Source organism: Mammaliicoccus sp. P-M58 (assembly GCF_022386165.1).
GTDB classification, from domain to species: Bacteria; Bacillota; Bacilli; order Staphylococcales; family Staphylococcaceae; genus Mammaliicoccus; species Mammaliicoccus sciuri.
Window position 1 is genome coordinate 115344 of record NZ_JAJNJI010000001.1, and the last position, 115343, is coordinate 230686.

Consider the following 115343-nt stretch of genomic DNA (forward strand, 5'->3'; position numbering starts at 1 on the left):
TTAAATATGTCGTGTTATTAACCTCTCGATATAAATCATCAATATCATTGTCACGATCGATAATTTCTTTTATCAATAGTATATCTTTATCATTAACTGCCGCTTCTAAGTCTTTTAACATTAACATTGCTAATTTACCCATTGTTTTTAATCTCGTTAGTATAAAGTAATCTGTTATTTTAACTCTTTTTCTGATTTGAGCAATATTAGTAGAATTGTCAGCCATTCGTTCTAATTCAGAAGCTATTTTCAAACCTGAAATCATAACACGAAGATCTGTCGCTATAGGTTGTTGCTTTGTTATTAGCATAACCACTTTTTCATTAATGTCATATTCCATTTGGTTTATTTTTTTATCATATTTGATTAAATTACGAGCATTGTTTCTATCTTCATCGCTCAATACAGATATAGATTGTTCTATCATAAAGTATACTTCTTTACCCAACACAAACAAATCATTAATGAGTGAATTTAATTCATCTTCATATTTTTCTCTAATAACCATATTATCCAAATCTCCCTGAAATATAGTCTTCAGTTTTCTTATCTGTTGGGTTAGAGAATATTTTATCTGTTTGATCGAACTCATTTACATAACCGTTTAGGAAGAACGCTGTTTTATCAGAAATTCTAGCTGCTTGTTGCATGTTATGTGTCACGATAATGATTGAGTATTTAGTTTTTAATTCTTGCACAAGTTCTTCTACTTTTAGTGTTGAAATAGGATCTAGTGCTGAAGTTGGCTCATCCATTAAAATAACATCTGGTTCAATAGCTAAACATCTCGCTATACAAATTCTTTGCTGTTGCCCACCAGATAATCCATATGCATTTTTATCTAGTCTATCTTTACATTCATCCCAAATTGCTGCACCTTTTAATGAACGTTCAACGATTTCATCTAGAACCTTTTTATCTGTAATACCATGAATTCTAGGTCCATAAGTAATATTGTCATAGATTGATTTTGGAAATGGATTTGGTTTTTGGAACACCATGCCTACATTCGTTCTCAATTCTTCAACACTATATTTTTTGTCGAAAATGTTTTTATCTCTATAAATGATTTCTCCAGATGTTTTAACACTTGGAATTAATTCAATCATTCTATTTAATGTTTTTATATAAGTTGATTTACCACAACCAGATGGTCCAATAATTGCAGTCACTTCATTTTCTGTAATATCTAAGTTTATATTTTTAAGCGCATGAAAATCTCCATACCATAAATCTAAATTATTCGTTTTATAAACGATATTTTTATCTTCTACTACTATATGTTGATTTGCTGTCATTTCATTTGAAGGTATATTTTGAGATAAATCTCTAATTTTTACGTCTGTCATAGTCATGACCCCTCTTCATTTTGATTATTATAATTTTCTTTGATATTTATTTCTAATATAGATTGCGATTGAGTTCATAAGAATTAAAATTACGAGTAATACGATAATTGCTGCTGACGAAACAAATTGAAATTCTGCCTGTGGTAATTTAGCCCAGTTGTATATTTGCATAGGTAAAGCTTGGAAAGATTCAAATATACTGTTTGGTGTTTTCATCAATATTGCAGGAATACCGATTACAACAAGTGGTGCAGTTTCTCCAAGTGCTCTTGATAGTGCAAGAATCGTCCCCGTTAAAATACCAGGTATTGAAGCCGGTAATACAATATTTTTAATCGTTTGCCATTTAGTACCACCTAATCCTAATGAAGCTTCTCTAATAGAAGATGGGACAGCTTTAATTGCTTCCTGACTTGCTACAATAATAATTGGTAATATCATTAACGACATCGTTAATGCTGCAGCAATAACTGTCTTACCTAGTGATAAATTTTCGATACCTGCACCACGTACAAATATTGTTAATCCTAATAAACCAAATACTACTGATGGAACACCTGCTAAATTTGAAATATTAACTCTTATAAATTTCGTAAACCAGTTTTCTTTTGCATATTCAACCATGTATATCGCTGTACCAACACCAAGAATGATAGATATAGGTGCTATTGTCATCATGAGCCATAGTGTCCCTATTAAAGCACCTTTAATACCTGCACGTTCAGGTGATGTAGATGAGAAGTTTGTAAAGAAATCTGTATTTAGATAAGGAATACCTTTTCTAAATATGTCAAATAGCAAAATAGCTAATACGATTAAGCCAATTAATGTACAAACGAAAAATATTGATTTAATGACTTTATTTTTCATTAATCTTGTCGGTAGCTTTTTACGAACGACGGTTTGATCAACTAAATTAACCTCTGACATATTAATACTCCTCTCTAAATCGTTTAGTAATCCATTGTGAAATGACATTCATAATAAATGTGAATATAAACAATGTGAAACCTACAGCATAAATACTGTAATAAATATCAGATCCGTAAGTCGCATCTCCAGTCGCAACTTGGACAATGAATCCAGTCATTGTTTGAATAGATCCTATTAAACTAAAGCTCGAATCGGGTGTACTACCTGCCGCTAAAGATACAATCATTGTTTCACCTATTGCTCTTGATATCGCTAATACAACAGATGCGATGATACCGGATAAAGCAGCTGGAAATACAATTTTAGTTGCAAGTTCAAACTTAGTTGCACCTAATCCCAGTGCACCTTCTTTAATTGAATCTGGTACCGAACTCATAGCGTCTTCACTCATACTCGTAATCATCGGTATAATCATGACCCCCACGACTAAACCTGGACTAATAGAGTTAAAGCTTCCTAAATCCGGGAATATACTTCTTAAAATTGGTGTTACAAATGTTAAAGCGAAAAATCCGTAAACAATTGTTGGTATACCAGCTAATATTTCAAGAATAGGTTTAATAATTCTTCTTGATCTATCAGAAGCATACTCACTCAAGTATAGTGCTGCACCTAATCCAACTGGAACAGCAAAGATTGTCGCTACCGCTGTAACTTTCAACGTACCTAATATAAGTGCGAAAATACCGTATTTAGGATCAGATGAAAAAGGTGCCCAGTCTTTCGTAAATAAAAATTCAAATGGATTCACTCTTGTGAAAAACGTTGCTGTTTCAGTTACAAGTGTGAATAATATCCCGATTGTTGTAAGTACAGAAACCGAAGCGATTAACAATAAAATAATGGGAACAGCTCTATCCGCAAAGACTTTACCTTTATTATTGTTATTTTGCTTAATCAATTCTTGTACTGAAGTTTGTTGTTTCATAAAAATAACTCCTTCATTTTGAAAAAGGGCGATTACTGACCGCCCTCTGCTTTAATTTATTAATGATTATTTTTTAAATTTTTCTAACGTTTCTTTATCTTCTTTATACTCATCATCTTTCAATGGAACATAACCAGCGTCTTTTGCAGCATCTGCTGAGTTATCAATTACATATTCCATAAATCCATAAAACGCATCATTATCTTCTAGAGATTTATTTTTCGCATATACGAATAACGGTCTACTTAAAGGATAGCTACCATCATTTACTGTTTTATCTGTAGGTTCTATTGCTTTTCCATCATCTTTAATCTTCACAGCTTTAAGTGAATCTTTATTTTCTTGATAGAAGTTATATCCAAAGAATCCGATTGAATCTTTATTATCTTGGACAGATTTAACGATGACATTCGTGTCAGCATTTTTCTCAGATTGTAAATCTTTTTCATCTAATACTTCTTCACTAAAGAAGTCATAAGTACCATGTGATTGGTCTGGTGAAAATGCTTTGATCTTTTTATCAGGGAATTTTGAATTAACATCTTTCCATGTTTTTGCTTTGCCGCTGTAAATTTTTGCTAATTCATCCATACTTAACTCATCAACAAATTCATTATCTTTGTTAACTGCTACTGTTAAACCATCTTGAGCAACCTTAAACTCAGTGTATTCTATTTTAGCCTTTTTTAATTTTTCTTTTTCTTCATCTTTAATATCTCTAGAAGCATTTGAAAAGTCTGTTTCTCCCGCTATGAATTTTTCAAAACCGCCACCAGTTCCTGATACACCAATTGAAACTGAAACATCAGGTTGCTCTGCTGAGAAGTCTTCGTTTATTTTTTCCATAACTGGTGCAACTGTTGATGAACCATCACCTTTAACTTCACCACTTAATTTTTTATCATCTGAAGATTTAGTATCCCCGGAACTAGATTTTTCAGCTGCCCCACCACAAGCTCCTAATAAAAGTACAGAACTTAAAGCTGTTGTTGATCCGATTAATTGCCACTTTTTCATGTTAAATCCTCCTAATTAATATCGCCTTAATCTTTATTACATCTTCACTTTACAATTTCTTTATTAAGTACAAATAAATTGAATGTAAATTTTGTGTTAACTTCCTATGAAAACGTTTTAAAATGTAAAAATAAAAGAGAATGGTGTTTTAATATAAGGTGCCTTAGTTACAAAACTCAGGAGAATTGAAACTACTCGTAACTACATAACGATTTTGTGAAGTACTGACGCCTGAGGGAATCGTATGAGCGAGAGACTACAGGCTCGAGCCATACCTTAGGCAAACATGCACAAACAAAATCGTAATCTATGTACTTCACTAAATCTCAAACTATTCAAAAATAAATTCACACACAAAAAATAACACCTCATTTCTACTGAATTAATCAGTAAAATGAGATGTTATATTGATTCAATCTTTATATTGAGTTATTTTCTATCTTTAAAATAATAGTTAATAATATCTCTACCTAAATCCCCACCTGGTAACCATGGTTCTGGTACAGGTTGATTTGTATAAGTGATTGAGAATGATAATTCAGGATTCTTAGCAGGTGCATATCCAATATATGTTGAATTTACTTTTGGTTTACCATCTTTGAATACTTCTGCTGTACCTGTTTTACCAGCTGATCGTACGACCGTTTTATTAAAACTTGTATACCCTGTTCCTTCTGGTTTATTAAATGCCATATCGAAACCTTTTTGTACTTGTTTTATTTCTTTATCACTATTATTAACTTTATTCATCACTTCACCTTTAAATGTCTTTTTAATAGGTCCAAGCGAATCTTCATTTGTAGAGTTTCTAATTTCTTTTGCTAGATGTGGTTTCAATCTATATCCATCGTTCGCGATTGTAGCAACATATTGTGATAACTGTATAGGTGTATACGTATCAAATTGTCCAATTGCTAAATCAATGTAGTTACCTGGGTTATCTTTAATTGGTTCGATTTGTCCAGCTGATTCATTTGGTAAATCAATACCTGTTTTAACACCTAAACCAACTTGATTTAAACCTTTACGTAATTTGATACCTGCTTGTTCTACATCAGATGGTAGTGACATGCCACTACTATATGGAGATCCAGCTAATAACAATGCTGTCTTATACATAAATACGTTTGATGAATGCATTAATGCTTCAGCATCAGTAATTGTTTTTCTGCCATTTTGGTTAAAGTATGATCGTTTTGTTAAACCACCACTAAATTTTAATGGTTCATCGACCATTGTATCGCCAACATTTAATACGCCGTTTTGATAACCAGTAAGTAATGTTGCACCTTTAACTGATGAACCAACTGTATATTGACTCGTAAAGTTACCAATATGGTTATCAGTAATCTTTCCATTTTCATCAATATCTCGTCCAGCCATTGCTAACACATCACCATTTCTTGGGTCTTGGACAACAACCATAACTCTGTCCATATCTGTAGCGCCTTTGCTTCTTAATGATTCAATGTGCTTATCAATATATTCTTCAACTTTTTTCTGTAAGTCTATATCGATAGTTAACACTAAATCGTTACCACGTGAACCTTGTGAAATAACTTCAGAACTTGTTATTTTCCCAGATTTATCAGTGACATATTTCATTTTCTTCTTAGAGCCTTTTAAAATATCTTCGTATTGATATTCTAAGTAAGATTTACCGACTCTATCATTTCTAGAATACCCTTTAGCAAGATAGTCATTCACTAACTCTTTAGGTAATCCTTCTTCTTTACTTGAAACATTTCCGAATAAAGTTCTTAACGTGTCACCATAAGGATAACGTCTTTCCCAGTCCATTGTTGTATTAACGCCAGGTAGTTCTGATAAGTGTTGAGATACAGCTGCATACTCATCATTTTTAACACCTTCATTTTTTATAACAACAGGGCTCAGTTGAGATCCAGAATTCATTTCTCTAAATATCGCAAGGATTTGCAAATCCTTTTTTGATAATTTATCTGTATATTTAGATGTTACTTTGTCGTATAACGCTTTATCATAATCATCTTGACTAATATTGCCATCTGAGAATAAAGCTTGTTCATCTTTCATTAACTTATGAACTTCATCTTGATTTCTCAATATCCAAAAATCTTGCTTATCACGTTCTGTAATATTTGAAGTATCCATCTTCATTAAGTGAGATAGTTTTTCAGCGATTTTCAAAATATCATCTTGACTCGTTCTTCTATCTCTCGTGTATGTAATTGCCTTTTTAGACTCGTTGTCTACTAATACTTTACCATTTCTATCATAAATGCGTCCTCTTGGCACCGATTCATTAACAGTAATAGATTCTGTACTATCTATCGTTCGCTTGTATTCTCCGCCTTTTACAATTTGTAAATAACCTAACCGCATAATGAGCACAGAGAATAAAATCACGACAACTGCCAATATTAGGCTTACGCGTTTATTCATTAATAGGCGAAATGCTTCTTCTTTTGATTTCTTTTTTACTCGTTTCAACAACTAAACCTACCTTTTTAACTCTATTATAATAATTTCATCATATATTATTATGACGTACATTGCTATTGATATAGGTAAATTTTTATAAAAAAAGAGCGGAGCTGAAATCTCGTTTAAATAAAAAGATTTCATTGCTCCACCCCATCAGGATGATTGTTTTAATAATCAGTCATCCAAATTTAAAGTCGAATTATTTTGCAGCTTGGTATAATTCGTTTACTTTATCCCAATTTACAACGTTCCAGAATGCATTAATGTAATCTGGACGTCTGTTTTGGTAGTTTAAGTAGTAAGCATGTTCCCAAACATCTAAACCTAAAATTGGAAGTTTACCTTCTGAAATTGGGTTATCTTGGTTTGGAGTTGAAACAATCGCTAATTCGCCATTATCTACAACTAACCATGCCCATCCTGAACCAAAACGGCCAGCTGCTGCAGCTGCAAATTCTTCTTTGAATTTGTCTAATGAACCAAATGTAGAACTAATTGCATCTACAACTTCTCCTGAAGGCTCAGAAGCATTTGGAGTTAATAGTTCCCAGAATAATGAATGATTATAATGTCCGCCACCATTGTTTTGAACTGCAGTACGGATATCATCAGGAACAGAGTTTAAGTTTTTTACAATATCTTCAATAGATTTGCTTTCTAAATCTGTACCTTTCACTGCATCATTTAATTTTGTTACATAAGTGTTATGGTGTTTCGTATGATGAATCTCCATAGTTTCTTTATCGATGTGTGGTTCTAATGCATCATACGCATATGGTAATTTTGGTAATTCAAAAGCCATAAAAAATCATCCTCCTCATTTGTTTTACATACCTATCTTATCAAGATTAAAGTTTTATAACAAATAATTTGTTTAATAAATAATCAAAAAATTTTTAATTCTTATGTATCGCCTTGCAACAGGTGTTTTTTAACATTATTATTAAGTGAAGAAGAGGTGAATTTATGCAGTATATAAATGAGCTTAAAAGGTTATTTAAGCATCCTAGTAAGTATCCAATGTTTAGAATTACGAAGTTAAGATACATATTCCTTCATATCTTTTTATTAAGTTTGATATTAATCATACCTAATTCTATTCAGTACATACAAATCACTCAGAATTTATCAACGTTAGTCAATGATGAAGTGACAGAAATTCCTGATTTTGAAATCACTCATAACAAAATGTTATTATCCCAAGATAAATCTATTAAATTAAATCATCATCAAACGGTCGAATTTACAAAATCTAATGATTTCGAAATGAAAGATCAACATTTAATCGTGTTTAAACCAAATCATATTGAGATATCAAATTATAGCAACTACACAGAAATTAGCTATGGTTCCCTATCCTCACTTGTTACCGATCAAGACGATTTAATTAAGTTTATTGAAACGATTAATGATTCTAAATATTTTTATTTAAGTTTGATTGTTGTCTTTCTATTATTTATTCAATTTTTAAGCTTATCTATCAAAATTGGTATTCTGGCATTTGCTGGACATTTATTGGGTTTAATTTTACGAAGAAAGTCTCGCTTTATGACTTGGTTCAAAATGATGACGTTTGTGATAACGCTTCCGACTTTAGTCCTATTATTAGGAATGATTACAGCGATTCCTTTATTAATAATTGCTTCATGGTGTATAATCATTTTAAGCATTGTTATGATTGCTATGTATTTACCTAAAGGAAAAAGACCTGCTAAAGTGTAAAGATTAGCAAATTTAAACAAAGGAGTCTTATCATGTCAGAAATCATTCATCGCACGAAAACAAGACCTGTTAAAGTTGGGGATTTAACGATTGGTGGATCAGATGAAGTTATCATTCAAAGTATGACAACTACAAAAACATATGATGTTGAAACAACTGTAGCGGAAATTAAACGATTAGAAGAAGCTGGTTGCCAAATTGTTAGAGTAGCTTGTCCAAATGAAGAAGACGCATATGCAATTAAAGATATTAAAGCACAAATTAATATCCCATTAGTTGTAGATATTCATTTCAATTACAAATTAGCTTTAATTGCAATTGAAAATGGCGCAGATAAGATTCGAATCAATCCAGGGAATATAGGTAGACGTGAAAAAGTTGAAGCAGTTGTCAAAGCATGTAAAGAAAAAGGTATTCCTATTAGAATTGGTGTTAATGCTGGATCATTAGAAAAACATATTATTAAAAAATATGGCTACCCTACTGCTGATGGTATGGTTGAAAGTGCATTACATCATATTAAAATACTCGAAGATTTAGATTTTCATGACATTATCGTATCAATGAAAGCAAGTGACGTAAATTTAGCTATAGAAGCGTACACGAAAGCAGCTCAAGCTTTTGACTACCCATTACATTTAGGTATAACAGAAAGTGGTACATTATTTAATGGAACAGTTAAATCGTCTGCAGGATTAGGTGCTATACTTAGTTTAGGTATTGGCAATACTTGTCGAATTTCTTTATCAGCTGATCCAGTTGAAGAAGTTAAAGTAGCGAAATCTTTGCTTAAAGCATTTGGATTAGCCAGTAATGCTGCTACATTAATTGCTTGTCCTACATGTGGACGAATTGAAATCGATTTAATATCGATAGCAAATGAAGTAGAAGAATATATTTCAAACCTTCAAGTCCCATTAAAAGTAGCTGTACTTGGTTGTGCAGTTAACGGTCCTGGTGAAGCAAGAGAAGCAGATATCGGTATTGCTGGTGCTCGTGGTGAAGGATTACTGTTTATGAAAGGTAAAACCGTTCGCAAAGTACCTGAAAAAACTATGGTCGAAGAATTAAAAAAAGAAATTGATAAATTAGCAATTGAAATGGAACAAAATAAAGAAGCTCAAAAAGCATAAAATAAAAAGGTGAATTTTTATGAATCAAAAGCCAAGATTAGGTATAGATATAGACGGCACAGTTACATGTCCAAAAACATTTGTACCCTACTTACAAAGAGATTTTAATCAACAACTTAAGTATGAAGATATTACAGAATACAATTTAGCAAATGTCTTAAACTGTAAAGAAGAAGAAATGCTGAGTTGGTTTAAAAACAATGAATCACATATATACCAACACTCCCCTGTTGCAGAGGGCGCAAAAGACATTTTGACTCAATTAAAAGATGATTACGAACTTTATTATATAAGTGCAAGACATCATTATTTAGAAGATATTACGAAAAAATGGTTTCAATCGCATCATATACCATTTGATCAAATCACATTAACAGGTAGTCATAATAAATTAGAAGTAACAAAAGAACAGAATATCGATATTTTCTTTGAAGATAAATTAGATAACGCAGAAGATATCAATCGTTATTTAAATATTCCTGTTTTCTTATTTGACACGCCTTATAACCAAAAAGATTTACAGAATGGTATATATAGAATTAAAAACTGGCATGAAGTGTCAACGTTACTTAATAGAATATAGGTAAAACCTGGCCCATATGTGAGATGGGCCAGGTTTTTTGTTTCATGTTTGATTAAGTTGTCGGCTAACGATCTTGTTTTGTTTTCTTGGACGTTAGAATTTCTAACGATCTTGTTTTCGAGTCTTGATCGCTAGCGCTAGTACTCAATCCCACACATATATCTCCAAACAAAAAACTGGTAGCTCCTTAAGCTACCAGTTTTTCACTTCTTATACTGTTTTGCATTGTTCACATTTACCGTATACTTCTAATTTATGTGATGCTATTTCTACATTTGGTAATTGTTGTTTTATTGAATCCATTGGACAAAAGTCTATTACTTTTGTTGTGCCACATGATTCACAAATAAAATGATGATGATGATGACTTTGACATGCAATTCTAAATTTCATTTCGCCGTCTATTTCAGTGCTTTCGATAATATTCAAGTCTTTAAATAAGTATAAATTACGATAAATTGTATCGAAAGATAATCCTGTATAATCGTCTTTCAATGCTTCTTGAATATATTTAGCTGTGATGTATTTATCTTCATCTACAAACAATGATATGATATCACGGCGTTTATTTGTGTATTTATGTCCATCATTTTTCAATATTTGAATGGCTTCCTCTACTTTCAAGATGATAGCCTCCTTTTTTTATCAATACTTTACTGTACGCTATACTAGCAAGTAATTCTATAATCAATAACCCTACTATAATACCTCCTGGTGAAATATTCAAATAGAAGGACAATACCAATCCTAGTACTACTGAGATTTCACCGAATAAAATACTTAATGCGATTAACTGTTTGAACCCTTTAGCTAATCTCATGCTTGTAGCGACTGGCAATGTCATTAAACTACTAACTAATAAAATACCAACGACTCTCATTGAAGCTGAAATAACAAGTGCAACAATGACAATAAATAGTAATTGGATCCACTTTGGCATGCCAATCACTTTTGAGTATTCTTCATCGAATGATAATACAAATAATGATTTGTACAATAACATAACAAAGATTAAAACAATTATTGTAATGACGATAATTGTAAATAAATCACTTAAATTTACGGCACTAATTGAACCGAATAAATATCCAAATAAATCTTGATTAAATCCGTTTGCTAAAGAAATAAATATAACACTAATACCAATTCCAGCACTCATAATAATTGGAATAGCGATTTCTTGGTAATGTTTATATTCAGTTCTTAATTGTTCTATTAATAATGCACCTGCTATTGAAAAAATGATACCAAACCATATCGGATTTATAGTAGCAAACAATGGACTAACACTCATTAAGAACAGCCCCATTGATATACCACCTAGCGTCACATGGCTTAAAGCATCAGCAATAAGTGATAACCTTCTAACTACAATAAATGCCCCTATTAAAGGTGCAATCAATCCTACTAAGATACCACTTATAAATGAGTATCTTATAAAATCAAAATTTAAAAACGCATCAATCACTATATAACACTCCTTCGTTTAGGAGTATAAATCTATCTCTCGTTTCAACTGACATATCCAATCTCCTTATTTAAAATCTATATATTCATTATATTCATCTTTAACTTTGTACTAATTCTTCCACTTCTTCATTTGCACAACAGTCACGATCATGTTGATGATCAACAAATTGCACGGGATGTCCATAGATTTTAGATATTGAGACTTCATCTAATGATTTAAACGACTCACTTGTACCATGGAAATGTATATGTTGATTTAAGCAAGCTACTTTACTTGCCGTATCGGCTACAACACCAATATCATGCGTTACAAGAATGATTGTAATCCCTTCTTTTTTTAATTGCGTCAGTAATTGGTAAAATTCAGAAACATGTCTTGCATCAATACCTACAGTAGGTTCATCTAATATTAAAATACTCGGCTTAGAAATTAAAGCTCTAGCAATAAACGTCCTTTGCTGTTGACCACCTGACAATTGTGCAATATTTTCATTCTTAAGATCACTTATATTTAACCTTTCTAATATCGCATCTACTTGTGCAGCATCATCTTTATTAAACCATTTAAAAAGACTTTTATTTTTAGTTAAGCCACTCATGACAACTTCTTTCACTGTCGCTGGGAAACCAGAACTAAAAGCGTTGGATTTTTGTGATACGTAACTGATTTTTTCCCAAGATTTATATTGATTTATTTTTTTACCACTTATTAAGATATTACCTTTTTGTAATGGTAATAATCCTAATATCAATTTCAGTAAAGTTGATTTCCCAGAGCCATTTGGGCCAACTATTGCCAAGAAATCTCCTTTATAAATTTGTATATTAATATGGCTAAGTGCCAATTTATTTGGATAGCTATAACTGATATCTTTTAACTCGAAAATCGGTGTTTCTTTTTCCATCTTCATCACCTCGTCAATAGAATACTATACAATGAATATGAAAGAATGTAAATAGTAATGTTTACGAACAAAAAAAAGAATGCTAATTGAATTAGCATTCTTGGATAATGTTATTGATTAAAGATTTTTTCTTTTAAATCTGGATCAAATGTACCATTTTTAATCATTTCGATTTCATATTTATATGGTGGTTTTTTATTCTTTTTGTCATCACCAACATATGGTGTTTCTAAAATTTTAGGTACATCTTTAAATGCATCGTGATGAACGATATAGTGTAATGCATCATAACCAATTGATCCAAAGCCGATATTTTCGTGTCTATCTTTTCTTGCACCTTGTGGATTCTTACTGTCGTTTACGTGAAGTACTTTAATACGATCGATACCGACGATTTTATCAAACTCATTTAATACACCATCAAAGTCGTCTTTAACGTTGTAACCAGCATCATTTGTATGACAAGTATCGAAACATACAGATAATCTTTCATTATGGTTTACACCATCAATGATTTGAGCAAGTTCTTCGAATGTTTTACCACATTCAGAACCTTTACCTGCCATTGTTTCCAATGCGATACGCACATCATTATTATTTGTTAATACTTCATTTAAACCTTCAATAATTTTTTGAATACCTTTTTCTTCACCGGCACCAACATGCGCACCTGGATGAAGTACGATATCTTTAGCACCTAATGCTTCAGTACGTTCAATTTCTGATTGTAAGAATTCAACACCTAAGTTAAATACTTCTGGTTTAGTTGTATTTGCAATATTGATGATATATGGTGCATGCACAACAATGTTAGATAAACCATATTCTTTCATTGCTGTTTTACCATTTTCAATATTTAAATCTTCAATCTTTTTACGTCTTGTGTTTTGTGGAGCACCTGTATAAATCATAAATGTAGAAGCATTATAACTTGCCGCTTCTTCTGCTGCTTGTAATAGCATCTTCTTACCACTCATTGAAACGTGTGATCCAATTAACATATTTGACACCTATCCTTTTCTACTTTGTCTTTTAGTTCTCTTAGAATGAGCTTTCTTTTCTTTAAATTTCAATTCATCTAATTCTCGTTTGAATTTCTTCTTATAGCCAGGTTTTACTTTATTTTTATTGTTTCTTTTAATTTTTTGTTTTAATGACTTTTCAATATTATCTTCTTTTTTAACACGTTTTGTACGTTTTTGACGATCTTTAATTTCTACAAATTCATCGTTTTTAATATCGACATGTTTAAACTTGTAATTATGTTTCTCAATTTGTGTAATTAAATCATCTTCATCAGGTGTATATAAAGTGATTGCGATACCTTTATAATCACCACGACCTGTACGACCAACTCTATGTGTAAAGAAATCTATTTCTTTAGGTAAATCATAGTTGATAACGTGACTTACGCCTTCAATATCAATACCACGTGATGCTAAATCACTTGCGACAACAAACTCAAAGTCTAATTGTTTAATACGCTTCATTTGTTGTGTTCTTTCTCTAGGTGTTAAACCACCATGGATAACCCCAACTTTATAGCCTTCTTCTGATAAATACGCAACTAATTCATCTGCTCTATCACGGCTATTAGCAAATATAATTGCTAAATAAGGATTAATCACATTCATAACTTTTAAGACTTTTTCTTTTTTCTCAACACCTTTAGTCGGTATTAAGTAAAAGTCGATATTGTCTTTATTAGATGATGCTGTTTCAATTTCAACAAATTCAGGATTGCTTAAATATTTATTTAAGAATGGATGTAAGGCTTTAGGAATCGTTGCACTAAATACTGAAATTTGTGCGTTTTCATCTAATCTACTCGCAATACTATCTACTTTAGGCATAAATCCTAAATCAATCATTAAATCTGCTTCATCAATAACAACTGACTTCGCTAGATGTAAATCTAAAGCACGCTCTACAGCCATATCATCAATTCTATTCGGCGTACCTACAACAACATGTGGTGTATTTTTAGATTTATCAATATCTCTTGATTTATCTGTTCCACCAATGTATAAACTAACTTTTACACCTTTTTTAAATTGAGTTAAATGTGAAGCTGCGTCATATAATTGCTTTGCTAATTCTCTTGTTGGTGCCAAAATAATCACTTGTGGTTCTTTTATATTTACGTCAATTTTATCAAATAATGGTAGTAAAAATGCGTGTGATTTCCCTGTACCAGTTTGAGATTGTCCTATTATATTAGATCCTTTTTTAATTTTGGGTATAACTCTTCGCTGTATTTCTGTTGGCTGGTTAAAATGTAAATCTTTAACGGCCTCTACTAATTCATTTTCAAGTTGAAAATGTTCAAACGGATGCTTAGACATAAGCGACCCTCCTCGTTTCTTTTTCACTTCATACATTATATAGTAAATGCGCACTTTATGATAGGCTAAAAGATTTATTTTGAATTTTTATTTAGTTTCTTTAAGACTTGTGTGTTGTTATAATAGACATTAATAAGGAGGGCAATTTATGGAAATTATAAAGATTACCCCTAGAGGCTATTGTTACGGTGTTGTAGACGCTATGGTTATTGCTAGAAATGCGTCTTTAGATAAGTCACTTCCAAGACCCATTTATATACTTGGCATGATTGTTCATAATAAACATGTGACTGATGCCTTTGAATCTGATGGTATTATTACGTTAGATGGTCCGAACAGATTAAAAATCTTAGAACAAATTGATGAAGGTACCGTTATATTTACTGCGCATGGTGTATCGCCTGAAGTCAAAAGACGTGCTAAAGAAAAAGGATTGGTTTGTATAGATGCGACATGTCCAGATGTTGATAATACGCATCAGTTAATACGTGAAGTTAAATCAAATGGTTATCACGTTATTTATATTGGTAAAAAAGGACATCCCGAACCTGAAGGCGCAGTTGGTGTGGCACCTGATATCGTACATCTCGTTCAGACTTTAGAAGATATCGATGCCTTGCCAGAAGAATTATTGAACCAAAAACTCATCGTAACGAATCAAACAACTATGTCACAATGGGATGTGAAACATCTTATTGATGAATTAAAAGTAAAATATCCTCATATTGAAATACATGAAGAAATTTGTTTAGCAACACAAGTTAGACAAGAAGCTGTTGCCACACAAGCAGATCAAGCAGATTTACTCATTGTCGTTGGTGATCCTAAAAGTAATAATTCAAATAGATTAGCCCAAGTATCTAAAGAAATCGCACATACTAACGCATATCGAATCGCTGATTTGAGTGAATTAAAATTAGAATGGCTACAAGATGTTGAAAGTGTAGCTGTTACAGCAGGTGCTTCAACACCAACGCCTATCGTTAAAGAAGTCATAGATTATATTAAAAATTATGACCCGACAGAAATACGTGACGCAAACTTAACAAGTAATGTACCTGTTGAAAAAATATTACCTAAAATTAAAAAGCCTAAACCTGTAAAAATAATGGACTAAAAAAACTGCCGAATTCACTCGGCAGTTTTTTACATATATTGATAAGGATCTGTATTAATAGAAGATGTTAACACTTTAATCTTTCCATTTGTCCATTCTTCTAATAATGACTTTAATCCTTCTTTCATAACATACTCACTATAATGATTAACATCTAAAATATTTATACCATCCATTAGTGCATCTAATGCTTCATGATGTTTAACGTCTCCAGTAATAAATAAATCAGCTTGTTGTGCCTTAGCTAAATTTGCATATTCAATACCAGCACCACCAACAATTGCGATGCGTTTAATTTGCGCTGATTGGTCTCCTATAAATCTAACTGCTGGAATAGCGAGCTTTTCTTTATAGTTTTGCACAAATTCATTTACTGATTGCGTTTCATTTAATTCCCCGATTATTCCTAAACCTACAGAAGACGTTCTCGACATTTTGATGAAATCATAAACGGGTTCTTCATATGGATGTGTTTGAATAATGAGTTCTTTAGCAAGTGCTAAATCTTTCTCATCAACCATTAATTCTAGTTTCGTTTCATAAACCGTTTCAGTCTTATCAGCTTGTCCAAGATGTGGATTTGCTGATGCACTAGGTTTAAATTGACCTTTACCTTGAGACTGGAAAAATACTTCGCTGTATTCTTCGGTTTGTGCTAAATGATGTTCATTAAATGCAGCTTTCATAGTTTCAACATCTTGATCAGGTAGGAATATTTGTACTTTATAATATGATTCTTGTTGTTCTTCTAATACTTTCATATTATCTAATCCTATTTGTTGCCCAATCATGTAACTAACACCTTTAGGATGTACATCAAGATTTGTATGAAGTGCTATCAAATTGATATCATTTTGTATCAATTTACGAATAATACGACCGTAGCTTTTATCCGTAATATTTTTAACACCTTTAAAAATAAGTGGATGATGTGCAATTATCGTATTGATATTGTTTTGAGTGGCTTCATCTACAACTTCTAACGTACAATCTAATGTTGTTAATACACCGTTCACTTCACTTTTTTCTGTACCAATTAATAAACCAACATTATCCCAAGATTCACTCGTAGAAAATGGAACTTGTTTATCTATTTCTTGCAATAGCTCTTGAATAATCATTAAAGCACCTCTTTTATTTGAAGTATTTGTTGATTAATTTCATTATACCTATTTTTATCCTCATGATGTTCTAATTGTTTACTAATTTTATTAAGTGATTCTAATTCTCTTTGCCATTTTTCATGGAATAAATCATTTTTATTGGCTAATAATTTAGGACCAAATTTTAATTCTAATTCATTTAGGTCCATCTCACCTTTTTTAGCCACTATGATTTCATATATATGTTTTTTATCTTTTATTAATTGTTCATCAACGATTTGATAACCAATGCTTTGTAATACTTTTCTAATAGGTAACGCATGAATATTTGCTTGTAAAATTAAATCAGGATGCCCTGTTAACTTATGCTTTCCTTCTTCAATAATTTGTGCAATTAATGGACCACCCATGCCACAAATCGTAATAGCATCAATTGTATCGTCTACTACTTCTAAACCGTCACCCAGTTTAACTTCTATAAGTTCATTCATACCATATAATTTAGTGTTTTTTTGAGCAGCTAGAAAAGGTCCTTTTACAACTTCTCCAGCAATCGCTTCTTTAATTAATCCATTTTGAATTGCGTATATAGGTAAATATGCATGATCGGAACCGATGTCTGCTAATTTATGATGATTTAAATATTCACTTACCTTCATTAAACGTTTATTGATTTGGATCATTATTTTTCCCTTTCATTAAAAAAATCTTTTGCAATAGCAAAAGATTTTTTTGTGTTATTTAGCGCCATCTTTTAAGTACTTGACAAGTGTGTCTAAATCTTTATTTGAAATAGTAGCTTCGTCATGTGCAGGCATTGATCCTTTACCATTACGAATGATTTTTTTCATTTCATCGGCACCTTTTTTGCTTCCAGCTAATTTAGGTCCCATTCCACCTTCAAGATTTTGTCCATGACAACTTGTACAATTGTCCTTAGCGAATGTAGCTGCATCAAACTTTTCAGTTTTAGCACCGCCACCGCCTTCTTTTTCTTCCTCTTTGTTAGCACCATGTGCTGACATGAAGAATATTAATCCTACACCGAGTAGTAAAATCAGAATAAACGGGATAACAGGATTACGATTCATTCATACAACCTCCCTTTTGTTAAACCTTCATACAATTATATTTTATATTAAAACAAGGCATTGTCAAAGGCTTTTTGGGATTAATATAAACTTTTCATGTTTAATCCATAAAATCTTTCAAACGCTTACTTCTAGATGGATGTCTTAACTTGCGTAATGCCTTCGCTTCTATTTGACGAATACGTTCTCTTGTAACACCAAATACTTTTCCGACTTCTTCAAGTGTTCTTGTTCTACCATCATCTAGACCAAATCTTAGTCTTAATACATTTTCTTCTCTATCTGTTAATGTGTCTAATACATCTTCTAATTGTTCTTTAAGTAATTCATATGCAGCGTGATCTGATGGGCTTTGTGCATCTTGATCTTCAATAAAGTCGCCTAAGTGACTGTCATCTTCTTCACCAATAGGCGTTTCTAATGATACGGGTTCTTGAGCAATTTTAAGAATTTCACGTACTTTTTCTGGTGGTAAGTCCATTTCTTCACCAATTTCTTCAGGAGATGGATCTCTGCCTAAATCTTGAAGTAATTGACGTTGAACACGAATCAACTTATTGATTGTTTCAACCATATGAACTGGGATACGGATTGTACGTGCTTGGTCAGCAATCGCTCTAGTGATTGCTTGACGAATCCACCAAGTTGCATATGTTGAGAATTTGAAACCTTTATTAAAGTCGAATTTTTCTACGGCTTTAATTAGACCCATATTACCTTCTTGAATAAGGTCAAGGAATAACATACCTCTACCTACATAACGTTTAGCGATACTTACAACAAGTCTTAAGTTCGCTTCTGCAAGACGTGATTTCGCAATTTCATCACCTTGCTCGATACGTTTAGCTAATTCGATTTCTTCTTGGGCAGTTAATAAATTGACGCGTCCTATTTCTTTTAAGTACATTCTTACTGGGTCGTTTATTTTAACACCTGGAGGAGCACTTAAGTCATTTAAATTTAGTTTGTCATTTGTATCACTTGAATCTTTTTCATTAATAAGATTGATTTCATTCTCATTAATTAAATCAAAGAAATCATCCATTTGATCTGGATCCATTTCGAAGTTTTGCAATTTATCTGCAATTTCTTCGTGACTCAAATGTCCTGCTTTTTTACCTTGTTCAATTAATTGGTGCTTAACTTGTTCAATTGTAAGCACTTCTTCATTATTAGCGCTATTAATTTTGTTTAATTCTTTATCAGACATGAATAGGCCTCCCGGGTTATTAACTCTTACATTCTATTCCGATTATATTGTACAATTTGTTCTAAATATTGCCTTTGCAGTGCGATATCGCCTGCTTGCATTGCTTTATTCAATTGTTGATTCAAATATTCTATGGAATTTTCTTTGTGTTCGTTAGGACTGATAATCCTAATGTAGTCTTCGATTTCTTCTGTCTCTGGTTCATCATTGATTAGCAATGAATCTAGGTACATAACCGTTTCAATGATTTGATGTTCTTCAATGTAACTTGAAAAATCACTTATGTTAAAAACATCGTTATTCTTATAATACCCATTTAAACGTGAAAAAATCACTCTATTATTCAATGAAGTGAAGTCTTCTTGATTAATCCTAGAATGATATTCTAAAAATAGCTGTTTATGATTCATAAAATGTTTTAACAACGCTTGCTCTGCTCTACCGATTTTATCAAGTTTTTTTTCCTTCATTTCAGGAACGAAATTATTATAATCGGTATAATTTTGAACAATATTAGGCGAAAGTCGATTTTTTAGACTGTTAACATCTACTTTATACAAATCTGCTACTTGTTGCAATACTTTTTTTCTTAAAAATTCCGATTGAATCAGATTGATGTCATGAATCAACTCTTCAATATGTTGTTCATGTTTTAAATCATTATTTTCGTTGACATAATATAATTGTTGCGCTTTAAATGTAACATATGATTGTTTTTGCCCTTCAACGAATGATTTGAAAGCATCACTTCCGTATTCTGTAATATAATCATCAGGGTCCATCGTTTTTGGTAAATTGACAACAAAGACATTTAATCCTTCATTTAATAAGTCTTTACCAACATTTATGGCAGCTTCTTTACCTGCGAAATCTCCATCATACAGTAAAGTTACATTAGATGCCAGTTTTTTGACCATTGTAACGTGTTCTCTAGATAATGCTGTACCCATCGTTGCCACAACTTGTTTGATATCCGCTTCAAATGATTTGATAACATCCATAAATCCTTCTAACAGAATGACTTCATCATTTTGTCTTATAAATTTCCTTGCTCGATCAATGTTGTATAACATTTTTCTTTTTTGGAATATTGGCGTTTCTGGACTGTTTAAATATTTAGGCGATTGGTCCGTATATGTTCTACCAGAAAAACCCACTGTCTTACCTTGGAAATTCAACAAAGGAAAGATGATTCTATCTCTGAATCGATCGAAGTAATCAAAAGTTTCATCATTACGGCTTAACAAGCCTGCTTCATATGCAAGTACAGCATCATAACCATTTTTCTCTAAAAAGTCATGCGTGAATTTGGAATGATTTGGTGCATATCCAATTTTCCTATCATTAATCAATTCTTCCGTGAAGCCTCTTGATTTCAAATAGTTTAAAGCTGCCTCACCTTCTTCAGTATGCTTCAATATATAATGGTAGTTATTTGCCATTAACTCATGCATTTCGATCATTTTTATATGATCATCCACAATACCTTCAGTTGGTGCTGTTTCTTGCTGTTCTATATGAATATCTACTTTATCACCAAGTTCTCTCACTGCATCAACAAATGATATCCCTTTAATTTCTTGAATAAATTGAAAAACATTGCCACCTTTTTTACAGCCAAAGCAATGACAAATTTGTTTATCTTCTGATACTGAAAAAGAAGGTGTCTTTTCATCATGGAAAGGACATAATCCAATATAATTACGTCCTCTTTTTTCAAGTTTCACATATTCACTTACAACATCTAATATGTCATTCTTCTCACGTATTTCATTAATGAGTTCTTGTTCTATACGCATCCTGTCACCCTTTAACGGTTTTGTTGTGTAATGATTTTAATAATGTCATTTGCTGTTTCTTCTATTGCCTTGTCAGAAACATCTAGTACAGGACAACCAATTTTTCCAACAATTTCCTCGAAGTATCTTAATTCTTCTTCTATTCTATCATCTTTAGCATAATTAGCATCATCACTTAAACCTAATTGAATTAATCTTGCTCTTCTAATCGCATTAAGGTTTTTTTGATTAATTTTTAAAGCGATACATTTCTTTGGATCAATTTCAAATAATCCTTCCGGCGGTGCAACTTCAGGCACTAATGGTACATTCATTACTTTATAACGTTTATGTGCCAAGTATTGTGACAATGGCGTTTTTGAAGTTCTAGATACACCTATAAGAATGATATCAGCTTTTGGTAATCCGCGTGGATCTCTACCATCATCATATTTAACCGCAAATTCGATTGCTTCAATTTTCTTGAAATAATCTTCATCTAATTTATGAATATTGCCTGGCTCATTAAGTGGGGCTTCATTAAGTTCATTGCTTAAAATGCTCATCAATGGACCCATAATGTCTACATTTTCTATATTATTTTCTTCTAATTTTTCTTTTAAGTAAAATCGCATTTCAGGTTTCACCAATGTATAAACGACTATAGATTTTTGTTCTAATGCTAATGATACGACTTCATTAATATTACTTTCATTCTCTATATATGGTAATCTTACAATATCTAAAGCATTTCCTTCTGTCTTATATTGAGACGTACATGCTTTCGTAACAAGCTCTGCCGTTTCTCCTACTGAATCGGATGCTATAATTATTCTTATCTCTTCCATTTAACTAATTCCTCCTACTCATCTTCAATAAGTGAAACAAATGCTCTTGTGATCGTTGTTTTTGTAATTCTGCCTTTAACTTTCATTTTGTCGCCTTTAAGTTTTTTGACAACAGGTATCGCATCTATTTGTTTATCAATTAATAATTTAGCTGCATAAATCAATAAATCATCTTCTAAACATACTGTTATGTTTGGCATTCTGCTCATATTAATACTAACCGGTGTATCTTTTAAACTTTGACCACCTATTGCTGCTCTTAGTAAATCTTTTCTCGAACAAACGCCGATTAAATTGCCTTCTTTATTGATGACAAATAATGTGCCGACATCTTCTAAAAACATCTTACATATTGCTTCATATACAGAAATACTTTCTTCTATTGCGACTGGTATCGCCATCGATTCTTTTACGGTCATTTTTTTAATTGAATCACTTAACAATTGTGTACTTGATTTCCCTGTATAAAAATATCCTACTCTAGGTCTTGCATCTAGATAACCTGCCATTGTTAAAATTGCTAAATCTGGTCTTAAAGTTGCTCTTGTTAAATTTAGTCGTTCAGCTATTTTTTCTCCTGTAATGGGTCCATTGTTCTTAACAATTTGTACAATTTGTTCTTGTCTTTGATTTAATTCGATTGCTCTCACCCCTTCGAACACAACTCAGATAGATTAATTATAACATGTAACGCAAATATTGCTCAATTTGAATATCTGTTTTCACTTGATAACTCTCTCATACCGTGCTATATTTTAATTAACTTTGAAATAAAAGCGAGTTAAGGATGGTGAAAGCTTAACATTAAAGTTTTGGCTTACAAAATTTTATAAAAAGTGAGTGGCTACACTAATTTGGGTGGAACCGCGGGTAATATACTCGTCCCAAGGCATTATTTGATGATGTCTTGGGGCTTTTTTAATTTAATTGAGGAGTGAATTTTTATGGCAAAAGATATGGATAAGGTAGTAACATTAGCAAAACATAGAGGGTTTGTATTCCCCGGTAGTGAAATTTATGGTGGTTTAGCAAACACTTGGGACTATGGTCCACTTGGTGTTGAATTAAAAAATAACATTAAAAAAGCATGGTGGCAAAAGTTTGTTCAACAATCTCCATACAACGTTGGATTAGATGCAGCTATTTTAATGAACCCAAGAACTTGGGAAGCTTCAGGTCACTTATCAAACTTTAACGATCCAATGATAGACAACAAAGATTCTAAAATTCGTTACAGAGCAGATAAATTAATTGAAGATTACATGCATAATGTTGAAGGTGATGAGAACTTTATTGCTGACGGTATGAGTTTTGATGAAATGAAACAATTAATTGATGATAAAGGCATCACTTGTCCTGAAAGTGGTACAGCAAACTGGACAGACATTCGTCAATTCAACTTAATGTTCAAAACATTCCAAGGTGTTACCGAATCTTCTACAAACGAAATTTTCTTACGTCCTGAAACTGCGCAAGGTATTTTCGTAAACTATAAAAACGTTCAGCGTTCAATGCGTAAAAAATTACCATTCGGTATTGCGCAAGTTGGTAAATCATTCAGAAACGAAATTACACCTGGTAACTTTATCTTCAGAACGAGAGAATTCGAACAAATGGAACTTGAATTCTTCTGTAAACCTGGTACTGAAATTGAATGGCAAAATTACTGGAAAGACTTTGCTGCAAAATGGTTAAAAGATTTAGGTATTAAAGAAGAAAATACAAAATTACGTGACCATGACGAAGACGAATTAAGTCACTACTCAAATGCAACAACTGATATCGAATACAAATTCCCATTTGGTTGGGGAGAACTTTGGGGTATCGCTTCAAGAACAGATTATGATTTAAAACAACATAGTGAATTCAGTGGTGAAGACTTCAAATATCACGATCAAGAAACAAATGAAAAATTCATCCCTTACTGTATCGAACCATCATTAGGTGCTGACCGTGTAACATTAGCATTCTTATGTGACGCATACGAAGAAGAAAATGAAGGTGAGAAAGATCAACGTACAGTGTTGCATTTCCACCCTGCTTTAGCACCATATAAAGCAGCAATCTTACCATTAAGCAAAAAACTTTCACCAGATGCTATTAAAGTATATGAAAAATTAAGTGAAAGATTTGCAATCGATTTTGATGAGTCACAATCAATCGGTAAACGTTACCGTAGACAAGATGAAATTGGTACACCATACTGTATCACATTTGACTTCGATTCATTAGAAGACAACCAAGTTACAGTACGTGACAGAGACACAATGGAACAAGTACGTATGCCAATTGATGAAGTTGAAAACTTCTTAGCTGAAAAAATTAGATTCTAATACTAAACAAAAAACAGAGCAAAAACTTATTAATTAAGTTTTGCTCTGTTTTTTTATGGTTAAGTTGTTGGGAAAATATAAAAAAATGACATTAATGCCTGTTCTTATTAACACTTCTTATGAGTTTTGTAATTATAGGCACTCTTAGTTACAGTTCCACCGACTTTTGTTATTATAGGCGCTCTTATTTACACTTTCTCCTACTTTTGTTACTATGGGCAACCTTATTTACACTTCCACCGACTTTTGTAAATTAGCTTACCTTTTTAATACAAACTATTGAAGTCTTTACATTTTTAAGTTTTCGAGTTGGTTGAGTAATTTTTTGGTTCTAAATACTACACCAACGTATTCGTCATACATGTTATCAATTAAAGTTTGGATTTCTTTTTTGACTTGTTCGTTTATTTTAAAGCTATTTAAATGTTTGATCGGCAATTGATACATGAGATTCATAAAATATAATGCTCTATTAGATATTCGATATGCATGTTCATCATGTATTAATGCTTGATTGCTAAGTGGTCCGTTATATTTGAAACTATATGCATTTAGTTGCTGTTGATCCATATCTCCTGTTACGACGCACGCATTGAAAGTTGGTTCATAACCATATTTAGGCATACATTTCAACGCGACAATCATGCTCATCGTATCCGCATCAACGCCTCTTTCTACTGCTTGGAATACACCTAACAATAATTCATAAAAGAATACATTATGTTCTTCCGCTTCTAACGCCTTATCTACGACTTCTATACAATATGCACCATATGCACTTTTAAAAATATCGGATTGCATCGTTCTATGACTGTTAATAATATCAGCCGATGATAATGTGCCCATTCCTTTAAACTTCGAAAAAATAAACAAGCCATGTACAAAGGGCTGTGTAGCACCTTGTAGTGGATGACTTGTTTTTTTAGCACCACGCGCCATTAATGGAACTTTATGACCGTGTTCATTTAATATTGTGATGATTTTATTGTTTTCACCATAATCTACAGAGCGAATGACAAATCCTTCTTGTTTATAAAGCATTATATCATCGCCTCCATTCTATTTAATACTCGTCTTCTCTATAACCAATTTGTTTAATGAAATTAGGTTTATTACGCCAATCTTTTTGTACTTTAACCCATAAATCCAAGTATACTTTTGAGCCAAGTAGCATTTCAATATCTCTTCTTGCACGTTTACCTATTTCTTTAAGCATTTTACCGCCTTTACCAATGACAATACCTTTTTGTGAGTCTCTTTCAACATAAATTGTTGCTTCTACTTGGACTTTCTCACCTTCTGCTTTAGTCATTTTATCAACGTTCACACCGATAGCATGCGGTATTTCTTGATTCGTAAGGTGTAATGCTTTTTCTCTTATCAACTCAGCTACAACAAATTGTTCTGGATGATCAGAAATTTGATCTTTAGGATAATACATTGGACCTTCTTCAAGATACTTTTTAAATTGTTCTAGTAGTGTTTCAATGTTTAATCCTTCTAATGCTGAAATTGGAATAATTTCTGCAAAATCCATTGTTTTTTGATACTTTTCAATTTCAACTAATAGTTGATCAGGGTGAATTAAATCTATTTTATTTAACACTAAAAATACTGGTGTTTTCGTTTGTTTCAACAATTCGATAATGTATTCATCGCCTTTACCGATACTTTCATCAACATTAACCATAAACATGATTAAGTCTACTTCTTTCAAAGTATTTTTAGCGATTTTCATCATGTAATCACCTAAAGCATGTTTAGGTTTATGAATACCTGGTGTATCAATAAATATCATTTGAGCATCATCAGTTGTTAATACACCTTGCACTTTGTTTCGAGTCGTTTGTGCTTTATCAGACATTATCGCTACTTTATGACCAATAACTTTATTCATAAAAGTAGATTTACCAACATTAGGTCTACCTATAATAGATATAAAACCTGATTTAAATTCATTCATTTATTCTAAATCCTTTCCTGAGAAACCTAAAGGTAATAATTCATTAACTGTAGTTTCAATTCTTTCATTTGTTTGATGTGTTAAAAATACTGGCATGTCATCATCACATAACTCTTTTAACACTTGTCTGCATGTGCCACATGGAGATGATGGTTTATCAGCATCTACTGTAACTGTAATACATTTGAAGTCTCCCGGTCTATACCCATCTGACATTGCTGCAACGAGTGCAGACCTCTCAGCACAAATTGTTGATGGGTAAGCTGCATTTTCAATGTTAGCACCATAATAAGCTTTACCATCTTTCGTAACTAAATATGCACCTACGTTAAATTTAGAATATGGAGTATATGCTCTCTTTTGTGCTTCTCTTGCGCCTTCATACCACTCTTGTTTGAATTCCATACCATTTCCCCCTATATGTTTATATTATTTTTGGTAATAATATCACTATCCCGATTATTGCAGCCATTATTGATGTTAATAAAACGGCTAAAGCGGCTGTATCTTTAGCATGTTTAGCAAGTAAGTTATATTCATCCGTAAACATATCTACTACATACTCTATAGAAGTATTGAGAACCTCTACAATGAGTACACTAAATATTGCAAATAAAATCCATAACCATTCAAATGTATTGAGATTTAATATTAAACTAACAATCAATACAAGTACAGCGAATAAAAGATGTAATAAAAAGTTTTTATCTTTTTTGAGAATGGTCACTAAACCTGCTAAAGGAAATTTAAAGCGATTTACAAATTTATTCACGTGTTAATCCAAATTCATTTAATATTTCATCTTGTCGAGAAAACATTTCTTTTTCATCTTCTTCAGTCATATGATCATAACCTAGTAAATGTAAAAATCCATGTAATGCTAAAAATCCTAATTCTCTACTCAAACTATGATTATAAGACTCAGCTTGCTCTTTAGCAACTTCAAGACAGATGATAATATCACCTAATACTCTAGGCATATCTAAGCCTTCTATTTCAGGCTCATCTTCTTCTAATGAAAATGAAATAACATCTGTTACTTTATCTTTATCGCGATAATCACGATTAATAGCTTGAATCTCTTCTTCATCGACAAATGAAATTGAAAGTTCTGCTTCTTCAGTAATATTTTCCTTTTTAGCAGCAAAAGTGAGCAATGATTCAATTTGATTTTTTGTATCTTCGTCAATTACTTGTTGCTCATCAATAAAATCCATTGTTAGCATATTATTTCTCCTCTTCGTATGCGTTTATTATTTTACCTACTAATGGGTGTCTCACAACGTCTGTTTGTTCTAAGTAAGTCATTGCTATCCCTTTTACACCACTTAATCGTTGATCAGCTTCAATTAATCCACTTTTCACACCTTTAGGTAAATCGATTTGTGTACGGTCACCTGTTACAACCATTTTTGAACCGAAACCTAATCTTGTTAAGAACATCTTCATCTGTGGGTGTGTCGTATTTTGTGCTTCATCAAGGATTACAAACGCATCATCTAATGTTCGACCTCTCATATAAGCAAGTGGTGCGATTTCAATCGTACCTCTTTCAATTAAGCGTGATGTTTGCTCAGTTCCTAACACTGTATGAAGCCCATCATATAAAGGTCTTAAATAAGGGTCTACTTTTTCTTTTAAATCACCTGGTAAGAAACCTAATGATTCACCCGCTTCAACTGCAGGACGCGTTAATACGATACGTTTCACTTGTCCTAGACGCAATGCCCTTGCAGCCATTACTACAGCTAAGAAAGTCTTCCCTGTACCTGCTGGACCTATGCCGAATACTAAGTCATTGTTCTTTATATTATTGATATATACTCTTTGACCCATAGTCTTAGCTCTTATTATTTTACCATTACTATCTTTAGTGATTTCTTCATCATATAAGTTAATAAGTTGATCGATAGTTCCTTTATCAGCCATTTTAACTGCTGCTTGGACATCATTAACGTTAATACTTGCACCACTCTCAATTACTTTTAGTAAGTTCAATAATACTTTTTCAGCTTTTTCAACATTTTCTATACGTTTACCACGGACAGCGATTTCTTGTCCACGTGTTAAAATATCCACCTCGAGTTCATTTTCAATATATTTTATGTGCTCATCTCCATTACCCAATAGAGCTTGAGCTTGATCCATATTCTCGATTTGAATTAATGTAGGCATTAAATATCTCCTTTATAAGTTGAATTGTTGACACTTTAAATGTACCAAACCTTATTGTAACGTGCAATCTTATGCACTTTATTTTGCATATTATTTAGTTTTTCACGTGCAATAATGAGATTTCTAACTTTTTCATATTCATGTAATCTATTACTATTATTTAATTTAATTTTAGGATTAATGCGTATTAATATAATTATAAACTCACGTTCTTCAATTGGACTCACTTTTTCGACCAATTTACCTTTTGAAACAATTTCTAACATACTGTTGCCTTCTATGGATTTAGTCATATTAATTTGATCGATATCAAAGATATTGTAACGATTTTTGAATAATCCTCTTCTTATGGATAAAAAATGCTCTTTTATTGTGTATCTCTCAAAAAGAATGTTTAAAATTATAAGAAAAACGAGAATAAAAGTAATGACTATTAAATACTTATTACTAATAAAAAGCGGTATCAAAGCAATGAATAATAATAAAATCGAAATGATAATAGATAATATACTCTGCTTTTTCTTAAATACCATTTTTATCACACCCTCTTGAATCATATCTTTATTGTAAGTCTAAATAGTATTTTTGTGAATAAAAAACAGAACCTAAAATTAATTAGGTTCTGTTTATAGAATCGTTATTTTAATTCATTCGGTCTTTTCAAAATTTCTGACCAAATGATACCATTTACGACTTGGTTTTCATCAACATTGATTGCTTCATCGTTAAACTTATGTTTACTGTTTAAATAGAGTTGTTTAACCATAGCTCTTCTCGTTCTTTCTGAAAGTTCTGTGTTGTTGATAATTTGCTCTGCTTCCTTTTCAACATCATCTATACTTTCACGCTGTACATTCATTAAAGACTTTTTCTCTTCTTGGCTGTATGCCAATAACTGTTTGATTGCTTCTTGTTGTTTTTTAGGTCTATTTTTATGAATTTGTTCTTTTCTCTGATTGATATAAGCATTCTCATGCTCACTTGAAATTTGCTCCGGTTGTTGTTCTACTTTATGAGTTTGAACAACAGGTTTTTCAACATCTATATTATATTGTTTAAGATGATTCGCAAGTTGATCTGCTAAGTTTTTATAATGGCCAGACATTCGTTCAGTTGAACTTGTTTCTGCTTTCTGTTTATAAGTTTCATACTTATTAACTAAGTCTTGTAATTCTTGCTCAACAGATTTTTTCTTTTCTTCAGCTTGTCTATTTACTGGATTTGATCTTTGTCTTGTTTGAGGTTGCTTATTTTTCTTTTTATTTTTAGAAGCGCCTTCGATTATACCGCTCACGACACTAAAAATAACCCAAATAACAAAGATGATAATGCCTATTTCCATTTTAAATCACCTCTCTTATTGGTTCGGTGAATTAGAATCTTGTGGCTTTGTACTCTTATTAATTGCTTCTCTCATGCCAGTATCAGCTTCTATATTTTTTAAATTATAGTAGTCTTTAACACCTAAATTGCCTGATTTAAGTGCTTCTGCCATTGCAAGTGGTACTTCTGCTTCTGATTCAACAACTTTAGAACGCATTTCTTGTACTCTTGCTTTCATTTCTTGCTCAGTAGCAACGGCCATAGCACGACGTTCTTCGGCTTTAGCTTGTGCAATATTTTTATCAGCAAGTGCTTGTTCAGTTTGTAAGTCTGCTCCAATGTTTTTACCGATATCTACATCAGCAATGTCGATTGATAGGATTTCAAATGCTGTACCTGAATCTAGACCTTTACTTAATACTGTTTGTGAAATACTATCTGGATTCTCAAGTACTTTAGTGTGATGTTGACTTGAACCAATAGTTGATACAATACCTTCGCCAACACGTGCGATGATTGTGTCTTCACCAGCACCACCGACTAATCGATCAATGTTTGCTCTAACTGTAATTCTAGCTTTCGCTTTTACTTCGATACCATTCATCGCAACACCTGAGATAAATGGTGTTTCAATTACTTTAGGGTTAACGGACATTTGAACTGCTTCTAAAACGTCACGACCAGCTAAATCAATCGCTGCCCCTCTTTCAAATACTAAGTTAATTTCTGCTCTTTGAGCCGCAATAATTGCATCAACTACTCTATCAACATTACCTCCTGCAAGATAATGAGATTCTAACTGGTTCGTTGTTAATGCTAAACCAGCTTTATGAGCTTTAATTAATGGGTTAATAACACGTCTAGGTGATACACGTCTTAAACGCATACCAACTAAAGTACCAATACCTACTTTTACGCCTGCTGCAATAGCTGAAATCCATAATCCTACTGGTACAAATGAGAATAAAATCATAAGTAGTACGATTAATATGACAGCAATAATTACAAAAGCAATTAAACCTGATAACATATGCATTTCTCTCCTTGTCTAAATTAAATTTCTCTTACCACAACTCTTGTACCTTCAACCTGTACAATTTTGACTTGCTTATCCTTCTGAATAAAACTACCATCTGAAACAGCATCTATTCTTTCGTCATCAACAAGTATAATTCCTGAGGGCCTCAACGCTGTGTATGTTGTACATAGTTTGCCAATCAAATGACTTCTATCATCATGAGATGTATAGCCAGATTCTTTATTTGTAGAGTCTCTAAGAATGACTTTATCAAAGAATGGTATTTTACGATTAAATCCTTTCACTAATATCACCCACTCTATCGTTGTTAGAATTAATGCTACAGCAATAATCATACCCATAGTTAAGATATTTTCTCCAACTAATACAAAACTACCAATAATGGCAATAAAACCAAGGATACCTAGTACTGCTCCTATAACAAATAATTCAATTATTACTAATAATGCACCGATCCCAAAAAGTAAAACAGAAATCAAACTAATTTCATCAATTATAACGTAGCCGATGAAAAAGATTAGTGTACAAATAAAGCTTAAAATTCCCGCAAAATTAATACGTTCTGAATATAATTGATATAGTGCACCTAGAAAAATAATACAAGTCAGTATCAATGTGACTAAGGGAGACGTAATAAACTCACCAATAGACGACATACTTTGACTTGAAACAATACCTAAATTCAAGTTGTTCTGAAAATAAGCAAATATGTATTCATACCCTGATGTCAATAATCTCACCCCTCATATTTATTATACAATAAAATAGCCGCGAACTAAAACGTATATACATAATATTCTAAATTTATAAACTTAAATGTTTTTCAAATAAATAAAAGAACACATAAACAAAATGTTTATGTGTTCTTTAAGACGTTCAACGTTAAATATTGTTCATTATAATTAATTAATATTCATTGAGGGAGTTCAATAAAAAATTAATTATTTAAATTTACGTTTACGTGCTGCTTCTGATTTCTTCTTACGCTTAACGCTTGGTTTTTCATAGAACTCACGTTTACGCACTTCTTGAATCGTACCGCTTTTTGAAACTGTACGTTTGAAGCGACGTAATGCATCTTCGATTGATTCGTTTTTACGAACTACTGTTTTAGACATCTGTATTTCCCTCCCTCCAAATATCAACAAAGCTTTATATGTCATTTACATAGTATTTATTACTATGTACTTAAACATTATAAAATAAGTCATTTTTTAAGTCAATAATCATTTGTTATGAATATTAATATGCAACTAATCTTTCGTCTTTATTTGTTGCATGATCCACAACTTTTACAAGTTTACCTTTATTGATAGGATAACCTGGTGTAACAACTTTCACTTTCACTAATTCTCCAATTAGTGATTCATCGCCTTCAAATTCAATCTTCATGTAATTATCTGCATAACCAACAAGTTTACCATCAGCTGAACCTTTTTCTTCAGGTATCACTTCTAATACAGTTTGATCAAATTTAGAAGCATAATCTTTAGCTAATTGATTTGATAATTCAATTAAACGATGTACGCGTTCATTTTTTACTTCTTCATCAATTTGATCAGTCATTCTAGCTGCTGGTGTACCTGTTCTCATTGAATAAGGGAATACGTGTAATTCAGAAAATTGATGTTTAACAATGAAGTCATATGTTTCTTGGAATTCTTCTTCAGTTTCACCAGGGAATCCAACAATTACGTCACTTGTAACTGCTAAACCTGGTAAAGCTTTATGCAATTTTTGTAATCTTTCTGAGAAGTGTGCCATCGTATATTTTCTTCTCATGCGTTTCAATACAGTATCAGAACCTGATTGTAATGGTATATGAAGATGTCTTACAACTTTAGTTGATTTATCAATAACATCAATAACTTCATCTGTAAGCTGACTCGCTTCTATAGATGAAATACGAATTCTTTCAAGATTTTCAACTTGTTCTAAATCTCTTAATAATTGCGCCAAGTTATAATCTTTTAAATCTTCACCATATCCACCTGTATGAATACCTGTTAAAACAATTTCTTTATATCCTGAATTTACAAGTGTCGTTGCTTGACTTACAACTTGTTCAGGATCTCTTGATCTCATTAACCCTCTTGCCCAAGGAATGATACAGAAAGTACAGAAATTATTACAGCCTTCTTGAATTTTTAATGATGCACGTGTTCTGTCAGTAAAGTATGGAACTTCTAATTCTTCATACTTTCTATTTTTCATAATATTACCTACACCATTAATAGGTTGTCTACTTTGTTTATAGTTCTCAATATATGAGATAAGCTTATGTCTGTCTTGAGTACCTACAACAATATCAACGCCCGGAATTGCCATAATTTCAGCAGGAGATGTTTGAGCATAACAACCCGTTACACAAACAACTGCATCTGGATTTTTACGTATTGCTCTTCTAATCACTTGTCTACTCTTCTTGTCACCTGTATTGGTTACTGTACAAGTATTGATGATAAAGACGTCAGCATTCGTTTCAAAATCTACTCTTTCGTAATCATTTTCCTTAAATAATTGCCAAATTGCTTCAGTTTCATAATGGTTTACTTTACAACCTAACGTATGGAACGCTACTGTAGCCAATTTTATTCACCTCATTAATTCTAATTGATAGCTTAAAGCAGCTAAAGCATACAATGGAGCCGTTTCAGCTCTTAATATTCTAGGTCCTAAACTCACCTTAATAGCATCATCATAAAGATTAACTTCATTTTCAGTTAATCCACCTTCTGGTCCAAATATCATTAAAACCTTTTGTCCATGTTTAAGGTTAGAACCAATTTGATGAAATTTGCTTGTTCCCCCACTTTTAGCTTCTTCTTCATAAGCTATTATTACATAATCATATTCATTCATATTATCATAAATTGATTTAAAATTCGACTCATACTTTATACTTGGTATTGTAAGTCTCATACTTTGTTCACTAGCTTCTTTAACAATTTTTTGCCATCTTTCTAATTTTTTAGATATTTTTTTCTCGTCCAATTTAACAATGGATCTTTCAGATTGGACAGCAATAAAATGATGCGCACCCATTTCAGTTGCTTTTTGAAGCAACCATTCATATTTATCGCCTTTAATAAGCCCACTTGCAATCGTTATATCAACAGGTAGTTCCGTTTGTCTTGTAATATCTTCTATCGTTTCTAGCTCAATGCTATCGTCATGAAAAGCAATGATTTTTGAAATTAGCGACTTTTGATCTTCAAAAGTCAATATAATTTCTTGATCGATACTTTTGCGCATCACATTTTTAATATGATGTATATCATCCGTATTATGTATAAAAAAACGCTGATTTAACTCAGCGTTTTCTTGTAAGAAATATCTTTGCATCATTTCTCCTACTTTCTAGCTCGTATTGAAACCCAACCATCTTCACGTAGTACTTTTTCGATAGTATAACCAGTATTTTGTAGTTTTTCAATTATTTCATCGGATTTTTCTTCAATAATGCCTGAAGTAATAAAGTAGCCATTATCATTCAATCTCTCATAACTATCTTCTATCATTAAATCAATAATATGCGCTAATATATTTGCAATAATCACGTCATATTGTTCTGTTTCTTCAGTAAGCAAATTGCCAGTATCTGCGACGATATCTTTTTCACAATCATTGATTTCAAAGTTTTCTTTAGCAACTTTAATTGCTAAATCATCTAAATCCACAGCTTTAATGTCGTTTACCCCTAGTAAATGACAAGCTATGCTTAGAATACCTGAACCTGTACCAACATCAATCACTTTGTGTTGAGGTTGTACAACCTCTTCTATATGTCTTAAACACATACTTGTTGTTGGGTGGTCACCTGTACCAAAAGCCATACCTGGATCCAGTTTGATGCAAAGATCACCTTCATTATTTTGATATCCTTCTTGTTCCCAACTCGGAACAATCGCAAATCTTTCAGAAGCTTTAAACGGATGGAAATAATTTTTCCATTCATTTTCCCAATCTGATTCTTTAATAATCGTTTTCTCAAACGATAAAATTTCTGACTGAACGCCATTTACATTTGCAATTGTTTCTTGAATTTCTTGTTCTAATTGATCCGTAAATACTAATTCATTAAAATAACATTTAACCCTAATATCATGATCAGGATAATCTGCGGGATTTAATTCATAAATCTCACCGTATACATCTGTATGTTCTTTCTCTAATTCTGCTGAATCTTCAATTACGACACCATTTGCACCTAATTCATTTAACAATGCTGTAACTTCTGGTTCTGCTTCGCTATTTATCATGATAGAATACTCAATCCAATTCACAGGCTATTCTCCTTTAAAAAACTTTTTGGCTCTGTCTTTAAAGCTAGATGGTTGTTCTGTAATTGTTTCTCCACCTATTTCTGCAAACTCACGTAATAGTTCTTCTTGTCTTTCAGTCATTTTATCTGGTGTTACAACTTTTACAGTTACAAAGTAATCACCTTTACCGTAACCATGAACGTTTTGCACACCTTTTTCTCTCAATCTAAATTGTTTACCAGTTTGCGTACCTGCTGGAACTGTTAATGATACATTACCAGTTAGTGTAGGAACAGTAACTTCATCACCAAGTGCTGCTTGAGGGAATGATAGATTTAAATCATAGAAGATATTGTCTCCATCACGTCTAAATTTACTGTGTGGTTTCACTCTGAACACAACATATAAATCGCCTGCAGGTCCACCATTTATACCTGGACCACCTTTACCAGCTAAGCGAATTTGTTGGTCGTTATCTACACCTTCAGGTACTTTCACTTTGATTGTAACTTTTTTGTTTTGAGTTCCTTTACCATGACAATCTGAACATTTTTCTTCAAATACTTGTCCAGAACCTTCACATTCAGGACAAACTTTTTGTGTTTGCATTCTACCTAGAATTGTATTTTGTTCAACTGTTACATGACCTTGTCCGTTACAGTACGTACAAGTTTTTTTCTTAGTGCCAGGTTTAGCACCATTACCATGACATGTATCACATTCAACATCTTTACGAACTGTAATATCTTTTTCAGTACCAAATACAGCTTCTTCAAATGTTAATGTCATGCTATATTGTAAGTCATCACCTTGTCTTGGAGCGTTAGGATCTCTTCTAGCACCCCCACCACCAAAGAATGAACCGAATATATCTTCAAAGCCACCGAATCCAGAGAAGTCTTGTCCTCCAAATCCTTGTGATCCACCGAATCCTTGTTGCGGACCACTATGACCGAATCTGTCGTATTGCGCACGTTTATTTTCATCGCTTAGCACTTCATATGCTTCTGAAATTTCTTTAAACTTTGCGTCAGCACCTTCTTCTTGGTTGATATCAGGATGGTACTTTTTTGATAATTTACGATAAGCTTTTTTTATTTCATCTTTAGAAGCATCTTTGGATACGCCAAGCACTTCATAATAGTCTCTTTTTGCCAATGTAATCTCTCCTTTACACACTGATTTATAATACGTATATGAACTAAAAAAGTCAAAGCCAATCACATTGACTTTGACTTTTTAATGATTAGTATTATTTTTTATCGTCTTCGTTGACTTCTGTATATTCAGCATCAACTACGTCATCATCGTTTGAAGTAGATTGGCCTTCAGCGCCTTCAGCACCTTGTTGTGCTTGTGCAGCTTGTTCATACATTTTAACAGATAATTGTTGTACGATTTCTTGAAGTGCATCTTTTTTAGTTCTGATATCTTCTATATCAGTACCTTCAAGTGCTTTTTTCAATTCTTCTTTAGCTTCTTCAGCTTTAGCTTTTTCGCTTTCATCAACGTTATCGCCAAGATCAGTTAAAGTTTTTTCAACAGTAAATACCATTTGGTCTGCTTCATTTCTTAAATCGATTTCTTCACGACGTTTTTTGTCTGCTTCAGCATTTTTTTCTGCATCTTGAACCATACGATCGATTTCTTCATCTGATAATGATGAGCTTGATTCAATCGTAATTTTTTGTTCTTTGTTTGTTCCAAGATCTTTAGCAGTTACATTAACGATACCATTTTTATCGATATCAAATGATACTTCGATTTGTGGTACACCACGTGGAGCTGGTGGAATATCCGTTAATTGGAATCGACCAAGTGTTTTGTTATCTGCTGCTAATTGACGTTCACCTTGTAATACATGAATATCAACTGCTGGTTGATTATCAGCTGCAGTAGAGAATACTTGAGATTTAGATGTTGGAATTGTTGTATTTCTTTCGATTAATACTGTAGATACGCCACCCATAGTTTCGATACCTAATGATAATGGTGTAACGTCAAGTAATACTACATCTTTAACATCACCAGTGATTACGCCACCTTGAATTGCAGCACCCATAGCTACTACTTCATCAGGGTTAACACCTTTGTTAGGTTCTTTACCGATTTCTTTTTTGATTGCTTCTTGAACAGCTGGGATACGAGTTGAACCACCAACTAAAATAACTTCATCGATATCAGAATTAGATAATCCTGCATCTTTCATTGCTTGTCTAGTTGGACCCATTGTTCTTTCTACTAAATCACTTGTTAATGATTCAAATTTAGCTCTTGAAAGTGTTGTTTCTAAGTGTAATGGACCATTTGCGCCACCAGAGATGAATGGTAATGAAATTTGAGTTGAAGATACGCCTGATAAGTCTTTTTTAGCTTTTTCAGCAGCATCTTTAAGACGTTGTAATGCCATTTTATCTTGTGATAAATCTATGCCATTTTCTTTTTTGAATTCTTCAACTAAATATTTAATGATAACGTCATCGAAATCGTCACCACCAAGTTTATTGTCACCTGCAGTTGCTAATACTTCGAATACACCGTCACCTAATTCAAGGATAGATACGTCGAAAGTACCACCACCAAGGTCAAATACTAAAACTTTTTGGTCAGTTTCAGTTTTGTCTAAACCGTAAGCTAATGCTGCTGCAGTAGGTTCGTTAATAATACGTTCTACTTCTAAACCAGCGATTCTACCAGCATCTTTAGTTGCTTGACGTTCTGAGTCATTGAAATAAGCTGGAACTGTAATAACAGCTTTTGTTACTTTTTCACCCAAATAACTTTCAGCAGTTGATTTTAAGTTTTGCAAAATCATAGCTGAGATTTCTTGTGGTGTATATTCTTTATCTTCAACTTTTTCTTTATAATCAGTACCCATATGACGTTTAACTGATTGAATTGTATTTGGGTTTGTTACTGCTTGACGTTTAGCAACTTCACCAACTTGTGTTTCTCCATCTTTAAATGCAACAACTGATGGTGTTGTTCTGTTACCTTCTGGATTTTGGATTACTTTAGGTTCTCCACCTTCTAATACTGAAACTACTGAATTTGTTGTACCTAAGTCTATACCTATTACTTTACTCATAAGAATTATTCCTCCAATTTATAATTAATTAATCATCGAGTTCGTTATTCGTTTACTTTAACCATTGCTGGTCTTAAAACACGATCTTTCAATTTATATCCTCTTTGTAACTCTTCAGTTACAACACCTGATTCAAAGTCAGGATTGTTATCTTGCATTACTGCTTGATGTACATTTGGATCGAATGGTTGGTTGTAAGATTCGATTTCTTCTAAACCATTATCTTTTAATGATTTAAGTAAATCGTTATAAACCATGTCTACACCTTTTTTGAAAGTTAAGAAGTCTTCAGACTCACCTTCTTGTTTAAGTGCACGGTCCATATTATCTAGCGCAGGTAATACATCTGTAAGTACACGTTGTGCTTGATAATCTTTAGTAATGCTTGCTTCTTGTTTCATTCTACGTTTATAGTTTTCAAACTCAGCATATAAACGTAAGTATTTTTCTTCTTCTTCATTTGCTTTTTGTTTAAGTTGTTCGAGTTCAGCTTCCGGAATTTCGACTACTTTATCTTGCTCAACCTCTTCAACATTTTCTTCAGTTTCATTTGCTTCTACTTCTTCAGTAGCGACAGATTGAGTTTGATCGTTTGTTTCATCGAATTGTTCATTTTGCTTTTCTTCCGTCATTTCATGCCCTCCATTTTCTTTCCTTATTTAAAAATGATTCAAAAGTTGAATCACTTTGTTATAATGCATTGCAGTTGGACCAATAACGGCTAAATGACCAGTTATATCACCAGAAATTTCATAATTAGTACTAATAATTGAAATACCATGTAAATCTTTATTAATTTCCTGTCCAATTTTGACACTTATTGAATCATTTGATGTTTCATTTAAAAATTGAGCGATACGTTCAGATTCAAGATATTTTAAAATCGATTGAATCATGGATACATTCGTTACATCTAACGCGTCAATTAGGTGCATCTTACCACCTAGAAACATTTCTTCATTATGATCATTAATTTGCGTTAATAACGCTTGTTTAAAATTATTAATAAATTCTTGATCAATGAATGACAACGATAATGATTCTAACGTTTTTATCATTGTAGTTAAAGTATTTTGCTTAAAATACTGGTTTAAGTAGTTCATAAATTTCTCAATCTGTAATTGATTTAAAGATTCATGAATTTGAATATGAACTTTCTCTACATAACCATCTGTAAATACAATGACGCCCATGAGATGAGTTGGGCTGACTCTCACAAAATGAATTTCAAATATAAATCTTGAAAATTTATTCGGTCCGAGTACTACAGTTGTATAATGTGATCGATTTGAAATTTCTAATGCTAACCATTTAAGCATTGCGTTTACATCATATTGATTTTTATCTTGAAAATGTTCAAACCAATTTAAGCCTTTCTTACTTTGAGATTTAGACTCAAGTAATTGATTAACATAATACTTAATTCCTTGTTCAGAAGGAATACGACCTGATGACGTATGCGTCTTCTCAAGAAGGTTCAAATCTTCTAATTGTTTCATTTCATTTCTAACTGTCGCTGGACTAATCGGCAATTGATGCCTTTCAATAATCGACTTAGAACCAATTGGTTGTCCTAACTCAACATAATCCTCAACAATTACATTCAAAATTTGTAATTGTCTCTCAGTAATCATGTCATCACCTCGATTAGCACTCTATCTTCCCAAGTGCTAATTATAATTTATCAAATTGGTCAAAGAAAGTCAACGTTAAAGCATTCAATTTTTATATCTTTTTTTAATACATATTTTTAGCTTAATAAAAACTTCTCAAACACTTCATTACCGATTATTTGTCCGCGATTACTTAAGCGTAAATAGTCTTGATCATCAAGTAACAACTCTTGTTCGATGAGTTCTTTCACATGTTGACCAAATACATCTTCTATTGATTGATCAAACTTATTCTGGAATTTAGTTTTGGACACACCTTTAGTCATTCTTAATCCAAGAAACATTTCTTCTTCCATTTGTTCTTTCAATGAAACTTCTGTACTTTGCAATACGGGCATTTCACCATTCTTTAACTTCTTAATATATTGATTAACCGGATTGATATTTCCATAGCGCACACCATTAATATAGCCATGAGCACCTGCACCGAAACCATAATATTCTTCATTTTTCCAATATACTTTATTATGAAGAGATTCATGTCCTTCTTTCGAGAAGTTAGAGATTTCATATTGATTAAGGTTAGAGTCTGCTAATTTCTTTTTCAAATGTTGATACATTTCTTCACCTAAATCTTCATTAGGTAATTTTAAACGCCCTTTTCTATATAAATTGTAGAATTGCGTCTTAGGTTCAAGTATAAGTGCATAACTTGAAATATGATCTACATCAAGTGATAGTGCCTTATTGAGTGAATCATCAAATTGTTCCAATGTTTGACCAGGTAAATGAAACATAAGATCTAAACTTACAGAAGGGATTTTATGTTTTCTAGATAATGTGACTGCTTTTTCAATATCGTCACTATGATGAGTTCTTCCTAATACTTTTAACAATTCATCATCAAATGTTTGAACTCCTAACGATAATCTGTTCACACCATATTGTTTGAGTAATTTTATTTTTGCTTCTGTTAATTCATCTGGATTAGCTTCAAAAGTATATTCTTTCGTAATCACAAATAAATCGTTTATAGCTTGCAGTAATCTTTCAAGTTGTGCTTCAGATAATGCTGTTGGTGTACCTCCACCAACAAAAACTGTCTCAACTTCTTTATCTTTTCTCGTTGACATTTCTTTTATCAAACAATCTAAGTACTCATCTACCGGCTGATTAGCAATATAGAACTTATTAAAATCACAATAAGTACAAATTCTCACACAGAAAGGTATATGAATATATACACTTTTTGCCATATAAACGCTCCTTTAAAAATAGAAACAGCTACATATTATGCAGCTGTTTCAAAATTATTCTTCATCCATTTTAAGCACGGCTAAGAATGCATCTTGTGGAATTTCCACATTACCTACTGATTTCATCTTAGCTTTACCTGCTTTTTGTTTTTCAAGTAACTTACGTTTACGGCTAATATCCCCACCGTAACATTTTGCTAAAACATTTTTACCCATAGATTTAATGTTTGTTCGAGCTACTATTTTATTACCAATTGCTGCTTGAACTGGTACTTCAAATTGTTGTCTAGGGATTAATGTTTTTAATTTATCTACTATTGCTTTACCTCTATCGTATGCAAACTCTTTATGGACAATAAAGCTTAATGCATCCACTTTATCACCATTCAATAAAATATCCATTTTAACAAGTTTACTTTCTTGATATCCGATTAATTCGTAATCAAACGATGCATAACCTTTCGTATTCGATTTCAACTGATCAAAGAAATCAAATACGACTTCAGATAATGGAATTTCATAAATAATATTTACACGAATATCATCTAAATAATCCATCGTCTTAAAGTTACCACGTTTTTTCTGACAGAGTTCCATTACAGCACCAACATAATCATTCGGCACCATCATTGTTGCTTTAACGTATGGTTCATAAATTCTGTTGATTTTTTGTGGATCTGGAAATTGTGACGGGTTATCAATTTGTAATTTTTCGCCATCTGTTAATTCACATTCATAAATAACTGACGGTGCAGTCGCAATCAGTTCAATATTAAATTCTCTTTCAATTCTTTCTTGAATAATTTCCATGTGTAGTAAACCTAAGAAACCTGTTCTGAAACCAAAGCCTAATGCTTGAGAAGTTTCAGCTTCAAATTCTAAAGATGCATCATTAAGTTGAAGCTTTTCAAGCGCTTCTCTTAAATCATTATATTTACTATTATCAATTGGATATAATCCACAGAATACCATTGGATTCATCTTTTTGTACCCTTTTAAAGGCTTTACAGCAGGTCTGTCAGCTAAAGTGATTGTATCACCAACGTTTGAATCTCCAACATTTTTAATTGACGCTACAATGTATCCAACATCTCCGACAGATAAAGTATCAACTGGAAGTTGTTTCGGTGTATTAATACCAACTTCAGTCACATCAAATGTCTTACCTGTAGACATCATTTGAATCTTGTCACCAGCTTTAACTGAACCTTCTACAACACGTATAGAAGAAATTACACCTCTATATGCATCAAATGAAGAATCAAAAATAAGTGCTTGTAATGGGTTATCTGGATCCCCTTCTGGAGGTGGTACCATTTCTACAACTTTCTCTAATATATCTTCTATTCCAATATTAGATTTAGCACTTGCGAGTACTGCATCACTTGCATCCAAACCAATTACGTCTTCAATTTCTTGTTTAACACGCTCAGGTTCAGCTGCAGGTAAATCGATTTTATTTACAACAGGTATTAATTCTAAGTCGTTGTCTAAAGCTAAATATACGTTCGCTAACGTTTGTGCTTCGATACCTTGTGCAGCATCTACAACTAAAATCGCACCTTCACATGCTGCGAGTGATCTTGAAACTTCATATGTAAAATCGACATGCCCCGGTGTATCAATTAAATGTAAGATATATGTTTCCCCATCTTTAGCAGTATAATTTAATCGAACAGCATTAAGTTTGATTGTTATACCACGTTCTCTTTCAAGATCCATAGAATCTAATAATTGTTCTTTCATATCACGTGATTCTACACTTTTAGTATTTTCCAAAATTCTATCAGCTAACGTAGATTTACCATGGTCAATATGAGCAATGATAGAAAAGTTTCTAATTTTATTTTGGCGCTCTAGGCGTTTAGTTCTGTCCATTTGAACTCCAACTTTCTCGTTAATTTTACATGTATTAAATGTAAGTCGCATCTTTGATATGATACCGTCTTTATGAAATAAATGCAAACGTATTATCAAACTATCAATAAAGTGTTATGCTTTATAAGGAATGTGTAAATAATCATTGCACTTATGCCCTACATTTGATAAAATATTTTTTGTTGCAATCAAAAATTCTTTGATCACGGACAACATATTTAGGAGGTGACTCTCATGCCAAACATTAAATCTGCTATTAAACGCGTTGCTGTAACAGAAAAGAAAGACGCTGCAAACATTTCACAAAAAAATGATATGCGTTCAGCTGTTAAAGCTGCTAAAACTGCAATCGAAAACAATGCTGAAAACAAAGCTGAATTAGTTTCATTAGCTGTTAAGAAAGTTGATAAAGCTTCTAAAAACAATCTAATTCATTCAAATAAAGCTGATAGAATTAAATCAAGCTTAATGTCAAAAGCTAACTAATTATGTGAGAGCGTGACACAGAGTATTCTGTGTCACGCCCTTTTTTTATGGAATGAAAGACTTGCACCACATCTTATATTTTTAAAATGAAAAGCTCTAGAATGAGTACTTTATCCATATATGAAGATTTCAATTGGTAATCTGTATCAGCACAAATATCAATAGTTGCTAATAATCGATCGAGTGATAGCTTTCTCGTAATACGAAGTGCGAGTTTAACCCTGTATGGGTGTACGCCAATCGTTTTGGCAATTTGTTGTTCACTATAATGTTTACTAGCAAGAATCTTACATTGATAATACAAGCGATAATTACTTGTGATTAACGCTAAAAGCTTAATCGGTTCTTCTTTCATATTGATTAAGTCTTTCAGTAAATTAATAGATTTTTCTTTTTGACCCTTTTGAATATATTCCGTTAACAAAAATACATTCTGTTCTAAAGAACGACTCACAATTTCTTTAACGTCTTGTTTATTAATAACCGCTTCATCGCCAATAAATAACACTAACTTATCTAATTCTGCTTTAATAATGTTAAATTGAATACCTGTTAGTTCTAAAAATTCTATTAAAGCATCCTCTTTAATATCTTTATATTGTTCATGCAAATAAGATTTAATCCACTGTTTAATTTCTTGTTCCGTCATTTGGTCAATTTTATTAAGTCTTGCATTTTTCTTAACTGTTTTAACGAGTTTCTTTCTTTCATCCAATTTCTCATTAAACACATCAAATACGACTAACGTTTCACCATCATACTGTTCAATAAATTGGATTAATTGATCGGTATTTTGATTGATTTGAGTACTAACTTTTTCTCCTGTAAAAAGATAAGCATTCTTAATATGTACGACTTTTTTGTCTGAGAGGAATGGTAAAGTTAATGATTCTTCTATCGCACTTGAAATAGGTGTTTCATATAAATCAAATTTAACATAGTTAAAATCGTTTCTTTCTCCATCTAAATATTGATTTATAATTTCGTCAGATTTTTTCTCAATAAGTGCATTTACTGCACCATAATTCAATACAATATTGTCTTCCAAAATAAGTCTCCCTCTCTTATAAAGTTCTAATTAAGTATAGCATTTTTAAGTTTAATATCATATAATGAAAGTAAGTATAGGAGGGAGTCATATGAACAGATTTGAAGGTGAAAATACTCAAGGGCGTAACAATGATGTTAAAGACTCTGGATTTGGATTTATAATTGGTTTCGTATTCTTAGCAGCAATTTATATTATTGCACAAGTATTCAGTTTACTACCAAACTAATATATCAAATCCATTTATATAAAGCTTACAAAAGACTACTGTCGATTGTAAGCTTTTTTATTATGTTCTTGTAGTCCATTTGTCATAATCATGTTGTCTTTATTGACTTCAAATTGTACCATTCCGTAATCTTGTGTATTGAACACTTTACAATCGCTTTGTTTAAGTTTATTTACAATGGCTTCTTTTGGTAGCCCATGCCTATTATGTCGACCAGAACTTATGACACAAATATGTGGCTTTGCTTTTAATAAAAAGCGATCACTTGTACTTGTCAAACTACCATGGTGCGCTACTTTTAAAATATCATAATTTCCTTTAAGTTGACTCAATATACTTTCCTCTACCTTTGCTGTTGCATCACCTGTTGTTAATATAGTTCTGCCAAACGTTGTGATTTCAGTAACGATTGATGTATGATTCTTATCTTCATAATTCGGACTATTTTGATTAAAAAACTTATACATCGATTCTCCAATCTTTAATTCGCTCAAATATGAGCTATCTACAATTTGGGTGTTTGTTTCCTTAACCTCTTCTAACAAATGTTTTAATTCACGGCTATCCCAAGTCTTCTTATTAATAATTAAATGTTTGATTGATACTTGTTTACTCAAAGTGGCTAATTCACCCATATGATCTGCATGTGGATGTGTAATGATTAAATAATCAATCTTTTGAAATCCCTTTTCTTTAAGTTCAGGCACGATTATTGAATCTGTATAATTTGATATCTTACTTCTTGTTTGCCATGGTTTCTTTTTCAATTTATCTTTACCACCAGTATCAATCATCACAATTTGATTCACATCATGATGATAAGCAATCATAGCATCTCCTTGACCAATATCAAGAAATTTTAAAACAACCCCGTTATGATTAAAATGATATGTGATTGCAATGACTAATATTGTGAAAAGTAGTAAAGATTTTATATATTTCCTTTTGAGAAATAACATTAACACTAAGACTACAATAACGAGAATGATAAAATATATCCATTCCGATAAATTTCTTACGACTAACTCATTTATAGGGATGTGACTCATAACATCTATTAATTTAAAAGTTTGATTCATACAAATTTCTATTAACATCGTAAATAAATAAGGAACTTTACCAAAAGTGGCAAATATCAACATGAATAACATCACAAGTGGAAAGATAATTAATTCAAAAAGTGGAATAAAAAGAAAGTTTGTTATAAACCCTAGCCATTGAAAAGCATTAAAGTGAATCAGTAATATGACAAATGAAGATAATTGAGATACGACATTAATCGTAATGATTTTGTGGATTGTATTGAAAGATTTTATAAGTGGTACACATAAAATGATAAACGTGGAGACGATATAGGATAATTGGAAACCAATATCGAAAATAATATGAGGATTATAAATTGTATAAACAATAAAAGTGATAGACAGTATTTGTAAAGCGTCTATTTTCATGATTTTATTCAAAGTCATATAAACCATTACTACTCCTACTGCTCTAAGAACACTCGGACTTAAACCAGTTAAAACAGCATATATAGGTAATAAAATAAATATCATATTCTCGGCATGATGATATTTGATGTTCATCCTAAGTAATAATTTAAATAAAAATATATTTAACAAAGCGACATGCGATCCACTTACAGCATATAAATGATATATACCTAATTTTTTAAGTTGATCTATTCTCTCTTCACTTAAATAACTTGTATCCCCTAATGTGAGCGCAATAATATCATCAACACCATCTATATCAAGTTGTTTCATCTCATGGATTAAATTCGTTCGGTATAGTTGAATACGTTCGATAATAGTTAATGACCGACTCGTACAAGTATTTACAAATAAGTGTTCTATTTTAATAACACCTTGAATATCATGATTTTGCAAAAACTCAAAGTATTGAAATTTTAATGCGTTAGTATTAGGTAACGTTAAATTAACAGAGTAAGTAATACGGCATTTTTTTAAATAAGGCATTTGCTTCAAAAGTTTAAGCTTTTCTTTTTCATTTTTAATCGTATAAAATGCTTTATACGTTTGATTATGGATTTGTCCTTCAGCTTGAAAGCCGTCTCCATCAATCGTTAACTTATCACCAAACTGAATCACTTCAGTATAATTTTTATGATTTTTTGAGACGTTAAATGATTCGTAATATTGTAATGGATTATTCGGATAAATTAAGTAACCTATCATAAAAAATATAAAGCTCATCACCAAAATTTTTAATGATTGCCATTTAATATAGCAACTTATAACTAAGATAATGAGCATGAATATACTTACATAAGGATGTACAAAGAAAATTAAACCGGACAATAAATAAAGTGCAAAATAAAACCACATCTTAAATATTAGTCCTTACTTCAAATATTTAATAATGTCTTCTGGATGGAAATTAATTTTTTCGTAGTGTACACCAGACTGTTCTAACAGTTGTATTGCATATGTATGATTATGATAATCGTCTGCATAATAAATTTGTTTAATACCAGCTTGTATAATTGATTTCGTACAGTTTAGACAAGGGAAATGTGTAACATAAATAGTTGCACCTTCTGAGGAAACGCCTAACTTAGCACATTGTATGATTGCATTCATTTCAGCATGAATGGTTCTAATACAATGACCGTCCACTACAAGGCAGCCATTATCTATACAATGTTCTTCTCCTGAAACAGACCCATTATATCCACCAGCAATCACTCTATTATCTTTAACGATTGTTGCACCGACAGATAATCTTTCGCATGTTGACCTTAATGATAATAGATGACTTTGAGCCATAAAGTATTCTTTCCATTCAATTCTATCCATTACACATCGACCTACCTTTCATATATTCTTATTGTAAAATTTAACAAGTATAAATGCAATTCAATTTAAAACGATAAAGTCTTTTAAACTTTCGACTGTTTTATCTCCAAATCCTTTAACTTTCTTCAAATCATCCACAGTTTTAAATTCTCCGTTTGTTTCTCTATATTGAAGAATGGCATCTGCTTTACTCGGACCGATACCGGGTAACTTTTCAATTTCCGATTTATCTCCCGTATTAATATTGACTTCTACTTTATCATTTGTAGATTGGTTTGTATTAACACTAGGCATATGTTCGCCAGTTATTGGAACATATATATACATTTGATCTTTAAGTCTTTCTGATAAATTGATTTTAGACAAATCTGCATTATGCTTTGTTTGAGCTTTCTTTAATACATCATGCACGCGTTCTTTTGAAGACATTGTATATGTATTCGGAAAATTAACAGCTCCTTTCACATCTACTACTACGTTTCTATTAACATCTTTAGTAGATTTAGATTCATCTATCTTATCAACATCTTTCTCTTCTGAAGACTTTTGTTTAACTTCATTTGTTGTATCTTGTTGATGAATGATAGCTTCATTATCATCATTACTAGTGAAAAGGCTATTACAAATGAAAAATAATACAACAATCATGATGATAGCAAGTTGGTAATTTTCTATTAACCAATCCTTACTTTTATGAATATATTTCAAAAAAACACCTCCTACATAATTAAACGTAGGAAGTGTTCTAAATTACTTTCGTGCAACTATAAAATGTCTATCGCCATTTTCATTAAATTGATCAATATTGAAATCAGTAAATACACTTTCAACTTTAAATCCAGCAAAATCTAAAAGTTGTTTATAAAAATCGATTTCATATGTGACTTGATAATGTTCTTCATCGAATCGTTCATAAAGTCCATCTTCTCTTTCGATAAAAAATGACATTTGATGATATACACTGTTAGGTTCTTCACCAGCAATTGCTTGCCACGCTAAAGTTAATTGTTCTGTTTCATCAATATAGTTACGGTTATTAAATTGGTGATTCATCTTATATAGTGAGTGCACATCAAATATAAGTAATCCACCATCATTTAAAAATTGATTAACATAGTTAAATACTTGAAGAACTTCTTCAGGGTCTGTTATATAGTTCAAGCTGTCACAAAAGATGGTAATTACATTGTAACTTTGAGGTAAGTCCAAATCTCTCATATCTTGGCAATACCAATTAATATTAGGATTACGACTTTCAGCTACTTCTAACATCTCTTCACTTAAATCAAGACCACTTACGCGACCATATTCTAGTAATTGCTCTGTTAAGCGTCCTGTACCACAACCAATATCCAAAATATCGTTATCATTACCTGTAACATAATGACCAACAATCTGTTTCCATTTATCATATGGTTGATCTTCAGTTAGAAGGTCATAATAATGACTCATACGATTGTATGCCATTATTGTGCTACCTCATTTAGTGTAATAATTGGTGCGTCTTTATATAATCTTTCTAAGTCGTAGTAATCACGTTCTTCTCTATGGAATACGTGTACAACAACGTCACCTAAATCAATTAATACCCATCTAGCTTCATTAAAGCCTTCTAGTCTTTTCACCAATACTTCATTTATTTCCGCTTCATCTTTAACATTTCTTGCTATAGCTTGAACTTGTTTGTCACTATTACCATGACATACAACAAAATAATCAGCTATATCGCTAATACCTTTCATATCAATTGCAATAATATCTTCAGCACGTTTATCATCACATGCTAGTAACGTTTGTTTCATTAAATCATTTGAATTCATTTAACCATTCCTTTATTGTTCTGAATGCATATTATAATAATTTAAGCATTCTATAGTTTTTAAATGTACTGTTTTATCCTTATTAATTAAGTGTAACACTGTACGTTTTGATATTTCGTAAACTGCTTTATCCAAGTTGCGTTCTTTAAAGACAATATCTCTAATTTCATCTACACCTGGAGTTGTTCTTTTAGGTTCAATATAATCAGCTATAAAAATTATTTTTTCAGTCTTATTCATTTGTGCTCTACCAGTCGTATGACTATATATAGCGTAATAAATTTCTTCATCATTTATATCATATTGATCTTTAAGTCTTGCAGCAGCAACTGGTCCATGTAATATTTCTGAGCCATAACTTAATAAATCTTGCCCTAGATCATATTGCGTTACACTTTGATATAACGCTGAAAGTTCTTCATATTTACATAAATCATGCAGGATTCCTGCTAATTCAACTTTTTTCATATCACCATCAAAGATTTCTGCCATTTTCTTACCAGTTTCGGCTACTCTCATAGAGTGATTATATCTTTTTGATGGTAACGTTTCTTCAACCAATTTGACTGCTTTTTTAATTTTCATACAATCGTCCCCTTTTGATATATCTTTCAATTCGTGGCGTAACGAGCATCTTTATAGATTGACGATTTTTACATCTATTGCGAATGTCTGTTGAGCTTACATCAATTCTAGGAATGTGTAATGCTAACATCCCTTCTTTTACATCTTGTTTATCAACTTCTCTATTAACAACGACAAATGTTAACAACTCTTTTAATTCTGTGATGTTTCTCCATTTATGCAAATTCTCGTATTGATCTGAACCGATTACAAAATATATTTGATAATCAGGAAATTCTTGTTTAAATTCTTTAATCGTATCAAATGTGTAACTCGTACCTTTTCTATTAAGCTCTCTTTCATCAACTTCACCGAATTGCAAATCTTCAATAGCTAATTCTAACATTTTTACACGTTCTGATTCTATTAAATAAGATTCGTTATGTTCTTTAAGTGGTGATTGATAACTTGGTAAGAAAATGAATTTATCAGGTTGAACAAATTGATATGCTTCACTCGCAACTAACATATGTCCAATATGAATTGGATTAAATTGACCTCCATAGATCATGAGCTTTTTCATAATATTATGGTAGTTCTAATCTTTTATTTTCTTTAGATTCTTTATATAAAACAATAATATTACCGATAAGTTGTACGAGTTCAGCACCTGCTTGTTGAGCAATTGATTCAGCTACTTCTTTATGATCGTCCATATTATTTTGTAAGATATGAATTTTGATCAATTCTCTTTTTTCAAGTACGTCTTGCACTTGGTCTATCATATTGTCATTTAATCCGCCTTTACCAATTTGGAAAATTGGATCTAAATGATGCGCTTCTTTTCTTAAATATCTCTTTTGTTTACCTGTTAACATAATGATCTCCTTTTAAGTTCCTCTTGAACTTTATTTCTCATTGATTCTATATGGGCTTCTTGCCCAGTCCATATTTTAAAGCTTTCTGCGCCTTGATAAACGAACATATCCAATCCGTTATAAATTGCAATACCTGCTTGTTCACATGCTTGCAGCAACGGTGTCTTGTCAGGAATATAGATAATATCACAAACTAAACTATTTTTACATATCTTCTCTACTGGAATAATGAATTCACTATGCTGTGTATTCATGCCAACCGGTGTCGTATTAATAATAATATCAAATGTATGAATAATGGATTGAACATCTGTCAGACTTATAGTTTCAATATCAATTTGCCAATTATCAAACCTAGACATCGTTCTATTAGCCACTGTTATTTTATGATTCGTAAACTTCTGCATTTCCGAAACGATACCTTTACTCGCACCACCAGCACCTAAAACTAAAATTTTTCGATCTTGAATGCTACCGTAATGTTCAATTAAACCTTTAACAAAACCAATACCATCCGTATTATAACCAATCCATTTATTATCTTGTATTAGAACGGTGTTAACAGCACCAATATGCTTAGCATTTGAAGATACTTCATCTAAATAAGGCAAGATGGATTCTTTATGTGGTATTGTAATATTAAAGCCGTCTAATGCTTTTTCATTTATGATTTCTTTAATATGCTTAAATTGTTCTGGTGGAATATCTAAAGCACCATATTCATCTTCCCTGCCTAATGCTTCAAAATTTGCTGCGTGCATAATCGGTGAAAGTGAATGGCTAATAGGATGTCCGATAACTCCAAACTTCATTTAATTCACCTCTTATAAAATAGATGTTCTTAATGTAACTTCGACTTCTTTTGGTGCAGTAACATGTATTTCTGCCCCTGCATCTACAGTTACAAATCCTAATCCTGAAATCATAACATCTTTTCTTTCAGATTCAGTTGTAATCTCAGTTGTTTTTAAGTTATCGAAGTTAAAGTTCGTTGGATCATATGGTGGTTTAAGAAGCTCACCAATTTGACGTTTCCATAAATCTTCAGCGTTTGATAACTTTGTTCTATGAATATTTAAATCGTTTGATACAAAACATGTTAAAGAACGTCTACCGCCACTTACATAATCTACTCTAACTAATCCACCTAAGAATAAGCTTTGTTCTTCGTTTAATTGATAAACTTTTGGCTTAATTTCTTTTTTAGGCATTACAACTTTTAATTCTTTATCTGTAACGTAATGCGTCATTTGATGACTTTGAATAATACCAGGTGTATCAAACATATATGAGTCATCATCTAATGGAATATCAATCATATCTAATGTTGTACCTGGAAAATGACTTGTTGTAATGACTTCTTTTTCACCAACACTCTTTTCAATCAGTCTATTAATTAATGTAGATTTACCAACATTTGTTGTACCTACTACATAAACATCTTTACCATCTCTTACTTTCTCGATAGTTGATAGTAAATCATCAATTCCTTGATTTTTATATGCAGAAATCAGTACAACTTCGTCAGGATTAAGTCCAAAATCTTTCGCACGATTTCTTAACCAAATTTCAACTCTTCTTTTATTAATGGCTTTAGGTAAAATATCCATTTTATTCGCAACAAGTACGACTTTTTTCTTACCTACTATATCTTTTAAGCGGTGTATCATGGATCCTTCTAAATCAAATACATCCACAACATTGACGATTAAACCATCTTCATTGTGAAGAGATTTCAACATATTTAGAAAATCTTCACTTGTTAAATCAACATCTTGGACTTCGTTATAATTTTTAAGTCTAAAACATCTTTTACAAATGACATCTTCTTTATTCAAACTTGATTGTGGAACGTACCCAGCTTCATTCGGATTTTCAGATTGAAGCGTTGCACCACAACCAATACATTTAGCAAACTCTGTCAAATTTATTCCTCCCAGTTAATTAAACCTTTTCTCTTAAAGTAATTTAAAAATCTTCTTTCTATTAATCGATTGAATTTCGTAACGAAACCATCTGTCTTTTTCACAGGTACGACCATAATCGTATATAATCCGTTTCTATTTCCACCAAACACATCTGTTAACATTTGATCACCAATAACAACTACTTCAGACTTATTGACGTTCATTAATTTGGCTGCTTGTCTAAAAGCTTTACCACGTGGTTTACGTGCTTTAAAAATATAATCAATATTTAATGTTGATGAAAATGACGCAACACGTTCTTGATTATTATTAGAAACAATCGTAACTGTTATACCATTATCTTTCATATTTTCAAACCAATTTCTCACTTCATCAGTTGGATCTTTAACATCCCAACCAACTAATGTATTATCTAAGTCTGTGATAATCGCTTTTATATTTTTAGATTTTAAATGTTCTGGTTCGATATTAAAAACTGATTGAACATATTCATTTGGTAAAAAATATTTTGTAAATAATCCCATTATTACACCTCAATATTATCTTTTATTTTAACATAATTTATGTTTACATTCCTTTTAGTTGAATACAAAATAAAAGTGTTGCAAATCACTTACGATTCGCAACACTAAATATTATTCTGTAATTTCACGGTCAGAAGATTTTTCAACTTCTGTATTCGCATAAATCACATAACCAACAAGTGCTGTAGCAATGACAGCGATAGCCATTAATATTAACATGAAACTGCCTCCTTATGCCACTCTATTTAATAATAATTTTACAATTTTACTAGAATTGACGCAAGCTACTTTTAAAAATTCTTCAAAAGTAACGTCAGATTCTTTATCTGCTAAATCTGAAACAGCTCTCGTAACAATAATAGGCACATTATATTGGTAACAAGTTTGAGCAATTGCACCAGCTTCCATCTCTACGACACTCGCAGTAGGAAAGTTAGATTTAATCACTTTGCGCTGATCAATTGAGCCAATGAAACTATCACCTGTAGCAACTTCACCAGCAATACCATTTAAATCAAGCTGTTCTATTGATGATTTCGCTAAGTCAATTAATTCCTTATCAGTTTCATAAAATTCTGGCATACTTGGTACTTGTCCCAATTTATAGCCAAATGCCGTTGCATTAACATCATGATAATAAACTTTATTACTGATAATGATATCACCAATATTTAATTCGCTATCAACAGAACCTGCTGAACCTGTATTAATGATTAAATCTGGTTTAAATTCATTGATAAGTAATGTTGCTGTAATTGCAGCATTTACTTTACCAATACCACTTTGTGCTAATACAACTTGTTTATCTTCTATATTACCTTTATAAAAAATAACATGTGCAATTTGGATTGTTTCTCTATTTTCAATAGATGACTTTAATATTTCTACTTCTTCTTCCATTGCTCCAATAATACCAATCATGCTTTATCACTCCATCATATTCATTCAATATTTATATTAACATAATTAGTATACTTTGAAATAAGTTTTTAACTATTCCACAAACTTTGTAAGCCTTGTAATGATAATACCCCTGCTATTAATGTTGTAAGAACAGCAACTATACCGAGTACAATCATCCATGTTGGATGTTTATAGTCACCAACGATACTTTTCTTCTTAGAAGCAATTAAAATTGTTCCTAAAGTTACTGGTAAAATCAAACCGTTCAATGCACCAGCAATAATCAATAATTTAACTGGCTTACCAATTGTTAAGAATACAATAGATGAAACGACTATGAAAATAATAATTACTAAGTTTCTATGATTTTTAATAGATGGGTGTAATGATTGAATGAATGTTGTACTTGTGTATGCACAGCCAATTACTGATGATAATGCTGCTGCAAATAATACAACACCAAATACTTGTTTACCGATAGGTCCTAATACATGTTCAAATACAGAAGCTGGTGGATTGTCTGGGTTTAAAGTGAACCCTGTAACAACAACACCAAGTACTGCTAAGAATAAAAATGTTCTCATAATACCCGTTGTTAATATACCTGAAATAGCAGCTCTATTTACAAATGGTATATAGCCTTTTCCAGTTATACCTGCTTCTAACAATCTATGAGCACCTGCAAATGTAATATAACCACCAACAGTTCCACCAACTAATGTGATGATAGGTACAATGAGTTTATTAATATCATCAGGCACGATCATTTTTTGTGCCGCTTCTACAACTGGCGGTTTCGTTAATACCATTACATAAGCAACAATTGCAATCATGAGTACACCTAAAATTTGTGTAATAATATCTACGACTTTTTGTGCGTTTTTAACAACAAATATTAAAATTGCTAATACGCCTGTAATACCTGCACCAATTCTTACATCTAAACCGAATATTGCATTAAGTCCTAGCCCAGCACCTGCAACGTTACCGATGTTAAATGCTAGCCCACCAATAGCGATTAATATTGCGATAAATGTACCTAACCCCTTAAACACATCATTCGCGATATCTTGTCCACCTTTACCTACAACTGTGATAACACGCCAAATATTAATTTGTGCTCCAATATCAATCAGTATAGATGCAAGTATTGCAAATGCAAAGCTTGCAAGGAATTGCTCAGTAAAAACTGCCGTTTGAGTTAAGAATGCTGGTCCAATAGATGAAGTAGCCATTAAGAATACTGCACCCCATAGAATTCTTCTATGTTTATTTGTTATTTCAAACGGTTGATTTAACTCCTCATACCCTTTATTTTGCTTCATACGCTTTCCTCCTATTTCATTGCACTAATTTCTATGCCTTCAGCATTAAACTGTCGAATAATTTCTTGAACAAAATCTAAAGCATGTTGTCCGTCTCCATGTACACAGATTGTATCTGCTTCAATCGGAATTTCATTACCATTTATCGTGATAACTTTAGATTCTTTTACCATTTTAATCACTTGTGCGACAGCTTGATTTGTATCTTTTATAAGCGCGCCTTCTTTTTTTCTAGAAACTAGTTGGCCATTATCCTCGTAAGCACGATCTGCAAATACTTCACTCTTATATATTAAATTATGACGTTTACATGATTCGATTAATTCACTGTTAGATAAACCAACAAATAATAATTGATCATCAAAATCTTTCACTGCTTTAACAATTGCATCGGCAATTTCTGGATCTTTAGCACCCATTTGATACAATGCGCCATGCGGTTTAACATGGTGAATTTTTGTTTGGTGTATTTTACAAAATCCAGCTAATGCACCTAATTGATAAATGACCAAATCATAAACTTCTTCCGGTGTAACATCTATATTTCTACGACCAAATCCAATTAAATCTTGAAATCCTGGATGAGCACCAATATGTACATCATGTTGAACAGCCATTTTGACTGTTTCATTCATAACGTGTTGATCTCCTGCATGAAAACCACAAGCCACGTTTGCAGAAGTGATTAAAGGTAATATACTTTCATCATTACCAAGTTTATAGTTACCAAAACTTTCTCCTAAATCACAATTCAAATCAACTTGTACCATAATACCCTCTCCTTAAACGATTTTATGTTCATGTAGAAACTTAATTGTTATATCATTTTTAATATATGGTTCATAGCTCAACACGCGATATAAAAAATCTAACGTTGTCGGAAAACCATCAATGACCGTTTCTTCTAACGTACCTTTCATTTTTTCAATTGCTTCAAGTCTATCTTCACCTTTAACAAGTATTTTAGCGACTAATGAATCATAGTAAGGTGGAATTTGATAACCAACATATAACATACTGTCTACTCTCGTATTAAATCCATTAGGTAAATGTAATGCTTGAACAACACCTGCTGCTGGGCGGAATTGTTTTTCTGGATTTTCAGCATTTATACGACATTCAATTACATGTCCATCAAAATGGATACCCTCTTGATTAATAGATAACTTCTCACCATTTGCTACTAATATTTGTTGCTTTATTAAATCGACACCTGTTAATAATTCTGTTACTGTATGTTCAACTTGAATACGTGTATTCATTTCTAAGAAATAATAGCCGTCGTCAGTTAGTAAAAATTCAATTGTTCCAGCACTTTCATAATTACAAGCTTTAGCAGCTTTAACAGCATCTGCATGTAGTGAATCTCTTGTTTCTTGATCTAATGCTGCACAAGGTGCTTCTTCGATTAACTTTTGGTTCTTTCTTTGAATTGAACAATCTCGTTCACCGAGATGAATCGCTTCTCCATGTTTGCTCGCGAGTATTTGAACTTCCACATGTCTAGCTTCATCAATAAACGTTTCAATATAAACACGTTTATCTCCAAAGTATTTTTCTCCTTCAGATTGAGCTTCTTTAAAGAATTGTTCAAGTTGATCAGGTTCTTGTACGATTCGTATACCTTTTCCACCACCGCCACTAGCAGCTTTTAATACAAATGGATAGCCTACTTTTTGAGCAACTTCTTCTGCTTCTTTAACTGACTTCACTTCTCCAATTGACCCAGGAATAATGGGTACGTTAGCGTTGTACATTGTTTCTCTTGCTTTTATTTTATCTCCCATTAAATCCATCGTGTTATAACTAGGACCAACAAAGATAATATTTTCTTCATCTACTCTTTTTCTAAATGTCGTAGATTCTGATAAAAATCCATAACCAGGATGAATCGCATCAGCTTTACTCATCTTACAGGCTTCTAAAATGCGTTCAATATTTAAATAACTTTCACTTGATTGACTTGGTCCAATACAAATGGCTTCATCTGCTAATTGCACATGTAAACTATCTTTATCTGCTTTGGAATATATTGCGATTGTTGTAATATTCATCATTCTACATGTTCTAATGATTCTTACCGCAATTTCACCTCTGTTTGCAATCAGTAAACGCTTAATCATATAAATCCCCCTTATTTCAATGTGATAATCGTTTGTCCGTATTCAACAGGATCCCCATGATTAATTTGTATATCATTAACGATACCGTCATACTCACTTATAACTTCATTGAGCACTTTCATTGATTCGATATAACCGACAACTTGACCTTTTTTCACTTCATCTCCAACTTTGACAAGTGGATTTTGTAATGTTTCTTCATCTTGTAAATAAAATGTTCCAAGAATTTCCGCTTCAATTGAATTAAGCTGTTCTTCTTGTTTAGAAGTTGGCGTGCTTTCTTCAACATTATTAACTGGCGTTGTAGTGACGATATTTGAAGTTGATTTTAAATCTAACTCAACTTCGACAGTTTCATCTTTATATTTCATATAATTTACTTGATTTTGTTTCATGAGTTTAATAAGTTCTTCTATCTTTTCAATATTCATGATTGATTCCCCTTTATAAGTTTTGCTATTTTTTTAGATTTAGGACGAATATTGCTTAAATCTTTATACTTTTTCAGTTTAATGTCATCTATATCTTGTTCTAATTGTTTAATATATGTTTGATATTCGACCGTGGCATCTTCAAACGAAATCCATTTAAAAGTAATGCTGTCATTTGCTTTTAATTGAGATAGCTTTTCTCTACCTATAAAACTAACTGTAGCAATCTTTGTGTAACCACCTATCGTCTGACGATCATTAAGCAATATAATCGGTTGACCATTAATAGGAACTTGTACACTACCTGGTGCAATCGGTTCAGAAATAATGTCTGCGAGATGCTTATGTTCAAGTGGTTCATTCCCATTTAATCGATAACCCATACGATCTGACATTTCTGATATTGTATATGATTGATTAACAAGTTGGTCATGCGCCTCTGATGTAAATTCATCAAATTGTAAGCCTTCCATAATTGGAATAACGTTCGCTTCTTCTAATTGATTGATATTAAATGTATTACCTATTATGTCATGGTTTATTGTTTTATCTTTGAATTTTAAAACATCATTTCGGTTTAATGTTCTTCCATTCATGCCACCTATGCCACTTCTAGTATGTGTCGATACACTGTCTAATATCGGTTCAATATTTAAAGATTTATGAAAAGCTAAATAGCCTCTTGCCCCAGATGAAATAGACTTTATGTTGAGCACTTGCCCTTTTTCTACATAAATTGCTGTATTAACTGGTATTGGTTGATCATCAAGCTGTATATCTGCAGCATACGTAACAAATGCGAGGATATTCGGTTCTTCAAATTTCAATATCGGTCCATTTAATGTCACTTCTAATACTGGTGCATTTTCATTATCCACTAAAGCATTCGCGATTCTGTATAAATATTGATTCATAACACCCGCTTCTGAAAATCCATCTTTTTCAAATTTTGATCGGCCTATATCTTGAACAGTCGTAAACAAACCTGGTTTTATACATTTCATTTCAAATCACCTACTAACTGACTATAATCAAATGTGCCATTTGCAATTTCGTATTCAATTCGCGTAAATTCTTCTTGATGAATCGCTTTAAAAGCAATATAGTCTCCTGCTTCATATAAAATCATAGGCTCTCGATTTAAGTTGAAAACATCTATTGGTGTGCGACCAATAATTTGCCATCCGCCCGGTGATGATTTCGGATAAAGTCCTGTTTGATTATTTGCAATTCCAACAGATCCTTGGACGATTTTACTTCTTGGCGTTTCCTTTCTAGGTGTATGTATTTTCTTATTTAAACCTCCTAAAAATGGAAAGCCGGGTAAAAATCCTATTGCATAAATTAAATAATTTTCTTCAGTATGTATTTGAATCACATCTTCTTCAGTTAATTGTGCATGCTCAGCAACAATATTTAAGTCTGGTCCAAATTCACCACCATATACAACTGGTAATGTTATCAATTTCTTCGAACGTGATGCATTTACTTGATTAAGATTTAAATGATGTAAGTCTATTTCATGAAGGACTGTTTCGTATGTATAATGTTTCGCATCAAATGCGACCATAATTGATCGATATGATGATGTCACACTTATAACAGCAGGATGCTGCAATGATTCAATATGTAATGCGATTGTCGAAATTTTATTCCTTATTTCTGGACTGATTTCATTTTGTTCATAAATCATAAAATGCGTCTCACTCACTTGCTTAATATCCAATTTTACCACCCCTTTGTTAACGCTTTTAATAATCAGATAATTAAATCAATTATACTTTATCATAATACCATGATTTATATATAAAAAAAAAGCTGTAAAAACGTTTGTTTCATACGTTTCTACAGCTTTTCTACTCAATAATAATACGATTAATCGATTTTTACGATTTTAACTTTCATTTCGTTACCATTTGGTAATGGAACATTTACTTCTTCGTTCAGTTTTTTACCAATCAAGGCTTTAGCAATTGGAGACTCATTAGAAATTTTACCTTCAAATGGATCTGCTTCTGCTGAACCTACAATTTTGTAGCTTTCTTCTTCGTTACCTGGAATTTCAGTAAATGTTACAGTTCTACCGATTTGAACGTCATTTTTTGAACCATTATCTTCAATAATTTGAGCATGACGAATCATGTTTTCAATTTTTTGAATTTCTTGTTCAATGAAACCTTGCTCATCTTTAGCTGCATCATATTCAGAGTTCTCAGATAAGTCACCGAAACTACGTGCTACTTTTATTTTTTCAACGACTTCTGGTCGCTTAACTGTTTTTAATTCTTCAAGTTCTTTTTCTAATTTGTTAAAACCTTCCTGTGTCATAGGAAATTCTTTTTGTGTTTCCATTCTTCCATCTTCCTTTACTTTATAATTATTTAAATATTTTTAACTAACGATTGAATTTTCGTAGTCATAATATCAATAGCTACCTTATTACTACCACCTTCAGGGATGATGATATCCGCATATTTCTTAGTTGGTTCAATAAACTGGATATGCATCGGTCTTACAACTGATAAGTATTGATCAATTACTGATTCCATCGTACGTCCTCGTTCTTTAATGTCTCTCGTTAAACGACGTAAAATTCTTAAATCAGCATCAGTATCAACATAAATCTTAACATCCATTAAATTACGTAAATCTTCATTTTCAAGCGCGAATATGCCTTCAAGTATAATAACATCTTTAGGTTCGAATCTAATCGTTTTATCGCTTCTCGTGTGATTTGAATAATCATACGTAGGAACTTCAATTGCATGTCTATCTTTAATTCTTGTTAAATCTTGTTTTAATCTTTCGTTATCGAAAGCGAATGGATGATCATAGTTCGTCTTCAATCTATCTTCAAAAGACATATGTGATTGATCTTTATAATAGTAATCTTGTTCTATTAATGCAACACTATATCCATCTAAATTTTTCATAATTTCGGATGTTACAGAAGTCTTACCTGAACCAGAACCCCCTGCAATACCTATAATTGTAGTCTTTCCCATCAAACGATTCCCTTTCTCATCATGTTATTTGGATAAATCTGACGATCCACTTTTATTTGAATAACTTGAAGTGGATGTCTGGCTGCGTCTAACTCTTCACCATTTTCATCATATATCTTATCAATGACTTGAGTGAAGTTTTCAATTTCAGGTCCAAAAAATTCAATTTCTTGTCCTGGCTTGAAATAATTTCTTTGTTGGATGGTAGCTATTTGTGATACTTCGTCATAGTCTAACACTAATCCACAAAAATCAAAAGGTGTTTTTTTATTTGATTCGTGTCCAAACATTTGTTCTTCGTAATGTGGTACACCTTCGAAGAACGCTGGTGCAGTGTCTCTATTCGCACATTTATCTAATTCAATCAACCATCTAGGATCAATTTTAAAGTTTTCTGGATCCTCAGCATAGCGATCAATTACTTTACGATATACAGATACAACAGTAGCAATATAATGAATAGATTTCATTCGACCTTCAATTTTTAGAGAATCTATACCGATGTCCATCATTTTAGGTATTGATTCGATTAATTTCAAGTCTTTTGGACTCATTGCAAAAGGCGTAATCTCATTACCATCGAAATATGGCTCTAATTCTCCATCTTCTTCTACTGATATTAAATCATAATCCCATCTACAACTTTGACAACAACCACCTCTATTTGAGTCTCTTGCTGTCATATGATTACTTAATGTACATCTACCAGAATATGCAATACACATTGCGCCATGTATAAATGTTTCAATTTCAATATCAACTTTTTCTTTCATTTCGCGCATTTCTTCAGCACTCGTTTCACGAGCTAGAACGACTCTTTCAAGCCCTTCTTCTTTCCAATATTGAACTGCACGGTAATTTGATAAAGACTGTTGTGTACTTAAATGGATTTCTAAATTAGGTGCAACACGTTTACACGTTTCTATAATAAGTGGATCGGCAACTATAATACCGTGTGCACCCGTTTCATTTAGATTTTTTAAATATTTTTCTAGTCCTGGAATATTTTCATCATGTGCAAAAATATTTGTTGTAACATAAATTTTCGCGCCATATTTTGCTGCAAACTCGACGCCTTCTTTTATTTCTTCCATCGTAAAGTTATCAGCATTTGACCTTAAACCATATTCTTGTCCACCTAGGAACACTGCATCCGCACCATAATGAACAGCAATTTTAAGTTTTTCTAAATTTCCTGCAGGCGCTAGAAGTTCTGGTTTTTTTATCTTTGTTTGACGACTTGCGCCAATAGGTTCTAGAACTTTCATATATATCATTCCTTTAATATAACTTAATAAACTGTTTGTTTGAACATAAATCCTTGATCCATTGGACGATGATCTTTTTGAACCTCTTCAATTGGTTCAACTAACATAAATTTTTCATCTTCATATAACTCTGGATCTTCGTTATATAAGTCAATCGCTTGTCTATATTGCTCAGTCGCGATATTAATATATTCTTCTGTTTGAAGTACGCCGTCAATCTTAAACGCATCAATTTGTGCTTCTAATAAATCCTCTAAGTCTTCGATTAAGCAAATATCATTCGGACTCATAATGTGTGTACCATTATAATCTTCATAAATTGGATATTTATTACTTCTTTCTTCATCATATAAAAGCATGTCCTTATTTTCTTTACGATTTTCAATTTTCATGACCTTATCTTGATACATAAAGTAATTACCAAGTAACTTTCTTTTAGACTGGAACATACAAGTCATACCATGTACTTGAACTTCTATTTCGACATTACTTTTTTCTTTAATTTCTAGTACTTCTTCAATACTTAACTCACGAGCCAACACTGCTCTAGCTGAACCTCTATCCCCCCAATAATTACATTGAAAATGATTTGTCACGATTGTTTCAGCATTCCAATTTAAAGGTATAGGATTCTCACGATTTTTCATTGCCATAACTACTGCTGGATCGCCAAAGATGATTCTATCTGCTTTTAATTCATGTAACAGATCAATATAAGATTCCAAATCATCAATATGTTCATTATGAAAAATACCATTTACCGCTACGTATGCTTTTTTACCATGATCATGGATAAGCTTAATGGCTTCACGAAGTTCTGGCTCTTTAAATTCACCAGCAAGTCTTAATCCAAATTTTTCTTCACCAATGACAAATGCATCAGCACCTAATTTAATTAATTGTTCAATATGTTTAACGGACTTAGGTGTCACTAGTAATTCTGTCATTACAATTTCTCCTTTTTAGAAATGGCCATACCATCACCAATATTAATCAATGTCGTTTTATAACTTTCATGATTCATTAACCAATGATTATATTTTTGAACTTTTTTAACCATTTGTTTAACGTTTCTGTTTCTTACAATTTCTATATTACTGACAAAACCATGGTATAAAATATTGTCTGTAATTATGATACCGTCATCTTTAAGCAGTGGTTCATAAAGCTCAAAAAACTTTTGTGATTGTGCTTTAGCAGCATCGATAAAAATCATATCAAATGACTGGTCGGTAGGTAATAATTCAAAAGCTTCTAATGCATCAGAAAAGATAACATTTATTTGGCTTTCATAACCAAAGTCTTTAATATTTGAAATAGCTTGTTCATACATTTCTTCTTTTCTTTCAATCGTCCACACATTAATATCCGGATCACATGAAGCAAAATGCATCGCGCTATATCCAATTGCCGTCCCAATCTCTAGAATACTTTTCACATCTTTAATTCTAATTAATTGTTTAACAAACTCTGTGGAGATTTTATCCATTATTGGAACATTATATTGTTCAGCATAATGCCTTAATTCATCGATATTTGATGAATTTTGAAACAACAATTGTTCGATATATTCTATATCTTTTTCCATGTCATTACTTCCTTACACTCGAATATAATAAAAAACCCAACTAGTCTCCTGACTAGTTAGTATGTATCAGTCATATTTACAATATGATTTCATAAACATTAGATATTTTACCATATTTTCGAATAAAAAGTAAGTATATATAAACAAGAACGCTTTTAAAATTTCAAAGCGTTCTTGTCATTATTATTTATCTCTATTCTTTTCTTGTTCTTTTAAGTTCTCTGCAAATAATACTTTACCCTTTTTGGTTGTTGTATAGTAAAAATAATCTGTTTCTGGAGGGTTAACTGTTGTTCTAGCTGTTTCATCAGATATGTTGCATATTGGACCTATAGGTAATCCTTTATGTGCGTATGTGTTATATTTTGAATCATTTTTATAATCTTTATCTGATAGTGCTTCAGTTGTTTCTTTTTTATTAGCATATCTTACTGTCGCATCTGAATTCAAAGCAATTTGTGGATTGTTTTCAATTCTGTTTAGAAGTAATGAAATATATCTCGATTTATCTGTAACGTTTTTCATTTCTGATTCTACAATTGAAGATAACGTTAAATACTCATGGAAAGTAATCTTTTTTTCTTCATAGTTACTCGTGTATTTAAAGCCGCCATTTTCTTTATATATTTTATAAGTTGTATGGTATGTTTCATTCAACATTTCATTTGTAACGTCATCAATCGTTACATCACTTTTTGAAAACTGATACGTACTTGGTGCTAAATAGCCTTCTAATGGGTATCTTAAGTTTTTATTTAATACTTCATCCGTTAACATATCGGGATATTTTTTTTGATATTTTTTCACAAAATCTTGATCTCTCATTTTCTTTAAAAAACTTTCGCGGCTAATAGAAGTATTTTCTTCTAAAATGCCTGCAATTAATTCTACATTCGAACCTTCTTTTACATCATATTGAACTGCTGTTTTTAAATACACTTTTCCGGTTTCTAAACTTTTCGCAATATCTCTAGGTGACATTGAAGGAGAAAACTTATATTCCCCAGCTTGAAAACTAGAAATATTATTGAGTTTCAAATAATATTTGAAAATAGTAGCATTTCTAATTATTTTTTTATCGGATAACTCTTGGCTTAACATTTCAGTATTTGTGTTTGGATTAACATTTACAATAACTTGCTCATTGCTATCGGCGTTAACAGGTTTCACATTAATACCTACTACAATCAAGCCTATTAAAGTAATTAATATAAGTAATAAAAAGAGGATGCTTATGATTGTTAAACTAATATACTTAGATAATAATCTCGCATCTTTATATATACTATTTTTTTCCATATGTAACTCCTTATGTAAAATAAATACCCCTAATGATTATATCACATTAGGGGTAAAGTGTACTATTACATATTAAACTTTAAACATCGTCCATTTCAGTATTAACGATTTCTTCAATCATATCCCACTCTTCGTCAGTTTCAACTGGTAATAATTTACCGCCTTCACCGTCGTCATTTGCTTCATTAATCATTGGGATTAATTCAATTTCTTCATCATCTGCTGTACCTTCTTCAGCTAAGATAATGTATTCTTTCTTGAATTCTGGATGATAGAATTCTAATACTTTACGGTATAAGACTTCGTTATTATTTTCGTCTATTAATGTTAATAATTCTTCCTCATTGTTAATTTCTAAATGTCCTTCGTGGTTATGTTCAGTCATTATTCATTCTCCTCATCAATTATTTAATAGAATCTAGGTAACCCTGTAATATAAATACAGCTGCCATTTTGTCTATTACTTTTTTTCTTTTCTTTCGAGAAACATCTGCTTCTAATAATGTGCGTTCAGCACCAACTGTGCTAAGTCTTTCATCCCACATTACCATTTTTAATTCTGGTCTTTCTTGTTGAAGTAAATCTTTGAATTGAATGGATGCCTCTCCGCGAGGACCAATAGAATTGTTCATATTTTTTGGCAATCCTATAATGACAGTATCAACATCATATTCATCAATGATTTTTATAAGTTGGTCAATTCCAAAATCTTCGTTTTCTTCGTTAATGCGGAGTGTATCTATACCTTGAGCTGTCCAACCCATCGCATCACTTACAGCTACACCTATTGTTTTACTACCGACGTCTAAACCTATTATCCTGTTTTTAAGCATTGAATTCATTTTCTTGCTTTAAATAGTGTGACACAAGCTCTTCCATAATATCATCTCTATCTAAACGTCTTATTTGATTTCTTGCTTCGTTGTGTCTAGGTATATAAGCTGGATCGCCAGAAAGTAAATAACCGACTATTTGATTTACTGGATTATAGCCTCTTTCTTCTAAAGTTCGATAAACATTTTGTAGTACTGTTTTGACATTTTCTTTTGGAAAATCATCATAGTTAAATTTCATAGTTTTATCAAAATTATTCATCTTTATTTACACTCCCTAACTCCATTAACTTAATATTAATTATATCATATTCTAATTACACGTAAAATTATAGCGTTTTAATGTAGTCTTTAACAAACTGTAATGCTTCTGTTACTTTAGATGGATCTGTTCCGCCGCCTTGAGCCATATCAGGGCGACCGCCACCTTTACCGTTTGTAATTTGAGCAGCTTCTCTAATAATGTCACCAGCTTTAACTTTATCCGTTAAATCTTTTGGTACTGAAGAAACAAGTGAAACTTTATCTCCATTAACACTTGCTAATAATAGAACTGTATCTTGCATTTTAGATTTATAATCATCCATGATTGATCTTAATACTTTTGGATTTTCAGCTTCAACTAATTGTGAAAGTACTTTAATGCCATTAATTTCTTCAACATTGTCTTCAATATTACCTGATTTTAATTCAGTAATTGTTTTGTTCTTTTGTTGAACTTCTTTTTCTAAGTCTTTATTTTGTTGTTGAATTTGTTCGATTTTTTCAATTGTTCTTGCTTGGTCTTTAATTTTGACATGTTGCATAACATCTTTAAGAATTGTTTCAGTTTCTTTTAATGTTTCATATGCTTTTCTACCTGTTACAGCTTCGATTCTTCGAACACCTGCACCTGTACCTGATTCTGAAACAATTTTGAAGATACCAATTTCACTTGTGTTACGTACGTGTATACCACCACATAACTCGATTGAGTATGATGACATTTCAACAACTCTTACAACATCACCATATTTTTCTCCGAATAATGCCATAGCGCCTTTTTCTTTAGCTTGTTCTATTGGCATTTCTTCGATTACTACAGGAATGTTTTGCCAAATTTTTTCGTTAACAATCTTTTCGATTGTTTCTAATTCTTCTTGTGTAACTTGGCCAAAGTGTGAGAAGTCAAATCGTAATCTATCACTTTCAACTAATGAACCGGCTTGATTAACATGCGTACCTAAAACTTCTTTTAAAGCTGCATGTAATAAGTGAGTTGCTGAGTGGTTTTTGATAATTGATTTACGATCATCTTTATTAACAATAGCTTCTACAGTTTCACCAACATGAACTTGTCCAAATGTCACATGTCCAGCATGTAAATTTTGACCATTAGGTGCTTTTATAACTTCTGTCACTTCAATTTCAAATTGATCATGACGAATGATACCTTTATCCGCTACTTGACCACCTGATACTGCATAAAATGGTGTTTCTCTTAAAATAAATTGGATGTTTTCTCCACTTTCAACTTCATCAACTAATTCACCATTAAATATAATATCTGTAATTTCTGTTTGTGCTTCTGTTACGTCATAGCCAACGAATTTACTTGGTGTATTGATGCTGCCAAGCACTTCATTTTGAACTTGCATTGATTGCGTCTTTTGACGTGCAGCTCTCGCTCTTTCACGTTGTTGATGCATTTCATGTTCAAAACCTTCATTGTCAATTGTAATCCCTTCTTGTGCAGTGATTTCTTCAGTTAGCTCTATTGGGAAACCATACGTATCATATAATTTAAATGCATCTGATCCAGATAATACATTACCTTGCTGCTTAGCTGATGCCATCATTGTGTTTAAAATTGCTAAACCTTCTTCAAGTGTTTCATGGAAACGTTCTTCTTCAGATTTTACAACTTTTTTAATGAAATCACTTTGTGCTTTTACATTTGGGTAATAAGGTTCCATTATTTCTGCTACGATATCAACTAATTTATATAAGAATGGTTCGTTAATATTAAGTGTTTGGCTAAAACGAACAGCTCTTCTAAGTAACCTTCTTAATACGTATCCTCTACCTTCATTTGCAGGTAACGCACCGTCACCAATCGCAAAACTGATTGTTCTAATATGGTCTGAAATAACTTTAAATGCGATATCTTGTTCTTTATTCTCTAAGTATTTTAATCCACTAACCGCTTCGACTTGTTCGATAATTGGAATAAATAAGTCTGTATCATAGTTCGTTGGCACATCTTGAGAAATAGATGTCATACGCTCAAGACCCATACCTGTATCAATATTTTGATTTGGAAGTGGTGTATAAGTATGGTCAGCGTTATGGTTAAATTCACTAAATACTAAATTCCACACTTCTAAATAACGTTCATTTTCTCCACCTGGATACATTTCTTCAGCTGGATCTTCTTTCCCATATGTGTCGCCTCTGTCGTAGAATATTTCAGTGTTAGGTCCAGATGGTCCTTCACCGATATCCCAGAAGTTACCTTCGATTCTAATAATTCTACTTTCTTCAAGTCCAATCAAGTCATGCCATAAATCATATGCTTCCGTATCTTCAGGATGAATCGTTACATATAATTTTTCTGGATCCATTGCCATCCATTTATCACTCGTTAAAAATTCCCAAGCATATTCAATTGCTTCACGTTTAAAGTAATCACCTATTGAAAAGTTTCCTAACATTTCAAAGAATGTATGGTGTCTTGCAGTAAAACCAACATTTTCAATATCATTTGTTCTAATTGCTTTTTGAGCATTTACAATTTTAGGATTTTTAGGGATTTCTCGACCATCAAAATATTTTTTTAATGTCGCAACACCTGAGTTTATCCATAATAAAGTATCGTCATCAATTGGCACTAAAGGTGCAGATGGTTCAACCATATGTCCTTTTTCAACAAAAAAGTCAATATACATTTGTCTGATTTCACTAGCTTTTAATTTTTTCATTGTCTTCACTCCTCAATTAAAATAAAAAACGTCCATCCCCTAAAAAAGGGACGAACGTATCGCGGTACCACCCTAGTTATGACTAAAAGTCATCACTTTAAGTTTATTAAACTTTTATAAAAGAAGTAGCATTCAATAATCATTGTCATGTTTCTCACCAACCAACATGTCTCTTAAACAATCAATTATTTACTCGGTTTCTTTTTTGTATTCTATTTGATTATAATCACTCGATTTTTAGATGTCAATTATTTCATAAAATCATATGGTGTTTTATCATTCATATTAATCATCGGATCGATTTCAAACATATTATCTTCAGTTAAAATAATATGTTTCGTTTGAATAGATTCTGTTTCAGACTCAGTATCCGATTCAACATCAGTATCGAAATACATTTTTAATTTCGTATCAAACGATGTCATTCTCTCATGACCTAGCGTTTGGATACCTTGATTAAAGGCTTGTTCTTCACCGCACACAACAAGCGACTGCTTCGCACGTGTAAGTCCGGTATATAGAATGTTTTTTTGTAACATTCTAAAGTATTGTCTGACAATAGGCATGATGACTATCGGGAATTCCGACCCTTGTGATTTATGAATTGAACAACAATAAGCATGTGTAATTTCTGATAAATCTTGTTTAGTGTATGTTATGTCATTCCCTTCATAATCTACAATGACGACATCTTTACCAAGTGCATTTTCTTCTGCTTTATAAACACCTGTCACTACACCAATATCACCATTAAATACATTATCATCTGGACGATTAATAAGTTGAAGTACTTTATCATTTTCACGATATTCAATATCTCCATATTGAAGAAATCTTGTATCTTCATCTTTCGGATTTAATATATCTTGCAATAATTCATTTAATTTATTAATACCTGCTGGTCCACGGTATATTGGAGCTAACACTTGAATATCTTGCATATTATATCCTTTATTAACAGCACCTTGTACGACCTTTTCTACAACTGTCGCAATTTGATTACTACTGCAAGGAATAAATGAGCGGTCGTGATGTTTTTCATTAATAGAAACAGGCAATCCATTTTTTATTTTATGCGCTAAATCTATGATGGATGATCCTTCTTGTTGTCTATAAACTTCTGTTAAGTTCACTCTCGGTATCACTTTAGAATCAATTAAATCTTTAAAAATCTGACCTGGACCAACTGATGGTAATTGATCTTCGTCACCTACAAATATGATTTGAGCATAATCAGGGACTGCTCTTAAAAATTGATACATCAACCATGTATCTACCATAGACATTTCATCTAGAATGATTAAATGGGCATGTATGTCATTATCTAACACATCATCAGGTTGTGTATCTTTACTCCATCCAATTAATCTATGAATCGTCATCGCTTCTAGTCCAGTAGATTCACTTAGTCTTTTGGCTGCACGTCCAGTCGGTGCTGCTAATACAATTGGAAAGTCCGTTCCTTCTTGGTAATCATCATAATTTAAACTCACACCGTGTATTTCAGAATACAACTCACAAATGCCTCGAATAACTGTCGTCTTACCTGTTCCAGGTCCACCTGTTAAAAGCATCATTTTATGATTAATGGCTGTTTCTAACGCTAATTTTTGGCCATCTGCATATGAAACATCATTCATATCTTCAATTTGACCAATGTGTAATTGAAGATCACTTTTTTCAATTTCTTTAAGTTCATCTTGATGTTGATAAAGCCTATGAATAATTTGCACACTTTTCGCTTCTGAATAATAAAGTGAAGGTAAAAAACAATTATCATTTTCGATAATAAGTTTATTTTCTTCACTCATCTCTATAATGACACCATTAATCTGATCTTTATTCACAACTTCGGGTTGATTATGATTTAACAATTCATATGCCCCATTGGTCAATATATCAACAGGTAAAAATGTGTGACCATTCTGTAATGATTGCTGGTCTAAAAAGTAACTGACACCTGCTACAAGTCGATCATGATGATCTTTAGAAATTCCAACTTGTTCGGCTATTTGGTCAGCTCTTTGAAACCCTATACCATTTATATCCATCACCAAACGATATGGAGATTGTTTAATAATATTAAGTGTTTCTTCTTTATAAAATTGATAAATAGCCATCGCGAGTTTCGGACCGAAACCAAGTTCATTAAGTTTAATCATAATATGTTCAATGGCTTGATTCTCACGTATTGATTCTGCAATCGTATCTCTTTTTTGCTTGTTAAGTTTAGGTATTTCTTTAAGGACATCTGGGTCATCTATAATTTTCTGAAGTGCATCTTCACCTAGTTTGTCCACGATTGTTTCTGCTGTTTTCTTACCAATACCTTTAAATAAATCACTCGATAAGTAATGAATAACACCTTGTTTTGTTTGTGGTAATTCTTTTTCAAAAGTTTCAGCTTGTAGTTGTTTACCGTATTTCGGATGGTTTGTTACTTTACCTTTGAAAAGGTACGTTTCTCCTTCAACTATTTGAGGTAAGTAACCAACAATTGTGACTTCTTGATCAAAATCTTCATTTGAATCTATCACATCGACTTTAATAACGGTATAATAGTTATCACTGTTTTGAAAAAGAATTCTAATAACTTCACCTTTTACATGTGAAAGATCAAATAAAGATAAGTTTTCCAATGTTAGTCCTCCTCTTCTAATAATTGTTCAAACATGTTGATAGCATGACCACTTAATAAATGGTCCGGTTGAATGTCGACTGCTTTTCTAAAATAAACAAGTGCTTCTTCAGCATTTTCATTTTTCATATATTTAGCTAAACCTAAATTGTATAATGCGTCTACATGTTTTGAATCTTTTTCTAATACTTTCTCTAGTTGCATGATCGCTTCATCAAACATTTCTAATTGGCATAATGTTAATCCGTATTGGAATCCAATTTCTACATCATCTTCATTTAGCTCATGAGCTCTCATTACATACGGCAAAGCTTCAGTATTCGCACCTAATTCGTTGAAACTCATTCCTAACATAAAATTAGTATCTGCATCATTAAGCCCTCTTTTAATCGCATGTTGATATAATTTAATCGCTTCTTCAAAGCGCTGTTGGTTGTAGTATAAATTTGCAAGACTATAATAAGCACCACCATGACTTTCGTTTACAGTAATAGCCTTTTGAAAGAATTTCTCAGCTCTTTCAATATCATTTGCTTCTGCTAATATTGTCCCTGCATTGATATAATTGGTTACTTCTTTCGGATCTTCTTCTATATTTTCAAATAAATGCGACAATGCTTCGTCGAATTTTTTATTTTGAATTAATTTAACAATTTGTTCTTCACTATGCATGTTGTGACTCCTTTAAATATCATTACTTGCTATTATAACAAAAATAAAAATAGACTGAGACATAAATTTATCTCAGTCTATATATTTTATACCATATAATCTAATTGCTTTTCTGTTTTATAAACTTCATCAATTGTTGCGCCACCTAAACAAACGTCACCGTCATACAATACGACAGCTTGACCAGGTGTAATTGCACGCACTGGTTCGTCAAATATCACTTTAATTTGATTGTCAGAAATTTTTTCTACAGTTACTTGTGTATCTTTTTGTCTATATCTAAATTTCGCTGAACATTTCACCGGTTGTGAAAAATCAAGATTATTCACAAATGAAATATCAGAAGCGATTAAATAGTCACTATATAATGCTTCATGGTGGAAACCTTGTTCAACATATAGAATGTTTTCTTTTAAATTTTTACCGACTACAAACCAAGGATCTCCGTCTCCACCTATACCAAGACCATGTCTTTGGCCAATAGTGTAATACATTAAGCCACTATGTTCACCCATGTCAACACCGTCTAATGTTTGCATTTTACCGTTTTGTGCAGGTAAATATTGAGATAAGAATGTTTTAAAGTTTTTCTCACCAATAAAACAAATACCAGTAGAGTCTTTCTTTTTAGCAGTTGCTAAGTTTTGTTCTTCAGCAATTCTTCTTACTTCACTTTTTTCTAATTCACCAATTGGGAACATCACTTTAGACAATTGATCTTTTGTAAGTTGATTCAAGAAATAAGTTTGGTCTTTGTTGTTATCTACTCCACGTAACATTTCGACTTTATCACCATCACGATTAACACGTGCATAATGACCTGTAGCAACATAGTCCGCACCAAGTTTAAGTGCATGATTTAAAAATGCTTTAAATTTAATTTCTTTATTACACATTACATCTGGGTTAGGAGTTCTCCCCTTTTTATATTCATCTAAGAAATACGTAAATACTTTATCCCAATATTCTTGTTCAAAGTTAACTGCATAATAAGGTATATCTAATTGGTTACATACTTCAATGACATCATTATAGTCTTCAGTAGCTGTACATACACCATTCTCGTCTGTGTCATCCCAATTTTTCATAAAAATACCAACTACATCATAACCTTGTTCTTTTAGTATATGTGCAGTTACTGAGCTATCTACGCCCCCGCTCATCCCAACGACAACGCGGGTAGATTGATTATTCATTTTCTTCCTCCTTAAATTGTTGATATATTTTCATTATCGTACTTACGATATAATTAATTTCTTCTTCAGTCGTTAATGAACTGAAACTAAATCTTACAGATTGTTTCACTCTATTATCTTCACCAAACATCGCTTCTAGTACGTGTGATGGTAATGTTGAACCAGCTGTACATGCAGATCCACTTGAAACATATATATTTGCCATATCAAGTAACGTTAACATCGTTTCAACTTCTATAAATGGGAAATATAAATTTGTGATATGACCAGTCGTATCAGTCATACTACCATTGAGTTCAAACGGAATTGCACGTTGTTGTAATCCTACAATAAGCTTTTCTTTTAAGTTCATTAAATGGATATTACTTTCATTCATGTGTTCATAAGCGTCTTTCAGTGCTGTTGCCATACCACATATATATGGAACATTCTCTGTACCTGCTCTTCGCTTTACTTCTTGTTCGCCACCTTGTATAAACGTTTCGAACTGAACACCTTGTTTAACCAACAATGCACCTATTCCTTTTGGCCCGCCAAATTTATGCGCAGTTATACTTAAAATATCAACTGGCATTTCATCAAATTCAATTGGCATATGACCGATAGCTTGAACAGCATCAACATGAAATACGATATCGGTATTTTCTATGACTTCTGCAATATCATACATAGGTTGAACTGTGCCGACTTCATTATTCACTAACATAATTGACACTAATGTCGTATCAGGTCGAATTGCTCGTCTCAAAGCATCAATATCGACAATACCTTCTGAATTTACATCTATATACGAAACATCGAAACCTTCACGTTCAAGTTCTTCAAAGACATGCAATACAGAATGATGCTCTATTCTACTCGTAATTAAATGTTGACCTATATGTTTTCGTTTTCGTGCTATACCTTTTATTGCTGTATTATTAGACTCTGTTGCCCCACTAGTAAAAATAACTTCTTGAGGACTCGCACCTAATAATGTAGCAATTTCTCGTCTTGATTGATCTAAATACTTTCTACCGTCTCTCCCTATTGAATGAATAGATGACGGGTTACCAAAGTGTTCAGATAATATTTCTGTTATTTTTTCAGTTACAACGGGCTTAACTGGAGTAGTTGCTGCATAATCTGCATATACTTTCATGTTGAACGTCCTTTCTTAGTTTTCAATGTACCTATTCTAGCACCATTTTCATGAAAAGACTAGAACTCTGTTTCACGATTTCTTTCATCTGTATATTGTTCTAATTCTTTTAATTGATGTTTCATAGATTCTGTATTAATTGGTTCTTTGACTTGAACATTTTCATGCGTCATTTGATGATTTTTTATAGTCCAAGTTTGATCTTTAATTTGTGATTTAAAATAATCATCATGAGATACAATAAGGACCGAACCTTGAAATGATTGTATTAATTGAATGATTTTTTCTTGCATGCCAATATCGAAATAGTTTGTTGGCTCATCTAAAATCATAATATGAGGATTTGAAAAATATAATTTTACAAATTGTAACCTACATTTTTCACCCATGGACAATGTTTCAACAACATCATTTATCCTATCTTTATCAAAATAAAAGCTTGCTAATATGGTTCTTGCATCTGCTTCTTTCATTTCAGGAATTACTAATATTTCATCTAAAACAGTATGGTGCATATTTAAGTTCTCAAAATCTTGAGAGAAATATCCAATTTCTAATTCCGGATGAACAGTTATGTTACCTTTAGTTGGCTCGAGTTCACCGAGTATCAATTTGATTAAAGTGGATTTACCTGTACCATTTCTGCCTTCAACAATGACGTTTTGATTTCGCTTAATATAGAAAGATACATCATCGAATATTGTCCGATTATCATAAGAAAACGAAACATGATTAAATTGAACTAAATAATGTGATTTAAAATCATGATGTTGTATTGAGAAAGCTTTCTCTTTTTTGTCTGGATTTGCGATATGCTCTTGATCGAGTTTACGATTTAATTGATGTTCTTTTGATTTAAAACGTTTCGCTAACTTACTTAATTGTTTTTGCTGATATGGACTTCTCACAGAAGCACTTTGAGATGCTTTTTGATACCATGCTTTATATTTTTTAATCGTTTCTTCAATAGCCGCTTGTTCTTTTTGTTGTTTTTCATACTGTAGCTTTAATGTTTCATGCTCTATATCTTTTTGTTGTTTGTATTTATCGTATTGACCGATATACTTCTTACCACCATTATGACTCAATTCTAATATAGCATCTGGTGTTTCATTTAAGAATGTTCGGTCATGAGATACAAATAATATCGCACGTTGTTCTTGTTTAAAAGCTTTCGTCAACCATTCCTTCATTTCTAAATCCATGTGGTTTGTTGGTTCATCGATTAATAATAATGACGCTTTAGACATTTTCACTTTTAAAAATGATACTTTTGTCTGTTCTCCACCACTTAAAGTAGAAATTTTCTGTTCTAGTTGTTCCTCTTTTATTCCGAGCTTTTTTGCTTCTGTTACGATTTCACCTTCTATAAGGTATCCATCTAATTCAATATATTTATTAATCATATCTGTATGATTAAGTTGCAATCTAATCTTTGCGATTTCAGGATAAGATTCAATTATATAATCCATAACAGTCCAATCATAATAAGGTGTTAAATCTTGTTCCATCATCGCTGAATCAACTGATTGATCTTGATGAATGACTTTTAATAATGTTGACTTTCCAACACCATTAACACCTACGATGGCTAAATGTTCATGGTCCTCTATTGAAAAAGTCAATTCGGGTATTAATACTTTATGTTCAACTTCTAATGCTCTTTCTTCAAATAAAAATAGCATAATGTAGCCTCCTCTACCCATGTATTACACATGAAGACGCACCATTACACTATTCTCAGTTTGTAACGGCAACATCATATTATAGACATACTTATCCAATCATCATTGTGTAACACAATGGTTTTTTTACGTTATTTACTATTAGCGCAAAAAAATTATTGGATATCCATGCCTATTATTGATGCCACCTCTCTATAAATTTGCATTAATTATAACTTTTAGTAACACAATAGTCAAATGTTGTTGAGCAATTAAATAGTACAACATAAATTCAGTTGATATACTTCCAATATATAATTATGTTAGGAGCGTCACAAAATGAAATCAAAATTCCCAGTTTCTGCATTAAATCTAGTTCCACTTAGAAAAGGTGAAACTGAGCAAGATGCCATTAAAAACATGGTGTCACTCGCTCAAAATGTAGAAAAATTAGGCTATGAACGATACTGGATTGCTGAACATCATAATGCACCAAATTTAGTAAGTTCTGCAACTACTTTACTCATTCAACATACACTTGAACATACAGAGTCTATTCAAGTAGGTTCTGGCGGTATCATGTTACCTAACCATGCACCTCTTATTGTTGCTGAGCAATTTGGAACAATGGATACAATGTTTCCTAATAGATTAAATCTTGGCTTAGGACGAGCACCAGGTACAGATATGATGACTGCTTCTGCACTAAGAAGAGATTCACATAAAGGTGTATATACATTTGGTGATGATATTAAACAATTACTACAATATTTTGGTCCTGAAGAACAACAATCATATGTAAGACCATATCCAGGTGTAGATACAAATATTCCGATATATGTGTTAGGATCTTCGACGGACTCTGCACATTTAGCTGCTCGATTAGGTTTACCATACGTCTTTGCAGCACACTTTGCTCCAGATCAAATGTCTCAAGCAATCGAAATATATAGAGACTTATTTGAGCCATCAGAATATTTAGATGAACCATACATGACCGTTTGTTTAAATGTTATTGTTGGTGAAACAGATGAAGAAGCGACATATTTATCTTCAACAATGCACTTGATGTTTTTAAGCATTGTAAGAAATGCGCGCATGCCATTACAACCACCTACTGATCAACTTGAAAACATTTGGTCACCTCAAGAAAAATATATGGCGCAATCTAAAACAAACACATCTTTCATTGGTAGTGTAGAAACTGTAAAACGACAATTGAAAGATTTCCAAAACAAATACAATGTCGATGAAATTATGGCAGTGAGCTATATTTATGATTTAGATAAACAATATCAATCATATGAATCATTCAAGAAAATTGTAGATGATGTATACGGGGAAGCATAAAAAAATGATCATAAAGTGATAACTCATCACTTTATGATCATTTTTTTATTTTAAATTACTTTGTATAAATTGTTGAACGTTGCTGTTAAATAATACGCCACTGTTATGGCTATCTGGTACGCCACCATAATGTAAACCAATAACTTGGTTATTTGCATTAAAGATTGGTGAACCTGAATTACCTCCATAAGTACTTAAGTCGTAAGATACGCCACTACCTGAAGCAGATAACACATTACCTTTACTTTCCCATAATGTCGCGATAGGTTTATCTCCTGGATAACCTGTTACCGTAATGTCATCTCCTTTTTTAACTGAAGATGTATCTGCGATTGTCGCTGCTTGAACAGCGTCACCAATAGATTGGCCATTACTATTTTTACCAACTGTAACAACTGCTAAATCTTCACCGCCTGGCGCTACTTTATAATCAGTTGCTGTAAATGTACCAGCTGGGAAATTCCCATCACCATTTGCTGCAGGTGAGAATTTTAATACAGAAGCATCACCATTAGTTGCGTCTACTACGTGTTTATTTGTAAGAACGGTATTTTTACCGACAACAACACCTGATGCAATTGATGTACCTCCGATATCAGCGAATGCAATAGATTGATAATGTGCAGACGTTGTATTCGTAATTTGTGTACGATCATTTTTAGGTAATATAACTCTAGATGACGGACCATCTGTCTTTGCGTTAACTTCAAACGGTAATGCTATGAAACTTAATAATAAAACTGCTACTACACTTAATATGTATCGTTTTAAATTTTTCATATACTCTCCCCTTTGTTGTAGTGTACAACTATCTTAATATGAAAGTTATATCAAAGGGGAATATTACACTACATAGCATATATTCATGCTTAACTGTTAAAATAACGGAATATTTTGTGCAGTTAGGCATGAATTCAATACAGTTAAGCAATAAAAAATAAGATAGCAATCTCCAATATTCGTCTTGAAGATTGCTATCCAATTTAATTTGTGAACTAGATATAGAACATATATCCTTCTAGTTCATCTTCATTTGTATAATTTGCTAAGTATTCTAGTGTTGTATTATCTAGAACTTCTTTTACAGCGTCTCTAATACGAATCCACAATTGTTGTTGTGCGGGTGGCTCGTCTTCTATACCTTCAACAGGTGTAATTGGCCCTTCTAACAATCTAATCACATCACCAGCTGTAATTTCTGATGGTGCTTTTTGTAATTGATAGCCCCCTTTGGCACCTCTTACACTTTTAATAAGACCAGCATTACGTAGCGGTCCTACTAATTGTTCTAAATATAAATCACTTAAATTGTTTTCTTCAGCGATTGACTTTAAAGATGTACATCCTTGACCATAACGCTTAGTCAACGATATCATAAGTGTTAAGCCATATCGTCCTTTAGTAGAAATTTTCATGTACTACACCTCTTATTTTCTAAAAAAATATTATTAATTCATTTTATCATTTTTTGTACACTTTGAGTAATTAGAAAGGTTGATTCCAAATGAAAAACGAACCATTAGCTTATAGAATGCGTCCTCAAACGATAGATGATGTTATAAGCCAAGAACATTTAGTCGGTCCAAAAGCCATTATTAGAAGAATGGTTAACACTAAAAAGTTAACTTCTATGATTTTTTATGGACCACCGGGAATTGGAAAAACGAGTATCGCCCAAGCTATCGCCGGGAGTACTCAATATAAATTTAGACAACTTAATGCTGTCACTAACACTAAAAAGGATATGCAACTTGTCGTTGAAGAAGCCAAAATGTCTGGGCAAGTTATACTTTTACTAGACGAAATTCATCGTTTAGATAAAGCTAAACAAGATTTCTTATTACCACATTTAGAATCTGGCAAAATCGTACTGATTGGTGCAACGACATCAAACCCATATCATGCTATCAATCCAGCTATACGGAGCAGAACGCAAATCTTTGAACTATATCCTCTAAATGAAGATGATATAATAATTGCTTTAAACAGAGCAATTGAAGATGAAGACAATGGATTAGCCCCATATGCCCCTATTGTAGACAAAGACGCTTTAGAATATTTCGCAAAAGCAAGTTACGGTGATGTGAGAAGTGCATTAAATGCGCTAGAACTCGCTGTATTAAGCGCTGATGTTCAAGATGATAAACGTCATGTCACAATGGAAGATGCGCAAGTTTGTATTCAAAAGAATGCATTCCAACACGATAAAGATGGTGATCAACATTATGATGTTATGAGTGCATTCCAAAAATCCATTAGAGGTAGTGACGTTGACGCAGCGCTTCATTATCTTGCTAGATTAATTGAAGCGGGAGATTTACCTACTATTGCGAGACGCCTTCTTGTGATTAGCTATGAAGACATCGGTTTAGCTTCTCCGGGTGCTGCAGCTAGAACATTATCAGCTATTGAAGCGAGTGAACGTCTTGGCTTTCCAGAAGCACGTATACCATTAAGCCAAGCAGTTATCGAACTTTGCTTATCACCTAAATCTAATTCAGCTATTGTATCTATTGATGAAGCTCTATCAGACATTAGAAAAGGTAAAGCTGGTTTAGTTCCGAAACATTTGAAAGATGGACACTATCAAGGTGCAAAAGAATTAGGAAATGCAATTGGTTATAAATATCCTCATAATTATGAAAATGGTTATGTTGAACAACAATATTTACCTGATACTTTAAAAGGTAAACAATATTATCAACCTAAGCTTACATCTAAATCCGAACAAAAATTAGCAGAAATATATAGCAACTTAAAAAAATGAGGCTGGACGTATCCAGTCTCATTTTTATTATCAAAGCTGCTCACTATTTATCTTTGATTCTTTTTACTGGGATATCTTTCAAAATATCATTCACAACATAGCTTGCACAAATTAAACCAACAACACTTGGTACAAAAGCATTCGATGATGGTGGCATTTGTGCCTTTCTAACTTTCGCGTTTTTATCTCCTACAACTTCTTTTACATCTTCTCTTATCATAATAGGACTTTCATCACTAAATACAACATTAATACCTTTATGAATGCCCATTTTTCTTAATTTTAGACGTATTATTTTTGCCATAGGATCTGTATGTGTTTTAGAAATATCAGCTATTTCAAATTTAGTAGGGTCTGTTTTGTTTGCAGCACCCATACTTGAGATAACATCGATACCTCTTTCTAAACATTCTTTCATAAGATGAACTTTATACATGATTGTATCACTAGCATCTACAAAATAATCAATGTCGTATTCATTAAATAAAGCTTCGTAAGTTTCTTCAGTATAGAACATATGCAATGAAGTGACTTTACAATCAGGATTAATTAATTTAATACGCTCTTCCATTAAATCTACTTTTGATTGACCAATTGTTGTTGTTAAAGCATGTAATTGTCTATTTACATTTGTGATATCTACATCATCTTTATCTATTAATATGATATGACCAATATTAGTTCTCGCTAATGCTTCAGCAGCAAATGAACCTACACCGCCTACACCTAGGACAACTACTGTTTTACTTTTTAATAAATCTAAGCCTTCTTTACCAATCGCTAATTCATTTCTTGAAAATTGATGCTTCATCATTATTTACTCCTTTACACAAAAATACGCAAGACATAAAGTCTTGCGTACCGATAGAATCCAATTGTGCCGTAATATTAAGTGCTAGATCATTTTGGCCTGCTATATACAGGTGGGTGCCCTGTTTCTTATTTTGCATGTCCTCCTTACGAGGCGTATGCGCTATTAAGAAAACCAATTAGGCTCCCTTGATCAAAAGTGTTAGGTCAAAATATAAAAAGCTTATTACGAACACTTCAGATGACTACCTTATAAATTTATTTTATCATAATTCTTCTAAATAACAAGTATTTATACTTTTAATTATTTTTCATCTAAATCAAGTTGCAAATGTAATTCATGTAACTGACTGTTAGATACTTCACTTGGCGCATCTGTTAATAGACAAGAAGCACTTGCTGTTTTAGGGAATGCAATTGTATCTCTTAAGTTTGTTCTTCCTGACAATAACATAACTAATCTATCTAAACCTAAAGCAATTCCGCCATGTGGTGGTGCACCATATTTGAACGCTTCAATTAAGAATCCAAATTGTTCTTGTGCTTGTTCTTCTGTAAATCCAAGCGCTTTAAACATTTTTTCTTGAAGTTCTGATTTATGAATTCTAATAGATCCTCCACCTAATTCAAAGCCATTTAAAACGATATCGTATGCATTGGCTTCAACATTTGTTGGATCAGTTTCAAGCATTTCTTCATGCTCTTTTTTAGGTGCAGTAAATGGATGGTGCGCTGCAACATAACGTTCTGACTCTTCATCGTATTCAAATAATGGCCAATCTGTTACCCATAAGAAATTATATTTATTTGGATCAATTAAACCACGATCTTTACCAAGTTTATTTCTTAACTGCGCTAAACTTGCTGCTACGACATCTTTTTTATCTGCTACAAATAATACTAAGTCTCCTGCTTTAGCTTCAGTTTGGTTTAATAATTCAGCAGTAATATCTTCATCAAAGAATTTGCTAATTGGACCGTTTAAGCCTTCTTCTGTTACTTTAACCCAAGCTAAACCTTTAGCACCATAAATACTTGCAAATGATTGTAATTGGTCGATATCTTTTCTAGAGTAGTCAGACGCACCATCTTCAACAACGATTGCTTTAACTTCTCCACCATTTTCAACTGCAGATTTAAATACTTTAAAGTCCATTTTTGAAGCAAGTTCTGATAAGTTAATCAGTTCCATACCAAATCTTGTATCTGGCTTATCAATTCCGTATCTTTCCATTGCTTCAGCGTATGTCATACGTGGAAATGGCGTTGTAATATCAATACCTTTTACATCTTTCATGATGCGTTTCATAAGACCTTCATTCATTTTGATAACGTCTTCTTGATCAACAAAGCTCATTTCGATATCGATTTGCGTAAATTCAGGTTGTCTATCCGCTCTTAAATCTTCGTCTCTAAAACATTTTACGATTTGATAGTATTTATCAAATCCACCAATCATTAATAATTGTTTAAATATTTGTGGAGATTGAGGTAAAGCATAGAACTCTCCATCATGTACACGAGATGGTACTAAATAGTCTCTTGCACCTTCTGGCGTTGATTTAGTTAATACAGGTGTTTCTACTTCGTAAAACTCACCTTCATCTAAGTAATTTCTTACTGCACGAGTAATTTGATGTCTCATTTTAAATGTTTGAGCTAAACTTTCTCTTCTTAAGTCGATATAACGATATTTTAATCTTACATTTTCGTCAATATCATTCATATCTGTTATAGAAAAAGGCGGTGTTTCAGATTCATTTAAAATTGTAATTTCAGAAACTTGTACTTCGACTTTACCAGTCTTGATTTTGTCATTAATTGATTTTTCATCTCTTTTAGTTACTAAACCTTTAACTTGAATGACATATTCAGAACGGATTTTCTCAGCAACACTTAAAGCTTCTTGAGAGAAATCTGGGTTAAAAACGATTTGTACAACGCCTTCGCGGTCACGTAAATCAACAAATATTAAACCACCTAAGTCACGTCTTTTTTGTACCCAACCATTTAAAGTAACCGTTTGACCAATATATTCTTCAGTTATTTTACCAGCATATGTTGTTCTTTTTTCCATTATGATTCCACCTTTAAATAATTCTCTAATTCTGATAATGAAACAAGTGTCTTTTCACCAGTTTCCATATTCTTAACTTCTACTTCTTGTTTTTCTAATTCATTTTCACCTAATACAATCGTGTATCTCGCATTTAATCTATCCGCTTGTTTCATTTGACCTTTTAATTTACGTTGTAAATAGTCTTTATCACAACTAATACCAGCCATTCTTAATTGATTGATTAATTGAACTGAAAGTCTATCCGCTTCTTCACCCATTGTCGCGATAAATAAGTCGATTGAATCTTCTTCTTCGATTTCAATACCTTCAGCTTCAAGTGCTAGTAGCAAACGTTCAATACTTAATGCAAAACCTATACCTGTTTCTTTTGGACCATCAAGTAATTCTAGTAAGCCGTTATATCTACCGCCACCACATAAAGTAGTAATAGCACCAAATCCTTCAGCATTACTCATCACTTCGAATGCTGTGTGAGTGTAATAATCTAAACCACGCACTAAATTCGTATCTATTTCATACTCGATACCAAGTTCGTCTAATAAACTTTTAACTTCTTCGAAATATTGTTTAGAATAGTCATTTAAGTATTCCGTAATTTTAGGTGCATTTTTAACAGCTTCTTTATCACGGTCTACTTTACAATCCAATATACGCATTGGATTTGTGTGTAATCTACTTTGACAATCGCTACAGAAAGTATCAATTACTGGTTCAAAATGCGCTTGTAATGCTTTCGTGTAATCAGCTCTTGATTCTGCATCACCAATACTATTGATGACTAATTTTAAGTCTTTCAATCCGAAAGATTTGTAAATGTGTACGAGCATTGAAATAATTTCAACATCAATAGAAGGATTTTCTGATCCAATCGCTTCTACACCAAATTGAACAAATTGACGATAACGCCCTTTTTGTTTTCTTTCATATCGGAACATTGGACCATTGTAATAAAGCTTTACAGGTTGATTTGGTTCACCTTGCATTTTGTTTTCGATGTAACTTCTAACAACACCTGCAGTACCTTCAGGTCGTAATGTAATGCTTCTATCACCTTTATCTTTAAAAGTGTACATTTCTTTTTGTACAACATCTGTTGAATCACCAACACCTCTACTAAAAAGTTCAGTACTTTCAAATATTGGTGTTCTAATTTCTTTATAATTATATATTCTCATTAACTCATGTAATTTGTTCTCAATGTATTGCCATTTATAAGTATCTTTTGGTAATAAATCTTGTGTACCACGTGGTATATTAATCATAATATTTCCTCCTTTAAAATATAAAAAGTCCCTTGTATGCATATACATACAAGGGACGAATTATCCGTGTTGCCACCCTAATTAGTATTTAATGATTCATTAAATACTCACTTAACAACATTGTAACGGATGTTAACCGATCTTATTTTCGTAAGATTCCCTCTTCTTGTGTTCAAAAGTATACGCAGTATTCATATAACTTTCAGCAAATGTTATACTCTCTGTTTCCTACTATAACGGTATACTATTCAAGAATAAACGGTATATAATCTATTTCATAATTTATATTAATATTAACCCCATAATCTGTAGTAGTCAATATCTAATTTGAAAAGTAAACTTTCAAACCGTCAACAATCCCTGTTTCTACAATGTGTCTATATTTTCTATCAACAATTAAATCTTCATCTGTAGGGTTACTAACATAACCTAACTCTAACAATACGGCAGGCATTTTAGTTTGACGAATCACTTGGAAGTTTTCGTTTCGTACGCCTCTATCAGATAGTATGGATTTTTGATTAATTGATGTTTGTAACGTATCTGCAAATTCTTTTTGAGAATCATGATGATAATAAACTGTTAAACCATGTGGTGCTGATGAATCTAATGCATCATTATGGATACTAATAAAGACATCTCCATCACCTTGTCTATCTTTTAATTTAACATATTCATCTTTTGTTCTCGTCATTTTTACTTTAGCGCCTTCAGCTTCAAGCATTTCTTTAAGTTCTTTTGCAGTTTTTAATGTAATGACTTTTTCGGTTACATCTTTATGTTTTGAACTCGATGCACCTTGGTCACTTCCACCATGACCAGGGTCTAAAATAATCACTTTTCCTTTTAATGGTTTTAATACTGGATTAACATCTTCTTTAATATCAAGATTTGTATGCCAACCAGCAATCCAGCCTTTTTCATTTTGATCATTTTTAACTTCGAACCATTTTCCTTCTCTATCTGTTATATCAAAACTATCTCCCTTTTTTACATCAAAGATAATAGGATAATAAGCGGCAGGGCCAGTTCTTAACTCACCATCTTCTTTCATAGATAATGTTTTAGGTTCGTCCTCTTTAGGAATCAATAAATAAATTATAATGATTAACAAAACAATCAGTAAAATGGCAACACTGATGACAGGAACAGGCTTTATTCTCCTCTTTTTAAACCATAAATTAATTCGGTTCATTGAATGTTACCATCCTTACTTTCGAATATAATCGTAATTGGTCCATCATTGATTAATGACACATCCATATGTGCGCCAAATTCTCCTGTTTTCACATTAATGTTATAAGAATCTAACTGTTCATTAAAATATTCATATATCTTTAATGCTTCATCTGGGCTTTTAGCATTCGTAAACCCAGGTCTATTCCCTTTTTTTACTGAAGCATATATTGTAAATTGAGATATCGATAAGATTTCACCACCGACTTGGTGTATATCTAAATTCATTTTACCTTCTTGATCTTCAAAAATTCTTGTCTTTGCTATTTTCTTAGCGATAACATCTGCATCTGCATAAGTAGATTCTTGTCCAACACCGACTAATAATAAGAATCCTTGTTTAATTTCATTTTGAGTATTTTCAGATGTCACTTTAGCTTGGTTTACTTTTTGTAGAACAACTTTCAAAAAAATTCACCTCTTAATTCCATACACGACTTACTGTATAAATATCGCCTAATTGTTTAATTCGATCAACAATTCTATATACGTCATTCACATTTTTAACCATTACGCTAATGTTAATAACAGCATTTTTATCTATATCAGCTTTACCTGAAACTTTTACTAATTGAACTTTAATTGCATTCACAACTTGGAGTACTTCGTTTAATAAACCATTTCTGTCGTAACCCGTAATTTCTAAGTCCACTTGATAATTTTTTTGTTCATTTGTATTTTTAACCCATTCAACATCGATTAATCGTTCGTTTTCGTTAACGATGTTCGGACAATCTTTACGATGAACTTTAACGCCATGACCTTTTGTAATATAACCAATGATTTCATCACCAGGTATTGGATTACAACATTTTGAAAGTTTAATAAGCATGTTATCTAAACCTTCGACATAGACACCAGTATCTGTTCTAATATCTTGTTTAATTGGAATAGATTTATTAACTTCTTGCACTTGGTTAAGCGATTGTTTCTTACGTTCAAGTCTTAACTTTTCTGTAAGTCTGTTAACAGCTTGTAACGCAGTTATGCCACCAAAACCAACTGCAGCATATAAATCATCTTCATTTGAAAAATTATATTTTTCGTTTACAAGTTTAATGTTTTCAGCATTTAATACTTCATCAACATTGTAGCCGTGCTCTTTAATTTCCGCTTCAATCATGAATTTACCTTTTTCAATGTTGGCAGAACGGTCTTGTTTCTTGAAGAAACTGCGGATTTTACTTTTCGCACTTGAAGAGCGGACGATTTTCAACCAATCTCGACTTGGTCCGTATGAATGTTTACTCGTTCTAATCTCGACAATATCGCCAGTAGATAACTTATAATCAATAGGAACGATTTTACCATTAACTTTCGCACCAATCATTTTATTACCTACTTCACTGTGCACAGCGTAAGCAAAATCAATTGGAACTGCTCCATATGGTAATTCAACAACATCACTTTCAGGTGTAAAGACATACACTTTATCACTTTGAAGGTCATATTTTAAAGATTCCATAAATTCTTCTGCATCAGGTGAAGTATTGTCAGTTTCAGCTATTTCTTGTAGCCAACTCATTTTTTGTAAATATTCTTCTGATTTATTGCTTAAATTTTTACCTTCTTTATATGCCCAGTGTGCGGCAACCCCATGTTCTGCAATTTCATGCATTTCAAATGTTCTAATTTGAATCTCTAAAGGATCTCCATTTGGACCAACGACTGTAGTATGCAGCGATTGATACATATTCTGTTTAGGCATCGCTATGTAATCTTTAAATCGACCAGGCATTGGTTTCCATAATGTATGGACAAGACCTAGCACAGCATAACAATCTTTGATTGAAGGGACAATCACTCTTATTGCAAGTAAGTCAAAAATTTGTTCGAATTGTTTTTTCTGTTTGACCATTTTTCTATAAATACTATAGATATGTTTAGGTCTACCACTTATGTCGCCAGAAATATTCATAACTTCCATTTCAGACTCTATATCTTTAATCGCATTCGCAATATATGTTTCTCGTTCACTTCTTTTCTTTTTCATCAGATTAACAATTCTAAAATATTGAACACTATCAATATATCTTAATGAAATGTCTTCAAGTTCCCACTTAATTGTATTGATACCTAATCTATGCGCAAGTGGTGCATAGATTTCTAACGTTTCTTTAGCAATACGTTTTTGCTTTTCTTTAGGCATCGCTTTTAAAGTACGAACATTATGTAATCTATCTGCTAATTTAACTAATATAACTCGGACATCTTTAGCAATCGCAATAAATAATTTTCTATGATTTTCAGCTTGTTGCGTTTCTTTAGATTTATATTTAACTTTTTTTAATTTTGTAACACCATCTACAATTATGGCTACTTCTTCATTAAACATTTCTACCAAATCATCATACGTATAAGGTGTATCCTCAATTACATCATGAAGGAATCCAGCAACTATAGTTGGACCATCCAATTTCATTTCGGTTAAAATACCCGCTACCTGAATAGGATGCATGATATATGGCAAATTATTTTTTCTAATTTGTCCTTGATGTGCTTTAAAAGCCAAATCATAACTCTTTTCTACTAAACGATATGCATCTTCAGATAAGTAACTTTTAGCTTTATATAAAACATCATCAGCACTGTATGGATATTCTTTATTCATAGGGACACCACCTCTTCATATAAAATTCTCTTGAATATTACTATTATAGCAATTTTCAATAGTAATATGCCACCGTTAATTATAATAATTAAAAATAAAATAGCCACAAAGTGACTATTTTATTCATCGTATGAAATTAACGAAACAACATCGTAACCTTTTAATTTTTCAATGCCGTTTAAATATTTAAGTTCAATTAAAAATGCGATACCCACTACAATTCCACCTAATGATTCTACTAAGTGAATTGCCGCTTCAATTGTACCACCTGTTGCTAATAAATCATCTGTAATCAATACACGTTGACCAGGTTTGATTGCATCTTTGTGCATTGTTAACACATTTGATCCATACTCAAGATCATATTCATAACGAATCACTTCACGAGGTAATTTTCCTTCTTTACGTACTGGTGCAAAACCAATACCCATTGCATATGACACAGGACAACCAATAATAAACCCTCTTGCTTCTGGTCCTACTACGACATCAACTTGTTTGTCTTGAGCATATTGTACGATTTGGTCAGTGGCATATTTGTATGCTTCACCATTATCCATAATTGTCGTGATATCTTTAAAGTTAACACCTTGTTTTGGCCAATCTTGTACTTCTGAAACGTATTGTTTTAAATCCATTATACTTCCTCCTCAACATCACTTAACAATGAATGTATCCAACTGATTAATGATTGGCTATCATTGTACAACAATGTCTTTTCTATTTCTATTTGTTGTTTTCTTGCTTGATATAACGGTGCGTTTTGTATGTCATTTTTTCCCGCATCTTTATTTATTTTAATTATACCATGATTCATTGTAATAAATTTTAACTCATAAAAGCAATTTAAAATGAATTTCAATTGATCAGGTTTAATTTTTAAAGTTTCACATAATTTCATACCATCATTTTGTATATTGGTTGATTGGTTCATATATAACGCTTTATATGCTTGCTTGAACTTTTCATCACTTGGAATGCCTTCAAAGTATGAATTAGTTTGTCCTTTAAATACGAGATAATATTTCTCGGCTTTGATATTAGATAAAGTTTGTTTAAAGGTTTCTAAATCTTGCGGTAAATCCCTCAGCACGCATGTTTCTATTTCATTTGGATATGCTTCACCATAATGTATATATTGCTCATTTATTTTCTCGGATGACGGGTTAATCACAAACAATGCATTGTCTTGATCAATTTTTAACAACTCATGTTTATTTTTACTTCTATAATCAAAAATAGCATGGTCATTACTCAATGCTAAATCTTTAAGAATAATTTGTGGAGATTGATGTCCGTTCCATTCATTAACATTTAAACTACCTGCAACATTGATTGTCGTATCATTTGAAATATTATGAACTAGATGTCCAGCATTCCAATGTAATGCTGCAATATTTTTGTCTGTTAATGTTAATTTAAGATGTTTATTACCTTGTCCGATACCTTTAACAGATTTGACTTGAACATTATTGATTGAAAATAGCGGTGCTAATAAATCCGTACCAAAAGGTCTTAATCTTTCTAAATCAAATATGTTATCTACCGTAATATCTGAAGTCTCTACTTCTGCATCAACGATTAACTGTGGTAATAATTTTTTACCTTCTGTTATTTGTTGCATATCTTCATTCAAAGCTTTCTTCAATGGTTCAATCGCGTCGATATCTAATGTCATACCAGCCGCCATATGATGACCACCGAATTTTCGAATCAAGTCACTATGATTTTGAAGGAATTCAAACATTGAAACTTGTTCTATACTTCTAGCAGAACCTTTCGCGTGATTTTGTTCAATATCCACATTTAATACAATTGTTGGTAAATGATACTTCTCAACTATTCTTGAAGCCACAATACCTAATACACCTTCATTCCAATCTTCTTTTGCAAGTATTAGAAATTGGGCATTTTGTTGCATTTCAATCTCAGCTAATTCCATTGCTTCATTAGTAATATTTTCAACAATCGCTTTTCGTTCTGTATTAAATTGGTCCACTTCTTCAGCAAGGAACATCGCTTCATCCTCATCATCGCTCATAAGCAATTCTCCAGCTAATCGGGCATCATCTAATCTACCAACTGCATTCAGACGAGGTCCGATAATAAAGCCGACTGTTTGTTCGCTCACTTCATCCGTATAATCAGCAACAGATAATAAACTTTTAATACCAGTTAAAGGTTGTTCATTCAATATGCGCAACCCTTGTTTAACCATATATCTATTTTCATCTGTTAAACTCACTAAGTCGGCAATCGTACCGATAGCAACTAAACCTAAGAACGCATCTGGTATATCTGCTTTAAGTGCTTTAGAAAGTTTATATGAAACACCCACTCCAGCTAAATATTTAAATGGATAATTAAAATCAGGGTGCATAGGGTGAACAATCGCATATGCATTAGGCTTTGTTTCGCCAAATTCATGATGGTCTGTCACAATCACATCAATACCAAGTTCGTTGGCAACATCAATTTCATGATGACCTTGAATACCATTATCCACTGTAATGATAAGAGACACACCTTCATCATGTGCATTTCTAAAAGCCGCTTCACTAGGTCCATATCCTTCAGTAAATCTATTAGGAATATACCAACCTACAGTAGCTCCCATAGACTCTAAAGTCTTGACGAGAATCGTTGTAGATGTAACACCATCTGCATCATAATCACCATATACTAATATTCTTTCATCATTTTCAATAGCTTTATGTATTCTCGAAGTTGCCTTTTCCATATCGCTTAGTAACATCGGATCGTGGAATAACACTTCATTAGATAATAAACTTTCAATTTGTTCTTCAGACGTATAGCCTTTTGAAATTAAAGTTTTTTCTAAAAGTGGCGAAATTTTATATTTTTTTATAATTTGCGGATCAATATTTTGATTGAGCTCTGATTTTTTCCATTGATAACAAGCTTTAGTCATATCAAATCTCCTCATTTCTACTCAAAACATTATACATGAAATATCATACTTTCTCTACTAAACAAATAAAACATAATTAAAGAGTATGTATGAATAAAAAGGCAGCTGTTAGTTACAATTCTCCCCACTTTTGTTACTATGGGCCGCCTTAGTTACAATTCCAGCGACTTTTGTTACCATGGGCACCCTTAGTTACATTTCCTCAGACTTTTGTAATCATGACCCCTAAGTTAAACCTTTATCATTTACTCTAAACAAAAAAGTACCTGCCCTTTTAATAAGGACAGGTACACGATTTATTAAACTAATATTTTTTCATCGTTAGATTTTTTCTCAGTATATACAACTAATTTACCATTTTCTGATTTTTTAAGTTGTCGTTTTTTCAAGATACCCCATAAAGGTACTGCGACGAATACTGATGAGAATACACCGGATACTAAACCAATTAATAGTGCTAATGAGAAGTTGAAGATACTTGATGAACCAAGTATTAATAATGCGACAACTACTATAACAACTGTTAATACGGTATTGATCGATCTTGTCATCGTTTGTCTAATAGATGAGTTAACAATCATATCAATTGTTTCTGGTTTCGTTATCACTTTCACTTTACGTAAATTTTCCCTTACGCGGTCAAATGTAACGATTGTGTCATTGATTGAATAACCAATTATTGTTAGAACCGCTGCAATGAATGTAATATCCACTTCGAGTCTGAATAAACTGAATACCGCTACAATCATAAACACGTCATGTAATAATGCAAGTACTGCAGTAGTACCCATTCTCCATTCGAATCTAAACGATACGTATAAAACAATTCCTAGTGCTGCATAAAGCATTGCTTTTAATGCATTTCCAGCTAACTCTTGACCAACAACTGGTGAAACCGTACTTACGTTTGGATCATGACCCAATGATTTACCAAAGTCAGATTTAACTTTTTGTATTTCAGATTTGTTTAAGGCATCTTTAAATTGAACAGTTGCCATTTTGTTACCAGTTCCACTTGTTGTAACTTGTGATGGTTCTAATCCCATATCTTTAAACTGTTTTGAAACTTGTTCAGTCTTAATAGCTTGATCGGATTGTAAGTCAACACGAGTACCACTTGTGAAATCAATACCTAAATTCAACCTGAATATCGATACAATGATGGCACCAACGATGATTGTAATAATACTAAATGTTAATAATGGTTTAGCAAGTTTTACGAAATTAATTTTATCATAGACTGTTCTTAAATCATGAACGTCTAATCTTTCACTAATATCATGTCTATCTTTCTTAGAAACACCAAACCAATTATATTTTTTCTTGAAGTAGTTTGAGTTTACTAATAATGCTAATAATATTCTTGTGAAGAATACTGAAGTTACGAAACTCATGAGAATCGCAAGTAATAACATTGTTGCGAAACCTTTTACTGAACTTTCACCAAATACGAATAATACAAGCGCTGCTAAAATTGTTGTTAAGTTAGCATCTAATATCGTAATAAATGAAGAACCAGAACCTTTTTTGAAGGCTTGTTGTAAAGTCCTTCCTATCCGCAATTCATCTTTTATCCGTTCGTACATGATAATGTTAGCATCAACGGCCATACCTACACCTAATACTAAGGCAGCAAGTCCTGGCAATGTTAATACTCCTGAAATAAAGTTAAATGCTACTAATGTTAAGTAAACATAAGCACTTAATGTAATAACAGCTACTACACCAGGTAGCCGGTAGTAAATGAGCATGAATAAGAATATAATACCTACACCTATTGAAGAAGCAAGAACTGTTTCATCTAATGCATCTTTACCGAATTGTGCACCTACCGATGTAGAATACACTTCATCTAATTTAACAGGTAGTGAACCTGAATTTAATAAATCTGCAATTTGTTTTGCTTCTTTAACACCTTTTTCACCATTGAATCCACCAGAAATTTCAACATTTTCTGAATTGATTGGTTGGCTTACAGTTGCTGCAGAAATATATTTCGGCTCTTTACCTTCTTGTTCTTTCTTAGCTTCTTTCGCGTAACTGTCTCCTTTTTCATAGTCCATCCAAATGACCATTAAATTAGGATTCATTTTCGAAACTTTTTCAGTTACTTCTTTGAACTTTTTAGCATCTTTTAGTTTAAGTGTAACGGCTACTTCGTTTGTATTGTCTTTAAAGCCTTGCTTAGCGCCACCTTGAACTAAATCTTTACCAGATAGTAATACTCTATCCTTTGCATCTCTGATCGTTAAATTTGCTTGTGTAGAAAGTACTTCACGAGCTTCATTCTGGTCTTTAATACCAGCTAATTGAACTCGGATACGGTTACCTTCTTCAACTTGAATTTTCGGCTCAGAAACACCTAATACGTTTACACGTGATTCTAAAGTCTTTGCAGTGGATTTAACTGCGTCCGTATCAATCTTATCACCTTTGTCTAAAGGATTAACTTGATATAAAACTTCAAAACCACCTTGTAAGTCTAGACCTAAATTTACATTCTTTGTTATATCTTTTGTTGTTGATCCTATTAAACTAAAAACCAACACTGCAAGAAGTAAAAAGGCTATAATTCTACTCCGCTTTTTCACGATAACACCTCTTACATATTTTTAATTCACTATATATGTTATAGCATACATCAACTATAGTTGAATAGCCATAACATTCATGTATGAAAAAAAGACATGGATAACCATGTCTTTTAACATTAAATATGATACATAATATTAAACCAATTTCCTATAAAAGTAAACTGTTTTATGAAGGGTCTACTTGTTTAATAGCTGGTTTTTCAAATGTAATTTCGTGTCCTTTATCGTTAACAGAAACAACAACGATAGACTCATCTACTGCTCTAACAGTACCTTTAATACCGCCGATTGAAGTTACTTTTTGACCAACTTCTAAACGGTTTAATAATTCACGATGCTCTTTAGCACGCTTTTGTTGTGGTCTAATCATTAAGAACCAAACAAGCGCAAAAATTAAGATAATAGGTAATAATTGTACTAATACTTCCATATTCAATCTCCTTTAAAAGTTTTTGGGGTTATCTACATTTAGTCCATACTGCTCGAAAAACTCATCTTTGAAATCAAGTAATCGATCTTCTCTTATTGCTTGGCGAATGTTCTCCATAAGTTTTAATAAGAAATACAAATTATGATATGTAGTAAGACGAATTCCAAATGTTTCATCTGCTTTAATCAGATGACGCAAATATGCTTTAGTATAGTTTCTACATGTATAACAATCACATTCTGGATCAAGTGGTGATAAATCTTGCTGATATTTAGCATTTTTTATAACAACTCTACCTTGAGATGTCATACAAGTACCGTTTCTAGCTATACGTGTAGGTAATACGCAATCAAACATATCGATGCCCCTAATAGAACATTCGATTAATGCGTCTGGAGAACCAACTCCCATTAAATATCTTGGTTTATTAAATGGCATTAATGGCGCTGTATGTTCAACCATTCTGTACATGACAGGTTTAGGCTCACCAACAGACAAACCACCAATAGCATAGCCAGGAAAATCAAGTGAAACGAGGTCTTTAGCACTTTGCTCTCTAAGATCCTTATATTCTCCACCTTGGATAATACCAAATAAAGCTTGATCTTCAGGGCGACGATGAGCTTCTAGACATCTTTCCGCCCATCTTGATGTTCTCTCAATTGAATTTTTTACATATTCATATTCAGATGGCATTGGAGGACATTCATCAAACGCCATCATAATATCTGAACCAAGATCATTTTGAATATGCATCGCTTTTTCAGGACTTAAGAACAATTTAGAACCATTTAAATGATGTCTAAAATGTACACCTTCTTCTTCGATTTTTCTCATATCACTTAAACTGAATACTTGAAAACCTCCAGAATCAGTAAGTATAGGTCCATCCCAATTCATAAACTTATGTAATCCACCCACTTTAGAAATGATATCACTTCCAGGTTGTAACCACAAATGATAGGTATTACTAAGTATAATTTTTGCTTCCATTTGTTTAAGTTCTTCAGGGCTCATTGTCTTAACTGTTGCTTTAGTTCCAACAGGCATAAACATAGGCGTTTCAAATGAACCATGAGGTGTATGCACAATCCCGAGTCTTGCACCTGATTGCTTACAAGTCTTAATGTGCTCGTATGTTACTGCAGGCATAATGTTGCTCCTTTTCTATATTAAAATCATTGCATCTCCAAAACTAAAAAATCTATACTTTTCTTCAACTGCATGTTTATATGCATTTAAAATATGTTCTCTAGTTGATAGTGCGGATACCAACATGATGAGAGTTGATTTTGGTAAATGGAAATTGGTAATTAAACCATCTATCGCTTTAAACTCATATCCCGGATAAATAAATATGTCAGTCCAACCACTTGCTTCAACAAATTGATCATTTTTAGAACGAATTGTCTCTAGTGTTCTAGTAGACGTTGTACCTACAGATATTATTTTATGACCACTTGCTTTTACACGGTTTAATAATTCAGCCGTTTTAGCAGTCATTTGGTAGTATTCTGAATGCATTTCATGATCATCTATATTATCTACACTGACTGGTCTAAATGTACCTAAACCAACATGTAATGTAATAAAAGCAATGTGCACACCTTTATCAGCAATTTCTTGTAATAAATGTTCAGTGAAGTGTAAACCTGCTGTAGGCGCAGCTGCAGAGCCAACAGCTTTAGCATAAACTGTTTGATATCTATCTTGGTCGTCTAATCGTTCTTTAATATATGGTGGTAAAGGCATTTCACCAAGCTCATCTAATCTTTCTTGTAAAATCCCTTCGTATGAAAGTTTCATAATGCGTCCACCTTGATCAAGTTCTTTGACACAAGTCGCAATGATTTTACCTTCTCCAAATGAAACAGATTGACCAACTCTTATACGCTTAGCTGGTTTAATTAATACTTCCCATTCGTTATCTTCATGTTGCGTTAACATCAGCATTTCTACTTTTGCACCAGTTTCTTCTTTTAAGCCAAACAATCTTGCTGGCATGACTTTCGTATCATTTAATACTAAACAGTCACCTGGTGAAAGTTGATTGACAACTTCTTTAAACGTTAAATCTTCTAATTCACCTGTCGTTTTATTACATTTTAATAACCTACTGCTCTCTCTATCTAACAGTGGTGTTTGTGCAATTAATGATTCAGGTAAATCAAAATCGAAATCTTCAATATTCACAAACTTTGCCTCTTTCCTAATTCTTTTTAATGTCGAAGTGATCATAACTTAAAGCAGTGGCACGACGACCTCTTGGCGTTCTTTCTATAAATCCTTTTTGGATGAGATAAGGTTCATAAACGTCTTCAAGTGTTACACGTTCTTCACCTATCGTGGCTGCTATCGCATCTAATCCAACTGGACCACCTTTATAATTATTCAGGATACAGTGCATAATTTTATAATCTATATGGTCGAGTCCTTCTTCATCTACTTGTAGTAAATCTAAAGCATGCTTTGTAATATCCATAGAAATAGCTTCGTCACCTTCTACTTGAGCAAAGTCACGCACTCTACGTAATAAACGATTGGCTATACGAGGTGTTCCTCTACTACGTTTCGATAATTCAACTGTACTATTTTGGTCAATATCTACTTCAAATACTTCAGCAGTACGTTTTATAATTTCTTGCAAACTATGATCATCGTAATATTCTAATCTAAGATGCACACCGAAACGGTCTCTCAAAGGTGCTGAGAGGCTCCCTACACGCGTTGTAGCACCTACTAGCGTAAACGGTGGTAAATCAATTCTAATACTTCTAGCTTCTTCACCTTTACCAACAACGATATCTAAGAAGAAATCTTCCATAGCAGGGTATAACACTTCTTCAACGACTCTGCTTAATCGGTGTATCTCATCAATGAAAAGTACATCCCCAGGTTGTAACGCAGAAAGTATGGCTGCTAAATCGCCAGGTCTTTCAATTGAAGGCCCACTTGCAGTTCTTAAATTAACATTCATCTCATTAGATATAATATGAGCTAAAGTCGTCTTCCCTAAACCAGGTGGACCATAAAGTAAACAATGATCTAAAGGTTCTTCCCTTAACTTAGCAGCTTTAATAAATATATCTAAGTTTGATTTAATATTATGTTGACCAATATATTGATTTAAAGTATCTGGTCTTAATGAAAGTTCACTTTGGATATCATCTTCGTGACCATGTTCATCCATTAATCGCTCATCCAAAAAATCACCTCATTTACTGAATAAGTAATGCTAAACCTCTTTTAACACAAGCATCTACTGAATCAAATGATTCTTTTTCTAGGTTCTTCTTAACTTTTGTAATTTCTCGTTTAGAGTAACCTAATGCTTCTAAAGCTAACAATGCTTCTTCTAATACATCTTGACTGGCATCTTTAGTTTCTGGGAACAACTCAGACTCTTCAGTGATGATTAATTTCCCTTTCAAATCAAGAATAATTTGTCTTGCTGTTTTTTTACCGATACCAGGGAACTTTGTCAAATATGATTCATTCTCATTTTCTATAGCAATTGCAACTTCATTAGGCGTACTTGTCGCTAAAATTGCTAAAGCTGACTTCGGTCCAATACCTGTCACTTTAATTAAGCTTAAAAACATATCCTTTTCTTCAAGATTCACAAATCCATATAATAATTGGGCATCTTCACGCACAATTAATTGTGTATATACTTGTGTTTCTTTATCTAATTGAGATTGAAAACGATATGAGTTAGGTGTTTGAATTTCATAACCAATACCATTTGCCTCTACAACGATATGAGAAGGATATAATTGTGAAACGATTCCTTTAATATATGCATACATTTAAACAACTTCCTTTACATACTCATTCCAATAACTTCTACTTCATCAACATACGGACTTTCTTTAATTGCATCCATTAACTCTTCTAATGATAACTCAATATTTGCAGCATTAAGAGAAATTGTAATCGTTGCTCTATCCTTTATTGGTAGACTTTGATGAATGGTAAGAACAGAACCATTCACTTCAGCAATTTTATTCAAGACAGTAGCAAGCATACCAACTTCATCTTGCACATATAAAATTAATGTAATATTTTTGGTCTGTTCTTCTAATCTATCAATTGGAAATATTGTATCTTTATATTTATAAAAAGCACTTCTAGATAAATTAAATTCTTTAACTGCATCATAAATCGTTAAATTATTATTTTTTAATAATGCATTTTTAACTTTGATTGTCTTTTGCACTGACTCTGGTAAAACATCTTCTCGGATTAAATAAAACCTTTTTGTTGATTCATTTGATTTTTTCAATTGGAACACGCCCTATTCGACAAATTCAAATTCTCCACCTAAAATTCTTACAATATCACCATTTGATGCACCACGTTCTCTTAAGGCATCATCAATACCCATTGAACGCATTTGTCTTGCAAATCTTCTAACTGCAGCATCACGATTGAAGTCCGTCATTTTGAATAACCTTTCAATCGAATTACCTGATACAACATATGCACCGTCGTCATCTCTCGTAATAACAAAATGATCTCGTGATTTCTCGTGTTTATATACAACACGATGTACGCCAGTTTCTTCTTCGACTGAATCGAAGTCCATTCCTTCAGTTTCATCTAATAAATCAGCAATTTGATAAAGTAGTTTATCAACGTTATGACGTGTAACTGTACTAATAGGAATTATATTAACATCTTCTTGAAGTTGTTCTTTGAACATTTCTAATTGTGTTTCTGAATCTGGTAAATCCATTTTATTCGCAACGACAATTTGTGGTCTTCTAGAAAGATTTTCGTTGTATGATTTTAATTCTTGATTAATTGTAACATAATCTTCATATGGGTCTCTGCCTTCCATACCACTCATATCAATTATGTGAACAATCACTCTTGTACGTTCAATATGTCTTAAGAATTGATGTCCTAAACCAACACCTTCAGAAGCACCTTCTATTAAACCTGGTAAATCTGCCATTACAAATCCTCTACCATCATTCGTTTGGACAACACCTAAATTAGGTTTAATTGTTGTAAAATGATAAGCACCGATTTTTGGCTTAGCTTTAGAAACGATAGATAATAATGTTGATTTACCAACGCTCGGATAACCAACTAAACCTACATCTGCCATAAGTTTAAGTTCTAACATGACTTCAAGTTCTTCACCAGGTTCACCATTTTCACAGAAATCTGGTGCTGGATTACTTGCTGAAGCAAATCTTGAGTTACCTCTACCACCACGGCCACCTTTAGCAACTGTAGCGCGTTGACCATGTTCAACAAGGTCTGCTAAAATCTCTTCATTTTCAGCATTTTTAATAATTGTACCAGGTGGTACTTTTAATACTAAGTCGTCTGCTCCACGACCGTGCATATTACTACTTTGTCCATTTTCACCTTTATCAGCTTTAAATTTTCTTTGGAATCTAAAGTCTAATAAAGTACGTAAACCTTCATCTACCTCAAATACGACTGAAGCACCTTTACCACCGTCGCCACCTGCTGGTCCACCAAATGGAACATACTTTTCACGACGAAAAGCTACTAAACCGTTTCCGCCATCACCGGCTTTTAACGATATTTTGACCTGATCTATAAACATGTTTACACCTCTATTTCTTGTAAGTTAATAAAAAATTCTAATTCTATATGATTTTGACTTTCTGATAAAATTTCAACGTTATATTTAGAAAATGATTGTTCAATTTGATTAAAGTCCTTATTAGTTGGACTTAACCAAACAAGCATTGTGACAAATTCTTCTTCCACTGTAAGACTAATATGAATGTTTTTTTCATCCATATCGTTAATCACGCTAGCTTTTAAATCATTAAATATATTTGTTAAAGTATCATCTGTTTTTACTAAGTTCTTTTGATAATAATCAATATTTGAGTTGTCAATTTCAAATGTCCATTTAGAGCCTGACAAAGATAGTTTGTATTCAAATACATTATGAACAAATTTTCTACACGGTGCATTTAAAAACAACTGTTCTTGCTTGAGATTTTTGTACAATTCATCAATTAATAAATCAACCTCTTCATGTTTTCCTAACTGTTTATATGTATATAACAATTGGAACTGATTCACAAAATCATGTCTAGACTTTAAATACACATCTAAATTATTCATTCCATCACCTTTATTATCGTTATTCATAACACTCATTATAACATTTTCGTATTATGAATAAAAAAAGAAACTGCAATTCTGAATAGCTTCTTTATATATAAACCACACTATGCATTCTTATTTAAATAACTGCCAACATAATGATTGAGGCTGGGACAATTATATATGTCCCAGCCTCATCTAAATATAAAGATTATTCAGCAGCTGCGTATACAGATACTTTCTTTTTGTCACGACCAAAACGTTCGAATTTAACAACGCCGTCGATTTTAGCGAATAATGTATCGTCTCCACCGCGACCTACGTTTTCACCAGCGAAAACTTTAGTTCCACGTTGACGATAAAGAATAGAACCACCAGTAACGAATTGACCGTCAGCACGTTTAGCACCTAAACGTTTTGATTCAGAGTCACGACCGTTCTTTGTAGAACCTACCCCTTTTTTCGATGCGAAAAATTGTAAGTTTAATTTTAACATGAGTTACACCTCACTTGTAATTTAGTTTAATATATTGCCCATATTCTTCTTCGATTGTTTTCAAAGAAACGATAAGGCCTTGTAATAATATTTGCGCTTGTTCATTTTCTAAGTTTACACTACGTATATGAAAATATCCACCGTCGTCACTGTAATCTATATCAGGCGACTCATCAGTTAATCCAATGATAGCATTTGTTGTACCAAAGACAACTGCTGAAGCACCGGCACAGACTAAGTCTTTACCGTATTCACCTGAATCAGCATGTCCAGACATTTCAATATCTGTAACTTGCCCTTCTTGATTCAAACTAACATCTACATTAATCATAAATTATGCGTTGATTTTTTCGATTGTTAATTTAGTGTAAGGTTGACGATGACCTTGTTTACGTTTGTAGTTTTTCTTAGCTTTGTATTTGAATACAGTGATTTTTTTACCGCGTCCTTGTTTTTCAACTTTAGCAGTAACTGAAGCACCTTCAACAACAGGTGATCCAACTTTAACTGAATCTCCACCTACAAATAATACTTGGTCAAATGTGAATGAATCACCTTCATTTACGTCTAATTTCTCAACCCAAATTGTTTGACCTTCTTCAACTTTAACTTGCTTTCCGCCAGTTTCAATTATAGCAAACATACTTGCACCTCCTAATTTTTTAAGTCACGCCATTCATAGGTGACATATGTACTTTAAGACCTATGATCGAGCGGTTGTATGTAGCTAGAAACTACTCAACTTCAATAGATTACCACCTACAGCTATTGATGTCAATATTCTTTCATTAATTCGTATTTCTTTCTAATAATTTTAATACAAATGGGAATATGATGATTAAGCATATCAAATTAAATAGGACAGTTGGTATTAATCTAAATAGAATAATTTGACCAATATTGATAGAAGCAATACCTAAAAATCCATAAAAAACCATTACCCATATTTCAAGTAATACAACTGATGATATTAAGAGTATAACCATCATTAAAATGTCTCTATAAAATACTTTAAATAGTTTATCCATCATAATTACAAAAATTGCGTATCCAAATGTATAGACACCGTATATACCGCCATAATAAATATCTGTAAAAATACCTGTTACGATTGCTAAAATAATAGCAACTTTAGGATTTTTGTATACAGCAATTATGAGCAAGTACAAAAATGTTAATCGAGGTACGATTATAAATGTCTCATTAAATAAAGTTAAAGGTGATAAACGTGTTAATAATGAATCTAAATAAAATAGTAAGACACCAATTAGAGGAATAACGTAAAATCTCATTATTCCTCACCACTTTCATCAGATGAAGGTATCGTTTCTGGATCACGTTTAGCTACGTATACATGGTTTAAATCTTTAATATTTGTAGATGTCTTAATGTAAGCAACTTTAGATAATCCATATTCATCATTTTCTACTTTTTCTACTTTACCTACTAATATACCTTTAGGAAGTTGGTCACCTAAACCATTTGTTACAACTTTAGAGCCTTTTTTGATACTGTATTTATTATCGATATCACCAATAACAAGTAAATCTTTATTTTCATCATATCGATTAATCATACCAAATATATTTTCATCATCTTGTTGAATATCAACTGAAAGCTTACTCGTTTTAACACTTGTAGATATTAACTCAACTTGTGAAGAAAATTGATTTGCTTTTTTAATTCTACCTACTAGACCTTCACTCGTAATGACAGCCATATTTTCTTTCATGCCGCTCTTTTTACCTTTATCAATGATGACTGTATTCATCCATTGATCTGGACTTCTACCAATTACAGTAGCTGATATTGGATTGAATTGCGAAATATCTTTCATATCCAATTCTTTTTTTAAGGCTTTGTTTTCTTTCTCTAATCTCGCTTTATCAGCTTTGATTTGATCTGTACTTTTTACTTCTTCTTTTAATTTATCAACGTCTTCGTCTGAAGTGAAAATTCCAGAGAAGAAATCAGAAACAAAAGTAACTGGATAAGATACGATTCTTCCACCAAACGATGATGTATCACTCGCATATTGTTCACTAAGCGATGCAGATTGTGCTCTCACTGAATAACCAACAATTACAATTAATAAAACCATAGAAATTAGAAAAATCATTATTTTATTATTTTTAAAAAAATTCGACAATCCAAACACCTCTTAATCTTCAAATGACTCATTAACAATGATATTACTATTTTAGCTTACACAGCACTTTAAATAAAGTAAGAGACTGCCGAAATAAAAATTTAATATGCAGTTTTAGGTAATAATTCTATATTTGAGTGCATTGCACTTAAATCATTCATTAAATCTTGCTCTGTTTGATAGACATACATCTTTGGTTCACCAAATTTATACAAGATATACTCTGTTCCTCTTTGCCCTGCAACATAGTTGTCGTCATATCCCATACGTTCTAGTCCTGAAACATCCATGAATTCACTTTTATTAATCCAATTAAATGCTTGTTTAGTTTGACCTAATGGTACATTTTGTAATAATGGATTATCTTCAATTTTATAAGTTGCATTTGCATGTTGTGGAGCCATTTCTTCAGTCGTTTGTTCATTACTGTGATCAAACGGGTTTAAATCACTCAATGCTGGTACATTTCTATATACAATAACAATGATAATGACAATTGCTAATAACGCTAATAAATTTCTAATTAATCTAAATAACCATCTCAAAATTATAGACACCTCTCATTCATTTATATTATACGAAAATTGTTTAAATATCATCATCGGGCTTTAGACCTAAACCTTTAATCATTCTGTAGTCTGATGTAATTACTTGCTCTATTCTATATAATGAATTCAAGAGGTGATAAATTTGGAATTAATATATATATTTTTAGCTATCTTGTTTTTAATTATCTTTTTTAGATTTTTCGTTGGATTATTAAGAGTTGTAATAAAATTAGCAATCATCGCTTTAGTTATTTACTTCATATATCAAGGTGTACTTTACTTTATGTGACCGCAATGATGAGTTTAAAAATATAAAACAATGGCCTGGGATTACATATCCCAGGCCATTAGTTTGTGTAGCACGATTAATCTGTTAAAGACTGCATTTGATACATTTTGTAATATTGTCCTTCTGATTTAATTAACTCATCATGATTACCTTTTTCAATTATGCGACCTTTATCAAGAACAATAATTTGATCAGCATTCTTAATCGTTGAAAGTCGATGTGCAATAATAAATGATGTTCGTCCTTTAGACAACACAGTCATTGCTTTTTGTATAATTTCTTCCGTTTCAGAATCGATACTTGATGTCGCTTCATCTAAAATCAAAATTTCTGGATCAAATGCCAGTGCTCTCGCAAATGAAATGATTTGTCGTTGTCCAGAACTTAATGTTCGACCTCGTTCAATAACTGGCTCATCAATTCCTTTTTTGAAGTGTTCTAACACTCTATCTCCACCTACTGCATTTAAACTTTCAACAGCTTTTTCTCTCGTCACTTTAGGATCGTCTAATGTAATGTTGGATAAAATAGTCCCCGTATATAAGTATGGGTCTTGTAATACAATGCCCATATGTTTACGCATATCTCTTTTTTCAGTCTTAATAGTTGGTATACCATCAATTTCAATCGTTCCAACAGTAGGATCATAGAATCTGAATAGTAAATTCATGATAGAACTTTTGCCTGATCCTGTATGTCCAACTAACGCAATTGTTTGTCCTTTATCGACTTCTAAATTGATATTTTCCAAGACGTATTCACCTTCATTATATGCAAACGATACATCCTTAAAATGAACGGTACCTTCTATTTTTTCAGGCAATTGAACTTGATGTTCTGGCATCTTTTCTTCAGATACATTCATCATTTCAAATACTCTTACGCAAGAAACTCTTGCTTGTTCTAATTGTCCCAATACATTTAATACACCAAACAAAGGATCAAATAATCTCGTGATATAGTTTACAAGAATATACAACGTACCCACTGAAATCGCGACAGAAGAATTTAGAAATTGTGTTCCAAATACGACAATCAACATTAAAAACACAATACTTCTAATCGTACTTAACAAATTATGTTCTGTCAGCGAATCAAATTGTATGATTTTCTTATAATTGTTTAAATACGCTTGATTCATTTCATCGAAATCATCCATAATTTGTTTTTCTTGTTTAAATGCTTGAATGATATTCATACCATTTATAGATTCATTGATAAGTGCATTCATATCACTGTTTTTTTCTCGAATTACATAGTTGTATTTACCTGTTACTTTTTTGTACCACAACAACCAAAGCATGACAAAAGGAATTGTAACCAGTGCGATGAGTCCAATTTTTGTATTAATAAAGAATATCGCAATAATGACACCTATCATCGTGATAAAAGCTGAAATAAAGTTTGGTAATATAACAGTGAATAGTTCGAGTATCATTTGTGTATCATTCGTGATTCTTGCGACTACTTTTCCTGCTGGTAAATTATCAAAGTATTTAATCGGTAACTTTTGAACGTGTTCAAAAAGTTTAATTCTTAACTCTTTAATAACATCTGAGCCAGCACGTTGAAGAACAAGTGTTTGAAAATAACTTAATATCGCATGAATAAGTGACACCACAAAGAACAAACTCAATAATAGTAGCACTGGTCGTAATTGTATAATTTGTGCAGCAGATGTTTTAACATAATGATCAATAATATACATCGCAACCAATGGCCCTAATAATTCAAATCCCACTGCACCAATTAAAATAACAATACCAATGATGAATCTTTTCTTATATTTGCTAACAAATGGAAAGAGTTGATTTACAATACTCACTTGCTATACACCTCCTTCAACCGTTGTCTTTCAAATTGAGATTTGTACCAACCATTCATTTGGAGTAATTGGTCATGTGTACCTGACTCTGTTATTTCTCCATGGTCCATTACAACAATTTGATTAGCATGTTTAACACCAGATAATCGATGTGTCGCAATAATGGTTGTTTTACCTTGTCTATTTTTTTGAATGTTTTGTATAATTTTCTTTTCAGTTTTTGCATCAACAGCAGATAGTGCATCGTCTAAAATTAATATTTTAGGATCCATAATCAATGCTCTAGCAATCGCTATTCTTTGCTTTTGACCTCCAGAAATTGCTATACCTTTTTCTCCTACTAAAGTTTCTAAACCTTGTGGTAAACGTTCAATATCTTTTTCAAAGTATGCTAATTTGATTGCTTCTTCGATTTCATTATCAGTAGCATCAGATTTACCAAATCTAATGTTATCTCTAATCGATCTAGAGAATAAAATATTTTCTTGAGATACATAACCAATTAAACTTCTTAAATCACTTTTTGAAATTTGATTGATATTCGTTTCTCCAAGTACGATTTCTCCATCTCCAGTAGGATATTCTTTCAAAATTTGTTTGATTAACGTCGTCTTACCTGAACCAGTTGCACCAACAATACCTAAAGTTTCACCTTTACCTAGTATGATATTGATGTTGTTTAAGTTAATGGATTCACTAGATGGGTATTTAAACACAACAGAATTCATACCTATATCATGTGAAGGCATGCCTTTATTTTCTACATCAAGTACTGTTTCCGCTTCATTTAACGTTTCTTCAACACGATCAATAGACGCATTACCTCTTTGCATAATATTTATCAAAATACCTACTGAAAACATTGGCCATACGAGCATATTTAAATATACGGTGAATGAAATCAGTCCACCAATTGTCATTTCACCACTGTTAACGAGAAAAGCACCATAACCTATTCCGATAACTTGACTCATGGCAGTTATAATAATCGTTATTGGTTGAAAAAATGCATCCATCTTTTCAACATTCATAAATTTTTCTACGACACTTTCAGTCATATTTTTGAAATCTTTGTTGAGTTTATCTTCTTGTACATACGCTCTTGTGACACGTACACCTTCAATAGACTCAAGAACACTGTCATTCATATCACCAAACGATTTTTGTGAAACTAAATAGCGTTTATGGATTCTTTTACCTAATTCAATTTCTAATATGGCTAGTAAAGGTAATGGAATCAGTGCAAATAGTGTAAGCTTCCATGATACTGTAATACCCATCGTTAATATTATCGTTCCCATAAATGTTGTAGAATCAATTAAAGTTAAAATCCCTATCCCTGCAGTATTTCTAATTTGATTCAAATCGTTTGTAGACTTTGCCATCAAATCTCCAGTTCGATTTTTCTCAAAAAATGTTGGACTCATTGATAAAAATTTTTGCATCAGTTTACGTCTCATAATTGATTCAAGTATTTGAGAACCTGAAAAAATTAAAGTTCTCCAAATATAATTCACAATATAAGACAAAATTAATACAATTATAAAAATAATCACTAATTGGTGATATATTTGTTCAGTTAAAGAACGGTCACTTATCTTATCTATAGTCTGCCCTACTATCCAAGGTGGCAGTACTTCTACAACGTTCGCAATTAATAACAGAATAATTGCAATCGAATATCTCTTCCAATGATCTTTAAAAAACCACATTAACTTTTTAATTGCTTGAAACATGTTGTCCCCCCTTAACCCCTATCATTAAACACAAAAAAGCACACGCATCCTTAAAGAAAGCGTGTGCTTTAATTACATTCTAAAGGAAGTGTATATACTACTCCCTAATGCTTCATATTTAACGTAGGGGTAGTGATGTATGATGTTGTTTGTTTATAAAATCTTCTTCTGATGTTTCTCATAAGTCACTACCTCCTCTCTTATAAATTTAAGTTAATGATAGCCTTTTCAAAAATTAATGTCAATATAATATCCGAAAATTTACAATTTTATTTATTTGTTTAATATTTTGTTTAAAATGAATAATGTAATTGAAACGAGAATACCCCAAGCAATTCCTGCAACAATTGAACCAAGTATTAAATTAATTGAAAGTGCAGAACCGTCTTTTGTTAAAGTAAGAATAATGGATGCTAAGAAAACACCAATGATACCTAACACCAACGTGATGCCATAGTCTTTTCTAACAATTGGTCTCTTTTTCTTACGTTGAAATAAAGAAATAATAAATAGTAACGGTAATACGACAAATAAGAACGTTATGATTTGCAAAATAAAAACTCCTGACTCATTTTTAATTACATTATAACATTGAATCATTCAGTTATATTATTAATTTCTAAGTCTTCACGCATGATATAGTCATTTTCAAATATGCTGATAAATTCTCCATCACCAATGATAATATGATCTAATAAGTCGATACCCATTAAATCACAACAATATAATATTCGCTTTGTCGTTTTAATATCTTCTAATGATGGTGTCGGATCACCACTTGGATGATTATGTGCAATGACAATTGAAGCAGCAGAATGCTTAACTGCCTCTCTCAATAAATCTCTCGGATGGACAACCGCCATATTTAATGATCCAATAAAAATCGATTGTTCGTGTATAATTTGATTCTTTGTATTTAATAATAAAGCAACAAAGTGTTCTTGCTTTAAATATCTTAATTTTTCCATTAAATAATCTGCAACATCTTGTGGTTCATTGATTTCTACTTTGTCGAGAACGGTATTGCTATGCATTCTTTTAGCTAATTCAATAACTGCTAAAATTGTAATAGCTTTAGATTCACCAATGCCATTAACACTTAGTAATTCAGACAATGTTAAATGTCTTAGCTCTCTTGTATTTTCAACTAAATTCAATACTTTATTTGCACATTCTAGACTAGAATATTGTTTGCTTCCTGAATTAATAATGATCGCCAATAATTCTCTATTTGTTAATTTATCTGGACCATATGATTTAAGTCTTTCTCTCGGTTTATCTTCATGTTGTAAATCTTTAATTTTAATAACCATAGTAGCCTCCTAAAAAATAATCATTAAGTTGAGTTTGGAATAATTGTACAAATATAACTGCAAGTGTCATAAAAGGAACGAGTGGTACTTTTTGAATTTTGTTTCTTGTAATACATACATATAGAGTAGTTAATATACCTGCAAATATAAAAGTAAACATAAAACATAATATAAAATGTGATACTGGCAAAATTAAACTGAGTAACGAAAATAATTTAATATCTCCATAACCTAGCCCTCCTTTTGATACGAAATATAAGACATGCAAAATCAATATGATAAACAGTGCGTAAAAAACTTGTTCTCGCGTTATTCCAAATAAATAAATGCTACATACTAACATAAGGATGAGCATATGATTCGGTATGACAAAATGATGGAAATCATAAATAGATAAAGGTATTAAAAATATAATTGAGAAGTAATACAAAAGAGGATTTAATTGAACGAATGAAAGAATTGGAATGAGAAATAGTATGCCAAATAGGACTTCACAAATTAATAAACTTATTGGAATGCGCTTCTTACAATAACGACATTTACCGCGTAATGCTACATAACTTACAACGGGTATTAAATCTATCGGTTTAAGTGTTGTATAACATGATTCACAAACAGATTGCTTCGTTAATAAATGAAAGTTTACTTTTTTTACACCCGTAAGTTGATACATATAACTTGCAATGATTGCACCGAATATAAACATTTTGAACATGCTTTTTTAACTCCTTTTTGATATAAATTAATATACCAAATAACACCTCAATATTTATAATCGCATATTGTTAGTAAATAGCTTTAATACTTTTAAACGATTTATAATTCCATTAAAAAACTTGAAAAACACCTAAAGAATACATGTGTTTTTCAAGTTTTGTAAAATTTTAAAATTTAATAACCTAGGGCTAACGCAATAAAAATACCAACTAAACAGATAACTACCCACAGTAATAATAACTTCCAAATAAATTTAACCCAAGTTGTATATGAGATACCTGCTACAGCTAATCCTCCCATTAACGAAGCTGATGTTGGGAAAATACTATTACTCACTGCATCACCATATTGGAAGGCAAGTACTGCCATTTGTCTATTGATATTCAATAAATCAGAAATTGGCACCATTAATGGCATCGTAGTCATCGCTTGACCAGAACCAGATGGGATAAAGAAGTTCAAAATCATTTGTATGATAAACATCATCCCTACCGTAATACTTGCTGGTAAATCTTGAATTGTATTTGTTAAATAATAAACGATTGTGTCGATAATTTTACCATTTTCTAATACAACGACGATTGCTTTAGCGAAACCAACAATTAATGCCCCAAATAAAATAGACTGCATACCCTCGATTAAAGCATCGAAAGTACCATTAAAACCTAACCCAGCAATAAATCCTGCCAATAATCCGACAAGCAAGAAATTAGCACTCATTTCATTAAATGACCAACCAAATGTAAAAATACCAAATACGTTAAAACATATTGCACTGACTAATAAAATTAAACAAAACATTTGTCGCTTTGTAAATCTACCAATCTCTTCTTGTGGTTCTGTTTGATTCTTTTCTTGTTGTTCTAACTCGTATACTAAACTTTTCTTTGGATTCTTTTTAACTTTTCGAGCGTAAAACATAACGTATGCAATACCAACAATTAATACACAAATATAAATAATCGTTCTAAATTCCCATCCAGAAAAAAGCGGAATTTCTGCAATCTGTTGAGCAACTCCAACTGTAAATGGGTTGAGCATTCCACCCAGAAAGCCAGCAGCAGCGCCCATGATAATCATTGCAGCACCTGTCATTGCATCATATCCAACTGCTCTAGCAATCGCTATACCGATTGGAACAAAAATAATCGTCTCTTCAGCTAAACCTATAGAGAAACCAAGCAATGAAAAAATAAACATCGTTAGTGGAATCATTAACTTACCGTTTTTACCAAGCTTATTCATTGCAGCATTGACGCCATTTGTAATGGCTCCTGTCTTATGAATTATGCCAAATGCACCACCAACTAAAAATATGTAAAAGATAATATCAGCACCACTGATTAATCCTTCAGGTATCGATCTAAATATTTCTAAAAAGCCAGAAGGTTCACTATCTACTAAATGATATGTACCCGAAACAACTTCTTCCCGATCATTAACAGACTTCCTGTCAAATTCCCCAGAAGGTATCACATAAGTCAGTAAACAACTCATAGCAATAATGAAAAGCAATATAGCATATGTATGAGGATTCTTGAACCTTATAAATTTTCCAACTATATCTTTCAAATTAATCCCCCCTATTTATAAGTACCATCATACACTATTATCAGAAAATATTGAATATTATATAAAAATCTATGATTTTGTTCGTGCATGCTTGCCTAGGGTATGGTTCGAGCCTGTAGTCTCTCACTCATACAATTCCCTCAGGCGTCAGCACGTTACAAAATCGTTAAAAATAAGCTGAGAACTTATCCGCGAAAAGTATGGGCATAAAAAATGAGTTTGGGACATAATTCCTAACTCAAATTAAAAAACACCTCATTTACTGATTTACTCAGTAAAATGAGGTGTTTTTATGATTTTTAGCTTAATTTGTGAAGGCGTGTTTATAGTATGGTGCCCATAGTAACAAAAATCGTCGGAAGTGTAACTAAGGATGTCCATAGTAACAAAAGTCAGCGCAAGTGTAACTAAGGATGCCATAGTAACAAAATGACACTCGTTAAAGATATATAAGAAAAGAGACTGGGACATAATGTAATGTCTCAGTCTCTTTTATCATATTAGCAGTAGAAGTCTGAATTGAAAATGCGCTTGTACTAAGCTTTTTTTCAACTCTAGTCATCCTTGCCAGGACAACGAAATCTTTTTATACAAATTAGATTTCTGTCCCACTCCCATTCTATATTAATCTTTAAATAATTTTCTTACTTCGCTAATAAAGTATAAACTTCCTGTTACAACGAGTAATTCTCCGTCGTACTTTTCAATAAATTGAGGATAGTCTTGAACTTTTTCAATATGGTGATGCTCTAAATAATCGTATACTGCATCTATTGGTAATGCTTTTGGAAAATCAAATGTTGTTACATAAAACCTATTAGTAATTTCTTCTATGCTATTCATCATTTTCCCTATTGGCTTACCATCTATCGCTGCAAATAACACATCGATTTTTTTGTCAGAATAGTATTGTTTTAATGTATCTACTAATGCATCAATACTTTCTTTATTATGTGCACCGTCTATTAAAATAAGTGGTTGCTCTTGAACTTTTTCAATTCGACCTGACCATGTTGTATGTTCTATCGCTTCAATCATTGTATTAAAGTTTAATTGAATCATACCTCTTTGATACATTTCAATAAGTGTTGTAATCGCTAGTGCAGCATTTTCATGCTGATGTTGACCTATCATTCTTAGTTGAATGTTTTCTAATTCATAACTACCATATCGATACGTAAATTCAGTATTATCTGACAGTACATGAAAATCTCGATCTAGTTCTAGACCTTTATTATAATTTTTCTCAACTACTTCTCTAACGAAATGTAACGCATCTTTAGGCTTAATGGCATATACAAGAGGAACACTTGGTTTAATGACACCAGCTTTTTCTCTTGCAATATCCATATACGTATCGCCTAAAATATTAGTATGATCTAAACCGATACTTGTTAACACAGTCATTATTGGTTGAAATACATTCGTTGAATCATTTAAAGCACCTAATCCCGCTTCAATGATGACAAAGTCTACAGGATGTACTGTACCAAAATATACAAACATCATTAATGTAATGATTTCAAATTCAGTAGCTGGACCTAAATCAGTTTCAGATTCAAGTCGTTCAGATATTGGTTTAACTATCTGAACTAACTCAACCAATTCATCATCTGTAATTGGTGTTCCATTAATACTGATTCTTTCATTGAAAGTGACTATAAATGGCGATGTGAAAGTACCAATTTTATATTTATTAGCTACTAGGGCTTCTCTTAAATAACTGACAGTTGAACCTTTACCATTTGTACCGACTACGTGAACTGCTTGAATCTTTTCTTCAGGATTACCTAATTTGTCGAGCATCCACTTCATTCTTTTAACGCCTGGTTTAATACCGAACTTCGTGCGTTCATGTATCCAGTGTAAACTATCTAAATAATTCATAAGATTTCCTAGCCTTTCAGTTGTTCAATTCTTGCTAATACACCATCATATTTTTCTTGATAATTAACTTTTTTATCTTTTTCTTCGTTAATAATCTTTTCAGGTGCATTTGCAACGAATTTTTCATTGCTTAATTTTTTATTAACACGATCTAATTCTTTTTGCCATTTTTGAAGTTCTTGTTCAAGTCTTTCTATTTCTTTATCCATGTCAATTAAACCTTCTAAAGGTAATACAACTGTCGCACCAAAAACTACTTCAGTCATTGCTTTTTCTGGTATTTCAACTTTTGTATCAATCACTAACTCACTTGGATTACAGAAACGCATTAAATAATCTTTATTGTCTAAAAGTTGTTTTTTCAATTTTTCATCTTTAGCTCCAATGTGAATTGGTACTTCTTTAGACATTGGCGTATTCACTTCACGACGTGCTTGTCTTACAGATTTAATGATTTCAACTAATAGTTGCATAGATACTTTACTATTTTCATTTGATAGTTCTGGTCTTACTTCAGGCCATGAAGCTTGAATAATTGTTTCACCTTCATGTGGTAATGCTTGCCAAATATGTTCTGTTACAAATGGCATTAATGGATGAAGCATACGCATTGTTTGATCTAACGTATAAGCTAATACTGAACGTGTCGTTTGTTTTTTAGCTTCGTCATCACCATTCATTGGTATTTTACTCATTTCGATATACCAATCACAGAATTCATCCCAAATGAAGTTATATAATACACGACCAACTTCACCAAATTCATATTTATCACTTAAATCCGTAACGTTCGCAATAGTTTCATTTAATCGTGTAAGAATCCATTCATCTGCAACTGATTTTTCACCAGATAAATCTATATCTTCAAATTTGAAATCTTCACCGATATTCATGATGCTGAAACGTGACGCATTCCAAATTTTATTGATAAAGTTCCATACCGCTTCAACTTTTTCAGTAGAATAACGTAAGTCATGACCTGGAGATGAACCAGTAGCTAAGAAGTATCTTAAACTATCTGCGCCATATTCATCAATTACATCCATTGGGTCAACACCGTTACCAAGTGATTTACTCATTTTACGGCCATCTTCAGCTCTTACTAAACCGTGTAATAAAACGTCATTGAACGGTTTTTTACCTGTAAATTCTAAACCTTGGAATATCATTCTTGATACCCAGAAGAAAATAATATCATAACCTGTTACTAACGTATTAGTTGGATAGTAACGTTTGAAATCTTCATTGTTTTCATCTGGCCAACCTAATGTTGAGAATGGCCATAATGCAGAACTAAACCATGTATCTAGAACATCTTCATCTTGAGTCCAGTTCTCGATATCTGCTGGTGGTTCTTCGCCAACGTAAGTTTCGCCTGTTTCATTATGGTACCATGCTGGGATTTGATGACCCCACCATAATTGTCTTGAAATTGTCCAGTCACGAATGTTTTCCATCCATCTATTGAATGTTCCTTCAAAACGATCTGGTACAAAATTAATACGACCATCTGTATCTTGATTGTCTAATGCTTGTTTAGCTAATGGTTCCATTTTAACAAACCATTGTGTAGATAAATAAGGTTCTACTACTGCACCACTTCTTTCTGAGTGACCAACAGAATGAACATGTTCTTCTATTTTGATTAATTCACCAGTTTCTTTTAAGTCTTCGATTAATTGTTTACGGCATTCAAAACGATCTAAACCATTATATTTACCAGCAAGCTCATTCATCGTACCGTCTTCATTCATAACATTAATTTTTTCTAGTTGATGTCTTTCTCCAATTTCGAAGTCATTAGGGTCATGAGCTGGTGTAACTTTCATTGCTCCACTACCGAATTCAATATCAACATAGTCATCACCAATAATCGGTAATTCACGACCAATAATCGGTAAGATAACTGATTTACCAATTAAATGTTTGTAACGATCATCATTTGGGTTAACAACAATTGCTGTGTCACCTAACATCGTTTCAGGACGTGTCGTTGCAATTTCAATTGCACCTTCACCGTCTTTAAAAGGATATTTAATATGATAGAAATGACCTGTAATATCTTCGTGAATAACTTCAATATCAGAAATAGCTGTTTTAGTTTGTGGATCCCAGTTAATGATTCTTTCACCACGATAGATAAGACCTTTGTTATACATATCAACAAACACTTTTTTAACTGCTTGAGATAAGCCTTCATCTAATGTAAAACGTTCACGACTATAGTCTAATCCTAATCCTAACTTAGCCCATTGCGCTCTAATAAAGTCAGCATATTCTTCTTTCCATGACCAAGCATGTTCAAGGAATTTTTCTCTTCCTAAATCATGTCTTGTTAAACCTTGTTCTCTTAATTTACCTTCA

General features: G+C 32.2%; 115 protein-coding genes, 1 other RNA gene and 2 other annotated features (2 of these 118 cut by a window edge). Of the genes, 9 read left to right on the top strand and 107 right to left on the bottom strand.

Annotation, left to right across the window (positions count from 1 at the left end; all coding sequences use genetic code 11):
* The 7 genes from phoU to LQ694_RS00625 all read right to left on the bottom strand — a co-directional run.
* Window positions 1–508, bottom strand: the 5' portion of a protein-coding gene (gene phoU, locus LQ694_RS00595) for a phosphate signaling complex protein PhoU (RefSeq protein WP_096791883.1). Its footprint begins 140 nt before the window's first position; 508 of the gene's 648 nt are visible here — the first part of the coding sequence; the start codon lies at window positions 506–508; the stop codon falls past the left edge of the window.
* Between the two features lies 1 nt (window position 509).
* Window positions 510–1298, bottom strand: a complete 789-nt coding sequence (pstB, locus tag LQ694_RS00600) for a phosphate ABC transporter ATP-binding protein PstB (RefSeq protein ID WP_370688587.1) — start codon at window positions 1296–1298, stop codon at window positions 510–512.
* A gap of 78 nt (window positions 1299–1376) precedes the next feature.
* On the bottom strand, window positions 1377–2279 hold the full coding sequence (gene pstA / locus LQ694_RS00605; RefSeq protein WP_048539714.1) for a phosphate ABC transporter permease PstA: 903 nt from the start codon (window positions 2277–2279) through the stop codon (window positions 1377–1379).
* A gap of 1 nt (window position 2280) precedes the next feature.
* Window positions 2281–3210, bottom strand: coding sequence for a phosphate ABC transporter permease subunit PstC (gene pstC / locus LQ694_RS00610; protein ID WP_218697435.1), 930 nt, complete (start codon window positions 3208–3210; stop codon window positions 2281–2283).
* Between the two features lie 66 nt (window positions 3211–3276).
* Window positions 3277–4227, bottom strand: a complete 951-nt coding sequence (locus LQ694_RS00615; RefSeq protein ID WP_096791880.1) for a PstS family phosphate ABC transporter substrate-binding protein — start codon at window positions 4225–4227, stop codon at window positions 3277–3279.
* Between the two features lie 429 nt (window positions 4228–4656).
* Entirely contained in the window at window positions 4657–6702 is a 2046-nt protein-coding gene (locus LQ694_RS00620; protein ID WP_179296653.1) for a peptidoglycan D,D-transpeptidase FtsI family protein, read from the bottom strand.
* 190 nt (window positions 6703–6892) lie between these two features.
* Window positions 6893–7495: a superoxide dismutase gene (locus LQ694_RS00625; protein ID WP_025904177.1), complete on the bottom strand. Its 603-nt coding sequence runs from the start codon at window positions 7493–7495 to the stop codon at window positions 6893–6895.
* Between the two features lie 164 nt (window positions 7496–7659).
* On the opposite strand from LQ694_RS00625, the gene LQ694_RS00630 reads away from it, so the two are divergent.
* The 3 genes from LQ694_RS00630 to LQ694_RS00640 are packed head-to-tail and all read left to right on the top strand — an operon-like array spanning window position 7660 to window position 10131.
* Window positions 7660–8415: a DUF1189 family protein gene (locus tag LQ694_RS00630; RefSeq protein WP_231493085.1), complete on the top strand. Its 756-nt coding sequence runs from the start codon at window positions 7660–7662 to the stop codon at window positions 8413–8415.
* Between the two features lie 32 nt (window positions 8416–8447).
* Window positions 8448–9548 (top strand): flavodoxin-dependent (E)-4-hydroxy-3-methylbut-2-enyl-diphosphate synthase, encoded by a 1101-nt coding sequence (ispG, locus tag LQ694_RS00635; RefSeq protein WP_049318769.1) that lies wholly within the window; start codon window positions 8448–8450, stop codon window positions 9546–9548.
* 19 nt (window positions 9549–9567) lie between these two features.
* Window positions 9568–10131 (top strand): 5' nucleotidase, NT5C type, encoded by a 564-nt coding sequence (locus LQ694_RS00640; RefSeq protein ID WP_218697433.1) that lies wholly within the window; start codon window positions 9568–9570, stop codon window positions 10129–10131.
* A gap of 210 nt (window positions 10132–10341) precedes the next feature.
* Here the strand turns inward: LQ694_RS00640 and LQ694_RS00645 are convergent, their stop codons facing one another.
* From LQ694_RS00645 to LQ694_RS00665, 5 genes are all read right to left on the bottom strand, one after another.
* Window positions 10342–10755: a Fur family transcriptional regulator gene (locus LQ694_RS00645; RefSeq protein ID WP_048539706.1), complete on the bottom strand. Its 414-nt coding sequence runs from the start codon at window positions 10753–10755 to the stop codon at window positions 10342–10344.
* Complete coding sequence (locus LQ694_RS00650) at window positions 10718–11599, bottom strand: metal ABC transporter permease (protein WP_058611623.1); 882 nt, start codon at window positions 11597–11599, stop codon at window positions 10718–10720. Before LQ694_RS00650 ends, LQ694_RS00645 begins: the two co-directional genes overlap by 38 nt.
* Before the next feature lie 100 nt (window positions 11600–11699).
* On the bottom strand, window positions 11700–12506 hold the full coding sequence (locus LQ694_RS00655; RefSeq protein ID WP_096791876.1) for a metal ABC transporter ATP-binding protein: 807 nt from the start codon (window positions 12504–12506) through the stop codon (window positions 11700–11702).
* A gap of 110 nt (window positions 12507–12616) precedes the next feature.
* Window positions 12617–13507, bottom strand: coding sequence for a deoxyribonuclease IV (locus tag LQ694_RS00660; protein ID WP_058611625.1), 891 nt, complete (start codon window positions 13505–13507; stop codon window positions 12617–12619).
* A 9-nt stretch (window positions 13508–13516) separates the two neighbouring features.
* Complete coding sequence (locus tag LQ694_RS00665; protein WP_096791875.1) at window positions 13517–14851, bottom strand: DEAD/DEAH box helicase; 1335 nt, start codon at window positions 14849–14851, stop codon at window positions 13517–13519.
* A 148-nt stretch (window positions 14852–14999) separates the two neighbouring features.
* Between LQ694_RS00665 and LQ694_RS00670 the strand changes: the two genes are divergently transcribed.
* Window positions 15000–15968 (top strand): 4-hydroxy-3-methylbut-2-enyl diphosphate reductase, encoded by a 969-nt coding sequence (locus LQ694_RS00670; RefSeq protein ID WP_096791874.1) that lies wholly within the window; start codon window positions 15000–15002, stop codon window positions 15966–15968.
* A 29-nt stretch (window positions 15969–15997) separates the two neighbouring features.
* On the opposite strand, the gene LQ694_RS00675 is transcribed toward LQ694_RS00670, so the two are convergent.
* The 7 genes from LQ694_RS00675 to ccpN form a co-directional block, all read right to left on the bottom strand.
* Window positions 15998–17089 carry a Nif3-like dinuclear metal center hexameric protein gene (locus LQ694_RS00675; RefSeq protein ID WP_096791873.1) on the bottom strand — a complete coding sequence of 364 codons (1092 nt, stop codon included), beginning with the start codon at window positions 17087–17089 and terminating at the stop codon, window positions 15998–16000.
* Window positions 17089–17754: a tRNA (adenine(22)-N(1))-methyltransferase gene (locus LQ694_RS00680; protein WP_096791872.1), complete on the bottom strand. Its 666-nt coding sequence runs from the start codon at window positions 17752–17754 to the stop codon at window positions 17089–17091. Before LQ694_RS00680 ends, LQ694_RS00675 begins: the two co-directional genes overlap by 1 nt.
* 54 nt (window positions 17755–17808) lie before the next feature.
* The gene (locus LQ694_RS00685; RefSeq protein ID WP_048539698.1) at window positions 17809–18162 is read right to left on the bottom strand and encodes a c-type cytochrome; all 354 of its coding nucleotides are present in this window, start codon (window positions 18160–18162) and stop codon (window positions 17809–17811) included.
* Window positions 18163–18262: 100 nt separating this feature from the next.
* Window positions 18263–19372 carry an RNA polymerase sigma factor RpoD gene (rpoD, locus tag LQ694_RS00690; protein ID WP_048539697.1) on the bottom strand — a complete coding sequence of 370 codons (1110 nt, stop codon included), beginning with the start codon at window positions 19370–19372 and terminating at the stop codon, window positions 18263–18265.
* A 26-nt stretch (window positions 19373–19398) separates the two neighbouring features.
* Window positions 19399–21171, bottom strand: a complete 1773-nt coding sequence (gene dnaG / locus LQ694_RS00695; protein ID WP_239771779.1) for a DNA primase — start codon at window positions 21169–21171, stop codon at window positions 19399–19401.
* 11 nt (window positions 21172–21182) lie between these two features.
* A complete protein-coding gene (locus tag LQ694_RS00700; RefSeq protein ID WP_218697432.1) occupies window positions 21183–21998 on the bottom strand; it encodes a pyruvate, water dikinase regulatory protein in 816 nt (271 codons plus the stop codon).
* Window positions 21999–22012: 14 nt separating this feature from the next.
* Window positions 22013–22648 (bottom strand): transcriptional regulator CcpN, encoded by a 636-nt coding sequence (gene ccpN / locus LQ694_RS00705; protein ID WP_239771781.1) that lies wholly within the window; start codon window positions 22646–22648, stop codon window positions 22013–22015.
* A gap of 294 nt (window positions 22649–22942) precedes the next feature.
* Here ccpN and LQ694_RS00710 point away from each other — a divergent pair, with 294 nt between their 5' ends.
* On the top strand, window positions 22943–24331 hold the full coding sequence (locus LQ694_RS00710) for a glycine--tRNA ligase (RefSeq protein WP_025904194.1): 1389 nt from the start codon (window positions 22943–22945) through the stop codon (window positions 24329–24331).
* Window positions 24332–24619: 288 nt separating this feature from the next.
* On the opposite strand, the gene recO is transcribed toward LQ694_RS00710, so the two are convergent.
* The 20 genes from recO to lepA form a co-directional block, all read right to left on the bottom strand.
* Window positions 24620–25372, bottom strand: a complete 753-nt coding sequence (gene recO, locus LQ694_RS00715) for a DNA repair protein RecO (RefSeq protein WP_096791870.1) — start codon at window positions 25370–25372, stop codon at window positions 24620–24622.
* Window positions 25373–25394: 22 nt separating this feature from the next.
* Window positions 25395–26294: a GTPase Era gene (gene era / locus LQ694_RS00720; protein WP_037588330.1), complete on the bottom strand. Its 900-nt coding sequence runs from the start codon at window positions 26292–26294 to the stop codon at window positions 25395–25397.
* The gene (gene cdd / locus LQ694_RS00725) at window positions 26295–26699 is read right to left on the bottom strand and encodes a cytidine deaminase (protein ID WP_025904197.1); all 405 of its coding nucleotides are present in this window, start codon (window positions 26697–26699) and stop codon (window positions 26295–26297) included.
* A gap of 19 nt (window positions 26700–26718) precedes the next feature.
* Window positions 26719–27066 carry a diacylglycerol kinase family protein gene (locus LQ694_RS00730; protein WP_096791869.1) on the bottom strand — a complete coding sequence of 116 codons (348 nt, stop codon included), beginning with the start codon at window positions 27064–27066 and terminating at the stop codon, window positions 26719–26721.
* Window positions 27059–27520: an rRNA maturation RNase YbeY gene (gene ybeY / locus LQ694_RS00735; RefSeq protein ID WP_025904199.1), complete on the bottom strand. Its 462-nt coding sequence runs from the start codon at window positions 27518–27520 to the stop codon at window positions 27059–27061. The genes LQ694_RS00730 and ybeY overlap by 8 nt, the downstream gene beginning before the upstream one ends.
* Window position 27521: 1 nt before the next feature.
* Window positions 27522–28469: a PhoH family protein gene (locus LQ694_RS00740; protein ID WP_065381216.1), complete on the bottom strand. Its 948-nt coding sequence runs from the start codon at window positions 28467–28469 to the stop codon at window positions 27522–27524.
* A gap of 35 nt (window positions 28470–28504) precedes the next feature.
* Window positions 28505–29002: a PH domain-containing protein gene (locus tag LQ694_RS00745; protein WP_058611634.1), complete on the bottom strand. Its 498-nt coding sequence runs from the start codon at window positions 29000–29002 to the stop codon at window positions 28505–28507.
* A 104-nt stretch (window positions 29003–29106) separates the two neighbouring features.
* A complete protein-coding gene (locus LQ694_RS00750; RefSeq protein WP_196968302.1) occupies window positions 29107–29811 on the bottom strand; it encodes a hypothetical protein in 705 nt (234 codons plus the stop codon).
* Between the two features lie 15 nt (window positions 29812–29826).
* The gene (gene floA / locus LQ694_RS00755) at window positions 29827–30822 is read right to left on the bottom strand and encodes a flotillin-like protein FloA (protein ID WP_025904203.1); all 996 of its coding nucleotides are present in this window, start codon (window positions 30820–30822) and stop codon (window positions 29827–29829) included.
* 23 nt (window positions 30823–30845) lie between these two features.
* A complete protein-coding gene (locus tag LQ694_RS00760) occupies window positions 30846–31562 on the bottom strand; it encodes an NfeD family protein (protein ID WP_176698803.1) in 717 nt (238 codons plus the stop codon).
* 210 nt (window positions 31563–31772) lie between these two features.
* The gene (gene rpsU, locus LQ694_RS00765; RefSeq protein ID WP_016998564.1) at window positions 31773–31949 is read right to left on the bottom strand and encodes a 30S ribosomal protein S21; all 177 of its coding nucleotides are present in this window, start codon (window positions 31947–31949) and stop codon (window positions 31773–31775) included.
* Between the two features lie 124 nt (window positions 31950–32073).
* The gene (mtaB, locus tag LQ694_RS00770; RefSeq protein ID WP_070368862.1) at window positions 32074–33420 is read right to left on the bottom strand and encodes a tRNA (N(6)-L-threonylcarbamoyladenosine(37)-C(2))-methylthiotransferase MtaB; all 1347 of its coding nucleotides are present in this window, start codon (window positions 33418–33420) and stop codon (window positions 32074–32076) included.
* 6 nt (window positions 33421–33426) lie between these two features.
* Window positions 33427–34176 (bottom strand): 16S rRNA (uracil(1498)-N(3))-methyltransferase, encoded by a 750-nt coding sequence (locus tag LQ694_RS00775; protein ID WP_096791867.1) that lies wholly within the window; start codon window positions 34174–34176, stop codon window positions 33427–33429.
* A gap of 8 nt (window positions 34177–34184) precedes the next feature.
* Window positions 34185–35117: a 50S ribosomal protein L11 methyltransferase gene (gene prmA, locus LQ694_RS00780; protein WP_096791866.1), complete on the bottom strand. Its 933-nt coding sequence runs from the start codon at window positions 35115–35117 to the stop codon at window positions 34185–34187.
* A gap of 3 nt (window positions 35118–35120) precedes the next feature.
* A complete protein-coding gene (gene dnaJ / locus LQ694_RS00785; protein WP_096791865.1) occupies window positions 35121–36254 on the bottom strand; it encodes a molecular chaperone DnaJ in 1134 nt (377 codons plus the stop codon).
* A 94-nt stretch (window positions 36255–36348) separates the two neighbouring features.
* A complete protein-coding gene (gene dnaK / locus LQ694_RS00790; protein ID WP_037559793.1) occupies window positions 36349–38184 on the bottom strand; it encodes a molecular chaperone DnaK in 1836 nt (611 codons plus the stop codon).
* A gap of 44 nt (window positions 38185–38228) precedes the next feature.
* Complete coding sequence (gene grpE, locus LQ694_RS00795; protein ID WP_049318751.1) at window positions 38229–38816, bottom strand: nucleotide exchange factor GrpE; 588 nt, start codon at window positions 38814–38816, stop codon at window positions 38229–38231.
* 27 nt (window positions 38817–38843) lie between these two features.
* Window positions 38844–39818, bottom strand: a complete 975-nt coding sequence (gene hrcA / locus LQ694_RS00800; protein ID WP_058611640.1) for a heat-inducible transcriptional repressor HrcA — start codon at window positions 39816–39818, stop codon at window positions 38844–38846.
* 116 nt (window positions 39819–39934) lie between these two features.
* Entirely contained in the window at window positions 39935–41053 is a 1119-nt protein-coding gene (gene hemW, locus LQ694_RS00805; protein WP_058611641.1) for a radical SAM family heme chaperone HemW, read from the bottom strand.
* 54 nt (window positions 41054–41107) lie between these two features.
* Window positions 41108–42931, bottom strand: coding sequence for a translation elongation factor 4 (gene lepA / locus LQ694_RS00810; RefSeq protein WP_159314649.1), 1824 nt, complete (start codon window positions 42929–42931; stop codon window positions 41108–41110).
* A 234-nt stretch (window positions 42932–43165) separates the two neighbouring features.
* On the opposite strand from lepA, the gene rpsT reads away from it, so the two are divergent.
* Window positions 43166–43417: a 30S ribosomal protein S20 gene (gene rpsT, locus LQ694_RS00815; RefSeq protein WP_025904213.1), complete on the top strand. Its 252-nt coding sequence runs from the start codon at window positions 43166–43168 to the stop codon at window positions 43415–43417.
* Between the two features lie 73 nt (window positions 43418–43490).
* Here the strand turns inward: rpsT and holA are convergent, their stop codons facing one another.
* Entirely contained in the window at window positions 43491–44465 is a 975-nt protein-coding gene (gene holA / locus LQ694_RS00820; protein WP_058611643.1) for a DNA polymerase III subunit delta, read from the bottom strand.
* Between the two features lie 91 nt (window positions 44466–44556).
* Here holA and LQ694_RS00825 point away from each other — a divergent pair, with 91 nt between their 5' ends.
* Entirely contained in the window at window positions 44557–44694 is a 138-nt protein-coding gene (locus LQ694_RS00825) for a YqzM family protein (RefSeq protein ID WP_075577996.1), read from the top strand.
* Between the two features lie 35 nt (window positions 44695–44729).
* Here LQ694_RS00825 and LQ694_RS00830 read toward each other — a convergent pair whose 3' ends face one another.
* From LQ694_RS00830 to sal(A), 33 genes are all read right to left on the bottom strand, one after another.
* Window positions 44730–47042 carry a DNA internalization-related competence protein ComEC/Rec2 gene (locus tag LQ694_RS00830; RefSeq protein ID WP_218697431.1) on the bottom strand — a complete coding sequence of 771 codons (2313 nt, stop codon included), beginning with the start codon at window positions 47040–47042 and terminating at the stop codon, window positions 44730–44732.
* 15 nt (window positions 47043–47057) lie between these two features.
* Complete coding sequence (locus LQ694_RS00835) at window positions 47058–47513, bottom strand: ComE operon protein 2 (protein WP_037588364.1); 456 nt, start codon at window positions 47511–47513, stop codon at window positions 47058–47060.
* 60 nt (window positions 47514–47573) lie between these two features.
* Window positions 47574–48221: a helix-hairpin-helix domain-containing protein gene (locus tag LQ694_RS00840; protein ID WP_135016702.1), complete on the bottom strand. Its 648-nt coding sequence runs from the start codon at window positions 48219–48221 to the stop codon at window positions 47574–47576.
* Window positions 48222–48263: 42 nt separating this feature from the next.
* Complete coding sequence (locus LQ694_RS00845) at window positions 48264–48983, bottom strand: class I SAM-dependent DNA methyltransferase (protein ID WP_370688586.1); 720 nt, start codon at window positions 48981–48983, stop codon at window positions 48264–48266.
* Entirely contained in the window at window positions 48980–49333 is a 354-nt protein-coding gene (gene rsfS / locus LQ694_RS00850) for a ribosome silencing factor (RefSeq protein ID WP_048539678.1), read from the bottom strand. Before rsfS ends, LQ694_RS00845 begins: the two co-directional genes overlap by 4 nt.
* 12 nt (window positions 49334–49345) lie before the next feature.
* A complete protein-coding gene (yqeK, locus tag LQ694_RS00855) occupies window positions 49346–49918 on the bottom strand; it encodes a bis(5'-nucleosyl)-tetraphosphatase (symmetrical) YqeK (RefSeq protein WP_070373295.1) in 573 nt (190 codons plus the stop codon).
* Window positions 49908–50480, bottom strand: coding sequence for a nicotinate (nicotinamide) nucleotide adenylyltransferase (gene nadD / locus LQ694_RS00860; protein WP_058611648.1), 573 nt, complete (start codon window positions 50478–50480; stop codon window positions 49908–49910). Before nadD ends, yqeK begins: the two co-directional genes overlap by 11 nt.
* A gap of 4 nt (window positions 50481–50484) precedes the next feature.
* Window positions 50485–50775 carry a ribosome assembly RNA-binding protein YhbY gene (gene yhbY, locus LQ694_RS00865; RefSeq protein WP_049318742.1) on the bottom strand — a complete coding sequence of 97 codons (291 nt, stop codon included), beginning with the start codon at window positions 50773–50775 and terminating at the stop codon, window positions 50485–50487.
* Window positions 50769–51587, bottom strand: a complete 819-nt coding sequence (gene aroE / locus LQ694_RS00870; RefSeq protein ID WP_070373294.1) for a shikimate dehydrogenase — start codon at window positions 51585–51587, stop codon at window positions 50769–50771. The genes yhbY and aroE overlap by 7 nt, the downstream gene beginning before the upstream one ends.
* Before the next feature lie 12 nt (window positions 51588–51599).
* Window positions 51600–52700, bottom strand: a complete 1101-nt coding sequence (yqeH, locus tag LQ694_RS00875) for a ribosome biogenesis GTPase YqeH (RefSeq protein WP_049318740.1) — start codon at window positions 52698–52700, stop codon at window positions 51600–51602.
* Window positions 52701–52702: 2 nt separating this feature from the next.
* Window positions 52703–53227 (bottom strand): YqeG family HAD IIIA-type phosphatase, encoded by a 525-nt coding sequence (locus LQ694_RS00880; RefSeq protein ID WP_025904225.1) that lies wholly within the window; start codon window positions 53225–53227, stop codon window positions 52703–52705.
* A 231-nt stretch (window positions 53228–53458) separates the two neighbouring features.
* Window positions 53459–54148 (bottom strand): 5'-methylthioadenosine/adenosylhomocysteine nucleosidase, encoded by a 690-nt coding sequence (locus LQ694_RS00885; RefSeq protein ID WP_204237360.1) that lies wholly within the window; start codon window positions 54146–54148, stop codon window positions 53459–53461.
* A 68-nt stretch (window positions 54149–54216) separates the two neighbouring features.
* On the bottom strand, window positions 54217–55455 hold the full coding sequence (locus LQ694_RS00890) for an NRAMP family divalent metal transporter (RefSeq protein WP_207594788.1): 1239 nt from the start codon (window positions 55453–55455) through the stop codon (window positions 54217–54219).
* 11 nt (window positions 55456–55466) lie between these two features.
* A complete protein-coding gene (gene pxpA / locus LQ694_RS00895; protein WP_204237358.1) occupies window positions 55467–56225 on the bottom strand; it encodes a 5-oxoprolinase subunit PxpA in 759 nt (252 codons plus the stop codon).
* 12 nt (window positions 56226–56237) lie between these two features.
* Window positions 56238–57575: an acetyl-CoA carboxylase biotin carboxylase subunit gene (accC, locus tag LQ694_RS00900; protein ID WP_231493094.1), complete on the bottom strand. Its 1338-nt coding sequence runs from the start codon at window positions 57573–57575 to the stop codon at window positions 56238–56240.
* A 14-nt stretch (window positions 57576–57589) separates the two neighbouring features.
* Window positions 57590–58009: an acetyl-CoA carboxylase biotin carboxyl carrier protein gene (locus LQ694_RS00905; protein WP_096791857.1), complete on the bottom strand. Its 420-nt coding sequence runs from the start codon at window positions 58007–58009 to the stop codon at window positions 57590–57592.
* Window positions 58006–59013, bottom strand: coding sequence for a 5-oxoprolinase subunit C family protein (locus LQ694_RS00910; RefSeq protein ID WP_206166240.1), 1008 nt, complete (start codon window positions 59011–59013; stop codon window positions 58006–58008). Before LQ694_RS00910 ends, LQ694_RS00905 begins: the two co-directional genes overlap by 4 nt.
* Window positions 59010–59735, bottom strand: coding sequence for a 5-oxoprolinase subunit PxpB (gene pxpB / locus LQ694_RS00915; protein ID WP_204237355.1), 726 nt, complete (start codon window positions 59733–59735; stop codon window positions 59010–59012). Before pxpB ends, LQ694_RS00910 begins: the two co-directional genes overlap by 4 nt.
* A 149-nt stretch (window positions 59736–59884) precedes the next feature.
* Complete coding sequence (gene greA, locus LQ694_RS00920; RefSeq protein ID WP_025904231.1) at window positions 59885–60361, bottom strand: transcription elongation factor GreA; 477 nt, start codon at window positions 60359–60361, stop codon at window positions 59885–59887.
* A gap of 29 nt (window positions 60362–60390) precedes the next feature.
* A complete protein-coding gene (udk, locus tag LQ694_RS00925; protein WP_096791854.1) occupies window positions 60391–61014 on the bottom strand; it encodes a uridine kinase in 624 nt (207 codons plus the stop codon).
* Complete coding sequence (locus LQ694_RS00930; RefSeq protein ID WP_218697429.1) at window positions 61014–62282, bottom strand: peptidase U32 family protein; 1269 nt, start codon at window positions 62280–62282, stop codon at window positions 61014–61016. Before LQ694_RS00930 ends, udk begins: the two co-directional genes overlap by 1 nt.
* Before the next feature lie 23 nt (window positions 62283–62305).
* Window positions 62306–63229, bottom strand: coding sequence for a peptidase U32 family protein (locus LQ694_RS00935; protein WP_096791852.1), 924 nt, complete (start codon window positions 63227–63229; stop codon window positions 62306–62308).
* Window positions 63229–63870, bottom strand: a complete 642-nt coding sequence (locus tag LQ694_RS00940) for an O-methyltransferase (RefSeq protein ID WP_096791851.1) — start codon at window positions 63868–63870, stop codon at window positions 63229–63231. Before LQ694_RS00940 ends, LQ694_RS00935 begins: the two co-directional genes overlap by 1 nt.
* A gap of 183 nt (window positions 63871–64053) precedes the next feature.
* On the bottom strand, window positions 64054–65169 hold the full coding sequence (gene mltG, locus LQ694_RS00945) for an endolytic transglycosylase MltG (RefSeq protein WP_204237352.1): 1116 nt from the start codon (window positions 65167–65169) through the stop codon (window positions 64054–64056).
* A gap of 79 nt (window positions 65170–65248) precedes the next feature.
* The gene (locus LQ694_RS00950) at window positions 65249–65554 is read right to left on the bottom strand and encodes a DUF1292 domain-containing protein (RefSeq protein ID WP_025904237.1); all 306 of its coding nucleotides are present in this window, start codon (window positions 65552–65554) and stop codon (window positions 65249–65251) included.
* 19 nt (window positions 65555–65573) lie between these two features.
* Window positions 65574–66002 carry a Holliday junction resolvase RuvX gene (ruvX, locus tag LQ694_RS00955; RefSeq protein ID WP_025904238.1) on the bottom strand — a complete coding sequence of 143 codons (429 nt, stop codon included), beginning with the start codon at window positions 66000–66002 and terminating at the stop codon, window positions 65574–65576.
* Entirely contained in the window at window positions 65995–66264 is a 270-nt protein-coding gene (locus LQ694_RS00960) for an IreB family regulatory phosphoprotein (RefSeq protein WP_037588397.1), read from the bottom strand. Before LQ694_RS00960 ends, ruvX begins: the two co-directional genes overlap by 8 nt.
* A gap of 67 nt (window positions 66265–66331) precedes the next feature.
* Window positions 66332–68962 carry an alanine--tRNA ligase gene (alaS, locus tag LQ694_RS00965; RefSeq protein ID WP_218697428.1) on the bottom strand — a complete coding sequence of 877 codons (2631 nt, stop codon included), beginning with the start codon at window positions 68960–68962 and terminating at the stop codon, window positions 66332–66334.
* Window positions 68963–69005: 43 nt separating this feature from the next.
* Window positions 69006–69171 (bottom strand) — a binding site (T-box leader).
* A 39-nt stretch (window positions 69172–69210) separates the two neighbouring features.
* Complete coding sequence (gene recD2 / locus LQ694_RS00970; RefSeq protein WP_231493086.1) at window positions 69211–71601, bottom strand: SF1B family DNA helicase RecD2; 2391 nt, start codon at window positions 71599–71601, stop codon at window positions 69211–69213.
* Between the two features lie 2 nt (window positions 71602–71603).
* Window positions 71604–72272, bottom strand: coding sequence for a tetratricopeptide repeat protein (locus LQ694_RS00975; RefSeq protein WP_058611664.1), 669 nt, complete (start codon window positions 72270–72272; stop codon window positions 71604–71606).
* Between the two features lie 86 nt (window positions 72273–72358).
* Window positions 72359–73468, bottom strand: coding sequence for a tRNA 2-thiouridine(34) synthase MnmA (gene mnmA / locus LQ694_RS00980; RefSeq protein WP_049318720.1), 1110 nt, complete (start codon window positions 73466–73468; stop codon window positions 72359–72361).
* Window positions 73461–74609 (bottom strand): cysteine desulfurase family protein, encoded by a 1149-nt coding sequence (locus tag LQ694_RS00985; protein ID WP_196968310.1) that lies wholly within the window; start codon window positions 74607–74609, stop codon window positions 73461–73463. The genes mnmA and LQ694_RS00985 overlap by 8 nt, the downstream gene beginning before the upstream one ends.
* Window positions 74610–74668: 59 nt before the next feature.
* Entirely contained in the window at window positions 74669–76294 is a 1626-nt protein-coding gene (gene sal(A), locus LQ694_RS00990) for an ABC-F type ribosomal protection protein Sal(A) (protein WP_196968311.1), read from the bottom strand.
* Window positions 76295–76612: 318 nt separating this feature from the next.
* Here sal(A) and LQ694_RS00995 point away from each other — a divergent pair, with 318 nt between their 5' ends.
* On the top strand, window positions 76613–77623 hold the full coding sequence (locus LQ694_RS00995) for an LLM class flavin-dependent oxidoreductase (protein WP_218697426.1): 1011 nt from the start codon (window positions 76613–76615) through the stop codon (window positions 77621–77623).
* A gap of 45 nt (window positions 77624–77668) precedes the next feature.
* Here LQ694_RS00995 and LQ694_RS01000 read toward each other — a convergent pair whose 3' ends face one another.
* Window positions 77669–78403, bottom strand: coding sequence for a trypsin-like serine peptidase (locus LQ694_RS01000; RefSeq protein WP_065381231.1), 735 nt, complete (start codon window positions 78401–78403; stop codon window positions 77669–77671).
* Window positions 78404–78618: 215 nt separating this feature from the next.
* Window positions 78619–79038, bottom strand: coding sequence for a cysteine metabolism transcriptional regulator CymR (gene cymR / locus LQ694_RS01005; RefSeq protein ID WP_025904248.1), 420 nt, complete (start codon window positions 79036–79038; stop codon window positions 78619–78621).
* A gap of 89 nt (window positions 79039–79127) precedes the next feature.
* Between cymR and LQ694_RS01010 the strand changes: the two genes are divergently transcribed.
* The gene (locus tag LQ694_RS01010; RefSeq protein ID WP_058611669.1) at window positions 79128–80390 is read left to right on the top strand and encodes a replication-associated recombination protein A; all 1263 of its coding nucleotides are present in this window, start codon (window positions 79128–79130) and stop codon (window positions 80388–80390) included.
* A 43-nt stretch (window positions 80391–80433) separates the two neighbouring features.
* Here LQ694_RS01010 and LQ694_RS01015 read toward each other — a convergent pair whose 3' ends face one another.
* The 32 genes from LQ694_RS01015 to LQ694_RS01170 all read right to left on the bottom strand — a co-directional run.
* Window positions 80434–81201: a tRNA threonylcarbamoyladenosine dehydratase gene (locus LQ694_RS01015; protein WP_048539653.1), complete on the bottom strand. Its 768-nt coding sequence runs from the start codon at window positions 81199–81201 to the stop codon at window positions 80434–80436.
* 53 nt (window positions 81202–81254) lie between these two features.
* Window positions 81255–81447: non-coding RNA, 6S RNA (gene ssrS, locus LQ694_RS01020), on the bottom strand.
* 57 nt (window positions 81448–81504) lie between these two features.
* Entirely contained in the window at window positions 81505–83277 is a 1773-nt protein-coding gene (aspS, locus tag LQ694_RS01025; protein ID WP_058611670.1) for an aspartate--tRNA ligase, read from the bottom strand.
* Entirely contained in the window at window positions 83277–84542 is a 1266-nt protein-coding gene (gene hisS, locus LQ694_RS01030; RefSeq protein ID WP_058592086.1) for a histidine--tRNA ligase, read from the bottom strand. Before hisS ends, aspS begins: the two co-directional genes overlap by 1 nt.
* A gap of 322 nt (window positions 84543–84864) precedes the next feature.
* On the bottom strand, window positions 84865–85737 hold the full coding sequence (locus tag LQ694_RS01035; protein WP_231493088.1) for an N-acetylmuramoyl-L-alanine amidase family protein: 873 nt from the start codon (window positions 85735–85737) through the stop codon (window positions 84865–84867).
* Complete coding sequence (gene dtd, locus LQ694_RS01040; RefSeq protein ID WP_065381232.1) at window positions 85734–86186, bottom strand: D-aminoacyl-tRNA deacylase; 453 nt, start codon at window positions 86184–86186, stop codon at window positions 85734–85736. The genes LQ694_RS01035 and dtd overlap by 4 nt, the downstream gene beginning before the upstream one ends.
* A gap of 13 nt (window positions 86187–86199) precedes the next feature.
* Window positions 86200–88389, bottom strand: coding sequence for a RelA/SpoT family protein (locus tag LQ694_RS01045; protein ID WP_025904255.1), 2190 nt, complete (start codon window positions 88387–88389; stop codon window positions 86200–86202).
* Window positions 88390–88508: 119 nt separating this feature from the next.
* Window positions 88509–89027, bottom strand: coding sequence for an adenine phosphoribosyltransferase (locus LQ694_RS01050; RefSeq protein ID WP_025904256.1), 519 nt, complete (start codon window positions 89025–89027; stop codon window positions 88509–88511).
* Window positions 89027–91321, bottom strand: a complete 2295-nt coding sequence (recJ, locus tag LQ694_RS01055; RefSeq protein ID WP_218697422.1) for a single-stranded-DNA-specific exonuclease RecJ — start codon at window positions 91319–91321, stop codon at window positions 89027–89029. The genes LQ694_RS01050 and recJ overlap by 1 nt, the downstream gene beginning before the upstream one ends.
* A gap of 299 nt (window positions 91322–91620) precedes the next feature.
* The gene (gene secDF, locus LQ694_RS01060) at window positions 91621–93912 is read right to left on the bottom strand and encodes a protein translocase subunit SecDF (RefSeq protein ID WP_049318706.1); all 2292 of its coding nucleotides are present in this window, start codon (window positions 93910–93912) and stop codon (window positions 91621–91623) included.
* A 169-nt stretch (window positions 93913–94081) separates the two neighbouring features.
* Window positions 94082–94345, bottom strand: coding sequence for a preprotein translocase subunit YajC (yajC, locus tag LQ694_RS01065; RefSeq protein ID WP_025904259.1), 264 nt, complete (start codon window positions 94343–94345; stop codon window positions 94082–94084).
* 12 nt (window positions 94346–94357) lie between these two features.
* Window positions 94358–95497, bottom strand: coding sequence for a tRNA guanosine(34) transglycosylase Tgt (gene tgt / locus LQ694_RS01070; RefSeq protein WP_048539646.1), 1140 nt, complete (start codon window positions 95495–95497; stop codon window positions 94358–94360).
* A gap of 15 nt (window positions 95498–95512) precedes the next feature.
* Entirely contained in the window at window positions 95513–96538 is a 1026-nt protein-coding gene (gene queA / locus LQ694_RS01075) for a tRNA preQ1(34) S-adenosylmethionine ribosyltransferase-isomerase QueA (protein WP_196968313.1), read from the bottom strand.
* A gap of 16 nt (window positions 96539–96554) precedes the next feature.
* The gene (gene ruvB / locus LQ694_RS01080) at window positions 96555–97535 is read right to left on the bottom strand and encodes a Holliday junction branch migration DNA helicase RuvB (protein WP_369919393.1); all 981 of its coding nucleotides are present in this window, start codon (window positions 97533–97535) and stop codon (window positions 96555–96557) included.
* A gap of 28 nt (window positions 97536–97563) precedes the next feature.
* Window positions 97564–98154: a Holliday junction branch migration protein RuvA gene (gene ruvA / locus LQ694_RS01085; RefSeq protein WP_096791845.1), complete on the bottom strand. Its 591-nt coding sequence runs from the start codon at window positions 98152–98154 to the stop codon at window positions 97564–97566.
* 14 nt (window positions 98155–98168) lie between these two features.
* Window positions 98169–98630 (bottom strand): ACT domain-containing protein, encoded by a 462-nt coding sequence (locus LQ694_RS01090; protein ID WP_049319401.1) that lies wholly within the window; start codon window positions 98628–98630, stop codon window positions 98169–98171.
* Between the two features lie 12 nt (window positions 98631–98642).
* Window positions 98643–99932, bottom strand: coding sequence for a GTPase ObgE (gene obgE / locus LQ694_RS01095; protein ID WP_025904265.1), 1290 nt, complete (start codon window positions 99930–99932; stop codon window positions 98643–98645).
* A gap of 2 nt (window positions 99933–99934) precedes the next feature.
* Window positions 99935–100465 carry a Spo0B domain-containing protein gene (locus tag LQ694_RS01100; protein ID WP_096791930.1) on the bottom strand — a complete coding sequence of 177 codons (531 nt, stop codon included), beginning with the start codon at window positions 100463–100465 and terminating at the stop codon, window positions 99935–99937.
* Window positions 100466–100658: 193 nt separating this feature from the next.
* Window positions 100659–100943: a 50S ribosomal protein L27 gene (gene rpmA / locus LQ694_RS01105; RefSeq protein ID WP_025904267.1), complete on the bottom strand. Its 285-nt coding sequence runs from the start codon at window positions 100941–100943 to the stop codon at window positions 100659–100661.
* 10 nt (window positions 100944–100953) lie between these two features.
* Window positions 100954–101274 carry a ribosomal-processing cysteine protease Prp gene (locus LQ694_RS01110; RefSeq protein ID WP_037588433.1) on the bottom strand — a complete coding sequence of 107 codons (321 nt, stop codon included), beginning with the start codon at window positions 101272–101274 and terminating at the stop codon, window positions 100954–100956.
* 3 nt (window positions 101275–101277) lie between these two features.
* The gene (gene rplU / locus LQ694_RS01115) at window positions 101278–101586 is read right to left on the bottom strand and encodes a 50S ribosomal protein L21 (protein WP_016911517.1); all 309 of its coding nucleotides are present in this window, start codon (window positions 101584–101586) and stop codon (window positions 101278–101280) included.
* 12 nt (window positions 101587–101598) lie between these two features.
* Window positions 101599–101672: a sequence feature (ribosomal protein L21 leader region), on the bottom strand.
* A 59-nt stretch (window positions 101673–101731) separates the two neighbouring features.
* Entirely contained in the window at window positions 101732–102235 is a 504-nt protein-coding gene (gene mreD, locus LQ694_RS01120; protein ID WP_135016663.1) for a rod shape-determining protein MreD, read from the bottom strand.
* Entirely contained in the window at window positions 102235–103092 is an 858-nt protein-coding gene (mreC, locus tag LQ694_RS01125) for a rod shape-determining protein MreC (RefSeq protein WP_096791843.1), read from the bottom strand. Before mreC ends, mreD begins: the two co-directional genes overlap by 1 nt.
* A gap of 101 nt (window positions 103093–103193) precedes the next feature.
* Window positions 103194–103637, bottom strand: coding sequence for a DUF4930 family protein (locus tag LQ694_RS01130; protein ID WP_037588438.1), 444 nt, complete (start codon window positions 103635–103637; stop codon window positions 103194–103196).
* Window positions 103638–104005: 368 nt separating this feature from the next.
* Window positions 104006–105754, bottom strand: a complete 1749-nt coding sequence (locus tag LQ694_RS01135) for an ABC transporter ATP-binding protein (RefSeq protein WP_058611678.1) — start codon at window positions 105752–105754, stop codon at window positions 104006–104008.
* On the bottom strand, window positions 105751–107490 hold the full coding sequence (locus LQ694_RS01140; RefSeq protein WP_239771784.1) for an ABC transporter ATP-binding protein: 1740 nt from the start codon (window positions 107488–107490) through the stop codon (window positions 105751–105753). Before LQ694_RS01140 ends, LQ694_RS01135 begins: the two co-directional genes overlap by 4 nt.
* A 273-nt stretch (window positions 107491–107763) precedes the next feature.
* Window positions 107764–108042 carry a hypothetical protein gene (locus LQ694_RS01145; protein WP_048539635.1) on the bottom strand — a complete coding sequence of 93 codons (279 nt, stop codon included), beginning with the start codon at window positions 108040–108042 and terminating at the stop codon, window positions 107764–107766.
* A 44-nt stretch (window positions 108043–108086) separates the two neighbouring features.
* On the bottom strand, window positions 108087–108803 hold the full coding sequence (gene radC / locus LQ694_RS01150) for a RadC family protein (RefSeq protein ID WP_037588446.1): 717 nt from the start codon (window positions 108801–108803) through the stop codon (window positions 108087–108089).
* The gene (locus LQ694_RS01155) at window positions 108793–109518 is read right to left on the bottom strand and encodes a prepilin peptidase (protein ID WP_096791841.1); all 726 of its coding nucleotides are present in this window, start codon (window positions 109516–109518) and stop codon (window positions 108793–108795) included. Before LQ694_RS01155 ends, radC begins: the two co-directional genes overlap by 11 nt.
* A 176-nt stretch (window positions 109519–109694) precedes the next feature.
* Window positions 109695–111092, bottom strand: a complete 1398-nt coding sequence (locus LQ694_RS01160; RefSeq protein WP_058611681.1) for a YfcC family protein — start codon at window positions 111090–111092, stop codon at window positions 109695–109697.
* Window positions 111093–111716: 624 nt separating this feature from the next.
* Window positions 111717–112979 carry a bifunctional folylpolyglutamate synthase/dihydrofolate synthase gene (locus LQ694_RS01165; protein WP_196968314.1) on the bottom strand — a complete coding sequence of 421 codons (1263 nt, stop codon included), beginning with the start codon at window positions 112977–112979 and terminating at the stop codon, window positions 111717–111719.
* Between the two features lie 8 nt (window positions 112980–112987).
* Window positions 112988–115343, bottom strand: the 3' portion of a protein-coding gene (locus LQ694_RS01170; protein WP_239771786.1) for a valine--tRNA ligase. Its footprint extends 275 nt past the window's final position; the window shows 2356 of its 2631 coding nt (coding positions 276–2631); its start codon lies off the right edge, out of view — the gene reads right to left on this strand; it ends in the stop codon at window positions 112988–112990.

Excerpts from the sequence above, each read along its gene's own strand:
- pstB (WP_370688587.1), bottom strand. The coding sequence starts at position 1,298 with ATGACAGCAAATCAACATATAGTAGTAGAAGATAAAAATATCGTTTAT.
- pstA (WP_048539714.1), bottom strand. The coding sequence starts at position 2,279 with ATGTCAGAGGTTAATTTAGTTGATCAAACCGTCGTTCGTAAAAAGCTA.
- pstC (WP_218697435.1), bottom strand. The coding sequence starts at position 3,210 with ATGAAACAACAAACTTCAGTACAAGAATTGATTAAGCAAAATAACAAT.
- LQ694_RS00615 (WP_096791880.1), bottom strand. The coding sequence starts at position 4,227 with ATGAAAAAGTGGCAATTAATCGGATCAACAACAGCTTTAAGTTCTGTA.
- LQ694_RS00625 (WP_025904177.1), bottom strand. The coding sequence starts at position 7,495 with ATGGCTTTTGAATTACCAAAATTACCATATGCGTATGATGCATTAGAA.
- LQ694_RS00630 (WP_231493085.1), top strand. The coding sequence starts at position 7,660 with ATGCAGTATATAAATGAGCTTAAAAGGTTATTTAAGCATCCTAGTAAG.
- ispG (WP_049318769.1), top strand. The coding sequence starts at position 8,448 with ATGTCAGAAATCATTCATCGCACGAAAACAAGACCTGTTAAAGTTGGG.
- LQ694_RS00640 (WP_218697433.1), top strand. The coding sequence starts at position 9,568 with ATGAATCAAAAGCCAAGATTAGGTATAGATATAGACGGCACAGTTACA.
- LQ694_RS00655 (WP_096791876.1), bottom strand. The coding sequence starts at position 12,506 with ATGGAAAAAGAAACACCGATTTTCGAGTTAAAAGATATCAGTTATAGC.
- LQ694_RS00660 (WP_058611625.1), bottom strand. The coding sequence starts at position 13,507 with ATGTTAATTGGATCACACGTTTCAATGAGTGGTAAGAAGATGCTATTA.
- LQ694_RS00665 (WP_096791875.1), bottom strand. The coding sequence starts at position 14,851 with ATGTCTAAGCATCCGTTTGAACATTTTCAACTTGAAAATGAATTAGTA.
- LQ694_RS00670 (WP_096791874.1), top strand. The coding sequence starts at position 15,000 with ATGGAAATTATAAAGATTACCCCTAGAGGCTATTGTTACGGTGTTGTA.
- LQ694_RS00675 (WP_096791873.1), bottom strand. The coding sequence starts at position 17,089 with ATGATTATTCAAGAGCTATTGCAAGAAATAGATAAACAAGTTCCATTT.
- LQ694_RS00680 (WP_096791872.1), bottom strand. The coding sequence starts at position 17,754 with ATGATCCAAATCAATAAACGTTTAATGAAGGTAAGTGAATATTTAAAT.
- LQ694_RS00685 (WP_048539698.1), bottom strand. The coding sequence starts at position 18,162 with ATGAATCGTAATCCTGTTATCCCGTTTATTCTGATTTTACTACTCGGT.
- rpoD (WP_048539697.1), bottom strand. The coding sequence starts at position 19,372 with ATGTCTGATAAAGAATTAAACAAAATTAATAGCGCTAATAATGAAGAA.
- dnaG (WP_239771779.1), bottom strand. The coding sequence starts at position 21,171 with ATGCGTATAGAACAAGAACTCATTAATGAAATACGTGAGAAGAATGAC.
- LQ694_RS00700 (WP_218697432.1), bottom strand. The coding sequence starts at position 21,998 with ATGGAAGAGATAAGAATAATTATAGCATCCGATTCAGTAGGAGAAACG.
- LQ694_RS00710 (WP_025904194.1), top strand. The coding sequence starts at position 22,943 with ATGGCAAAAGATATGGATAAGGTAGTAACATTAGCAAAACATAGAGGG.
- recO (WP_096791870.1), bottom strand. The coding sequence starts at position 25,372 with ATGCTTTATAAACAAGAAGGATTTGTCATTCGCTCTGTAGATTATGGT.
- era (WP_037588330.1), bottom strand. The coding sequence starts at position 26,294 with ATGAATGAATTTAAATCAGGTTTTATATCTATTATAGGTAGACCTAAT.
- cdd (WP_025904197.1), bottom strand. The coding sequence starts at position 26,699 with ATGGAATTCAAACAAGAGTGGTATGAAGGCGCAAGAGAAGCACAAAAG.
- ybeY (WP_025904199.1), bottom strand. The coding sequence starts at position 27,520 with ATGCTAACAATGGATTTTATTGATGAGCAACAAGTAATTGACGAAGAT.
- LQ694_RS00740 (WP_065381216.1), bottom strand. The coding sequence starts at position 28,469 with ATGCCTACATTAATTCAAATCGAGAATATGGATCAAGCTCAAGCTCTA.
- LQ694_RS00745 (WP_058611634.1), bottom strand. The coding sequence starts at position 29,002 with ATGGTATTTAAGAAAAAGCAGAGTATATTATCTATTATCATTTCGATT.
- LQ694_RS00750 (WP_196968302.1), bottom strand. The coding sequence starts at position 29,811 with ATGGAAATAGGCATTATCATCTTTGTTATTTGGGTTATTTTTAGTGTC.
- floA (WP_025904203.1), bottom strand. The coding sequence starts at position 30,822 with ATGTTATCAGGTTTAATTGCTTTTGTAATTATTGCTGTCATATTAATC.
- rpsU (WP_016998564.1), bottom strand. The coding sequence starts at position 31,949 with ATGTCTAAAACAGTAGTTCGTAAAAACGAATCAATCGAAGATGCATTA.
- LQ694_RS00775 (WP_096791867.1), bottom strand. The coding sequence starts at position 34,176 with ATGCAAAGATATTTCTTACAAGAAAACGCTGAGTTAAATCAGCGTTTT.
- dnaK (WP_037559793.1), bottom strand. The coding sequence starts at position 38,184 with ATGAGTAAAGTAATAGGTATAGACTTAGGTACAACAAATTCAGTAGTT.
- grpE (WP_049318751.1), bottom strand. The coding sequence starts at position 38,816 with ATGACGGAAGAAAAGCAAAATGAACAATTCGATGAAACAAACGATCAA.
- hrcA (WP_058611640.1), bottom strand. The coding sequence starts at position 39,818 with ATGATTACTGAGAGACAATTACAAATTTTGAATGTAATTGTTGAGGAT.
- hemW (WP_058611641.1), bottom strand. The coding sequence starts at position 41,053 with ATGGCAAAAAGTGTATATATTCATATACCTTTCTGTGTGAGAATTTGT.
- lepA (WP_159314649.1), bottom strand. The coding sequence starts at position 42,931 with ATGGACAGAACTAAACGCCTAGAGCGCCAAAATAAAATTAGAAACTTT.
- rpsT (WP_025904213.1), top strand. The coding sequence starts at position 43,166 with ATGCCAAACATTAAATCTGCTATTAAACGCGTTGCTGTAACAGAAAAG.
- LQ694_RS00825 (WP_075577996.1), top strand. The coding sequence starts at position 44,557 with ATGAACAGATTTGAAGGTGAAAATACTCAAGGGCGTAACAATGATGTT.
- LQ694_RS00830 (WP_218697431.1), bottom strand. The coding sequence starts at position 47,042 with ATGTGGTTTTATTTTGCACTTTATTTATTGTCCGGTTTAATTTTCTTT.
- LQ694_RS00835 (WP_037588364.1), bottom strand. The coding sequence starts at position 47,513 with ATGGATAGAATTGAATGGAAAGAATACTTTATGGCTCAAAGTCATCTA.
- rsfS (WP_048539678.1), bottom strand. The coding sequence starts at position 49,333 with ATGAATTCAAATGATTTAATGAAACAAACGTTACTAGCATGTGATGAT.
- yqeK (WP_070373295.1), bottom strand. The coding sequence starts at position 49,918 with ATGAAAATTAAAAAAGCAGTCAAATTGGTTGAAGAAACGTTACCATCA.
- nadD (WP_058611648.1), bottom strand. The coding sequence starts at position 50,480 with ATGAAAAAGCTCATGATCTATGGAGGTCAATTTAATCCAATTCATATT.
- yhbY (WP_049318742.1), bottom strand. The coding sequence starts at position 50,775 with ATGTTAACAGGTAAACAAAAGAGATATTTAAGAAAAGAAGCGCATCAT.
- aroE (WP_070373294.1), bottom strand. The coding sequence starts at position 51,587 with ATGAAGTTTGGAGTTATCGGACATCCTATTAGCCATTCACTTTCACCG.
- LQ694_RS00880 (WP_025904225.1), bottom strand. The coding sequence starts at position 53,227 with ATGGGATTATTTACAAAATATTTTTTACCAAATGAATATGTTCAATCA.
- LQ694_RS00885 (WP_204237360.1), bottom strand. The coding sequence starts at position 54,148 with ATGATTGGTATTATTGGAGCAATGGAAGAAGAAGTAGAAATATTAAAG.
- LQ694_RS00890 (WP_207594788.1), bottom strand. The coding sequence starts at position 55,455 with ATGAAGCAAAATAAAGGGTATGAGGAGTTAAATCAACCGTTTGAAATA.
- pxpA (WP_204237358.1), bottom strand. The coding sequence starts at position 56,225 with ATGGTACAAGTTGATTTGAATTGTGATTTAGGAGAAAGTTTTGGTAAC.
- LQ694_RS00905 (WP_096791857.1), bottom strand. The coding sequence starts at position 58,009 with ATGAATATTGAAAAGATAGAAGAACTTATTAAACTCATGAAACAAAAT.
- LQ694_RS00910 (WP_206166240.1), bottom strand. The coding sequence starts at position 59,013 with ATGAAATGTATAAAACCAGGTTTGTTTACGACTGTTCAAGATATAGGC.
- greA (WP_025904231.1), bottom strand. The coding sequence starts at position 60,361 with ATGGAAACACAAAAAGAATTTCCTATGACACAGGAAGGTTTTAACAAA.
- udk (WP_096791854.1), bottom strand. The coding sequence starts at position 61,014 with ATGGGAAAGACTACAATTATAGGTATTGCAGGGGGTTCTGGTTCAGGT.
- LQ694_RS00930 (WP_218697429.1), bottom strand. The coding sequence starts at position 62,282 with ATGAAAGTTCTAGAACCTATTGGCGCAAGTCGTCAAACAAAGATAAAA.
- LQ694_RS00935 (WP_096791852.1), bottom strand. The coding sequence starts at position 63,229 with ATGACAGAATTACTAGTGACACCTAAGTCCGTTAAACATATTGAACAA.
- LQ694_RS00940 (WP_096791851.1), bottom strand. The coding sequence starts at position 63,870 with ATGGAAAAAGATATAGAATATATCGAACAATTGTTGTTTCAAAATTCA.
- mltG (WP_204237352.1), bottom strand. The coding sequence starts at position 65,169 with ATGGAAAAAAATAGTATATATAAAGATGCGAGATTATTATCTAAGTAT.
- LQ694_RS00950 (WP_025904237.1), bottom strand. The coding sequence starts at position 65,554 with ATGACTGAACATAACCACGAAGGACATTTAGAAATTAACAATGAGGAA.
- ruvX (WP_025904238.1), bottom strand. The coding sequence starts at position 66,002 with ATGCTTAAAAACAGGATAATAGGTTTAGACGTCGGTAGTAAAACAATA.
- LQ694_RS00960 (WP_037588397.1), bottom strand. The coding sequence starts at position 66,264 with ATGAATAATTTTGATAAAACTATGAAATTTAACTATGATGATTTTCCA.
- alaS (WP_218697428.1), bottom strand. The coding sequence starts at position 68,962 with ATGAAAAAATTAAAAGCTAGTGAAATCAGACAAATGTATATTGACTTT.
- LQ694_RS00975 (WP_058611664.1), bottom strand. The coding sequence starts at position 72,272 with ATGCATAGTGAAGAACAAATTGTTAAATTAATTCAAAATAAAAAATTC.
- mnmA (WP_049318720.1), bottom strand. The coding sequence starts at position 73,468 with ATGAATAATCAATCTACCCGCGTTGTCGTTGGGATGAGCGGGGGCGTA.
- LQ694_RS00985 (WP_196968310.1), bottom strand. The coding sequence starts at position 74,609 with ATGAAAGTATATGCAGATTATGCAGCAACTACTCCAGTTAAGCCCGTT.
- LQ694_RS00995 (WP_218697426.1), top strand. The coding sequence starts at position 76,613 with ATGAAATCAAAATTCCCAGTTTCTGCATTAAATCTAGTTCCACTTAGA.
- LQ694_RS01000 (WP_065381231.1), bottom strand. The coding sequence starts at position 78,403 with ATGAAAAATTTAAAACGATACATATTAAGTGTAGTAGCAGTTTTATTA.
- cymR (WP_025904248.1), bottom strand. The coding sequence starts at position 79,038 with ATGAAAATTTCTACTAAAGGACGATATGGCTTAACACTTATGATATCG.
- LQ694_RS01010 (WP_058611669.1), top strand. The coding sequence starts at position 79,128 with ATGAAAAACGAACCATTAGCTTATAGAATGCGTCCTCAAACGATAGAT.
- LQ694_RS01015 (WP_048539653.1), bottom strand. The coding sequence starts at position 81,201 with ATGAAGCATCAATTTTCAAGAAATGAATTAGCGATTGGTAAAGAAGGC.
- aspS (WP_058611670.1), bottom strand. The coding sequence starts at position 83,277 with ATGGAAAAAAGAACAACATATGCTGGTAAAATAACTGAAGAATATATT.
- hisS (WP_058592086.1), bottom strand. The coding sequence starts at position 84,542 with ATGATTAATATACCACGTGGTACACAAGATTTATTACCAAAAGATACT.
- LQ694_RS01035 (WP_231493088.1), bottom strand. The coding sequence starts at position 85,737 with ATGAACCGAATTAATTTATGGTTTAAAAAGAGGAGAATAAAGCCTGTT.
- LQ694_RS01045 (WP_025904255.1), bottom strand. The coding sequence starts at position 88,389 with ATGAATAAAGAATATCCATACAGTGCTGATGATGTTTTATATAAAGCT.
- LQ694_RS01050 (WP_025904256.1), bottom strand. The coding sequence starts at position 89,027 with ATGGATTTAAAACAATACGTTTCAGAAGTACAAGATTGGCCAAAACAA.
- recJ (WP_218697422.1), bottom strand. The coding sequence starts at position 91,321 with ATGACTAAAGCTTGTTATCAATGGAAAAAATCAGAGCTCAATCAAAAT.
- yajC (WP_025904259.1), bottom strand. The coding sequence starts at position 94,345 with ATGGAAGTATTAGTACAATTATTACCTATTATCTTAATTTTTGCGCTT.
- tgt (WP_048539646.1), bottom strand. The coding sequence starts at position 95,497 with ATGCCTGCAGTAACATACGAGCACATTAAGACTTGTAAGCAATCAGGT.
- ruvB (WP_369919393.1), bottom strand. The coding sequence starts at position 97,535 with ATGGATGAACATGGTCACGAAGATGATATCCAAAGTGAACTTTCATTA.
- ruvA (WP_096791845.1), bottom strand. The coding sequence starts at position 98,154 with ATGTATGCATATATTAAAGGAATCGTTTCACAATTATATCCTTCTCAT.
- obgE (WP_025904265.1), bottom strand. The coding sequence starts at position 99,932 with ATGTTTATAGATCAGGTCAAAATATCGTTAAAAGCCGGTGATGGCGGA.
- LQ694_RS01100 (WP_096791930.1), bottom strand. The coding sequence starts at position 100,465 with ATGAATAATTTAGATGTGTATTTAAAGTCTAGACATGATTTTGTGAAT.
- rpmA (WP_025904267.1), bottom strand. The coding sequence starts at position 100,943 with ATGTTAAAATTAAACTTACAATTTTTCGCATCGAAAAAAGGGGTAGGT.
- LQ694_RS01110 (WP_037588433.1), bottom strand. The coding sequence starts at position 101,274 with ATGATTAATGTAGATGTTAGTTTGAATCAAGAAGGGCAAGTTACAGAT.
- rplU (WP_016911517.1), bottom strand. The coding sequence starts at position 101,586 with ATGTTTGCTATAATTGAAACTGGCGGAAAGCAAGTTAAAGTTGAAGAA.
- mreD (WP_135016663.1), bottom strand. The coding sequence starts at position 102,235 with ATGAGATTTTACGTTATTCCTCTAATTGGTGTCTTACTATTTTATTTA.
- LQ694_RS01140 (WP_239771784.1), bottom strand. The coding sequence starts at position 107,490 with ATGTTTCAAGCAATTAAAAAGTTAATGTGGTTTTTTAAAGATCATTGG.
- radC (WP_037588446.1), bottom strand. The coding sequence starts at position 108,803 with ATGGTTATTAAAATTAAAGATTTACAACATGAAGATAAACCGAGAGAA.
- LQ694_RS01155 (WP_096791841.1), bottom strand. The coding sequence starts at position 109,518 with ATGTTCAAAATGTTTATATTCGGTGCAATCATTGCAAGTTATATGTAT.
- LQ694_RS01165 (WP_196968314.1), bottom strand. The coding sequence starts at position 112,979 with ATGAATTATTTAGATAGTTTACACTGGATACATGAACGCACGAAGTTC.